The 112649-nt window shown below is 65.9% G+C and carries 110 protein-coding genes and 1 tRNA gene (1 of these 111 running past the window's edge); 59 read left to right on the top strand and 52 right to left on the bottom strand.

The genetic code is table 11. The annotated features are described in order from the left end of the window. Positions 1 to 385, top strand: partial view of a carboxypeptidase regulatory-like domain-containing protein gene (locus tag ACZY1F_RS00555; RefSeq protein WP_463939720.1) — the 3' portion only. It extends 6098 nt beyond the left edge of the window; 385 of the gene's 6483 nt are visible here — the last part of the coding sequence; its start codon lies off the left edge, out of view; the stop codon is at positions 383 to 385. A 256-nt stretch (positions 386 to 641) separates the two neighbouring features. Here ACZY1F_RS00555 and ACZY1F_RS00550 read toward each other — a convergent pair whose 3' ends face one another. Together ACZY1F_RS00550 and ACZY1F_RS00545 are read right to left on the bottom strand one after the other, a co-directional pair. Further along, on the bottom strand, positions 642 to 2513 hold the full coding sequence (locus ACZY1F_RS00550; protein WP_463939719.1) for an O-antigen ligase family protein: 1872 nt from the start codon (positions 2511 to 2513) through the stop codon (positions 642 to 644). A gap of 440 nt (positions 2514 to 2953) precedes the next feature. Next, complete coding sequence (locus ACZY1F_RS00545) at positions 2954 to 3307, bottom strand: hypothetical protein (RefSeq protein ID WP_463939718.1); 354 nt, start codon at positions 3305 to 3307, stop codon at positions 2954 to 2956. A gap of 121 nt (positions 3308 to 3428) precedes the next feature. On the opposite strand from ACZY1F_RS00545, the gene ACZY1F_RS00540 reads away from it, so the two are divergent. Further along, a complete protein-coding gene (locus tag ACZY1F_RS00540; RefSeq protein WP_463939717.1) occupies positions 3429 to 3725 on the top strand; it encodes an antibiotic biosynthesis monooxygenase family protein in 297 nt (98 codons plus the stop codon). A gap of 42 nt (positions 3726 to 3767) precedes the next feature. Here ACZY1F_RS00540 and ACZY1F_RS00535 read toward each other — a convergent pair whose 3' ends face one another. Continuing rightward, the gene (locus tag ACZY1F_RS00535; protein ID WP_463939716.1) at positions 3768 to 4031 is read right to left on the bottom strand and encodes a GlsB/YeaQ/YmgE family stress response membrane protein; all 264 of its coding nucleotides are present in this window, start codon (positions 4029 to 4031) and stop codon (positions 3768 to 3770) included. Positions 4032 to 4599: 568 nt separating this feature from the next. Here ACZY1F_RS00535 and ACZY1F_RS00530 point away from each other — a divergent pair. Both ACZY1F_RS00530 and ACZY1F_RS00525 read left to right on the top strand, forming a co-directional pair. After that, positions 4600 to 4737, top strand: coding sequence for a hypothetical protein (locus tag ACZY1F_RS00530; RefSeq protein WP_463939715.1), 138 nt, complete (start codon positions 4600 to 4602; stop codon positions 4735 to 4737). Between the two features lie 341 nt (positions 4738 to 5078). After that, positions 5079 to 6353, top strand: a complete 1275-nt coding sequence (locus ACZY1F_RS00525) for a MinD/ParA family ATP-binding protein (protein ID WP_463939714.1) — start codon at positions 5079 to 5081, stop codon at positions 6351 to 6353. Between the two features lie 95 nt (positions 6354 to 6448). Here ACZY1F_RS00525 and ACZY1F_RS00520 read toward each other — a convergent pair whose 3' ends face one another. The 3 genes from ACZY1F_RS00520 to ACZY1F_RS00510 all read right to left on the bottom strand — a co-directional run bounded on the left by ACZY1F_RS00520 (position 6449) and on the right by ACZY1F_RS00510 (position 8183). Then, positions 6449 to 6766: a DUF202 domain-containing protein gene (locus ACZY1F_RS00520; protein WP_463939713.1), complete on the bottom strand. Its 318-nt coding sequence runs from the start codon at positions 6764 to 6766 to the stop codon at positions 6449 to 6451. Positions 6767 to 6769: 3 nt separating this feature from the next. Then, positions 6770 to 7174 (bottom strand): YidH family protein, encoded by a 405-nt coding sequence (locus tag ACZY1F_RS00515; RefSeq protein WP_463939712.1) that lies wholly within the window; start codon positions 7172 to 7174, stop codon positions 6770 to 6772. A gap of 256 nt (positions 7175 to 7430) precedes the next feature. After that, positions 7431 to 8183: an SDR family oxidoreductase gene (locus ACZY1F_RS00510; RefSeq protein WP_463939710.1), complete on the bottom strand. Its 753-nt coding sequence runs from the start codon at positions 8181 to 8183 to the stop codon at positions 7431 to 7433. A gap of 99 nt (positions 8184 to 8282) precedes the next feature. Here ACZY1F_RS00510 and ACZY1F_RS00505 point away from each other — a divergent pair, with 99 nt between their 5' ends. From ACZY1F_RS00505 to ACZY1F_RS00495, 3 genes are all read left to right on the top strand, one after another. Next, on the top strand, positions 8283 to 8489 hold the full coding sequence (locus tag ACZY1F_RS00505; protein ID WP_463939709.1) for a hypothetical protein: 207 nt from the start codon (positions 8283 to 8285) through the stop codon (positions 8487 to 8489). A gap of 104 nt (positions 8490 to 8593) precedes the next feature. Continuing rightward, entirely contained in the window at positions 8594 to 8851 is a 258-nt protein-coding gene (locus ACZY1F_RS00500) for a helix-turn-helix transcriptional regulator (protein ID WP_463939708.1), read from the top strand. Further along, positions 8848 to 10095 carry a type II toxin-antitoxin system HipA family toxin gene (locus ACZY1F_RS00495; protein ID WP_463939707.1) on the top strand — a complete coding sequence of 416 codons (1248 nt, stop codon included), beginning with the start codon at positions 8848 to 8850 and terminating at the stop codon, positions 10093 to 10095. The genes ACZY1F_RS00500 and ACZY1F_RS00495 overlap by 4 nt, the downstream gene beginning before the upstream one ends. 68 nt (positions 10096 to 10163) lie before the next feature. Here ACZY1F_RS00495 and ACZY1F_RS00490 read toward each other — a convergent pair whose 3' ends face one another. Together ACZY1F_RS00490 and ACZY1F_RS00485 are read right to left on the bottom strand one after the other, a co-directional pair. Continuing rightward, positions 10164 to 12614 (bottom strand): S26 family signal peptidase, encoded by a 2451-nt coding sequence (locus ACZY1F_RS00490; protein ID WP_463939706.1) that lies wholly within the window; start codon positions 12612 to 12614, stop codon positions 10164 to 10166. A 28-nt stretch (positions 12615 to 12642) separates the two neighbouring features. Next, positions 12643 to 13269 (bottom strand): hypothetical protein, encoded by a 627-nt coding sequence (locus ACZY1F_RS00485; RefSeq protein ID WP_463939705.1) that lies wholly within the window; start codon positions 13267 to 13269, stop codon positions 12643 to 12645. 342 nt (positions 13270 to 13611) lie between these two features. On the opposite strand from ACZY1F_RS00485, the gene ACZY1F_RS00480 reads away from it, so the two are divergent. After that, positions 13612 to 13947 (top strand): hypothetical protein, encoded by a 336-nt coding sequence (locus ACZY1F_RS00480; RefSeq protein WP_463915696.1) that lies wholly within the window; start codon positions 13612 to 13614, stop codon positions 13945 to 13947. 107 nt (positions 13948 to 14054) lie between these two features. Here ACZY1F_RS00480 and ACZY1F_RS00475 read toward each other — a convergent pair whose 3' ends face one another. After that, positions 14055 to 14396 (bottom strand): hypothetical protein, encoded by a 342-nt coding sequence (locus tag ACZY1F_RS00475; RefSeq protein WP_463939704.1) that lies wholly within the window; start codon positions 14394 to 14396, stop codon positions 14055 to 14057. 121 nt (positions 14397 to 14517) lie between these two features. Here ACZY1F_RS00475 and ACZY1F_RS00470 point away from each other — a divergent pair, with 121 nt between their 5' ends. The 6 genes from ACZY1F_RS00470 to ACZY1F_RS00445 all read left to right on the top strand — a co-directional run bounded on the left by ACZY1F_RS00470 (position 14518) and on the right by ACZY1F_RS00445 (position 19861). Beyond that, positions 14518 to 15735: an MFS transporter gene (locus ACZY1F_RS00470; protein WP_463939703.1), complete on the top strand. Its 1218-nt coding sequence runs from the start codon at positions 14518 to 14520 to the stop codon at positions 15733 to 15735. 211 nt (positions 15736 to 15946) lie between these two features. After that, positions 15947 to 16486: an alternate-type signal peptide domain-containing protein gene (locus ACZY1F_RS00465; protein ID WP_463939702.1), complete on the top strand. Its 540-nt coding sequence runs from the start codon at positions 15947 to 15949 to the stop codon at positions 16484 to 16486. Positions 16487 to 16553: 67 nt separating this feature from the next. Then, positions 16554 to 17162 carry a SipW-dependent-type signal peptide-containing protein gene (locus tag ACZY1F_RS00460; protein ID WP_463939701.1) on the top strand — a complete coding sequence of 203 codons (609 nt, stop codon included), beginning with the start codon at positions 16554 to 16556 and terminating at the stop codon, positions 17160 to 17162. Then, complete coding sequence (locus ACZY1F_RS00455; protein WP_463939700.1) at positions 17149 to 17805, top strand: signal peptidase I; 657 nt, start codon at positions 17149 to 17151, stop codon at positions 17803 to 17805. Before ACZY1F_RS00460 ends, ACZY1F_RS00455 begins: the two co-directional genes overlap by 14 nt. Beyond that, positions 17802 to 18266 (top strand): hypothetical protein, encoded by a 465-nt coding sequence (locus ACZY1F_RS00450; RefSeq protein ID WP_463939699.1) that lies wholly within the window; start codon positions 17802 to 17804, stop codon positions 18264 to 18266. The genes ACZY1F_RS00455 and ACZY1F_RS00450 overlap by 4 nt, the downstream gene beginning before the upstream one ends. Positions 18267 to 18388: 122 nt before the next feature. Continuing rightward, a complete protein-coding gene (locus ACZY1F_RS00445) occupies positions 18389 to 19861 on the top strand; it encodes an APC family permease (protein WP_463939698.1) in 1473 nt (490 codons plus the stop codon). Between the two features lie 47 nt (positions 19862 to 19908). Here the strand turns inward: ACZY1F_RS00445 and ACZY1F_RS00440 are convergent, their stop codons facing one another. The 13 genes from ACZY1F_RS00440 to ACZY1F_RS00380 all read right to left on the bottom strand — a co-directional run bounded on the left by ACZY1F_RS00440 (position 19909) and on the right by ACZY1F_RS00380 (position 35666). After that, a complete protein-coding gene (locus ACZY1F_RS00440) occupies positions 19909 to 21330 on the bottom strand; it encodes a TrkH family potassium uptake protein (protein ID WP_463939697.1) in 1422 nt (473 codons plus the stop codon). 3 nt (positions 21331 to 21333) lie between these two features. After that, complete coding sequence (locus ACZY1F_RS00435; RefSeq protein WP_463939696.1) at positions 21334 to 23316, bottom strand: APC family permease; 1983 nt, start codon at positions 23314 to 23316, stop codon at positions 21334 to 21336. A 146-nt stretch (positions 23317 to 23462) separates the two neighbouring features. Next, positions 23463 to 24140, bottom strand: a complete 678-nt coding sequence (locus ACZY1F_RS00430; RefSeq protein ID WP_463939694.1) for a response regulator — start codon at positions 24138 to 24140, stop codon at positions 23463 to 23465. Beyond that, entirely contained in the window at positions 24137 to 26806 is a 2670-nt protein-coding gene (locus tag ACZY1F_RS00425) for a DUF4118 domain-containing protein (protein WP_463939692.1), read from the bottom strand. The genes ACZY1F_RS00430 and ACZY1F_RS00425 overlap by 4 nt, the downstream gene beginning before the upstream one ends. Positions 26807 to 26836: 30 nt before the next feature. Then, on the bottom strand, positions 26837 to 27460 hold the full coding sequence (gene kdpC / locus ACZY1F_RS00420; protein WP_463939691.1) for a K(+)-transporting ATPase subunit C: 624 nt from the start codon (positions 27458 to 27460) through the stop codon (positions 26837 to 26839). A gap of 9 nt (positions 27461 to 27469) precedes the next feature. Further along, positions 27470 to 29599, bottom strand: a complete 2130-nt coding sequence (kdpB, locus tag ACZY1F_RS00415) for a potassium-transporting ATPase subunit KdpB (RefSeq protein ID WP_463939690.1) — start codon at positions 29597 to 29599, stop codon at positions 27470 to 27472. Then, positions 29596 to 31263 carry a potassium-transporting ATPase subunit KdpA gene (kdpA, locus tag ACZY1F_RS00410; RefSeq protein ID WP_463939689.1) on the bottom strand — a complete coding sequence of 556 codons (1668 nt, stop codon included), beginning with the start codon at positions 31261 to 31263 and terminating at the stop codon, positions 29596 to 29598. The genes kdpB and kdpA overlap by 4 nt, the downstream gene beginning before the upstream one ends. A gap of 7 nt (positions 31264 to 31270) precedes the next feature. Next, positions 31271 to 31369 (bottom strand): potassium-transporting ATPase subunit F, encoded by a 99-nt coding sequence (locus tag ACZY1F_RS00405; protein WP_131135243.1) that lies wholly within the window; start codon positions 31367 to 31369, stop codon positions 31271 to 31273. 323 nt (positions 31370 to 31692) lie between these two features. Next, positions 31693 to 32376 (bottom strand): cation efflux transmembrane domain-containing protein, encoded by a 684-nt coding sequence (locus tag ACZY1F_RS00400; RefSeq protein ID WP_463939688.1) that lies wholly within the window; start codon positions 32374 to 32376, stop codon positions 31693 to 31695. Continuing rightward, positions 32373 to 32699: an ArsR/SmtB family transcription factor gene (locus ACZY1F_RS00395; RefSeq protein WP_463939687.1), complete on the bottom strand. Its 327-nt coding sequence runs from the start codon at positions 32697 to 32699 to the stop codon at positions 32373 to 32375. The genes ACZY1F_RS00400 and ACZY1F_RS00395 overlap by 4 nt, the downstream gene beginning before the upstream one ends. A gap of 130 nt (positions 32700 to 32829) precedes the next feature. After that, positions 32830 to 33573 (bottom strand): TIGR03943 family putative permease subunit, encoded by a 744-nt coding sequence (locus ACZY1F_RS00390; RefSeq protein ID WP_463939686.1) that lies wholly within the window; start codon positions 33571 to 33573, stop codon positions 32830 to 32832. Beyond that, positions 33563 to 34645 (bottom strand): permease, encoded by a 1083-nt coding sequence (locus tag ACZY1F_RS00385; protein ID WP_463939685.1) that lies wholly within the window; start codon positions 34643 to 34645, stop codon positions 33563 to 33565. The genes ACZY1F_RS00390 and ACZY1F_RS00385 overlap by 11 nt, the downstream gene beginning before the upstream one ends. 112 nt (positions 34646 to 34757) lie before the next feature. After that, positions 34758 to 35666 carry a phosphatase PAP2 family protein gene (locus tag ACZY1F_RS00380; RefSeq protein WP_463939684.1) on the bottom strand — a complete coding sequence of 303 codons (909 nt, stop codon included), beginning with the start codon at positions 35664 to 35666 and terminating at the stop codon, positions 34758 to 34760. Between the two features lie 124 nt (positions 35667 to 35790). Here ACZY1F_RS00380 and ACZY1F_RS00375 point away from each other — a divergent pair, with 124 nt between their 5' ends. The 5 genes from ACZY1F_RS00375 (at position 35791) to ACZY1F_RS00355 (ending at position 40616) form a co-directional block, all read left to right on the top strand. Further along, positions 35791 to 37212: an extracellular solute-binding protein gene (locus tag ACZY1F_RS00375; protein ID WP_463939683.1), complete on the top strand. Its 1422-nt coding sequence runs from the start codon at positions 35791 to 35793 to the stop codon at positions 37210 to 37212. Positions 37213 to 37289: 77 nt separating this feature from the next. Further along, positions 37290 to 38192 carry a carbohydrate ABC transporter permease gene (locus tag ACZY1F_RS00370; protein ID WP_463940375.1) on the top strand — a complete coding sequence of 301 codons (903 nt, stop codon included), beginning with the start codon at positions 37290 to 37292 and terminating at the stop codon, positions 38190 to 38192. An 8-nt stretch (positions 38193 to 38200) separates the two neighbouring features. After that, on the top strand, positions 38201 to 39082 hold the full coding sequence (locus ACZY1F_RS00365; protein WP_463939682.1) for a carbohydrate ABC transporter permease: 882 nt from the start codon (positions 38201 to 38203) through the stop codon (positions 39080 to 39082). A gap of 26 nt (positions 39083 to 39108) precedes the next feature. Continuing rightward, entirely contained in the window at positions 39109 to 40299 is a 1191-nt protein-coding gene (locus ACZY1F_RS00360) for a glycoside hydrolase family 32 protein (RefSeq protein WP_463939681.1), read from the top strand. After that, positions 40293 to 40616, top strand: coding sequence for a GH32 C-terminal domain-containing protein (locus tag ACZY1F_RS00355; RefSeq protein ID WP_463939679.1), 324 nt, complete (start codon positions 40293 to 40295; stop codon positions 40614 to 40616). The genes ACZY1F_RS00360 and ACZY1F_RS00355 overlap by 7 nt, the downstream gene beginning before the upstream one ends. Before the next feature lie 92 nt (positions 40617 to 40708). Here ACZY1F_RS00355 and ACZY1F_RS00350 read toward each other — a convergent pair whose 3' ends face one another. The 4 genes from ACZY1F_RS00350 to ACZY1F_RS00335 form a co-directional block, all read right to left on the bottom strand. Continuing rightward, entirely contained in the window at positions 40709 to 41794 is a 1086-nt protein-coding gene (locus ACZY1F_RS00350) for a LacI family DNA-binding transcriptional regulator (protein WP_463939678.1), read from the bottom strand. A 40-nt stretch (positions 41795 to 41834) separates the two neighbouring features. Further along, positions 41835 to 43037, bottom strand: coding sequence for an MFS transporter (locus ACZY1F_RS00345; RefSeq protein ID WP_463939677.1), 1203 nt, complete (start codon positions 43035 to 43037; stop codon positions 41835 to 41837). 62 nt (positions 43038 to 43099) lie between these two features. Then, positions 43100 to 43606 (bottom strand): SRPBCC family protein, encoded by a 507-nt coding sequence (locus ACZY1F_RS00340; RefSeq protein ID WP_463939676.1) that lies wholly within the window; start codon positions 43604 to 43606, stop codon positions 43100 to 43102. A 14-nt stretch (positions 43607 to 43620) separates the two neighbouring features. After that, positions 43621 to 43953, bottom strand: a complete 333-nt coding sequence (locus ACZY1F_RS00335; protein ID WP_463939675.1) for an ArsR/SmtB family transcription factor — start codon at positions 43951 to 43953, stop codon at positions 43621 to 43623. A 164-nt stretch (positions 43954 to 44117) separates the two neighbouring features. Here ACZY1F_RS00335 and ACZY1F_RS00330 point away from each other — a divergent pair, with 164 nt between their 5' ends. Together ACZY1F_RS00330 and ACZY1F_RS00325 are read left to right on the top strand one after the other, a co-directional pair. Next, positions 44118 to 44954, top strand: a complete 837-nt coding sequence (locus tag ACZY1F_RS00330) for a GAF and ANTAR domain-containing protein (protein WP_463939674.1) — start codon at positions 44118 to 44120, stop codon at positions 44952 to 44954. 13 nt (positions 44955 to 44967) lie between these two features. After that, the gene (locus ACZY1F_RS00325) at positions 44968 to 45369 is read left to right on the top strand and encodes an Hpt domain-containing protein (protein ID WP_463939672.1); all 402 of its coding nucleotides are present in this window, start codon (positions 44968 to 44970) and stop codon (positions 45367 to 45369) included. A 68-nt stretch (positions 45370 to 45437) separates the two neighbouring features. Here ACZY1F_RS00325 and ACZY1F_RS00320 read toward each other — a convergent pair whose 3' ends face one another. Beyond that, positions 45438 to 46736, bottom strand: coding sequence for a glycoside hydrolase family 26 protein (locus ACZY1F_RS00320; protein ID WP_463939671.1), 1299 nt, complete (start codon positions 46734 to 46736; stop codon positions 45438 to 45440). Positions 46737 to 46796: 60 nt separating this feature from the next. Then, complete coding sequence (locus tag ACZY1F_RS00315; protein ID WP_463939670.1) at positions 46797 to 47207, bottom strand: DUF6855 family protein; 411 nt, start codon at positions 47205 to 47207, stop codon at positions 46797 to 46799. 198 nt (positions 47208 to 47405) lie between these two features. On the opposite strand from ACZY1F_RS00315, the gene ACZY1F_RS00310 reads away from it, so the two are divergent. The 6 genes from ACZY1F_RS00310 (at position 47406) to menD (ending at position 54551) form a co-directional block, all read left to right on the top strand. After that, on the top strand, positions 47406 to 48422 hold the full coding sequence (locus tag ACZY1F_RS00310) for a magnesium and cobalt transport protein CorA (RefSeq protein ID WP_463939669.1): 1017 nt from the start codon (positions 47406 to 47408) through the stop codon (positions 48420 to 48422). Positions 48423 to 48507: 85 nt separating this feature from the next. Further along, entirely contained in the window at positions 48508 to 49146 is a 639-nt protein-coding gene (locus ACZY1F_RS00305; protein ID WP_463939668.1) for a hypothetical protein, read from the top strand. Then, positions 49146 to 49376 carry a helix-turn-helix domain-containing protein gene (locus ACZY1F_RS00300; protein ID WP_463939666.1) on the top strand — a complete coding sequence of 77 codons (231 nt, stop codon included), beginning with the start codon at positions 49146 to 49148 and terminating at the stop codon, positions 49374 to 49376. The genes ACZY1F_RS00305 and ACZY1F_RS00300 overlap by 1 nt, the downstream gene beginning before the upstream one ends. Positions 49377 to 49411: 35 nt before the next feature. After that, positions 49412 to 50425, top strand: a complete 1014-nt coding sequence (locus ACZY1F_RS00295) for an o-succinylbenzoate synthase (RefSeq protein WP_463939665.1) — start codon at positions 49412 to 49414, stop codon at positions 50423 to 50425. A 189-nt stretch (positions 50426 to 50614) separates the two neighbouring features. Then, entirely contained in the window at positions 50615 to 52690 is a 2076-nt protein-coding gene (locus ACZY1F_RS00290; protein ID WP_463939664.1) for a PhoX family protein, read from the top strand. A 154-nt stretch (positions 52691 to 52844) separates the two neighbouring features. After that, the gene (menD, locus tag ACZY1F_RS00285; RefSeq protein ID WP_463939663.1) at positions 52845 to 54551 is read left to right on the top strand and encodes a 2-succinyl-5-enolpyruvyl-6-hydroxy-3-cyclohexene-1-carboxylic-acid synthase; all 1707 of its coding nucleotides are present in this window, start codon (positions 52845 to 52847) and stop codon (positions 54549 to 54551) included. 122 nt (positions 54552 to 54673) lie between these two features. Here menD and ACZY1F_RS00280 read toward each other — a convergent pair whose 3' ends face one another. The 4 genes from ACZY1F_RS00280 to ACZY1F_RS00265 form a co-directional block, all read right to left on the bottom strand. Then, positions 54674 to 55495, bottom strand: coding sequence for an amino acid ABC transporter ATP-binding protein (locus ACZY1F_RS00280; RefSeq protein ID WP_463939662.1), 822 nt, complete (start codon positions 55493 to 55495; stop codon positions 54674 to 54676). 11 nt (positions 55496 to 55506) lie between these two features. Next, complete coding sequence (locus ACZY1F_RS00275) at positions 55507 to 56298, bottom strand: amino acid ABC transporter permease (RefSeq protein WP_463939661.1); 792 nt, start codon at positions 56296 to 56298, stop codon at positions 55507 to 55509. A 113-nt stretch (positions 56299 to 56411) separates the two neighbouring features. Continuing rightward, complete coding sequence (locus ACZY1F_RS00270; RefSeq protein WP_463939660.1) at positions 56412 to 57212, bottom strand: ABC transporter substrate-binding protein; 801 nt, start codon at positions 57210 to 57212, stop codon at positions 56412 to 56414. Positions 57213 to 57436: 224 nt separating this feature from the next. Next, entirely contained in the window at positions 57437 to 58813 is a 1377-nt protein-coding gene (locus ACZY1F_RS00265; protein WP_463939659.1) for an isochorismate synthase, read from the bottom strand. 156 nt (positions 58814 to 58969) lie between these two features. Here ACZY1F_RS00265 and ACZY1F_RS00260 point away from each other — a divergent pair, with 156 nt between their 5' ends. The 3 genes from ACZY1F_RS00260 to ACZY1F_RS00250 are packed head-to-tail and all read left to right on the top strand — an operon-like array spanning position 58970 to position 62192. After that, positions 58970 to 59746, top strand: coding sequence for a demethylmenaquinone methyltransferase (locus ACZY1F_RS00260; protein ID WP_463940374.1), 777 nt, complete (start codon positions 58970 to 58972; stop codon positions 59744 to 59746). Positions 59747 to 59751: 5 nt separating this feature from the next. After that, positions 59752 to 61095 (top strand): geranylgeranyl reductase family protein, encoded by a 1344-nt coding sequence (locus ACZY1F_RS00255; RefSeq protein WP_463939658.1) that lies wholly within the window; start codon positions 59752 to 59754, stop codon positions 61093 to 61095. Then, the gene (locus ACZY1F_RS00250; protein ID WP_463939657.1) at positions 61092 to 62192 is read left to right on the top strand and encodes a polyprenyl synthetase family protein; all 1101 of its coding nucleotides are present in this window, start codon (positions 61092 to 61094) and stop codon (positions 62190 to 62192) included. Before ACZY1F_RS00255 ends, ACZY1F_RS00250 begins: the two co-directional genes overlap by 4 nt. Before the next feature lie 643 nt (positions 62193 to 62835). Here ACZY1F_RS00250 and ACZY1F_RS00245 read toward each other — a convergent pair. Both ACZY1F_RS00245 and ACZY1F_RS00240 read right to left on the bottom strand, forming a co-directional pair. Next, the gene (locus ACZY1F_RS00245; RefSeq protein ID WP_463939656.1) at positions 62836 to 63264 is read right to left on the bottom strand and encodes a hypothetical protein; all 429 of its coding nucleotides are present in this window, start codon (positions 63262 to 63264) and stop codon (positions 62836 to 62838) included. Between the two features lie 43 nt (positions 63265 to 63307). Next, a complete protein-coding gene (locus ACZY1F_RS00240; RefSeq protein ID WP_463939655.1) occupies positions 63308 to 63985 on the bottom strand; it encodes a trimeric intracellular cation channel family protein in 678 nt (225 codons plus the stop codon). Positions 63986 to 64046: 61 nt separating this feature from the next. Between ACZY1F_RS00240 and ACZY1F_RS00235 the strand changes: the two genes are divergently transcribed. From ACZY1F_RS00235 to ACZY1F_RS00215, 5 genes are all read left to right on the top strand, one after another. Then, entirely contained in the window at positions 64047 to 64781 is a 735-nt protein-coding gene (locus ACZY1F_RS00235) for a sirohydrochlorin chelatase (RefSeq protein WP_463939654.1), read from the top strand. A gap of 142 nt (positions 64782 to 64923) precedes the next feature. After that, positions 64924 to 66669, top strand: a complete 1746-nt coding sequence (locus ACZY1F_RS00230) for a nitrite/sulfite reductase (protein ID WP_058931585.1) — start codon at positions 64924 to 64926, stop codon at positions 66667 to 66669. Beyond that, the gene (locus ACZY1F_RS00225) at positions 66666 to 67421 is read left to right on the top strand and encodes a phosphoadenylyl-sulfate reductase (protein ID WP_463939653.1); all 756 of its coding nucleotides are present in this window, start codon (positions 66666 to 66668) and stop codon (positions 67419 to 67421) included. The genes ACZY1F_RS00230 and ACZY1F_RS00225 overlap by 4 nt, the downstream gene beginning before the upstream one ends. Continuing rightward, positions 67418 to 68365, top strand: a complete 948-nt coding sequence (gene cysD / locus ACZY1F_RS00220; protein ID WP_463939652.1) for a sulfate adenylyltransferase subunit CysD — start codon at positions 67418 to 67420, stop codon at positions 68363 to 68365. Before ACZY1F_RS00225 ends, cysD begins: the two co-directional genes overlap by 4 nt. Beyond that, positions 68366 to 69793, top strand: a complete 1428-nt coding sequence (locus ACZY1F_RS00215; RefSeq protein ID WP_463939651.1) for a sulfate adenylyltransferase subunit 1 — start codon at positions 68366 to 68368, stop codon at positions 69791 to 69793. It abuts the gene before it with no gap. Positions 69794 to 69951: 158 nt separating this feature from the next. Here ACZY1F_RS00215 and ACZY1F_RS00210 read toward each other — a convergent pair whose 3' ends face one another. Together ACZY1F_RS00210 and ACZY1F_RS00205 are read right to left on the bottom strand one after the other, a co-directional pair. Next, on the bottom strand, positions 69952 to 70197 hold the full coding sequence (locus ACZY1F_RS00210; protein WP_463940373.1) for a DUF6454 family protein: 246 nt from the start codon (positions 70195 to 70197) through the stop codon (positions 69952 to 69954). Continuing rightward, entirely contained in the window at positions 70140 to 70898 is a 759-nt protein-coding gene (locus ACZY1F_RS00205) for a DUF6454 family protein (protein WP_463939650.1), read from the bottom strand. The genes ACZY1F_RS00210 and ACZY1F_RS00205 overlap by 58 nt, the downstream gene beginning before the upstream one ends. Positions 70899 to 71203: 305 nt before the next feature. Between ACZY1F_RS00205 and ACZY1F_RS00200 the strand changes: the two genes are divergently transcribed. The 5 genes from ACZY1F_RS00200 (at position 71204) to ACZY1F_RS00180 (ending at position 75749) form a co-directional block, all read left to right on the top strand. Further along, complete coding sequence (locus ACZY1F_RS00200; protein WP_463940372.1) at positions 71204 to 72340, top strand: ABC transporter substrate-binding protein; 1137 nt, start codon at positions 71204 to 71206, stop codon at positions 72338 to 72340. 38 nt (positions 72341 to 72378) lie between these two features. Continuing rightward, on the top strand, positions 72379 to 73104 hold the full coding sequence (locus ACZY1F_RS00195; protein ID WP_463939649.1) for an ABC transporter ATP-binding protein: 726 nt from the start codon (positions 72379 to 72381) through the stop codon (positions 73102 to 73104). After that, a complete protein-coding gene (locus ACZY1F_RS00190) occupies positions 73094 to 74086 on the top strand; it encodes an ABC transporter permease (protein ID WP_463939648.1) in 993 nt (330 codons plus the stop codon). The genes ACZY1F_RS00195 and ACZY1F_RS00190 overlap by 11 nt, the downstream gene beginning before the upstream one ends. A 231-nt stretch (positions 74087 to 74317) precedes the next feature. Continuing rightward, positions 74318 to 75247 carry a PLP-dependent cysteine synthase family protein gene (locus ACZY1F_RS00185; protein WP_463939647.1) on the top strand — a complete coding sequence of 310 codons (930 nt, stop codon included), beginning with the start codon at positions 74318 to 74320 and terminating at the stop codon, positions 75245 to 75247. A gap of 52 nt (positions 75248 to 75299) precedes the next feature. Then, entirely contained in the window at positions 75300 to 75749 is a 450-nt protein-coding gene (locus ACZY1F_RS00180; protein WP_463939646.1) for an SRPBCC family protein, read from the top strand. Between the two features lie 7 nt (positions 75750 to 75756). Here the strand turns inward: ACZY1F_RS00180 and ACZY1F_RS00175 are convergent, their stop codons facing one another. Next, on the bottom strand, positions 75757 to 76251 hold the full coding sequence (locus tag ACZY1F_RS00175) for a cupin domain-containing protein (protein WP_463939645.1): 495 nt from the start codon (positions 76249 to 76251) through the stop codon (positions 75757 to 75759). Between the two features lie 75 nt (positions 76252 to 76326). Between ACZY1F_RS00175 and ACZY1F_RS00170 the strand changes: the two genes are divergently transcribed. The 3 genes from ACZY1F_RS00170 to ACZY1F_RS00160 all read left to right on the top strand — a co-directional run bounded on the left by ACZY1F_RS00170 (position 76327) and on the right by ACZY1F_RS00160 (position 79864). Next, the gene (locus ACZY1F_RS00170; protein WP_463939644.1) at positions 76327 to 76941 is read left to right on the top strand and encodes a TetR/AcrR family transcriptional regulator; all 615 of its coding nucleotides are present in this window, start codon (positions 76327 to 76329) and stop codon (positions 76939 to 76941) included. 88 nt (positions 76942 to 77029) lie between these two features. Further along, positions 77030 to 78298 (top strand): uroporphyrinogen-III C-methyltransferase, encoded by a 1269-nt coding sequence (cobA, locus tag ACZY1F_RS00165; RefSeq protein WP_463939643.1) that lies wholly within the window; start codon positions 77030 to 77032, stop codon positions 78296 to 78298. 99 nt (positions 78299 to 78397) lie between these two features. Further along, entirely contained in the window at positions 78398 to 79864 is a 1467-nt protein-coding gene (locus tag ACZY1F_RS00160) for an FAD-dependent oxidoreductase (RefSeq protein WP_463939642.1), read from the top strand. A 137-nt stretch (positions 79865 to 80001) separates the two neighbouring features. Here ACZY1F_RS00160 and ACZY1F_RS00155 read toward each other — a convergent pair whose 3' ends face one another. Genes ACZY1F_RS00155 through ACZY1F_RS00145 form a run of 3 tightly spaced genes read right to left on the bottom strand, consistent with a single transcriptional unit; the run spans position 80002 to position 81582 of the window. Further along, complete coding sequence (locus ACZY1F_RS00155; protein ID WP_463939641.1) at positions 80002 to 80442, bottom strand: SRPBCC family protein; 441 nt, start codon at positions 80440 to 80442, stop codon at positions 80002 to 80004. A gap of 18 nt (positions 80443 to 80460) precedes the next feature. Then, a complete protein-coding gene (locus tag ACZY1F_RS00150; protein WP_463939640.1) occupies positions 80461 to 81291 on the bottom strand; it encodes a DUF1206 domain-containing protein in 831 nt (276 codons plus the stop codon). 3 nt (positions 81292 to 81294) lie between these two features. Then, positions 81295 to 81582, bottom strand: a complete 288-nt coding sequence (locus tag ACZY1F_RS00145) for a hypothetical protein (RefSeq protein ID WP_463939639.1) — start codon at positions 81580 to 81582, stop codon at positions 81295 to 81297. 154 nt (positions 81583 to 81736) lie between these two features. On the opposite strand from ACZY1F_RS00145, the gene ACZY1F_RS00140 reads away from it, so the two are divergent. Then, positions 81737 to 82273 carry a hypothetical protein gene (locus tag ACZY1F_RS00140; RefSeq protein ID WP_463939638.1) on the top strand — a complete coding sequence of 179 codons (537 nt, stop codon included), beginning with the start codon at positions 81737 to 81739 and terminating at the stop codon, positions 82271 to 82273. A gap of 231 nt (positions 82274 to 82504) precedes the next feature. Here the strand turns inward: ACZY1F_RS00140 and ACZY1F_RS00135 are convergent, their stop codons facing one another. Both ACZY1F_RS00135 and ACZY1F_RS00130 read right to left on the bottom strand, forming a co-directional pair. Further along, positions 82505 to 83185, bottom strand: coding sequence for a FadR/GntR family transcriptional regulator (locus ACZY1F_RS00135; RefSeq protein WP_463939637.1), 681 nt, complete (start codon positions 83183 to 83185; stop codon positions 82505 to 82507). A 6-nt stretch (positions 83186 to 83191) separates the two neighbouring features. After that, positions 83192 to 84415 (bottom strand): MFS transporter, encoded by a 1224-nt coding sequence (locus ACZY1F_RS00130; RefSeq protein WP_463939636.1) that lies wholly within the window; start codon positions 84413 to 84415, stop codon positions 83192 to 83194. Between the two features lie 167 nt (positions 84416 to 84582). Here ACZY1F_RS00130 and ACZY1F_RS00125 point away from each other — a divergent pair, with 167 nt between their 5' ends. Further along, a complete protein-coding gene (locus ACZY1F_RS00125; protein WP_463939635.1) occupies positions 84583 to 86178 on the top strand; it encodes a CYTH and CHAD domain-containing protein in 1596 nt (531 codons plus the stop codon). A gap of 57 nt (positions 86179 to 86235) precedes the next feature. Here ACZY1F_RS00125 and ACZY1F_RS00120 read toward each other — a convergent pair whose 3' ends face one another. Then, entirely contained in the window at positions 86236 to 87672 is a 1437-nt protein-coding gene (locus tag ACZY1F_RS00120) for a PucR family transcriptional regulator (protein WP_463939634.1), read from the bottom strand. 158 nt (positions 87673 to 87830) lie between these two features. Between ACZY1F_RS00120 and ACZY1F_RS00115 the strand changes: the two genes are divergently transcribed. Together ACZY1F_RS00115 and gabT are read left to right on the top strand one after the other, a co-directional pair. Continuing rightward, positions 87831 to 89261 carry a gamma-aminobutyraldehyde dehydrogenase gene (locus ACZY1F_RS00115; protein ID WP_463939633.1) on the top strand — a complete coding sequence of 477 codons (1431 nt, stop codon included), beginning with the start codon at positions 87831 to 87833 and terminating at the stop codon, positions 89259 to 89261. Positions 89262 to 89346: 85 nt separating this feature from the next. Further along, entirely contained in the window at positions 89347 to 90717 is a 1371-nt protein-coding gene (gene gabT / locus ACZY1F_RS00110; protein WP_463939632.1) for a 4-aminobutyrate--2-oxoglutarate transaminase, read from the top strand. A gap of 106 nt (positions 90718 to 90823) precedes the next feature. Here gabT and rarD read toward each other — a convergent pair whose 3' ends face one another. Next, complete coding sequence (gene rarD, locus ACZY1F_RS00105; protein WP_463939631.1) at positions 90824 to 91810, bottom strand: EamA family transporter RarD; 987 nt, start codon at positions 91808 to 91810, stop codon at positions 90824 to 90826. Positions 91811 to 91903: 93 nt separating this feature from the next. On the opposite strand from rarD, the gene ACZY1F_RS00100 reads away from it, so the two are divergent. The 7 genes from ACZY1F_RS00100 (at position 91904) to ACZY1F_RS00070 (ending at position 100888) form a co-directional block, all read left to right on the top strand. Next, a complete protein-coding gene (locus ACZY1F_RS00100; protein ID WP_463939630.1) occupies positions 91904 to 92899 on the top strand; it encodes a DNA topoisomerase IB in 996 nt (331 codons plus the stop codon). 69 nt (positions 92900 to 92968) lie between these two features. Continuing rightward, positions 92969 to 94423: an FAD-dependent oxidoreductase gene (locus tag ACZY1F_RS00095; protein WP_463939629.1), complete on the top strand. Its 1455-nt coding sequence runs from the start codon at positions 92969 to 92971 to the stop codon at positions 94421 to 94423. A 68-nt stretch (positions 94424 to 94491) separates the two neighbouring features. Continuing rightward, positions 94492 to 95880: a GAF domain-containing protein gene (locus ACZY1F_RS00090; RefSeq protein ID WP_463939628.1), complete on the top strand. Its 1389-nt coding sequence runs from the start codon at positions 94492 to 94494 to the stop codon at positions 95878 to 95880. Between the two features lie 140 nt (positions 95881 to 96020). After that, positions 96021 to 97544 (top strand): acetaldehyde dehydrogenase ExaC, encoded by a 1524-nt coding sequence (gene exaC, locus ACZY1F_RS00085; RefSeq protein ID WP_463939627.1) that lies wholly within the window; start codon positions 96021 to 96023, stop codon positions 97542 to 97544. Positions 97545 to 97732: 188 nt separating this feature from the next. Further along, complete coding sequence (gene adhP, locus ACZY1F_RS00080) at positions 97733 to 98755, top strand: alcohol dehydrogenase AdhP (RefSeq protein ID WP_463939626.1); 1023 nt, start codon at positions 97733 to 97735, stop codon at positions 98753 to 98755. Then, positions 98755 to 99162 (top strand): DUF779 domain-containing protein, encoded by a 408-nt coding sequence (locus ACZY1F_RS00075; RefSeq protein ID WP_463939625.1) that lies wholly within the window; start codon positions 98755 to 98757, stop codon positions 99160 to 99162. Before adhP ends, ACZY1F_RS00075 begins: the two co-directional genes overlap by 1 nt. A 175-nt stretch (positions 99163 to 99337) precedes the next feature. Then, entirely contained in the window at positions 99338 to 100888 is a 1551-nt protein-coding gene (locus ACZY1F_RS00070; RefSeq protein WP_463939624.1) for an APC family permease, read from the top strand. A gap of 100 nt (positions 100889 to 100988) precedes the next feature. Here ACZY1F_RS00070 and ACZY1F_RS00065 read toward each other — a convergent pair whose 3' ends face one another. The 4 genes from ACZY1F_RS00065 to ACZY1F_RS00050 all read right to left on the bottom strand — a co-directional run bounded on the left by ACZY1F_RS00065 (position 100989) and on the right by ACZY1F_RS00050 (position 104555). Next, on the bottom strand, positions 100989 to 101624 hold the full coding sequence (locus ACZY1F_RS00065; RefSeq protein ID WP_463939623.1) for a DUF2461 domain-containing protein: 636 nt from the start codon (positions 101622 to 101624) through the stop codon (positions 100989 to 100991). A gap of 155 nt (positions 101625 to 101779) precedes the next feature. Beyond that, the gene (locus tag ACZY1F_RS00060; protein ID WP_463939622.1) at positions 101780 to 103267 is read right to left on the bottom strand and encodes a catalase; all 1488 of its coding nucleotides are present in this window, start codon (positions 103265 to 103267) and stop codon (positions 101780 to 101782) included. A 7-nt stretch (positions 103268 to 103274) separates the two neighbouring features. After that, complete coding sequence (locus tag ACZY1F_RS00055) at positions 103275 to 103760, bottom strand: Fur family transcriptional regulator (protein WP_463939621.1); 486 nt, start codon at positions 103758 to 103760, stop codon at positions 103275 to 103277. Between the two features lie 30 nt (positions 103761 to 103790). Then, positions 103791 to 104555, bottom strand: coding sequence for a hypothetical protein (locus ACZY1F_RS00050; RefSeq protein ID WP_463939620.1), 765 nt, complete (start codon positions 104553 to 104555; stop codon positions 103791 to 103793). A gap of 78 nt (positions 104556 to 104633) precedes the next feature. Between ACZY1F_RS00050 and ACZY1F_RS00045 the strand changes: the two genes are divergently transcribed. Then, positions 104634 to 105905, top strand: a complete 1272-nt coding sequence (locus ACZY1F_RS00045) for an MFS transporter (RefSeq protein ID WP_463939619.1) — start codon at positions 104634 to 104636, stop codon at positions 105903 to 105905. Between the two features lie 65 nt (positions 105906 to 105970). Beyond that, positions 105971 to 106837: a zinc metalloprotease HtpX gene (gene htpX / locus ACZY1F_RS00040; protein ID WP_463939618.1), complete on the top strand. Its 867-nt coding sequence runs from the start codon at positions 105971 to 105973 to the stop codon at positions 106835 to 106837. A gap of 6 nt (positions 106838 to 106843) precedes the next feature. Here htpX and efeB read toward each other — a convergent pair whose 3' ends face one another. The 3 genes from efeB to efeU are packed head-to-tail and all read right to left on the bottom strand — an operon-like array spanning position 106844 to position 110231. Next, positions 106844 to 108121 (bottom strand): iron uptake transporter deferrochelatase/peroxidase subunit, encoded by a 1278-nt coding sequence (gene efeB, locus ACZY1F_RS00035; RefSeq protein ID WP_463939617.1) that lies wholly within the window; start codon positions 108119 to 108121, stop codon positions 106844 to 106846. 13 nt (positions 108122 to 108134) lie between these two features. Next, on the bottom strand, positions 108135 to 109337 hold the full coding sequence (gene efeO, locus ACZY1F_RS00030; RefSeq protein ID WP_463939616.1) for an iron uptake system protein EfeO: 1203 nt from the start codon (positions 109335 to 109337) through the stop codon (positions 108135 to 108137). Between the two features lie 39 nt (positions 109338 to 109376). After that, complete coding sequence (efeU, locus tag ACZY1F_RS00025) at positions 109377 to 110231, bottom strand: iron uptake transporter permease EfeU (RefSeq protein WP_463939615.1); 855 nt, start codon at positions 110229 to 110231, stop codon at positions 109377 to 109379. Positions 110232 to 110496: 265 nt separating this feature from the next. Between efeU and ACZY1F_RS00020 the strand changes: the two genes are divergently transcribed. Then, on the top strand, positions 110497 to 111171 hold the full coding sequence (locus ACZY1F_RS00020) for an LGFP repeat-containing protein (protein WP_463939614.1): 675 nt from the start codon (positions 110497 to 110499) through the stop codon (positions 111169 to 111171). 144 nt (positions 111172 to 111315) lie between these two features. Here ACZY1F_RS00020 and ACZY1F_RS00015 read toward each other — a convergent pair whose 3' ends face one another. Further along, a complete protein-coding gene (locus tag ACZY1F_RS00015; RefSeq protein ID WP_463939613.1) occupies positions 111316 to 111807 on the bottom strand; it encodes a YajQ family cyclic di-GMP-binding protein in 492 nt (163 codons plus the stop codon). 226 nt (positions 111808 to 112033) lie between these two features. On the opposite strand from ACZY1F_RS00015, the gene ACZY1F_RS00010 reads away from it, so the two are divergent. Further along, positions 112034 to 112288 (top strand): hypothetical protein, encoded by a 255-nt coding sequence (locus ACZY1F_RS00010; RefSeq protein ID WP_463939612.1) that lies wholly within the window; start codon positions 112034 to 112036, stop codon positions 112286 to 112288. 179 nt (positions 112289 to 112467) lie between these two features. Beyond that, positions 112468 to 112549, top strand: a tRNA-Tyr gene (locus tag ACZY1F_RS00005). The last annotated feature ends 100 nt before the right edge of the window (positions 112550 to 112649 follow it).

Here is a 112649-nt window from a genome sequence, read left to right as displayed (position 1 = left end):
ACCCGTCGCTGGGGATGTTGGCAAAACGATCACGGTCTCGGTGACCGGCGCCAAGGCCGGGTACACGACGGCGGTGAAGACTTCGGTGCCGACTGCTGCGGTTGCTGCTCTGCCGGCGTTGTCGCCGGCGCCCTTGCCGACCATTTCCGGTACCGCGAAGGTGGGGTCCGTGCTGACCGCGGTCCCTGGCGTGTGGGGGGCGGCGCCGGTGACACTGGCGTACACGTGGAAGGCCAACGGTGTGGCGATTGTCGGTGCGACGGCGGTGACCTACACGCCGGTTGCCGGGGATGTTGGCAAGACGATCACGGTCTCGGTGACAGGCACCAAGGCCGGGTACACGACGGCGGTCAAGACTTCGGTGCCGACTGCTGCGGTTGTTTGAGCTGCACCCGCGGAGCTGTTGGGTTTCAGGGCCCTTTTACGGGCCCTGTTGAGCCAGACGCCCGCCAGTGTGTCAGCGCTGGTCGAAAAGTGAGCCATTTCGTGGGCGGCGGAATTCAGTGGTCGTCACAATGGCTCAGTTTTCGACCGTCACCCACACAGTGCTGCCGTCGTCGACCGGTGTCCATCAGCCGAATACCGGCCGCACGCGCAGGTCCTGGAGCGAAAGCACGCCGTCAAATCCCGCACATGAGTGGTTACTTGGCGGCCAGCTGGCCCGCCCGGAAGCTGGCGTCCCCGGCCTTCTGTTCGTCGCCTAGCCGCTCATAGATTCCCGCCAGGATAAGCCAAGGCGTGTCCGAATCGGGGTCCACGGACGCTGCCCTCTCCAGGTCTGCGATGCTCTCAGCGACATGTCCCAGACCGAAATTTGCCACTCCGCGTTGAACGAACACACCGGCCGAGTACGGAGCCCGAACAGCCAATTCATCCAGCCGGGCCTTGGCTGCTAACACATCCCCGCTATACAAAGAACCAATAGCCGACGCGATACCCGCTTCCAATGAGTGCGGCGTACGTTCCAAGGCCCGGGCGCCCCATTTCACAGCTCCCATTGCCGCCGACGAGTCCCCGCTGGTTGCCGGCCCGGCGAACGCCTGCGCTGCAAGAAGGCTGGTGTCGCTATCCCAGGGACGGAGGCTGAGCGCTGCTTGGAACGACGCATCGGCGCCCGCCATGTCGCCGGCGCGGGCCGCACGCACTCCATTGGCCATCGGCCACTCGGCTGCAGCGGCGGGAACGGTTATCGCCAGTGCGGCGACAACGAAAGCCACGCCTGCGGACTTGGATACCGTTTGCGGCACCCGGAACGCCAGAGCAGGTTTCGCGTTTCTGTTGAGATCCACGCTGACTAGGCCTCCACAGATGAAAGCGACCAGCCCCGTGGTCCCCGGTGAGGTGAAATGCGTCAGCAACGCGAGGGCATACGCAACGACGGCCACCAGCGCAACTGTCAACTGCTGGCGCTGCGCAGGCTCCGGTGTGTTCCGAATTCGGAGCACGGCAATCCGAATGAGAAGAATGGCGAACCCGATTGAAATTAATAGAAGTGGAATGCCGCCGGCCACGAGAAGTTGCAGTAGCCAGTTATGCGGCGAGTCGGTAGGAAAGCTGTCACCCACGTTTTCAGCCCACACTCTGTCCAGGTAGGCCGGCAGCGCATCGACGAAGCCGCTGGGACCCACGCCCGCCCAAAGATGATCCCTCACCAGATCCGCGGTCCGCTCCCAGAGCAGCCAACGGCCATCAACGGTTGCCAAAGAGAACAGCCGCGCACGTGTCGGCGGGATCAGCAGTGCTGCCCCGGCTGTCGCAAGGAGTATCAGGAACAGGATTGGCAAGCCCTTGGCCCTTGTGGGGTCGCGTTTCTTCAGCCATGTTAGGGACGCCACGATAACAACAACCACTAGGCCTGCAATGGCAGCCCGGGAAGCTGAAAGAAATACCACCAGCACCGCCGAGACAAGTCCCGCCCGGCGAAGCCACGTCATGAATGCTGTGTCTTCTCTGGATGGCGCGGCCAGAACGCCGGCGATCACAACGCCGATGAGCCCCTGGTCCGTCGCGTTCCCGAGCGTTGCCCCGGTTCGAATATCCAGTCCGCCGCCCAAGGGCCGCAGTCCCGCAGCTTCGAGTCCGCTCAGAAAGACCAGAACCACAGCCACGATCGAGAGCGACAGACGAAGACTGCGCCACGGTCTGCCCGACGCATTTTCGCCCAACAGCTTGGCGCCCATTACGTAAACTGCAAGATATAGGCCCAGCGCCAGGATTCCTTCATATCTGGGCCATCGCCCGGCCAAGCTTGCCAGCGGAGTGTCCGACAGCAGCATCGCGGCGGCAATCCAAACGGCGCCCGCTGTGAGCACCAGCCTGATCGCGCCAGGGACGCGTCCGCCGGTAGGTGCAAGGAGTCCAAACAAAACCGCCAGGCCAAGAACGAGTAGTTTGGCCCAGACAAACCGAAAGTGCCCTCCCGGTTGAAAGGCAAGGACAGATGCAGAAATCATGAAAATACACAGAATCGCAAATGGGATGCGGTTCCACGCCCTACGGAAATACTGCGTCATCAGACTCAATCCTGCTGCCACAACCCACTCATCCTGAAGCCGGCACAAACGTAACTACTAACTCTTGGAAGCTTGGCAAATCGCGTTTGATGCGCAAGTAATTTTGAAGAACCTTGGTTTACAAAAGCTACCTGACGGTTACACTCTGACGTTACTTGACAACTGAATGCTGAAACGGCGTCGTCGCTGGTGAGAGCACTTTTTTGTGGGGAGAAAATGCTCGGACGGGGCATGCGTTTCCGGGCGCGTTTCGGCCGGTCGGGCGAGTGCATTGGCAAGGACCCATTAGTCGCTGATGCCAAAATCGCAGATTGGTATCGGCCGCCCATACTGCTTCTATTGCTCTCCGTCCGCTCGTGCGCGGGCGCTCCATGGAGGTCGCCTCGCGGGCCTGGGTCACTTCGCCGCGACGGCGGCACCGACTCTCCCGCCGTCGTCGTTCACTCTTGGTCAAGCACGTCCATCTGGAAGCCGCAGGAACAGCGCAGGACCCTTGCCGTCACGTGCCCGCCGAAAGCCTCCTCCGGTGGGCCGGCCGAAAATCCTGGGGCGCTGAGCTGCCGCACCTCCGAGCCGAGCCGTTGCATCGGCTGCCCACAGTGGACGTAGTGGCCGCCGAACCAGGACGCCTGGTGGGCTGTGGAGTCGGCTAAGGACTGCGGCAACAGCAGCAGCATCTGCCCGCAGGAATATCCCACCTCCACGAGGACGTACGAGGGCGGGCTGGCGGCCGTGATGGAGTGCAGCGTCAGCCTGCCGTCATTGCCGCAATGGGCGGGCGAAAGGGGATTCATCTACCGTGGTGATGTATGCCACTTTGAACTTAGCATTGCCTCCGGCGAAGTCCAACGGGTCCTCCCACGGACCCGCTCTCATCTGGGCAGTTTCGGGTGAGACCTCAGGCATGATTATTGGGTGATTACCGAACATGCACTGCTGTCCGTCCGTCCCGGCATGGAGGAGGAATTCGAGACCGCTTTTGGCAAAGCGAAATCGATCATTGGCTCCATGCCGGGATTCCAGGGCCTCACGCTGTCTCGCTGCATCGAGAACCCATCCACGTACCTGCTGCTGGTGGAATGGGCTCGGCTGGAGGACCATACCAAGGGTTTCCGGGGATCGGCCGAGTACCAGGAATGGCGCGCTCTGCTCCATCATTTCTATTCGCCGTTTCCCACCGTGGAGCACTACGAGCGCGTTGTTGTTCTGTAGCGCCTGAGTTCCGCGGTCTACCGGCAGCCCCTGGCCGTCTGGTCAGACGTGGCTCTTGCGGGTCACGGCCCCGTAGATTCCCAGGACAATGAGAGCGCCAAGAATGGCCAGCAGCCAGGTCCTGAGGTCGAAGAATTCCGCGAGGCCTCCGCCGAAGATCAGTGAGCCAATCCATCCGCCGAGGATCGCTCCGACGACGCCCAGAACCAGGGTGATCAGCCAGCCCCCGCCTTGCCGGCCGGGGAGTATGGCTTTAGCGATGGCTCCCGCAATCAGGCCGAGCAGAAGAAATCCGAGAATTCCCATGACGCACATCCTTCCAAAGGACCATCAGCGCCGTGATGACGCTATGAGCACGATTCAATCAGCATGCTTAGCATCTGGCAAGGATCCGAGTTCCATCACCTTGCAAAAATCTTGGCCAAGCCCAATGACTCGCCTCGTTAACACAGGCCAAGGCCTCACGCTGGCCCGCTGCATCGAGAACCCGTCCGCCTACCTGCTGTTGGTGGCATGGGCGCGACCGGCTACGGCTTGGACGGCTCGGACATATGAATGGCAGACGAACTGTCATATCCGGCGTGACTTGGTCAAGCCTCGAGGGTGTGTATATAGCCTCGGGGATGGGTGAGTATGGGGCACACAATCCGCGCGCGACTCCCGGAGCGAGCTCCGCCGTCGCAGGTTTCAGGCGATGTCCTACACTTCGCTGGCCGGGCTGGCAGTGGCCGCGGCAGCAGTGGTGATGCTGGCGCTCAACCGGTGACTGATGGCTGCGGGCGGGCGCCCCGGGATGTGACTTGTAAGTAGACTGACCAACCGATAGCGTGACCTCTGATCGCATGGGAATCACTGCTAACGCTCGGAGACCGTTGTGGCTCTCGTTGACTATGTCCTGGCGCTGTGCGCCCTGTTGGGCACACTGCTGGTTCCCTTCTATGCGATGTACCACGTGCTGCGCCGAAAGCGACGCGCAGTGCGCGTGACCGCCACGAGGAGTAACCGCAGCTAGCCATGCCCTATAACGACATCAACCCGCACAAGGGCCGCCCCAAATGGCAGGCCTACACCATTCTGGCCGTGCTTCTGGTCCTCACCGCCGGCGTTGTTATGGCCGCGCTCACCCGCGGCTGACCTCGCAATTCCACCCCAGCGCTTAGACTTACAGATTGAATCAGTCCGCAAAGTGCCGCAGAACCTTGTGCCGAAAGTCCTGGGGGGACAGACATGCCCGATCCGGCGGATCAGACCGCACGCCCCATCGCAGAAGATGCAGGCCTACCGCAACCGCCCCGGCGACGCCGTGACCTCCGTCGCGCCGACGGTGCCCTTTCGGATGCCCAGACAGGAACCATGCCAGCCGTAACGCCAGATCTCTCCAACACCCCCAACGCCAGCACTCCCGTTCCGCGCCGCAGTTCCTGGGCGGAAGCGGCGGCCGCCGCCGACCAAGCCACGCCCGCACCTTCGGCCCCCATCACCTCTGTCCCGGCGCCCACGCGCCGGCCCGCGAGGCCGCCGGTCACCGCCCAGCCGCAGGTGGCACCGCAGCCGGCCGCGACGGACTCAGGCACCCCCGCAGTGGGGTACGACGGCGACGAAGCCGCGCCGCCGTCGTCGTACGTTCCTGAGGAAGCACCGACGCCGGCGTTCCGGCGCGTCCGCCCCACTGCGGCGGACGTCATCGCCGACAGCCCCATGCCGGACTTCATCAGCTCCCCGGGCCTGTTCGTGCGCGAACAGAAACCGCGGCCGGTGGGCGGCGTCCGCGGCGCCCTCTACTCGCTCACGGGCGGCGCCTGGAACCTGGGTCCCGGCGCCAAGCAGCGCGAGGAAGACGAACTGGGCCGCCGCATCTCCCGCCAGCTGCAGGGCAGTTTCAACACCGCCGTGCTCAGCCTCAAGGGCGGCATCGGCAAAACCTCCACCACGGTGGGCGTGGGCCTGACGCTGGCCGAATTCCGCGGCGACCCGCCCTGCGCCATCGACGCCAACCCGGACTCCGGCGACCTCGTGGAGCGCGCGCTCGGTGAAGGGATCTACCAGCAGGCCAGCCCGCGCACCATCACCGACCTGCTGGCGAACATCGAGGGTGTTGACTCGCTCACCGCGCTGGCCCGGTACATGCACCATGCCGGCCGGCTGCACCTGATCGCGGGGGAGCAGGACCCGGAGGTCTCGGACTCGCTCACGGCCGCCGAGTACCTGCGGATCCGCAAGCTCATCTCCAACTACTACTCCGTGGCCCTGACCGACTGCGGCACCGGCGTGACGCACAATGCGATGAGCGGGATCCTGCAGTCGGCGGACAACATCATCATCGCCGCGGGGTACGCGGTGAGCGGGGCCAAGCGTGCCCGCAGCACCCTGCACTGGCTGGCGAGCCACGGCTACGAGGACCTGGCCCGGAACGCCATTGTGGTCATCACGGACAAGGACGAAGTCTCCTCCCGCGTGGACAAGGACGCCATCGAGGAACACCTCGCCGGGATCTGCCGCCAGCTGATCGCCGTCCCTCATGACAGGGGAGTGGCCGATGGCGACCTGGTCACCCTGGACGTGCTGAAGCCGGAGACCCGGCGGGCGTACAAGGAAATCGCGGCGTCGATTGTGGACGGGTACCGGTAGCGCTCCCGCTGCCGCCTTCCCCCAACTAGGTAGCAGCACATGTCGTTTTGAGCCCTCAAAACGACATGTGCTGCTACCTACTTTTGTGTGGGCGTTTAGAACGTCAGCGTAGCGGCGAGGCTGGCGGCACCGAGCAGGACCACTCCTGCGGACAAGGCGAGGACACCGCCGGCATCGGCGTGGAGATTTTCGGCGTTAATGCCCCGGGAGCTACGCCGGTACCGGATCCGTTGGGTGGCGAAGATGCCACCGGCCGTGACCACTGCCGCGGCCATGAGGGCTAGAACCAGCGGCCCGTGAGTGGGCAGCCAGCGCAGGAAAATGGCGCTGACGGTGAGCAGGGCCAGCAATGTGCGGCCCCAGGCCATGACGGTTCGTTCGGGCTGGAGCCCCGGGTCCGAATGCACGGACACGGGTCAGCCCGCCAGGATCAGAAAAATGACGAGGGCGGCGGCGATGGCGCCGCCGAGGGCCAGCAGCGGAACCAGCAGGGGCAGCGGGAGAGGTGTTCCGGCCCGCATGCTTCGCTCCACCCTGAGCCATCTGACGGACGCGCCCGCGCTGATCAGCATGCCCAGGACAAGGAGAAGGACGGACAGCCCCTCCCGGATGGGTCCGCTGAACAGCCCGCCGGCAAACGCCTCGATGGCTATACCACCGGCCAGGAACGCCAGTGACGTCCTGATCCAGGCCAGGAACGTGCGCTCGTTGGCCAGGGTGAACCGGGGGTCCGGTTCGGTACCTCCCGGCAAGAGCTTGCGGGCCAGCCAGCCGCGCGGCGTCGGCGCGGCACCGGATGAGGGCTCGGGGAGTGTAGGCACAGGTCTCAGTCTAGGGATGGTGCCGGGCGGTTGCGATCAGTACGGGTCCGTGACGCAGCGCGGAATCTTTCGTGAATTCACCCGGCCATCTTTGGCTGATCCTGAGCATCAATAACTAGCGTCAACGCATCAGCCATATGAAAGGTGCGTCAACGATGACCATTCTTGAATACCTCACAGGCCTGGCAATCATCCTCGGATCCCTGATGGGCACCATGGGGCTCGCGGCGGCGGTTATGCGCCACAGGCAACGCCACTAGTTAGCAGGACCACCGGTCTCCAGCCACTCGTGGAACGTCTGGCGTCCGACGGCGGCGCCAACCGACGGGACCAGGTCACCACGACGCATGGCCAGACCCATCGCGCCCGGAGCCGGGACCTTCACCACCAGCTTGCGCTGCCCGGATTTGCGCAGGTAGTCGCGGACCAGATCCGCGAGCTGCTCCCGACGGGGACCGCCAAGATCGGCAACCCGCCCGCGGGGACCCTGTTCTGCCGCGTCCACCAACGCCTCAGCAACTTCCCGCGCCGCGACCGGCTGGGTGGTCATCTGTGGAACCAGGACCACCGGGCCAATCGAGGCGGCGTTGATGGCCATTGGCACAAACTCGTGGAACTGCGTGGACCGCAGGATGGTCCACGGCACCTCGCCGTGCCGGACGGCATCCTCCTGCGCGAGTTTCCCGGCATACAGGCCCGAAGCAGCCCTGTCGATGCCCACGATCGAGAGCGCAACATGGTGCCTGCACTGAACCGCCACCTCAGCTGCGAGCAGGTTCCGGGTGGCGGCGGTGAAAAAGTCCACGGCCTTCCTGGTGGAAAGCGTCTGGATCCCGGAGACATCAACAACGGTGTCCACACCGTGCAGGGCTTCCTGCAGCCCCCGGCCCGTGGACAGATCCACGCCTTCTGACCGGGTCAGGCTGGTCACCCGGTGTCCGCGCTCCCTGGCAATGGCGACGACATGGTGGCCAACGGCCCCGGTACCTCCTGGAACGGCAATATGCATGCTCAGATCCTATTGCGCTTCCCGCAAGTGGCCGGTGGCACTGAAGTCAGGTAGTGCGTACTCGTGTGCGGGCCTGCTGTCCGTCCCTAGTCTCGGACCATGGAGCGAGGCAATTACCGAAGAGTGCGGCGGCGCCGGCGGGCCCGGCCTAGCGAGCAGGAAATCCACGACCTGATTGCCTTGATTGGGGACCTGGACCAGGAGGGTGTCAGCCGGAAGGTCGCCGTTATTGCGCCTGGCTCCGGTTTTGGCCTCCTGCGTGAGTCGCTGCGGAAGGTCCTGGGGAGGATGTCCGGCACTCGCTGAAGTGGTGCCGGGGTCTGACATGTTCGTTATATCGAACAATTGATGCAAGACCGCGAATGTTCAAGTTATTGAACATTCACGTTGTGAAGCCATATGATCGTTATATGGAACATTCTGAGGCGACCAGTTTCTACAGGGCAGTCGATGCGGCATCCCTTGGCCGGTCGATCGCGGACGCCCGCAAGGAAGCAGGACTGACCCAGCAGGCCGTCGCCGAGAAACTGGGCGTCACCCGGGGAACCATCGTCAGGCTCGAACACGGCGAGCCCGTGTCCAGCGTCATCGCCATGAACGCCATCCGTGCGGTGGGCCGTGACGTTGCACTGGTTCCCCGTTTCGCCAGGCTGCAGGTTAAACAGTGAAGCGCCAAAGCCTTGACGTGTATCTGCACGGACGCCATATCGGTGTTCTCTCCGGGTCATCCTTGCGACTGGCGTTCCAGTACGACCCCGAGATCATCGCCGAATACGGCGCTTCGTCGATCCTCCTCTCCCTGTCTTTGCCGGTCACCCGCAAGAAGATCACCGGCACCTCTGTGTTCAACTACTTTGATGGGCTGTTGCCGGAAGGGCAGGTCCGTTCGCATCTGGCATCGGAGAACGGGCTCTCCACTCCGGACGCCCTGGGTCTGCTGACGATTCTCGGGGCTGACTGTGCCGGAGCCGTCCAAGCGGTGCCCGAAGGTACGTCACCTGACGGGCAAGCCGACGCCATCCCGATGACCGATGTGGAGGTCACCAACGTGGTCGAAGCGTTGCCCACCTGGGACCTGCCGGAGGACTTTGCGATCACGGCTTCGCTGGGCGGCATCCAGTCCAAGGTCTTGCTGAGCCGCCACGGCGAGGGCTGGGCATGGCCGGGCCGGGGAGCCGTATCCACCCATATCATCAAGCCCGAGCCGCTGGACTCGCCTATTCCGCATCTGCTCGAGGCGGAGGACTGGGCGCTGAAAGTGGCGGCAGCGGCAAGCCTGCCGGCCGCCGAGTCCCGGCTGGAAACCTTCGGCACCCGCCAGGCGATCGTCGTCACCCGTTACGACCGGACCCAAGGCGGTGGCCGACTCCACCAGGAAGACTTCACCCAGGCACTAGCACTGGCCAGCAGCGCCAAGTACGAGGGGACCACGGCGCCGCCGTCCCGGCTCACCACGCTCGTAGCGGCGGTGGCGCCGCATACCCGCGACGACGACGCATTCCGGCGCGATCTGCTTCGGGCCGTGACCTTCAACCTCGTCATCGGCAATGGCGACGCGCACTCCAAGAACTATTCGCTGCTCATCCGCGACGGCGGCGAGGTGCTGCTCGCCCCCCTGTACGACGTGGCACCCACACAGCTGCTCTACGCGCCCAGCGTCAACGCAGGCCACACGCTGGGCGGGCAGGCAAGGCTGAATCATCTGACCCTGGACCATATCGTCCGTGAAGGCGCCGTCTGGGGCCTGGACGCAGATGACGCCAGGACTACCGCTGCTGCTGCCCTGGAAGCCGTGGCCGGAGCAGCCGCCAGCATAGGCCTGGGGGGCAGTATTGGATTCCTGGGTGAGTTGGTCTCTGCCCGGGCTGCCGACCTGCTGAACGGTGGAACAGCCCGCCGGACCCTGAGCTGAGCTCCGGTGGTTGAGCTTGGGTTTCGACAGGCTCAACCACCGGGAACGGGCTCAAGCATCCGGATCCGTCAGAAGTCCCGGTCCAGTGTCCCCGTCTCGGTGGCCGGGGCCGTGGAGGAGGCGACGCCCGCGCTGCTGGTGACGGACGACGTCGGGCTCCACACCATGGCCACCGCCGTGGACGAGGTGCGCAGGCTGCCGCTGCCGCTGGCCACAGTGCCCAGAGTAACCGTCACCACCGTGCGCGGCACCCCGGCAACTGTCACGGTGGCCGCGGTCATGGTGGCGTTCAGCGTGGCCGTCTTGCGGTTCTTGGCGAAGTTGCCCTTGGTGTTCACGGACCCCAGGTTGACGGTGCTGCCGGTCCGCTGGACGTCCAGGGTGTCGCCGTTGTTGCCCGTGCCTACGCCGGACACGTTGCCGTCGCGCAGCCGCACCGTCACCGGCAACGCTGCGCCTGCCCAGCCCGGCGTGACCGTGGCGAGGTTGACCTGCTGGCTGTAGGTGAAACTGAGCGTGTCCCCGGCACTCAGCTTCCCGACCGCGCCCGAACCGTTGGCCGCCTGGATATCCGTTGCGCGCAGCGGGCTGTTGTCCACGCGCCGGCTGCTCACGACGGCGGAGACGGTGTCCTTGCCGGCGCCGTCGGTGAGGATTGCGCGGAAATCGTAAAGACCGTCCGGCACTGTTGAGGTGTTCCACGCGCAGTTCAGCGGGGACGAGGCGAGCGTGCAGCGGGTGGTCCACGTGTTGGTGCCGGCCGGCGACGTCTGGATCCGGACGCTCCCGATGCCCGCCGTGGAGTTGGCCGCTGCGTTCAGGGTGACCGTGCCGGTCAGGTAGGCGCCCGGGTCCTCGACCGAAACCGAGGACACCGTGTTGTCCACCACGCGGTTGGCGACGGCTGCCGAGACGGTGCTGTTGCCCGCGGCATCGGTGGCCACCGCACGGAAGCTGTAGCTGGCACTGGTGGTGGTCAGTGAGGTGGTATCGAAGCGGCAGGAGTACGGTTCCACGTCTGCGGTGCAGAGCGGCAGCCAGGTGCTGGTGCCGGTCCGGGCGTACTGGAGCTGCACTTGGGCGATGCCAGAGTGGGCGTCCGTCGCGGTGGCCGTGAAGGTCCGGGTACCGCTGAGCGGTGTCCCTGGGTCCACCATGCTGTCCGCAGGCGCCGCGTTATCCACCATGACGTCCGTCAGCGTTTCGGAGTACGTGCTGCTCAGGCCGGAGACTGCCACGGCGCGGAGGTCATACTCGCCATTGGCGAAGGCGCCTGTGGCCCAGGTGCAGTTGTACGGAGCTGTCAGCGCCATGCAGAGGGTGTTCCACTTGTTGGCCCCGGCCGCGGAGTATTCCACGCGGACGGCGCTGATGATGCCGGGCGGGCTGAACAGCGTGGTGGACAAAGTGACCGAGCCCCGCTGGATCTCACCTGGATCGGTGAGTACGACGGCGAAGGTGTTGGCGACCCGTGTTTCGACAACGGCCGAAGTGGTGGTGAAGCCTGCGTTGTCGGTTGCGGTGGCGCGGAGGCTGTAGCTGCCGTCGGTTACGGTGGCGGTGTTCCAGCTGCAGGTGTAGGCCTGGCTGACGGGTGTGCAGAGTGTGGTCCACGTGCTGGCCCCGGCAGGCTGGTATTGGATGGTGACGTTGCGAATGCCCGATTCGGCGTCTGTAGCTGCTGCCGTGAGGGCGACGGTGCCCTTGACGGTGGCTCCGGGGTTGGCCAGGCTCACGGTGGGTGGATTCCAGTCGGCGGCTGTGCCGAAGGTGTTGGCGGCGTTGGCCGTGGTGGCGGTGAAGGCCGCCGAGGAGAAGGCTGCCGCGCCGGCGATGACCAGGACAGCTAACGCCGCGACGATGCCCAGGGCGCTGCCGGTGCGGATGCGCTGCAGGCGGGAGACGGATGACGCCGGGGGAGTGCCGCCGTCGTCCGTCTGTTCTTCTGTCTCTGCGGGACGCCCGCCGAAAAGGGCGGCGGCGACGGCGAGCAGCGTCAGCAGTGACCACAGGGCCAAGGCCGGAAGGTTGCCCAGGCCCAGCCACAAACCGGGCAGCCCGATTGATGGAATGAGGAGCCGGGCCTGGCCCGTGATTTGCCCGCGGTCCAGCGGAGTGCTGTCCAACTCGGCGTTGGCGTCGCCTGCCGTGACGAAGGTGCCGTCCGGGTTCTCGGCCACGATCCGGTGCAGGCGGGTCTTTTCCACGCCGCTCGGCTCGGCCTCCGCCGGGCTGGTGAACTCGACCACGCCGCCAACCGGAACCTTCTGGTCGGTTCCGAACGAGGCCGCGAGGACAACGTCGCCCGCACTGATGTGCGGCTCCATCGAACCGCTCTGGACCACCGTGCCGTGCCAGCCCAGCAGTGCAGGAAGCACCGCAATCAGGGCCAGGCTGAGCACCACACCCAGATACAGCCGCGACAGGCTGGACGCCACAAAAAGGGCCCAGCCGTCAGCGGAAAACAGCGGGCCCCACCAGGAGGAATCCCGGGCGGACCCGGGTTCCTCCCGGTTCACAGGTTTACTTTATGTCCCAGCTTCCCGGCTACGGCGCGACCGGGGACGCGTCCGACTGGAGCTCCCAGACGAGGTCGATGCCCACGCGGGCACCCTGCAGGGCGTTGATGTCTTCCTGGCTCAGGCCCGTGGTGTCGAACCGCCAGGTGCCGCGGTAGCTGACCTTTTCCCCCGGGGTTCCCGCGGTCTCCCACGAGGCGCCTCCGGTGGCGAAGTCACGGTTGACCGCGGCCAGCGTGGAGAGGGGGAGTTCGGGGACGGTGTTGGAGACGGGGGTGAAACCGGTGCAGTCATTGAACGAACCACCGGTGCCCCGCTCCAGGTCGAAGAATATCTTGTTCTCCAAGCTCTTCGAGGTGATGAGGTTCTGCGTGTAGGCCCTGACCTCGCCCGGGACGTTGGACTGGGACGTGACCACGATGCATTTCTGGCCCGTCTGGCCGGGGACGATGTTCTCCACGGTGAACGCGGCTGCGCCCAGGTCATCGTCGGTGAGGGTCACGTTGCCGGTGGCCCACGAGCTGCCGGAGTTGCGGGTGGAGGCCGTGAACGCGGCCTGCGAGCCCTGCCACACCATGCCGCCGGCAACCAGGATGGCCAGCGGACCGGCGGCAAACAGGGCGATTTTACGCGTACGTGAGGAGGGGGTTTTCATGGCTGAGACCTTTGCTTTAGGACCAATCGTGTTTTGCTGCCCGGTCTGTCCAGCGAATCCATTTTCGAGCGTCCCGCTGGTCCCCAAAGCAATGACACCTCGCAGACTACAGCAGTCTGAAAAGCCATTAAGCCAAATTGTCATTAACTTCACTGTTTTCGCAAAACAAATTTACAAAATTTGTCTAGTTAATGACTCTCGCGGCCTGCTCCGACACAGTGAAACCCTGGTGTTGCGCAGATCACATTCGCCGCCTAACCTGAATGAGGCTGCAGAGGCGCGGCCATTGGCCGCAGCGTCGCGGCCTCCCCGGCTGCAGCGTCGCAGCCACGCAAGGAAGGCATGATCATCTTGTCCGAAAAGCTCAGCATTCTTGTTCGTGTAGATCTCGACCACGCTAAGGCCCAGGTTCTCGCCAAGGGCCACGTCACTATTCACAGCATCCAGGCCCTCTACGTTGTGGTGAAACGCGCCAACGCTTTGAAGCACAACCTGGACCTGGAATTGGACATGCGGAACGCCCGCGTTGATCCCGAAGCGCTCCGGCAGCTTCAGGCCTGTTCCGAGACGCATCACCTGCCCACCAGGATTGACCCGCAGCAGACCCACTGCACGCTGAGCATCCTGGCGCCCCGCCGCGCCACCGCCAAGGCCACCGAGTTCAGCCACGCCGCGTGACCCGCGCACCCAGTTAGCGCGAACGTACACTTGGGGCCCTGTTTCGAGGGGCCTTAACTGTACGTTCGCGCTTTGGTGGAGGGCCGCCGTCGGGAGTTAGCCGCGGCTTAACCGACGGCGGGAAGCCCGCCGGCGAGTTCCGCCGCAGCGGCGAGGGCCCAGCGGTCGCTCTCCGGAGCGAAGAAGACCACCGTGGATGCCTCGGCTTCGCGGGCCTCGTCGAGGGCGAACAGCAGCGCATCCTCCAGGTGCTGCGCGTGCTCCAGCCGTTCGGGAAGCGTGCCCGGAAGATCGCCGTCGTCAATGACCACGTGGGCCTTGCCGTCCACAATGACCTTCAGCGCAAAACCATGGTCCTCATGCAGAGACCCCCGGGTGGACGCGATTTCCGTGACTTTGTCGGCCCGGACCAATCCGTTGTTGATGGTGCGGATCCACACTTCACCCATGAGACCTCCTTGGCTGTGAGGGGCAGGCGGAAGTGCCCCACAAGGCAAACGTTAGTCCTCAGGCGGCCGCTTGTGACCCCCTGAATGCTGGGCAATTTTTGGCGGGCATAAGATAAATCTGATGACTTCGCCAGGAACCCCACCGCCGTTCAGTTTCCGAAGCATCGCCATACCCGCGTTCGGGCCGGCGCTGCTGTTCTGCATCGGCGAAGGCGCGGTCCTTCCTGTGGTGGTCCTCTCCGCCCGCGACCTCGGCGCGTCAGTAGCTGTCTCCGCGCTGATCGTCACGCTGATCGGGCTCGGCTCGTGGTTCTTCAACCTTCCCGCTTCCCTCATCACGCTCAAGTTCGGCGAACGCTGGTCCATCGTCGGAGCCGCCGCAGTGGGTGCCTTGGCACTCGCGGCCGCCGCGATGTCATCCCTGATCCCCAACGGACTGTGGCTGTTGGCGGTGGCGATGATCGTCGTCGGAATGGCCGCAAGCGTCTTCAGCCTGGCCCGGCAGAAGTACCTCACCGAGGCCGTGCCCGTCCAGTTCCGGGCGCGGGCGCTGTCAACGCTGGGCGGGGTCAGCAGGATCGGCATCTTCATCGGGCCGTTCCTTGGTGCCGGCGTGATGCAGTTCGCCGGGATCGCCGGAGCGTACTGGGTGGGGGTAGTGGGCATGGCTGCGGCCGCCGTTTTGGCGGTCACCATCCCGGATCTGGTGGTCCCGCCAGCGCCCGACGGCGGCCACAAGGGTCCGGAGCCGACGCTGCGGAACGTGGCGGTTTCGCATGCCCGCGTCTTCCTGACGCTGGGAGTTGGGGTCCTGCTGCTCAGCGCACTGCGCGCGTCCCGCCAGGTGGTCATCCCGTTGTGGGCGGAGCACTTGGGCATGGATCCGGCCCAGGCGTCCGTGATCTACGGGCTGTCCGGAGCGATCGACATGCTGGTGTTCTACCCGGCCGGCAAGGCAATGGACCGGCGCGGCAGGCTCTTCGTGGCCATCCCGTCCACCATCATCATGGGCATCGCGATGCTGCTGATTCCTCTCTCTGCGTCCTTCGGAGGGCTGCTGTTGGCGTCACTGCTGATCGGCTTCGGCAACGGCATCAGCTCCGGGCTGATCATGACCCTCGGCGCCGACTTCTCACCCGACCGCGGCCGCGGCCAGTTCCTGGGACTGTGGCGGTTCATCGCCGATGCAGGGTCCACCGGCGGGCCCGTGCTGCTCTCCGGCGTGACGGCGCTCTTTACCCTGGGTGCGGGGGTCTCGGCCACTGGTCTCCTGGGATTCGCAGCGGCCGGTGTGTTCGCGGTTGTGCTGCCGCGGCTGAAGCACCGGCGGAATTACTAACTTGATTGACTGGAGTTACTAACTTCGATTGCCTATATTCCGTCGGTCGAAAAGCGGGCATGTACGAAGAAACTGCAGGTCAGACGCTTGTAACCAGCATGGAATATCTTGAGGAAACCTTGACGAATTTCCCCCTTAAGTCCTGATTTAGGACGTGCATTGTTGTTTTCAGCAAGACAGCCAAGCACGCAAAAGTCTGAGGGGACACACCATGAAGAACAGCACACTGATCAAGGGATCTGCCGCCATCGCCCTGGGCGCAGCACTGTTGCTGGGCGGCGGCGGAACGCTGGCCAACTGGAACGCGGCAGCTACGGCGACGCCGGGCACCATCGTTGCCGGCGACCTCAACGTAGTGAACACCACCGCGGGCGTCTGGAAGGACCGGAACGGCGCCACGATCGACATCGCCACCTACAAGGTAGTTCCGGGCGACAAGCTCACTTTCACCCAGGACCTGGCGGTCACGCTCCGCGGCAACAAGATGGCCGCGAATGTTGCCACCACCGGCGTCACGGAAACCAGCGGATTCACTGCCGCGAATGTCACGGTTTCCCCGGTGGCACTGTCCGTCGGAGTAACTCCGGTCACGAACCCGCTCGTAGCCTCCGCCGGGACCCAGACGGTCACCGCAACCATCAGCTTTGAATTCAAGTCCTCCACTACTGCCAGGGCGGACGTGAACGCAACCTACAACTTCAACACCGTTGCGTTCCAGCTGACCCAGGTCACCCAGTCCGGCCTGCTCTAGTCTGAAGATGGCGGCTGGCTGAGCGGCCAGCCGCCAGGACAGCATTGGATACGGAGCAGGAGGAACAATGCGGATCCCGCGGACGCTGCGAGCCGGTGTACTGATCGCAGCAGCGGTGGTCCTTGGACTCCTGACAGTGCAGGGCACCTACGCTTTGTGGAACGCCAGCACTTCCACAGCTCCGGGATCCGTTTCCTCGGCTTCCTTCGATGTCAGCCTCAGCGCTACTCCCTCCGGGCAGGTGACCAACATGACCCTGCCCGGAGGCCCCGCCACCATCAACCTCGGCCAGGCCACATCGCTCGCACCGGGAACACCCGTGTACGCCAGCCTTGTGGTTGGCAACAACTCCAACGCCGGCGGAACGTTCAGCACAAGCATCACCGCGGAACCGGCTACGGTAACGAACGTCGGACTCGGGGTCCTGGCGCAGTTCGTCACGGTGGGCGCAAAGTTCGCCTCCGCCGTCGCAGAATGCAGCACTCCGACCGGATACGCGCCGCTAACGGCGCCGGGAATCACCTCCGGCGCCGTACCCAAGGCGGCAAACATCGTATTGTGCTTCCAGGTCAGCCTCAGCTCCTCCACTTCCATCCTATTGAAAGGCCAAGCCGTGAACATCAGCCTTCCGCTCACAGCCCGCCAGCTTTGCGGGGTGCCAAGTGGCTGCGCTTGAGATGATGCCGGTTGACCAGGCGGTTGATACGACCTCCGACGACCAACCGGCCGAAGCGGCCCGCACCCGCAAGGGCCGCGATGCCGCACCGAAGCGCCGCAGCACACTCGCTGCTGGTGGCAAGGTCCTGAACCTCGTGGTCCTGATGATCGCCGTTTTCGCAGCGCTGGTGCTCATTGTGGTTCCCAGGGCCACGGGCTCCACAACCTACACGGTGCTGACGAATTCCATGGCGCCGAATTTCCCGCCAGGGACCTTCCTCGTAGTGAAGCCCGTTGATTTCGATGACCTGAAGTACGGCGACGTTGTCACCTTCCAGATGTACTCGGGCCGTCCCGAAGTTGAAACGCACCGGATCGTCGGCTTCGGCGCGACACAGGAGGGTGAGAAGACCCTCGTCACCAAGGGCGACAACAACGGATTCAACGATCCTGAGCCCGTCCGCGAGTTGCAGGTCAAAGGCAAGCTGTTCTATGCCGTTCCGCATGTTGGCTACGCGGCCAACGCCCTGGGCAACGCCGACCGCAGCACCTGGGTGACGCTCGGCGCCGCCGGCCTGATTGGCTACGGCGCGTTATTGGTGGTCAAGGGAATCCGGGGCCGCGGCCGCTCGCAGAATGCTGACGGCGAGGCCTCCGCGTGAAACGGTTCGCCCGGGTGCCGGGTGCCACGCTGGCAATCGGAGCTTTCGTACTGACTGTCCTCTTGGGCGTGGGTGGGACTGCTGCCTCAGCCCTCTGGCAGCAGTCGGCCACGGCCACGATGACGGTGACTGCCAACGGGACCTGGTCCACGATCGCGGTCACTTGTGGTTCCACGGATAAGAAGAAGCCGAAAATGAATGTGACGGTTTCGAACGCACCCACCCAACTGACCTACTTCGCGGTGGCGACTGACGGCACGCCACTTCTGCCGACGCAAGTCGGTCCGACTCTGGCGACTCCCGGAACTGTGCTCATTGATCTTGACAACAGTCCCATTTTCACCAGCAGGCCATCAGGCTTGATCAACGTACGTGTGGTCGCCAGCTACGTCGGCAGTCCATCAATTTCGGCTGAGCTGAGGTTCGACATCGGTCCCGGTAACAGCGGAATCACCTGCTAGACGGGGTCATCGTCGAAATTTCGACACCCCCGCCCGCCCAACCCGACCTGTTGCCAAAGCGATCCGAAAGGATCACCCTGAAGTAGGCCACGTTTGACGTATTGAGTGTGGAGGTCAGGGCGATGAGCACCACTTCAGATGACCTGTTTCCGGCGAATCCGGAGGCAGAGACACATGAGCTGAAGCGGGTCCTTGGCCCCAAGCTCCTCCTCCTGTTCATAGTTGGCGACATCCTCGGCGCCGGCGTGTACGCGGTCACCGGAACCATGGCCGGGACGGTGGGTGGCATCGTCTGGTTGCCGTTCCTGCTCGCGTTCGTCGTCGCGACTTTGACCGCGTTCTCCTACCTCGAGCTGGTCACGCAGTACCCGCAGGCGGCAGGGGCGGCGCTCTACACGCACAAGGCGTTTGGCATCCACTTCGTCACGTTCCTGGTGGCATTCGCCGTGGTCTGCTCCGGGATCACCAGTGCGTCCACGTCCGCGAACGTCCTCGCCCAGAACTTCTTCGGCGGACTGGAGCTCAACGGCTGGATGGAAGTGCCCGGACAAGGCGTGATCACCGCCGTCGCCATGGCATTTATGCTCCTGCTGGCCGCGATCAATCTGCGCGGCGTGGGGGAGAGCGTGAAGTTCAACGTGGTGCTCACGCTGGTGGAGATGATCGCGTTGTGCATCGTGATCGGCGTGGGCTTTTATGTCATGGCCCAGGGCACCGGGAACGCGGGCGAGATTTTCGTCTTCAACGACTACCAGGACAAGGGCCTTTTCCTGGCCGTCACCGCCGCAACGTCCATCGCCTTCTTTGCCATGGTGGGCTTCGAGGACTCGGTGAACATGGTGGAGGAGACCCAGCACCCGGAGAAGATTTTCCCGCGGACCATGCTGACCGGCCTGGGCATCGCCGTCCTCCTGTACATGCTGGTGGCCGTCTCCGTGGTCAGCGTGCTCTCGCCCACCGAGCTGGAAAACATCCGGGAGGCTGAAGGCGCTGCGCTCCTCGAGGTGGTGCACAAGGGCTCGCCGGACTTCCCCATCGACAAGATCTTCCCGTTCCTCGCGGTGTTCGCCGTTGCAAACACCGCGCTTATCAACATGCTGATGGCCAGCCGGCTGATCTACGGCATGGCACGCCAGAACGTCCTGCCGCCCGCGTTGGGGAAGGTCCTGCCGGGACGCCGCACCCCGTGGGCCGGCATCCTGTTCTCCACCGTCCTCGCCCTGGGCCTGATCTGGTACGTCACCAGCGACCCCAAGAGCAACATCGTGGCCAACCTGTCCGGGACGACGGCGTTCCTGCTGCTGTGCGTCTTCACGGTAGTCAACGTGGCCTGCCTGGTCCTCCGCCGCAAGCGGGATCCGCACCGCAAAGTGTTCTTCACCTCGCCGGGGCAGCTGCCGCTGCTCGCCGCGCTGCTGTGTGCCTTCCTCGCCGGGCCGTGGGTGGGCCGCAACGTCATCCAGTACCAGATCGCCGGGGGACTGATGGCGATCGGCGTGGTGCTCTGGTTTATCACCTGGCTCATCAACAGGCGGACGAACAGGGCGGAAGGCGAGCCCGTGGGGACCCAGAACATCGGCAAGGATGACGCTTAGGCGTCCGTACCGCCGTCGTACTTTCAGAACGTCCGACGACGGCGGCGCTAGCCGATGATGGGGCGTTCCTCCGGCAGGCTGTAGAGGCGGGGCCGGGAGGACAGGGCCAGCGCGGACGCGACCGTTACGGTGCCGATTCTGCCGAGGAACATCAGGGCCATGAGCACCCATTCGGCCGACGGCGGGAGGTGGTAGGTGATGCCGGTGCTCATCCCCACGGTGGCGAACGCGGAGATGCATTCGAACAGCACTTTTTCCAGGCTGTAGTCGGTCAGCATCAGCAATGCCAGGGTGCCACCCACCACGGCGGCAACACCCAGTAGCGCCACGGACAGGGCCTGGCGCTGGGAGGAGGCGCTGATGGAGCGGTGGGCGATGGTCACCTCGTCGCGGCCGCGGATCTCGTTCCAGATGGAGAAACCCAGCACCAGGAACGTGGTGATCTTGATGCCGCCGGCAGTGCCGGCGCTGCCGCCGCCGATGAACATCAGGATGTTGGTGACCATGAGGGTCTCCGGTGCGGCCGCGCCGTAGTCGATGCTGTTGAAGCCGGCAGTACGGGGGAAGACACTTCCGGCCAGGGAACCCAGCAGCTTCCCGGTCAGGGACAGGCCACCGAGCGTTTCGTCCCTGTTCCATTCGAAGGCGGCGAACAGCGTGATGCCAAGGACGAGCAACAGCACGGTGCCGTAGATGGTCAGGCGCAGGTGGACGCTCCAGTTGCTGGCTTTGACGTTCCCCCGGAGCAGCTGGATGATCACCGGGAACCCGAGGCCGCCGGCGATGATCGCCAGGCAGATGGGGACGATGATCCAGGGGTCCTCCGCGAAGCCGATGAGGTTGTCGCTGTACAGCGCGAAGCCGGCGTTGTTGAACGCCGAGACGGCGTGAAACACGCCGTGCCACAGCGCCGTGGCCGGGTTCTGATCGTAGGCCAGCCAGAAGCGTCCGGTCAGCACCGCGGCGGTGGCGGCCTCAATGCCGAGCATGAGTCTCGCCACGCGGAGCAGCACGGCGCTGACGTCGCCCAGATTGAGTGTGTGCGTTTCAGACTGCGCCACCAGCTGCCCGCGCAGGCCGATGCTTTTCCGGACCAAGAGAGCCAGCAGCGTGGCCAGCGTCATGATGCCGAACCCGCCCACCTGGATCAGTCCCAGGATCACGGTCTGCCCGAACGGCGTCCAGTACGTGGCCGTGTCCACGGTGATCAGCCCCGTCACGCAGACGGCCGAGACGGAGGTGAACAGCGCGGCCATCAGGGGGTCGGCTCCGGGGTCGCTGCCGGTCCGGGCGGCGGGCAGCATCAGCAGGGATGCTCCCAGGATGATGACCGCCAGGAACGCCAGAGGTACCGAACGGACCGGGTGCAGGAGGGCCCGCCGTACAGGGTTGTCGTGCCCCTTATCGGGGAGCCGCTTGTTCCGCAGTTGGGGCACCGGCCCGCCATTGCGGAACCTGCTCAGGGACATGCCCTAGCCCACGTGGATGCCGGGGCGGCGGCTGGGATCGGGTTCGTTTTCCCGGATGATTTCGCGGACCACGGGGGCCGTGTCTCCGCGTCCCAGCAACAGGTAGCGCATGAGGTGCGCCAGGGGATTGCCTTCTGCCCATTCAAAGTAGGCGTGAGGCCGGACGCCGGTGGCGTCGCGGAGGGCCAGCAGGATGGCGGCGATGGCGTTGGGAGCGGCCGGGCTGTCGGCGCGGAGCACACGGTGTCCGTCCACTTCGATGCCGCGCACTTCGAGGACGTCGCTGAACCCCGAGGGATCGGTGACTTCGATCTCCAGGAAGATCACGTCTGCGGTTCCGGGCACGGGATTGTTCTGGCGCTGCTCGGCTTCCTTCTCACGGTATTCGGCGGCATCGCGGGCCTGCGGACGGTTGGCGATCAGGTTGATCCGTCCGTCAAAGTCGAGGGTGTCGGTGATGAAGCGGCGGGCTTCGTCGTCGAACTCGATCTTGTGGACCCGGAGTTCGGTGGTGCGGCTGACCCTGGAGACCAGCGAAACAACGATGATGCCCAGGATGAAGAAGCCGGAGATTGCGATGCCGTCCGGCTTGGCGATGACGTTGGCCCCCAGCGCGTACAGCAGGATCAGGGTCAGGATGGTGAAGCCGACGGCGGCGCCCCGCCGCTTGCTGCGGGCGGCGGAGATGCTGACTGCGACGGCGCCGGAAACCATCATGGCCAGGATGCCCGTGGCGTACGCGCCGGCCTGGGCGTTGACGTCGGCGTTGAAACCGATGGTGATCAGGATGCTGATGGCGGTGTACACCAGAACCACCGGGCGGACGGCCCGGGACCAGTCCGGGGCCATGCCGTAGGACGGAAGGTAGCGGGGAACGATGTTGATCAGGCCGGCCATGGCGGACGCTCCGGCGAACCACAGGATTAGGATGCTGCTGACATCGTAGACAGAGCCGAAGCCGTTACCCAGAAGTTCGTGGGCCAGGTAGGCCAGGGCGCGCCCGTTGGCCTCGCCACCTGCCTGGAAGGCTTCGGCGGGGATCAGCACTGTGGTGACGAAACTGCTGCCCAGGAGGTACACGCTCATGATCAGGGCAGCTGTGGTGAGGAGCTTGCGGGTGTTCCGGACGCGGGCGGCCAGGCGTTCCTCGGCGGTGGCGCCGTTGGCTGCGACCAGCGGCATCATGCTGACGCCGGTCTCGAAGCCGGACAAACCCAGGACCAGCAGCGGGAAGGCGAGCAGGGCCGGTCCTGCGATATCCCCGAAACCCGTTCCGGCGGAGGTGAGCGCCGCGGTCCAGTCAGCCATGGCACCCGGCTGCGTGACGGCGTCGTACAGTCCCACTCCGATGATCACGGTGTTGAGCACGAGGAAGATGCCCACCAGGGGGATGGCAACCGCCACCGCTTCGGAGAAGCCGAGGAGGAACACCCCGCCCAGAATGAGCAGGAGCACCACGGTGATCGCGACTGCCTGGCCGTCCAGGAAGGGCGGCAGGTAGGGGTTCTCAAGCATGTGGACGGTGGCGTCGGCCGCGGAAAGGGTGATGGTGATGATCCAGGAGGTGGCGACGAAGCCGAGAAGGACGAGCACAAAGATTTTCCCGCGCCAGAACGGCAGGAGCTTTTCCAGCATCGCCACCGATCCCTGTCCGTGGGGGCTTTCGTGGGCCACCCTCCGGTACATCGGGAGCATGCCCAGCAGCGTCAGGCCAACGATCAGCAGGGTGGCCAGCGGGGAGAGAGCCCCGGCAGCGAGGGCGGCGATGCCGGGCAAGTAGGAGAGCGTGGAAAAGTAGTCCACCCCGGTCAGGCACATGACCTTCCACCAGCTCTGGGTGGGGGCGTGGTCCTCGGCAGTCTCCGGGCCCACCGGCTGGTGGACGGTGTGTTCCAGCAGCCACCGGGTGAGCCCGTTTCCGGGTCCCGCGCCGCGTTCCGGGTTGGGGACGCTGGCGGGAATGGAGAAGCGGGTGGATGCAGTCAACGGGTTACTTTCTGTACCCCGCGCAGGCGGGATTGGGGTGAATAACCAACGGAGCGTAGCACCGGGCCAAGGGCCCTCAGCGGGCAAACCCGGGATCTTAACGCATCCTTAACGCCGCCGGCGCTGGTGTTACCCGGCGGACCTCATCATGGCTGGAATCTGTAACCGATGCCTGCTTCGGTGAGGAGATGCCGGGGGTTTCCGGTGTCGGGTTCGAGCTTGCGGCGCAGCTGGGCCATGTAGACGCGGAGGTAGTTTGCGTCTTTGGCGTACGCGGGTCCCCAGACCTCGGTGAGGAGTTGGCGCTGGGTGATGAGTTTTTCGGGGTTTCTGACCAGGATTTCCAGGATGTTCCACTCGATGGGAGTCAGCCGGACATCGGCGCCGTCGCGGATGACGCGGTGTTTGGCCAGGTCCACTGAGAAGTTGTCGGTGGTGATCACGGGGTTGGGTGTTTTGTGGTCGGGGGTCCGGCGGAGCAGGGCGCGGAGACGGGCGAGGAGTTCCTCGGGGCCGAAGGGTTTGGTGAGGTAGTCGTCGGCACCTGCGTCCAGGGCCTCGACCTTGTCATCGGAGGTATGGCGGGCTGAGAGGACCAGGATGGGGACCTCGTTCCAGGTCCGTAGTTGCTTGATGACGGCTATGCCGTCGATATCGGGCAGGCCGAGATCCAGCACAATGAGGGCCAGGGCATGTTGTGTAGCGGAGAGCAGGGCCGAGTGGCCGTCTGTAGCGGTAACGACGGCGTATCCGTTGGCCTGGAGGGCGATGTTGAGGACTTTGAGGAGGTGCGGGTCATCGTCGACTACGAGGATGGAAGTCATGGTTTTTCCTGGGTGGAGGGCTGATGGCGCGCTGTCCATCCGGAGAGCAGGGACTGGGGCTTCACTGGCGCTTGGGCTGTTGTGTACTGGGCGCGGGCGCCCGTGGACAGGGGCAGCCGGATGACCATGGTGAGTCCTCCTCCGGGGGTTTCTTCTGCTGTCAGTGTGCCACCCATTGCCTCGGTGAACCCTTTCGCGACGGCCAGGCCCAAACCAACACCCGTGCTTTGCGGCACATCGGTGAGCCGTTGGAAGGGCCGGAACATTTCAATGACATTTTCCGCCGGTACGCCCCGGCCGTGATCGATGATGCGGAGCTCACCTGCGGGCTGGCCTGCCAGCGTTTCGGTGCTCAGCCCGCCGGCTGTTCCCACCAGGACAAGATCGGATTCGGGCGCATACTTGACGGCGTTTTCGACGATGTTGGCGATGACGCGCTCGAGCATGCCCGGGTCCGCCTCGATTTCGGGCATGTTCGGTGGCAGATCCAGACGCGCGCTCCCGGCGGGGATGCCGTGGAGGGCGGCGGGGATGACGTCGTTCCAGCGCACCGGTTGCAACAGTGGCTTGGCGGCGTCGGTGGTGATCCGGGACATGTCGAGCAGGTTCCCCACGAGCAGGTCCAGCCGGTCCGAGGATTCGTCGATGGCCAGGAGCAGTTCGTGGGCGAGTTCGGGGCCGTACTGCACGTCTTTTTGGAGGAGGCTCCCGACGGCGAGTTTGATGCTGGCCAGTGGTGTGCGGAGGTCATGGGAGACGGCTCGCAGGATTGACGTGCGCATCGTGTTGCCTTCAGCGAGGCGGAGCACCTCGCGGCGGCTGGCGGCCAGTTGCTGCCTCTCAAGCTGGGCGGCGAGGTGCACCCCGAACGCACCGAGCAGCCGCCGGTCGCTGGCCGGAAGCGCCCGCCCGAAAAGTACCATCCGGGTAGCCGCGTCGATCTGTTCGGTATTTTCCGTGGGGAAGTCCGGCTGGTCCGGGGCCGGCTGGTTGGCTGTGCCGGCGTCGGGGAGTTCGCCGGCACTGGCGGTAGGTGTCCAGATTGCCCGGTGGCCGCCGTCGCCGGTTTCGGACAGGCCGTAGAGTGCCGCGCCACGGACGTTGAAGACGGCAAGTGCCTGCTGCAGCAGGTCCTGAACGGTGTCCTCGGAGCTGGCCGCGCCGCGGGTGAGGTCTGAAAGGGTGGTCGCTTCCGCGCGGGCCCGGGCGGCCTCTTTGGAGCGGCGGGCAGAGAGGTCCACCACCACGGCGACGGCGGCAGAAACGCCGACAAACACCAGGAGGGCGAGCACATTCTGGGGGTCGTTGATGGTCAGGGTGCCCACCGGCGGGGTGGAGAAGTAGTTGACCAGGAGGCTGCTCCAGAGCGCAGCGAGGATGGCAGGCCAGAATCCGCCCACCAGCGCCACGGTGACTGATCCGGCGAGCTGGACCAGCACCGCTGTGGCGACGCTCTGGTCCGGATTCAGGGCGAGCAGAAACTGGAGAAGAACGGGCAGCAGGATGGCGAGGACGAAGCCGGCTCCAACCCGGATCCGGCCGAGATCCCGTTGCCGGCGGGTTCCGGCCCCGCCACCCCCGAGGGGGTGCGAGACCATGTGGACGTCGATATCGCCCGAGTCCCGGACCACCCTGGTGCCGATGCCGCCGCCCAGGAGCGCACCGAGGAGTCCAGAAACCTTTCCGCGGCGCGAGATGCCGACGACGATCTGGGTGGCGTTGACGCTCCGGGCAAAGTCCAGCAGGGCGGTGGCCGGGTTTTCGCCTGCAACGAGCTGGTAGCTGCCACCCAGGTCCTGGATCAGGCGGCGCTGGGCTTCCAGCGCCTGTGGTGATTCGCCGGCAACACCATCGGCGGCGCGGACATGGACCGCGAGCAGGTCGCCGCCGCTGACGCGGTTGAGGATCCTGGCGCCGCGGCGGATCAGGATTTCGCCTTCAGGGCCGCCGGTCAGTCCGATGACGATGCGCTCGCGGGCCGGCCAGGTGGCCTGGATGTCGTTCTCGGCCCGGTACCTGGCTAGGCCTTCATCCACCCGGTCCGCGAGCCAGAGGAGCGCCAGTTCGCGCAGCGCCGTCAGGTTGCCGAGACGGAAGTAGTTCGAGAGGGCGGCGTCGATCTTGTCCTGGGCGTAGATTTTTCCATCGCTCAGGCGCTGGCGCAGGAGTTCCGGGGAAATGTCCACCAGGTGGATCTGATCGGCCCGGCGTACGACGTCGTCGGGCACCGTTTCGGCCTGCCGCACCTCGGTGACGGCGCTGACGACGTCCCCCAGGGATGCCAGGTGCTGGATATTGACAGTGGAGAGGACATTGATACCGGCGGCGAGCAGTTCGTCGATGTCCTCCCAGCGTTTGGCGTGCCGGCTGCCGGGGATGTTTGAGTGTGCGTACTCGTCCACGATGGCGGTCGCCGGTGCACGGTGGAGCACGGCGTCGAGGTCCAGCTCATCGAACTCGGTGCCCCGGTACGCGAGGCGCCGCGGCGGGATGATCTCGAGCCCGTCCAGGAGGGCCCGCGTCTCGGCACGGCCGTGGTCCAGGGCGAACGCGACGACGACGTCCTCGCCGCGGACGCCGAGTCGGTGGGCTTCTTCGAGCATTTCGTACGTTTTGCCGACTCCGGGTGCGGCCCCGAGGAAGATACGCAGCGATCCACGTGCCATGCCGTCATTCTTTCACTGCGAGAGGGCCGGTCATTGCCGTGGCGCCTGTCCGGGCGCGGCGGCAGCGAGAGCCAGGTTCAGGGCGGTGACATTGACGGCCGGCTGGCCCAGGAACGCTTCGATGCCGCCGGTGGTGTTCCGGTCCACGAGGTCCTGGACGGCGTCGACACTAAGCCCGTGCGCTGCCGCCACCCTCGCGACCTGGAGCCCGGCGTAGGCCGGGGAGATGCCCGGGTCCAGCCCGGACCCGGAGGCAGTCACGGCGTCGGCGGGAACGTCGGCTTCGCTGACCCCTTCGGCCGCTGCCACGGCACTCCGGGCGGCCGTAACAGCGTCAAGGAGTTTGGGGTCGTTGGGGCCGAGGTTGCTGGCCGACGACGACGCCGGGTCCCAGCTGACCGTCGATGGCCGTGCGTGGAACCACGCCGGGTCCTGGACCCCTTCCTCGTTGGCTGCTGCCTGGACGATCAGCGCCGACGCCGCGGCAGCACCGCCGTCGTCCTTCATGATGGAGCCGTTGGCCTGGTACGGGGCCACCAGTTGTCCGATGCCGAAGACGGCAAGCGGGTAGGCCAGCCCGAGGATGACGGTGGCAAGGAGCAGGAACCTGGCGGCGGTTCCGGCCTGGCGGAGGTAGCCGGTGAGCGTGTTCATGGGATGTTCCTAGCCGATGCCGGGGATGAGGGAGATGATCAGGTCAATGATTTTGATGCCGATGAAGGGTGCGATGAGCCCGCCGAGACCGTAGACGAGCAGGTTCCGGCCGAGCGCCTGGTTGGCAGACACCGCCCGGTATTTCACGCCGCGGAGCGCCAGGGGAATCAGGGCGATGATGATCAGGGCGTTGAAGATGACGGCGGACAGGATGGCGGAGGCGGGGCTGGTGAGCCCCATGATGTTCAGCAGCCCCAGGCCTGGATAGGTCGCGGTGAACAGGGCAGGGACGATGGCGAAGTACTTCGCGACGTCGTTGGCGATGGAGAACGTGGTGAGGGCGCCCCGGGTGATCAGCAGCTGCTTGCCGATGCCCACGATGTTGATGAGCTTCGTCGGGTCCGAGTCCAGGTCCACCATGTTGGCGGCCTCTTTGGCGGCCGGGGTGCCGGAGTTCATCGCGACGCCGACGTCCGCGGCGGCCAGCGCGGGGGCGTCATTGGTGCCGTCCCCGGTCATGGCCACGAGGCGTCCGGCGGCCTGCTCCTTTTTGATGACGGCGAGCTTGTCCTCGGGGGTGGCTTCGGCAAGGAAGTCATCAACGCCGGCCTCGGCAGCGATGGCCTTCGCGGTCACGGGGTTATCGCCGGTGACCATCACCGTGCGGATGCCCATTTTCCGCAGCTCGGCGAAGCGGGCCTGCATGCCGGGTTTGACGACGTCGGCGAGGTGGATGGTGCCCAGGACCCGGGCGCCGTCCGTGGTTGCGGTGGCAACCAGCAGCGGGGTGCCGCCCTGGGCGGAGATCTCCAGCACCCGGTGGTTCACCTCAGCCGGGGTGTGGCCGCCCAGGTCGGTAACAAAAGCAGCCACCGCGGCTGCCGCGCCCTTGCGGACCTGGCGGCCGTCCAGGTCCAGGCCGCTCATGCGGGTGCTGGCGCTGAATTCGACCACGGCGAGCTGTTCCGGGCCGCGGCCGAGCTCCGCCAGTTCGGGCCCGCTCACGCCCTTCTCGGCCGCGAGGTCCACCACTGACCGCCCTTCGGGGGTTTCGTCGGCGAGGCTGGAGAGCCGGGCAGCTTCGATGAGTTCGGTCATGCCGACGGTGTTGGCGGGGAAGAAGTTGACGGCGCGGCGGTTGCCGTAGGTGATGGTTCCGGTCTTGTCCAGCAGCAGTGTGGTGATGTCACCTGCTGTTTCGACGGCCCGGCCGGAGGTGGCCAGGACGTTGTGCTGGACCAGGCGGTCCATTCCGGCGATGCCGATGGCCGGGACGAGGGCGCCGATGGTGGTGGGGATCAGGCATACGAGCAGCGCCACGAGCACGATGGGTGACGGTGTTGCTCCCGCGAGGGACGCGAAGGGTGCCAGGGACATTGTGACCACCAGGAACACGATGGTCAGGGAGACGAGCAGGACGTGCAGGGCAATCTCGTTGGGGGTCTTCTGCCGCACGGCGCCTTCGACGAGTTTGATCATCCGGTCGATGAAGGTCTGTCCGGGTTCGGCGGTGATTCTGACGACGATGCGGTCTGAGAGGACCTTGGTGCCGCCGGTGACCGAGGAGCGGTCTCCGCCGGATTCGCGGATGACCGGTGCGGATTCGCCGGTGATGGTTGATTCGTCAACGCTGGCCAGGCCCTCGATGATCTCGCCGTCGGACGGGATCACGTCCCCGGCCTCACAGATGACGACGTCGTTGAGGCGCAGTTCCGTGCCGGGGACCTGTTTGGTGCCGCCGTCGGGCAGCCGCAGCTTCGCCAGCACGCCCTGCCGGCTGGCCCGGAGGCTGTCGGCCTGGGCCTTGCCCCGGCCCTCGGCGATGGCTTCGGAAAGTGTGCCGAACAGGACGGTCAGCCACAGCCAGGCCGTCACCGCGATGCTGAAGACCGACGGACGGACCACGCAGATGGCCGTGCACAGGCCTGCGCCCACCAGCACGGTGAACATGACCGGTGAATGAATCATCTGGCGCGGTGCGAGTTTGCGGATGGCCACCGGAAGGGCTGCCGCCACGCTGGCGGCGGTCAGCTTCGCCGGGGCCTTGGTGTGGTGTTTGTGGTCGCCGGGGGTGCCGAGCGGGTTGCCGTCGGCCAGGGTTTCGGGGACGGTGGCGAGGCCCGTCTGGGTGCGGGTCATTGGAGGAGTCCTTCTGCGAGGGGGCCCAGGGCAAGGGCAGGGAAATAGCTGAGGGCCGTCAGGATGACGGTCACGCCCAGCAACAGGGCGCCGAACAGGGGACCGTGGGTAGGCACCGTCCCGGCGGAGGCGGGGATTCTGCCTTGCCGGGCGAGCGATCCGGCCAAAGCCAGAACCAGGACGATCGGCAGGAACCGGCCCAGCAGCATGGCGATGCCGAGCATGGCGGAGAGGTAGGGTCCCGAGCTGGTGATCCCGCCGAACGCGGAGCCGTTGTTGTTCGCCCCGGAGGTGAAGGCGTAGAGCAGCTCGCTGAACTGGTGCGGCCCGGACGCCGGCACGTTGGTCATAACGTCTGGCAGCAGCACGGTGATGCCGGCCAGGGTCAACACCAGGATGGGGGTGATCAGGATGTACATGGCGGAGAGCTTCATCTGGCGTGGGCCGATTTTCTTGCCCAGGTACTCGGGTGTCCGGCCCACCATGAGCCCGGCGATGAAGACGGAGATGATGGACAGGATCAGCATCCCGTACAGCCCGGAACCGGTTCCGCCGGGGGCCACTTCCCCGAGCATCATGTTCACCATGGTGACCCCGCCCGCCAGCGGCGGCAGCGAATCGTGGGCAACATTGACGGCGCCCGTGGAGGTCAGCGTTGTGGAGGCGGCGAAGATGGCGCTCGGAGCCGCGCCGAAGCGCTGCTCGAACCCTTCCCCCAAACCGCCGGCAGCCGCCGTCGCGGTTCCCTGTCCGGCTGCGACGGCCCACCCTGTCAGGGAAACGGAGGTCAGCCAGAGTGTTCCCATCACGGCGGCCACGGTGTAGCCCTGCTTCTGGTCGCCCACCATCCGGCCGAACGCGTAGGGGAGGGCAGAGGGAATCAGCAGCAATAGGAACACCTGGAACAGGCTGATGAAGACATTGGGATTCTCAAACGGGTGGGCGGAGTTGGCGTTGAAATAGCCGCCTCCATTGGTGCCCAGGATTTTGATCGCTTCCTGGGAGGCCACCGGACCGCCCGGAATGCTCTGAGAGGTGCCGGTTGCCTGGTTGATGACATCGGTGGGCGAGAAGTTCTGCACTACGCCACCAATGACCATTACAACTGCCGCGACCACGGCCATCGGCAACAGGACTCGGAACGTTGTCCGGGCCAGGTCCACCCAGAAGTTCCCCAGCCTGTCAGTTTTCGTCCGGGCGATGCCACGGATCAGCGCGACAGCGACGACGATGCCGACTGCCGCGGACAGAAAATTCTGGACCGCGAGCAGGGCCATCTGGACAAAGATGCCAACGGTGGTCTCGGGCACGTAGGTCTGCCAGTTGGTGTTGGTGACAAAGGAGATGGCCGTATTCATGGCAACCCAGGGATCCACCCCCGTGAGTGCTCCGCTGCCGGGCAGCACGCCTTGGAGCCGCTGGAGCAGGAACACCACCAGGATGGACACCGCGGAAAAGGCCAGGACGCTGCGCAGGTAGACGGCCCAGGTCTGTTCCGTGCCGGCGTCGACGCCGGCGAACCGGTAGAACAGCCGCTCCGGCCTGGTGAAGGTGGTGCCGTCGAACACGCGGGCAAGGTAGACGCCGAGCGGCTTATGCAAAGCGGCCAGGGCCAGCAGCAGCGCCGAGACCTGGATCAGGAATGATGCAGTGTTGAATGTCATGTCCTGGTCACCACTTTTCGGGGTGGATCAGGGCCGCCAACAGGTAGCCGGACAGGCACACGCCAGCAACGGCCAGCGCCAGCCAAATGATCGCGTCCAGACTCATAGTCCGTCTTCACCGCCATCACTTGCACCGCTGACCACTCCGGCCAGAAGGTGGCCGATCCACATCACGAATCCCATGGACACCATGAGAATTCCAAGTACAGCCGCGTCGGCCATTGCAGGTTCCTTTCGAACGCACCCCGTGCGGGGCTGATCTCAGTCAACCCCCGGCAAACTGGCGGCAACGCGTTCCTGACGAATCCTTAATACGCCCGTACGGAATCTTGACGCGGTCTTAACGGCAACGTGGACCGGGCGGCTCGTGTCTGCCCTCCATTGCGGCGATCCTGTCCGCCCCGGACCCCTCTCATGGGGGCCTCAGGGTCAGCAGTCAGTGCAGCAGCCGCCCGTTTCCACTTCGTCGGGCTCAGCGGCGTTGGGGACCGTGCAGCAGGCCTCGCCGCGCCAGGCGTTGATGCCCTCGCGCACTGCGATTGCTGCAATCACGAGGGCAGCGCCGGCGTCGGCCCACCACCAACCCAGGGTGCTGTTCAGCAGCAGGCCGGCCAGCAGGACCGCTGAGAGGTACGTGCAAAGCAGGGTCTGTTTCGAATCGGCCACCGCGGTTCGCGAACCCAGTTCCCGTCCGGCCCTGCGCTGCAGCCAGGACAGTACCGGCATGATCGCCAGGCTCAGGGCCGCGATGACAATCCCGATGAGGGAATGCCGCGGTTCGCCGGCGCCGGCCAGCGAGCGGACCACATCCACGGCGACAAAAGCGGCCAGGGCAAAGAAGGATATGGCAATGATCCGCAGGGTCAGCTGCTCACGCTGTTCGGGGTCCTTGGCGGAGAATTGCCAGGACAGGGCAAGAGCGGATGCTACTTCGATCACCGAATCCAGCCCGAAGCCGATCAGCGCGGATGAATCGGCCTCGCCCCCGGCCCAAAGTGCCGCGGCGGCCTCGATCACGTTGTAGGTGATGGTGGCCGCGGCGAACAGGCGGATGCGCCGGGACAGAACGGCCCGGCGGGAAACGGACGGCGCAGTCTGGATGCTTGCTGTCATGTCAGGCAGGTCCCGTCGGGCGCGCAGCATTCCGGATCCACGTCCAGGACCACGGCCAGCAGATCCCCGATCGCATGGCCCAGCCGGGCATCGGCGAGCTCATACCGGCTGCGGCGGCCGTCCGGTACGGCAACCACAAGGCCGCAGCCGCGCAGGCAGGTCAGATGGTTGGACATGCTCTGCCGGGACACGCCCAGCGACTCCGCCAGGTCTGACGGATACGAGGGGGCATCGGCGAGGGCCAGCAGGATCCGGGCACGCGTCGGATCTGAGACCGCGTACCCGAAGCGCGCTAGCACTGGCGCGTGGGTGAGGGTTTCCATTCACCTAAAGTACATCGAAGCCTGTATTCAGGCAATCGTGTATAGCGGAGATCGATTGGCGGGCGGAGGCGCGCTCAACGCGTTGGTGAGTCCCGCCGTCGTCCGCGGGTTCCTTCAATGGAGTGACGCCCTAATGAAGGTAAGGGCGTTCCGGTTCGGTGGCGGGAGTGACCTGCGCGTCCGTCATGAGGATGGGATTGGCGAGGTCCTGGTCCGGATTCCGGCCGAATCCGCCGGTCGCAGTGACCCAGACCCCGGGTTTGTATTCCTTCTGCCAGCCGGGTTTGTGGACGGGGACGCCAACTGGTTGTGCATCAACGGTGCAGCAGCTGACCACAAAGCGGGTCACATAGAAAACGTCAGCCGGGTTCTGCCGGTCGGCGGTGATGAAGCCGGTGACCGAGGGCACCTTCCCCGCGAAGTATTCCTCACCGGGACTGTATCGGAGCAGTGAAGCCCAGTCCCGGACACTGAAGCCGCCGGGCGCTTTGTCGAGAAGTTCGTTGGTTTGGTGCCGGCCCAGCGTGCCGGAGACGTTGAGGTCCCGCTGGTTGGCGGCATCGGCCGAGAGCGCTGCCGGGGGAAGGAACAACAGGCCGACGACGGCGGCGGTCACCGTGAGGAGGCTGCCGGCGGCCCGCAGCCGGCCGGGCTTCGGCGCCTCCTCCGGATGCCCGTTGTGCTCGGGAGTGGTCAGGACAAAGCCGGCAACCGACACCGTGGCCGCGATCAGGGCCATGACCACGGTGAACGGAACATAGCGCGGGTGAATGTAGAGCTCCAGCTTGCCGGTGACGGCCAGCCACAGCGTGGCCGTGATTCCGATCAGGCTCAGCATCACACCGTGCCGCCCCGCGAACCCGTTAGAAAGCAAGGTTGACCCCCCAGCCGAGTACCGCAGCGCAGAGCGCGATGAGAACGGTCAGTTGCAGAAGGGTGCGGGCCGTGAATGTGGTCCGCAGCAGCGCGAGCATCTTCACATCGATCATCGGGCCGAAGACCAGGAACGCCACGATCGATCCGGGCAGGAACGTAGCGCCGAACGAGAGGATGAAGAAGGCGTCAACGGTGGAGCAGATCGAGACCACGAAGGCCAGCAGCATCAGGGCGAGCACCGACCACAACGGATCGCTGCCGAGGGCCAGGAGAATGTTCCGCGGGATGCCCACCTGGATGAGCCCGGCCAGGCCGGCGCCGATGAACAGCGCCGGCATCATGGCGTTCGCTTCGCGCTGGAAGAGGTCAACGCTTTGCCGCAGCTTCCCCTGGGGTGCATGGTGATGATCGTCCGACCTGCAGGCCGCCTCGAACCTGGCCGTGAGCAGGCGGTGGGGTTCCCTGTGGCGGCTGTAGATCCAGCCGATGAGGTTCGCGATCAGGAATCCGCCCGCGATCCGCCAGGCGAGAATGCCGCTGTCCCAGCCGAACGCCTGCTGGGTGGTGATGATGGTGACGGGGTTCAGGATGGGCGCCGCGAAGAGGAACGTCATGGCCTCTCCGACGCTGAGCCCCTTCAGCATCAGCCCCCGCGCCATGGGCACGTTCCCGCACTCACACACCGGCATGAGCATCCCCAACAGCGAGAGAACCACCCGCCTGAGGACGGGGCGGGCAGGGAGCCGGCGGAACAGGAAATCCGGCGGCAACCAGACCTGCACGAGAATCGAGACGAGGATCCCCAGAAACACAAAAGGAAGCGACTCGATAATCACGCTGATCGAGAGGGTGAAGAAGTCCCGGGCGGCGCCCTCGATGCCCGCAGTAGAAGACGGGGCCAGTGTCCGGAAGACATAGGCGACGGCGGCAACCAGGCCAAGTGCCAGGAAAAGATTGAGCCGGCGATACGCAACATCAGAACCGCGCTTGCCGCCCGCCTGCGGTGCTTGCTCGGGCGCGGACACAGAGGCTAACGGTGCGCTCTCAGACCCGGGATCCGGTTGCCTCATGCAGTGAGGCTAGTGGCAGGATGGGAACGCGGCAACAGGGGGAGGCATCTTCTGGTCATCCACGGCAGCCCCAAGGGAGACGGGCGCTTCCTGCCCGACGACGGCGGCGCGCTCAGCGCGTTGGTGAGTCCCGCCGTCGTGCGGCATATGCGAACAGTGACGTGGTGGCCACAGTGGCCAGGTACCCGGCGATTACGATGAGCGAGATGCCGGCCCAGAAGTAGTTGGTGGTGCTGTCCTCCTGAAGTGGCCCCGGGGCGATCTTGGCCAACGAATAAACGGCAACCCCGGCCGACGCGAGCCCGATCACCACCGGCAGCGTGAGCCAGATCTTGGCCGAGCCCGGATGCGAGCCAAAGCCGTCCCATACGTTCCATGCGGAGCCATTGCGGATGATCAGCCAGCCGGCGGGGATCATAAACGCGCCCACCAGGAGGAAGGCCGCCACGACGTCGGCCGGGCGATGCCACTGGTTGATCAAGGTGGATACGCCGGAGGCGATTGCGAAGGTGCCGCCCACAAATCCAGCCAGCGGACGCCACCGCGGCGAAGCCATCAGGAACACGGCCGCCGCCGCCGACGCCGCCAGCGTGGTGTGACCGGACGGCAGCGAGTTCAGCTCCAGCGTCACCACGCCCTTGTCCGGACGCACGGGCAGCACATCCTTCAGGACCTGCGTGGCGACATTCGCGCCGATGCACGCTGCGACGGCAATCCCCGCAGCCGTCCACCGCCGCCGGATCACCGTGACAAACAGGAGCACGACGGCGGCCACCACCAGGGAGATGGTGGGCAGCCAGTCCAGGAACTCGGTGGCCGCCTTGCCAGCAGGTCCGTGGATGTCCACGGCCTCAACCAGCGCGGATTCATCGATGAACTGGCCCGTAGTGGTCTGGACGAAGTAGTAGTACGTGGCGATCAGGCCCACAACGCAGGCGAGCCAGGCGAACGCGAACATAAAGCCGGAGCCCGGGGTGGGGCGGGCAGGGGTCCGCTGTTGTGCCTGGCGTGGAATGGTCATTGTTTAAGGGTGTCACAGAAATCTGGGAGGTTGTTTCGGGGCCCGCGCCAGGATGAACGTGACACTTGACACGTGTTAGGCCCGCGATCTAAGCTGCCTCGCACGTGTTAGGAAGGAAATTGACATGACCGGTGCCACAACTGGCCGCCTGCGTGAAATCACACGCCGGACCGCCCTGGGTGCCTTGGGAGCAGGAATTGTGGGAGCGACGGCGGCATCGTGGCCCCGACTCACCGGAACCGACATTCCCGGGCGGGGCGACAACAGCCTCAGCATTGCCATCATGGGTACAGCCGCCGATGCCGCTGCGCGCCAGCGTGCCATTGACGCGTTCACCCGCCTCCACCCGGACATCCGGGTCAAGGTCCAGGCCATCCAGGCCGTGGACTGGAAAGACTTCTTCACCAAGATCCTCACCATGGTGGCCGCGGGCACACCGCCGGACGTGGTCTACGTCGCCACCGAGGGCGCACAACTCTTCGCGGACAAGCTGGCCCACCCGCTGGATGAATACCTGCGCCGCGACGCCGCGGACATGGCCGAGTTCTTCGACGACGTCCACCCCAGCCTGGTGGAAGCCTTTATGTACAAGGGCAGCCTCTTCCAGCTCCCCATGGACTGGAACGCCGCCAACATGTACTACAACACCACCGCCTTCGCGCAAGCAGGGCTGGAGCGCCCCGCGGACGACTGGACCAACGTGGACTTCCGCAACAGCCTCGCCGCGATGCGCAAGGCACGGCCGTCCGACTTCACCCCGTACTACTGGACCAACCGGCTCTTCGGCGGCGTGGTGCCCTGGCTCTACGCCAACGACACCAGCTTCCTGAAGGAAACCCGCTCCACCGGCGGGGACTGGCTCTGGGACTCCTTCTACGCCAACGATCCCTCCCGCAACCTGCGCTCCGGCGGCTACCAGTGGCTGGAACCCAACGCGGACGACCCCCGCGTGTTCGAGACCTTCGACTACCTCCGCGGCCTGGTCAAGGACGGCCTCGGCGTCCGGCCTGAAGAAGGCGGCGGCAGCTCGCTGGTGGGGCTCTTCGCCTCCAACCGGATCGGCACCACGCCGGCCGGCGGCTACTGGGTCCAGGGCCTCCACGAGGCCGGCATGAAGGAGAACGATTACGACGTGGCGTTCTTCCCCAAGTGGCGGAGCCAGCGGCACCAGTTCGGCACGGCCGGCTACGCCATCATGAAAACCGCCAAGGACAAGGACGCCGCCTGGGAATGGATCAAGTTCAGTGCCAGCCGTGAAGCCATGGAACTGATCTTCCCCAACCCAGTCACCACCCCGGCCCGCCGCTCCATGGTCAACGAGGCCCTGTACGCGGGCAAAGGCCCGGCGCACTGGAAGGTCTTCTACGACACCCTGGACAAGTACCCCACCACCGGCCCCATCCCGGCGCCGCCCCAGCAGGCCGCCGTCGAAACGGCCCTGATGAAAAACGTCTCGCTGGCCGTCAGCGGCGATGAGCGCCAGCTCAAGCAGGCCCTCGAGTCCATGCAGCGCGATCTTGAACTGGCCCTGAGGAGGCAGTCGTGAGCACCACCATCCCTCGCCGGGACCGGCCGAAGCGGGCCGCTGACGCCGTCAAGCCCGTCAAGCCCGCCAAACCCGGCATGCCCGCGACGTCGCAGACCGCGTCCGGCCGGCACAGCCAGCGCTGGCTCGCCTGGATCTTCCTGGCCCCCACCATCCTGGGCATGGGCCTGTTCACCCTGGTGCCCATCGCGGCGTCGGTGGTCCTGGCGTTCTTCCGCTGGGACATCATCTCCGCCCCGACGTTCGTGGGCTTCGACAACTTCGCCGAAGTGGTCCAGGACCCCACGGTCCGGGTGTCCTTCCTGAACACCATCGTGTTTGTGATTGTGGCCGTTGCCCTCCAGCTGGGCCTGGCCCTGGCGCTCGCCGTCATGGTGCAGGAGAAGATGCCGGCCTGGCTGCGGACCTTCTTCCGCTCGGCCTTCTTCTTCCCGCTGATCCTCTCCGCCGCCTCGGTGTCCATCTTTATGCGCTACCTCTTCAACGAGCAGTTCGGCGTGGTCAACTGGTTCCTGTCCCTCGCCGGCATCCCCGCGGTGCCGTGGCTGACCACCCCTGGCGGGTCCGCCGCCGTCGTGATCCTTGTCTACGTGTGGCAGAACTTCGGGTTCTCGTTCCTGCTGTTCCTCGGCGGGCTGGCGTCGATCCCCGTGGAAACCTATGAAGCTGCCGCGCTGGACGGCGCCACCGGCTGGCGCAAGCACGTTTACGTCACGCTGCCGCTGCTCAGCCCCACCACCCTGCTGGCGTCCGTGATGGCCATCATCAGCGCGCTCCAGGTATTCGACCAGCCCTACGTCCTGACCCGCGGCGGGCCCGGGGACTCCACCCGCACCGCCGTGATGGTGATCTTCGAATCCGCGTTCCAGCGCCTGGAATTCGGCGAGGCCTCAGCCATCGGCGTGATCCTGACCCTGATCATCATGGCCATCACCGCCGCACAGTTCCGGCTCAGCAAACGATTCGTCTTCTACCAGTAAGGCCAGCCATGACTACCACTACAGAGCGTGTCTCCACCCGCACCCCTGCGGTGCCTGCCCGGTCCCGGCGGAAGCCGAACTGGAACCTGGTCCTCCGAATCGTCCTGCTGATGGTCGCGGCCGTCCTCACCCTTGGCCCGGTGATGTGGACCCTGTCCACGTCACTGCGGTCGCCGTCGGAATCGTTCAAGCTGCCGCCGTCGTTCTTCCCCTGGAATCCGGACTTCTCCTCCTACGGGCAGGTCTTCCGGCAGCTGGACATTGTCCTGCTGGTGCTGAACAGCGCCCTGGTCACCGGGGTCATCGCCGTGGGGCAGATGGTCACCGCCGCGATGGCCGGCTACGCCTTCGCCAACCTGAAGTTCCGCGGCCGCGGGGCCCTGTTTTCCATCGTGCTGGCCACCATGATGGTGCCGGTGCAGGTGACAATCGTGCCCGTGTTTATGCTGATCCGCGGCATGGGACTTTCGGACACCCTCCTGGCGCTGATCCTGCCAGCCATCCCGACGGCGTTCGGCACCTTCCTGATGCGGCAGTACTTCATGGGACTGCCCACCGACCTCGCGGAAGCGGCAGCGATCGACGGCGCCTCACCCTGGCGGACCTTCCGCTCGGTGTACGCCCCGCTGGCCGTCCCGGGGATGGCGATCGTGGGCATCCTCGCCTTCAATTTCCACTGGAACGAGTTCTTCCGTCCGCTCATCATGACCATCTCGGAACAGAACTTCACCCTGCCACTGGGCCTCGTCTCCCTCCAGGGCAACCTCGGCACCGGCAGCATCTCCGTGGTCCTGGCCGGCGTGGTCCTGTCCATGATCCCGGCCCTGGTGGTCTTCATCTTCGGCCAGCGCGCGCTGCAGGACGGCCTCACCGCCGGCAGCGGCAAATAACCCCCAACTTCTGAGAGGCTTCCTCCATGTCATCCCCGGATCTCGCCGCCGCCGGCTTCGCCCATGTGGCCGCCGCCCACCCCGACGCCGCGTTCCCGCACTTCCACCCCCGCCCCGCGAAGGGCTGGATCAATGATCCCAACGGCATCAGCCACCTCAACGGCCGCTATCACGTCTTCTTCCAGTACAACTCCGAGTCCGCGCGCCACCACAGGATCGCGTGGGGCCACATCAGCTCCGCGGACCTGGTCCGCTGGGAAGAGCACCCCGTGGCTTTGCGGCCGCAGGGCGGCGGGCCGGACGAGTACGGCTGCTGGACCGGTGTGGTGACGGACGACGGCGGCGTCCCCACCGCCGCCTACTCGGGCGTCCGCGGCGACGGCGGCCACTCCCAGGTGGTCATCACGCGCGGCTCCGCGGACCTCGTTTCGTGGACGCAGGACGGTCATGTCGCGGCTTCCACGCCGACGGATCCGCAGGTGACTGCCGTTCGGGACCCGTTTATCTTCCGCTTCAACGGCAAGCGCTACGCCATGCAGGGCGCCGGCCTGGCTTCCGGCCACGCGGCGCTCCTGCTGTACACGGTGGAGGACCTGTCCGACTGGAAGTACCAGGGCATCTGGCTCACGTCCGAGAACCCGATCGCCGCTGCCCGGACGCCGGCCGAGATCTGGGAATGCCCGCAGCTGGTGCGGGTGCCGGCCGGGGACGACGGCGACGCGTGGGTCATGATGTTCTCCCTGTGGCTCTCCGGCGACGACCACGAGCACGCCAACGGCGTAGGACACCTCATCGGCTCCCTGACTGAGGATCCCGCCACCGGGCTGCCGGTGTTCTCCCCGGAGACCGGTGGAAAGTCTGACCTGGGCCGCGACTTCTACGCGCCCCAGATCATGCAGCTGCAGGACGGTGCCGGTGCCGGGGCTCTCGGTGTTCCTGCTTCTTCTTCCGCTCTTGCTGCCCTCGCGCAGCCCAAAGCACTCCTGTGGGGCTGGGCCAATGAAGGGCCAGGGCGGGACGGCCGCCGGGCCGCAGCCAGGAACAGATCGACGCCGCGGGCTGGGCCGGTGTGCTCACCCATCCGCGTCTGTTGTCCGTGGTGGACGGTTCCCTGGCCGTGGCACCCGCGCGGGAAGTCGATGCCTACCGCGGCACGCAACTGGCGTCGCAGGCTGCCGGGAGCGTTGAGCTGCCGGCGTATGCCGAAGCTGTGGTGACCGCCCGCGCCGGTGGGCCGGCGGCGCTGGCCGCGGACGCCGTCGTCGAACTTTCCCTGGTGGGCGGTGGATCGGCGGATGCTGCACCTTCGGCGGACGCTGCATTTTCGGCGGACGCTGCGCAAGTGGTGTTCAGCGGGCCTCTGGCGGCGGGGGAGGAGCTGCGCGTTTTTGTGGACGCGTCGCTGGTGGAGGTGTACCGGAGCGGTTCTGTGGCCACCACGCTGCGCGCCTATCCGGCGCCCGGTGAGCGGTGGGTGCTGCGGCTACCGGACGGTGCAGCTGCGGACATCTGGCAGCTGGAACAGCCCCAGTAGGGCCGGGTCTGGCGCGAACGTACATTTGAGGCCCTGGTTTCCAAACGAAACAGGGCCTCAAATGTACGTTCGTGCTGTTCGTCAGGCCGGGGTCAGTTCCGGGCGGCGGGGACCGGGCCGGTTGACTGGCGCACCACGAGCCGGCACGGGACCAAAGTCTGGCCGGGGCGGTTGTGTTCGGCGGGTGCGTCGCCGTCGTCGTCGTTGTCCTCCGGCTCCGCCGACAGTTCCCGGAGCAGCCCGGTCATGGCGGCGGCGCCCATTTCCCGCAGCGGGAGGGCCATGGTGGTGAGTGCCGGGACCATGGTGGAGGCGATGCGGAATTCGTCGTCGTATCCCATGACGGAGACATCTTGAGGCACAGCCAGGCCCAGCCGGTTGGCCGCGAGCACCACGCCGATCGCCAGCCGGTCGTTCGCGCAGACGATCGCGGTGGGCCGCTCCGGCGCAGCGACGCCGTCCAGGAGCTTCATGGCACCGTGGAACCCGGCATCGATGTCCCAGCCAGCCTCAAGGATCCGGCCCGGCCGCACCGGCAACCCGGCGGCTTCAAAAGCGTCCCGGTGGCCCTGGATCCGGCGTGGGGCGGCGGGATTGATGCTGTCACCCGCGAGGAAAGCGATGTCCCGGTGGCCAAGCTCCAACAGGTGCGTTGCCGCCTCCCGGCCGCCGCGGACCTCATCCGGAATGACGGCGGGAACACCTGCCTCGGGACGGTCATCGAAGCAGTTGGCCAGTACCGACGGCACCCGCAGCATGTTGAGCGGCACGTGCAGGGGACGCAGGCCCACGGTGACATACATCAGCCCGTCCACCTGGCGGTCCAGCAGCGTGGCCACCGCACTTTCATCACGGGTCTCGTCCAGCTCCGTATCCATCACCACGGTGACAAATCCCTGGGACCTGGCCACGGCATCCGCGCCGGCAATGATGTTGCCGTCGAACGGGCTGGTGACCACCTGGTCCGAGACGATTCCGATGATCCGCGACCGGCGGTTCCGCAGGCTCACGGCGATGGCGTTGGGTGTGTAGTTCAGGGTGGCGGCCGCTTCACGGATCCGGACCTGGCTCTCCTTGGCCACATTCCCGTCGCCGCGGCCGTTCAAGACCAGCGACACCGCGCTGCGGGAGACCCCGGCGAGCTTGGAGACGTCGAGAGCTGTGGCTTTGCGGTTCATACTGGGTTTCCTCCCGCGTGCGGTATTTCCAGCAGTCTACCTAACGCGTGTGAGGTGTGCCCGGACCTGGCGAGGCGGCGATCGGAAGGCGTGGCAAGCTGGCCGCCGCGACCAGCAGCGCCAGGGCCCCGAGGCCGAACGGCAGGGCCGTGAGAGTGGCGATGCCGCCCACCAGCAGGGGCCCGCCGGCGTCGCCGAGTTCACGCCCGAGCTCCGCCGAACCCATGGTCCGGCCCATGCGCTCCGGCGGTGTGGTGTCGGCCAGATGCGCGAAGCCGAGCGGCGTGGCCAGGCCCACTCCCGCGCCAATGGCTGCCGCGGCAATAAACAGCGTGACGGGACCCGGGGTGAGGGCGAGGAGGGCGACGCCGGCGGCAGTAAGGAGGAGTCCCGCCGTCGTCCCGCGGTTATCGCTGATGCGGTGCGCGTCTCGCAGCCTGCCGATCCAGGGCTGGGTGAGCACCGACGTTATGGCCAGGACGCTGACTGCGGCCGTGCCGGCAATCGGGCCCAGGCCGTGCCGGGTGGCGAGAGCAGGAATGAATCCGATCGCCGCACCCAGTGCTCCCGTCGAGGCCGCCAGCACGAGCGTCGGCACCAGGAAGCGCCGCTCCGTGACCTGACGGGCAAGGTCCAAAACGGTATACCGCTGCCGGGGGAGCGGCGCCAGAGGGGGAACGGACACCAGCACCCACACGGCCGTGGCCGCCGCCAGCACCGAGAGGGCACCGAACAGGAGCGCAAACCCGCCCGCGAGGATCAGGCCCGCCCCCAGCAGCGGGCCGATGACGTAGCCCAGGCTCTTCCACGAACCGTACCGGCCGAAGTAGGTCCCTGCCTTCTTGCCCGCCGCCAGCCGCGCAACCATCGCGGACGACGCCGGCGAGAAGGCCGAAGCCGCAGCACCCTGCCCCAGCCGTGCCAGTCCCAACATCAGCGGATCCGCCGCCCAGAGGCCGATCAGCGACAGCACCGCAAAGGCCAGGAGGCCGCCGACGATCACGGGTTTGGTTCCGATCCGGTCGCTCAGGGCGCCGAAGACCGGTTTGAGGAAGACCTCGGAAACGTCGTAGAGGGCCAGCAGGATGCCCAGGTTGAGCAGCGTCAGGCCGATATTCTCGCTCTGCGCTCCCATGCCGGCTGCAATGCTGTGGGCGCCGAACGCGGTGACGAAACCGGCCGCATACAGGGGAACGTTGGCGGATCGGGTGGAGCGGTCTTGGCTGGTGCCGGGAAGAGTCACATCGTGGAGTTTATGTCACAGCGGCGGGCGTGCGACCCCCCGCGTTGCTTAAGGCGGAGCGCTCAGGTTAGTGACGCCGCCAGTTCCTCGATGATCTCGAACTGCTCGCGCACGCCGTCTTCCATGCCGGACTGCGCAATCATGTCCCGGACTTCCTTGCTCCCCGCATCGGTGCGGATCCGCACGGTGGTGGCGCCGCCGTCGGCCTCGTCAAAGGTGACCGTATTGAGCACAGCACCCTCCACGCTGTCCGGCGCGGTGCCCGGCATCTCCATGACCTCCGTGTGCACGATCCGCTCGTTTGGCACAATCTCGCGGTACGTGCCGTGGAAGGCTACCTCGAATTCGCCGTGCGCCACCATGACGTACCGCCACGCGCCGCCGACCCGGAAGTCCATGTCCGCCACCGTCATCTCGCCCCGCCGTCCGGGCCACCATTTCTTGACGAGTTCCGGAGTGGTCCATGCCCGGTAGACGAGGTGCCGGGGTGCGTTGAGGGTCCGCGTGATCAGGATTTCCGTGTCGCTGGGGAACGTCACGTCCATGGTGCTGCTGCTTGCCTGTGCCATTGTCCTGCTCCTTTTCAGTGCTCTTCTTTGAGGTCCCCCAGCACGTCCTCCAGGAGATCGAAACGCTCCTCCCAGAGGTGCTGGTAGCTGGCCACCCAGTCGTGGATGGGCTTGAGTGCCTGCGGATTGAGCCGGTAGAGCCGCTGCCGGCCTTCGTCACGCACGACGACGGCGCCCACCTCGCGCAGCACCCGCAAGTGACGTGACACGTGCGGCTGCGCCAGGCCCAGGAGGCCCACCAGTTCGTTGACCGGGCGCTCGCCTTGTGTGAGGGCGTCCAGGATTTCCCGACGGCGGGGCTCAGCCACCGCGTTGAACGCATCTGTTGTGGTTGCTGCTCGTGCCATACCGCGATTGTATACCCATATGGATATGCATTGGAAGGTCGCTGGCCCCAGTGTCGTTGGGTCGAAAAACGAGTACACACTACGCATGCTTTCTATCTCCCCTTCCAAGTAGCGTCGAGTGAGGGTCCAGCTGGACGTCGGGCACGTCGACTTTGGGGGTGGTTATGGGGTTACCCGCGCATCACGGTGTCCGCTCCGGAGCGGGCCAGCCCGACGACGCCGACCCACTGTGCGGTAAATGCGGTGATACCGCTGAGGGCAAAGCCGTCGAGGCAGGATCTGCCGGGTATTTGTTCGATTTACGCGCAGCCAGCGAGGAGGAATCCCTCCGGCTACTTGCCCTGACTGCAGTTTCAACTGTTGCCGGGGGCGCCGGCTACGCCGTGGACGGCGCCGTGTCCCTGGCACGTCGCGGCCGGACGCCGGTCACATCAGGAAACAGTGAGCGTGCCATCGGCCAGGCCAGGTGGGATCAGGGGAGTGGCGGCGGACCGGTGTCGCAGGCATTGGCCGGGAAATTGGCCATTATCGCCAACGACTATTCCAGGGATACCCGGTGGCCCGGGTACTGGCGCCCGCTCCGGGATGCCAGCTACCGGTCGGTGGTGTCTGTGCCGCTTCCGCTGGAACCGGGAGGCTCCGCAGCACTGACTCTGCTGGCGGAGAAGACGAATGCCTTCACTCCTGCCGTCTTGGCCGACGTTATGTCCTTCAGCAGGGTTGCAGCCAGTAGCTACCTCATGGCAACCGAGGTCAGGGAAGCCCTGGCAGCGGCCGGTCATCTGCGCACGGCAATGCAGGGCCGGACCGCGATCGATGTGGCCTGCGGGGTAATCATGGGGCAGAACCGGTGCTCCTACGAGGATGCCTTCAAGATTCTCGCAACGGCCTCCAGCCACCGAAACATCAAGGTTCGGGTGCTTGCGGAATCCCTCCTGGAGGATCTGCCAGGGGGAATCCCGTCAACGCATTTTCAAGGGATAAGCCACAGCCCCGTCTAGCGGAAGGACAGTCATGGCGCAGGACGAGCACAACGATGTGCCCCTTCTGGATCAGGCAGTGCTGGAAAGGCTGCGGACAGAGCTCGACGACGATGACGGCGTGTGGAAGGTGTTCGTGCAGAACTTCATCGAGCACCTGCCCAACAGGACTGAAAAGCTGCGGCTGACCCTGACCACCGGAGACCTGGCCGGTGCGATGGATGCGGTCCTGAGCCTGAAGACTTCCAGCCAGATGGTGGGCGCGGAGCGACTGGCGCGGCTAGCCATGGATCTGGAACGGTCCCTGCGCGACGAGAGCATCGACGTTGAGCCGGCCCGGGTCCTTCCCCGGCTGGCGGCGGACCGCCTGCGTCCGATCATTCGCTGCGCCCGGCAGACCACATATCTCCTGCAGAAGTACCTGCACTCCGGCTGAGGCCTTTCTGCGGCCATTGTTCGGCGGCCACTGTTCTGCGGCCACTGAGTGGTCGTTGGGGACTGCGGTCAGGGCGTGGGGTCGCAGGATGTGTCCGGTCCAAACCGCAGCCAGTCCGGCATCGCCGCGGTGAAGGCGTCCCGGATTTCCGGGGTGTTGGTGACCGTCCAGTCCACCCTGCCCTTGACCTCGGCTTCGTTCTTGTCCCATTCGAACCAGTTGATCATTTTAAGGTGCGGGAAGTCCGTTGCGGTTGCAGGGCTGAACAGTTGGCCCCACCATGCCTGCTTGATCGCCGCTTCCCCTGCACCGCCGGCAGCGGCGGCGCCCCCGGTGGCGGCGGGCGCGAACAGTGCAGCGGTTTCCGGGATCGCCACGGGCTTGCCGTGCTGCTCGGCGTAGACCCGGTAGAAGTCAGGCAGCAGGGTATCGTCTCCGTTCGCGCCCATGTAGGTCCCGGTGAGTTGGGCGGCGAACTTGCCCGGTTCCGGAAGCTCGTTTTCGCCCCACGGGTACGCCCCGCCCCAGTGATAGAGCGACATTCCCACCCAGTCCACGGCGTCATCGCCGGGGTAGTAGGGCGCGTACGCGTCATCGGCCATGCCCAGGACACCGTCGCCGGTGGTGTCCAGGGCCGCGAACGCAGCCGTGCCGGGCTTGGCTTCGTGCTGTCCGCCGGCGAACGGATAGCCGCCGCCATAGTTCGGAGCCCACATCATGGCCGATCCCGGCGCGTGCGTATGGACCGCGGTCGCCATGGTCTGAAACGCCGAAATGTAGGCTGCCGGCTGCTGGGACCACGGATACCACGATCCGTTCATCTCATGGGCGAACCGCACTATGACCGGCACACCGTCAGCATTGAACCCTGCCAGGTCCGTAGCCAGGGCTGCTGCCGTATCGGGCGTGACGGCGGCCAGCCCGTTCGTGGGCTCCAAGGTCAGCAGCAGCATCTTTCCGTCGGCACGGATCTGTTCCACCGCGCGGTCCAGATCAGCCTTCTCCAGGTCTGTGTAGGGAAAGCCCGTGAAGGAGACACTGACTGCGGGCTTGTGACCCAGGTCCTGGGCGTAGCGGGACAGCGGCTTCGCGTGCAAGTCCAGGTTCACCCCGAAGAGTGCGCCGCTTGCCGGGACCAGTTCCGCCCGCGCCAGAACTTCGCAGGTCTGCGGCGGCGTGGCCTGTTCGGTAGCCCCGGCTTGGCTCTGTTGTGCCCGTTCCCTGTCCTCGATGCCGCCCCGGATGTTGGCGAAACCGAGCCCGGCAGCGGCCAATCCAATCAGCGTGGGCAGCGCGAAGACCTTGAGTTTTGCGAACGAATTCCGGCGCGGGACAGGGCGTTTCTCGCCGGGGACTTCCTCGGACATGTGTGGTGAGACCTTCCTGACCTGCGGCTTTTCTCCATCCTAGGGTTCAGGACCGAAAAATCAGGGTTTCGGCAGGGCCCGAACAGCGTTGTTCCGTTTCTCGTGCGTGAGTTCGGCCAGGCCCAGGGCTTCCAGGAGCGGCGGGAGATACATCCCAAACCGGCCGCGATAGCCCTTCCGCAGCCCGTACCAGCCGCCCACAGGGTTGTCAGGGTCCCTGCCCCAGGCCTCGACACTGTCCTCCGGCGCCGGCTTGCTTTCATCGGCAGCCCCCAGCGGGACCCAGTCACCTTGCTCCAGCAGCCACGAGTGAAGGTCCTCTATGGCCTGAAGGTGGTACTTCAACGTGGTCGAACCGACCTGGCAGACCAGTGCCGGTGGGTCCGTGTCAGGATCCCGGTACATGGTGTACCCGGACGATCCCGGAGCAGTCACCAGCTCCCACGGATCAGCCTTTGTTCCTTCAGCCACGGGCCATACCCACTTTCCTGGATTCTGCGTTGAGCCTCAGCCTAAGGGCAGTCACACCACGCGTAAACAGCGGGCCAACGCTGCCGCCTGCGTGGAGGGCAACCGCATCCTGGACGCCCGACTGCCCGCACTGCTGGACGGTTGGGAGCGGGAAAGGAACACTGGGGTCAAGCGACGTTCTGACAAGAAGGGCTGGCCATGACCATCATCGATAACGCGGTGTACGTGGACGGGGTCAGGACGGCGGACCCCGAGGGCCTGGACGAGACGTACTTCGTGCTGAGGCAGCGCGAAGGAATGGCGTGGATCGGACTGTACCGCCCGGACCCCCAGGAAATCAGGTCGGTGGCCGAGGAATTCGACCTGAGCCCCCTGGCGGTGGAGGACGCCTTGGCCGGACACCAGCGGGCCAAGCTGGAGCACTACGGCGAATGCCTCTTCCTGGTACTCCGCCCCGCCCGCTACCTCGACGACGTGGAGAAGGTGGACTTCGGCGAGATCCACGTTTTTGTCGGCGCCGATTATGTGATCACCGTCCGCCACGCCGAATCACCGGACCTGGCAAGGGTGCGCCACCGGATGGAATCCACGCCGGAGTTCCTCGCCTTGGGCCCGGACGCCGTGCTGTACGGGATCCTGGACCAGGTGGTGGACGAGTATGAACCCGTGGCCGCAGGGCTGGAGAACGATGTGGACGAGATCGAGGACGACCTCTTCGGCGCCGATCCGGACGTGTCGCGCCGGATCTATGAGCTGTCCCGCCAGGTCATCACCTTCCAGCGCGCCACCAGCCCGTTGGTTGGCATCCTCCAGGCCCTCACCGCCGGAACGCCGGAGCGCGAACCCGGTCCCGAGCTGCAGGACCACTTCCGCGACGTGCTGGACCACGTGATCCGGCTGAACGAACGGGTGGCGTCCTTCCGCGCACTGCTGCAGAACGCCCTGGCCGTAAATGCGGCGTTGGTGGCGCAGCGGCAGAACGACGAAATGCGCAGGCTCACCGAATCCAGCTTCGCCCAGAGCGAGCAGGTGAAACGCATTTCTTCCTGGGCGGCCATCCTGTTTGCACCCACGCTGGTGGGCACCATTTACGGCATGAACTTCACTGACATGCCCGAGCTGAACTGGGTCTTCGGTTACCCCTTTGCCCTGGCCCTGATGGTTGCCATGGGGCTGGGGCTCTACTGGACCTTCAAGCGCAACAAGTGGATCTAGGTGGGCATTGACGGGCAGTGTTGAGTCGGGGTAGCTTATCGATTGTCGTTATTAACGAATATCGATAATGCTTTTTGGGGGAGCCATGAAACTGACCAAGGACACTGCAGGGCCGCAGACTAGCGGGAAGAAATTCGTCTCTAGGGCGGACGCGATTCTCCTCATGGTTGCCGCGTCCGCCGCGGCGGTACTGACCACCGTCCTGACAGTGGCAGGAATTGTCGGCTATTTCACTGGGCCGGTAACGCTCGTGCTTCCCATTGCCTCAACGCAGCGGGCTGTCAGCGGATTGGAATTGGAATCCAGCGGGCACTTCACTGCTCTGGAAGCCACAGTTCCTGTTCTACCCGCCGGCCCAGGCGAACTTCTGGCTTGGGGTGCGGGCCTGAACCAGGTGGGAATCCTGGCCGTCCTGGCGCTGGTGTTCGTGCTGGCCTACCGGCTCCGCAGTGCAATCCTGTTCACGCCCGGATCGGTGTGGATTGTGGGTGCCTGCGGCGCGGTGCTGGCGCTGGCCGGGACGGTGGGCCAGATCGTCGACGGGTGGGGCCGCACCAGAGTGGCGGAAATGATCGCGGCAAACGGGCGCACACCGGGTGAATCCATCGCTTTCTCCGCCGAATTTAACCTCGCACCCCTGATCACCGGCCTGGTTCTGGTGCTGGTGGCAGGCGTCTTCCAGTACGGCCGCCGGCTCCAGGCAGACACCGAGGGGCTGGTCTGATGCCCGCCGAAGACTCGGACATCCACTGCCGGCTCGACGAACTCCTCGAAGCACGGGGGATGACGTTGACCGAACTCAGCAAGATCGTCGGAGTCAGCCTGGTGAATTTGTCCGTGCTCAAGAACGACCGAGCGAGGGCCATCAGGTTCTCCACACTGACAGCGATCTGCCACGCCCTCGGCTGCCAGGTGGGGGACCTGCTGGTGACCGTCTCCGCGCCGATGCCCTGACCTGCCAGGGCCTGACCGCTTGTACAGTGAAGGGCATGCCCGCCGACGCCGCCCTGCCGCCCGCCACCTTCCCCTCCCTGGACGAACTGCTCGCCACCGTGCATGTGGTCAGCCTGCCCATGAGGGTGAGGTTCCGCGGCATCATGGAACGCGAAACGCTGCTGCTGCGCGGTCCGCTCGGCTGGGGCGAGTTCTGCCCCTTTCCCGAATACGCCGATGCCGAGACCTCCCGCTGGCTCGCCGCCACCATTGAGGCCGGCTGGCACGGGTTCCCTGCACCCCTCCGCTCGGTGATCCCTGTCAACGCCACCGTGCCCGCCGTTTCCGCGGACCGGGTGCCCGACGTCCTGGCCCGGTTCGGCCGCGTGGACGCCGTCAAGATCAAGGTGGCCGAGCATGGGCAAACGCTCGACGACGACGCCGCCCGGGTCGCCGCCGTCCGCGCCGCCCTGCCGGACGCCGCCCTCCGCGTCGACGCCAACGGCGGTTGGGACGTGCCCGCCGCGGTATCGGCACTGACCCGGCTCGCCGCCGTCGGGCTTGAATACGCAGAGCAGCCGGTGCCCACCATCGAGGGGCTCGCCGAGGTCCGCCGGCAGCTGCGCGCCGCCGGAACGCCGGTCCTGATCGCGGCCGACGAAAGCGTACGCAAGGAATCCGATCCGCTTCGTGTGGCGCGGGCCGGCGCGGCCGATCTGCTGGTTATTAAGGTCGCGCCGCTCGGGGGAGTAAGGCGCGCGCTGGACATCGTTGCGCAAGCCGGGCTCCCCGCCGTCGTCAGTTCGGCGCTGGACACCTCCGTGGGCATCCGCGCCGGGCTGGCGTTGGCGGCTGCGTTGCCCGAGTTGCCGTACGCGTGCGGGCTGGGGACGGTGTCGTTGTTCACCTCGGATGTCACTCTGGATCCATTAGTGGCCGACGACGGCGCCATCCGCCTCCGCGAGGTCGCCCCCGACGCCGGGCTGCTGGAGCAGTATGCCGCTTCCCCCGAACGCCGCGACTGGTGGCTGGCCCGCCTGCGCCGCGTCCACGCTCTCTTGGCCCCCTGACGCAACGCTCTCTCACTTAAAGCGGGTTTTCTTCTGACGCTCTCTCACTAAACGCAGGTTTTGGGGGAACCCTCTCGCACATCCCTGCAGGTCACCGCCGGTTAACCCGAACTTCACCCGGCGGACCGCTGCGCGTCGGAACCGTCTGACAAAGTGGCCGGGACCCGATCGTAAATCTGGAGGCTCCCCTTGTCTGAAACGACAGCCCGCAAGTTCACCCTGCTGCCCATGCTTGGCCACACCAAGGGCAAGCGCAGCGCCGTCACCTGCGCCCTGAAATGCGACAACGCCTGCGCCGGCGATGTCTGCAACACCAGCTCCAACAGCTACTTCCGCGACATCGCGTCCGCCACCATGTCCCGCCGCGCCGCCCTGGGCTTCGGCGCCGCCGGTGCGCTCGCCGTCGTACTCGGCAGTGCCATTACCTCCGCCGAACCGGCCGTTGCCGGCGGTCCCGGCCTGGCACCCGCCGCGAAGGAGGGCTTTGCCAAGTCGAAGCTGAAGTTCACGCCGATCGCTCCGGTGGATGCCGCCGTCGACGCTTTCACCGTGCCGGAAGGCTTCACCTGGCAGCCCGTGATCCGCTGGGGCGACCCGATCTTCAACGGCACGCCGGACCTCGATCTGAACAACCTGACGGCCGCCGCGCAGGAGAAGCAGTTCGGTTACAACAACGACTACACGGACATCCTGGAAATTCCCAACACCAAGGGCCGCCGGGCCGTGCTGTTCGCAAACCACGAATACACCAACGAGAGCATTATGTTCCCGGCCACCATGCCGGCAGCCGACGTCCGCGCGGTGGGGGCCGCTGCACACGGGCTGACCGTCGTCGAGCTGGAGCGCAAGAACACCACCAAGCCGTGGACCTACGTCAAGGGCGCGCCGCTGAACCGCCGGTACCTGAACAACACGGTCTACGAACTGACCGGACCCGCCGCGGGTTCCGCGCTGGTCAAGACGGTCGCCGATCCGAGCGGCCGCAAGATCAAGGGCACCCTGGGCAACTGCTCCGGCGGCACCACTCCGTGGGGCACCATCCTCTCCGGCGAGGAGAACTTCAACGGCTACTTCGTGTCCCCGGGCACGTCCGCCAGCGACAAGCGCTACGGCCTGTCGGCGTCGGCCACTGCGCGGAAGTGGGAACTGGACGACCCCCGCTTCGACACCCGCAACGCCGGCTACGAAAACGAAGCCAACCGCTTCGGCTGGATCGTGGAAGTTGACCCGTTCGATCCCACGTCCACGCCGAAGAAGCACTCCTCGCTGGGCCGCTTCAAGCACGAGGGCGCCAACGTGATCATCGCCGAGTCCGGCAAGGTAGTGGCGTATTCCGGGGACGACGAGCGCTTCGACTACCTGTACAAGTTCGTTTCCCGGGACGATTACAAGGAGGGCGACCGGGCACACAACATGACGCTGCTCTCGGCCGGAAACCTCTATGTCGCCAAGTTCACGGGCAACTCACCCGTCGCGGAGATCACCGGGGTTGGCAACGTTCCCGCCGACGGTTCATTCGACGGCACCGGCGAGTGGCTGCCGCTGGTGGTGGACGGCGCCTCCGCCGTTCCGGGCATGACCGTGGAAGAGGTCCTGGTCTACACCCGCCTCGCCGCGGACAAGGTGGGCCCCACCAAGATGGACCGCTGCGAGGACGTTGAGCCCAGCCTGCACACCGGCAAGGTCTACGTGGCCTGTACCAACAACTCGGACCGTGGCAAGGCCGGCAAGGAAGGCGCCACGGAGATCAACCCGCGCAATGCCAACCGCGACGGCCACATCGTGGAGATCACCGAAACCGGCGACCAGACCTCCACCCGCTTCACCTGGAACCTGCTGATGGTCTGCGGCGATCCCTCCACCGGCGACGTCACCTACTTCTCCGGCTTCCCGGTGGACCAGGTCTCGCCCATTTCCTGCCCGGACAACCTCGCCTTCGATTCCGTGGGCAACCTGTGGATCTCCACCGATGGCGCCCCCGCCGGAATTGGCAAGGCCGACGGCCTCTTCAAGGTCACCCTCGAAGGCGCCGAGCGCGGCAAGGTGGAACAGTTCCTGGCCGTTCCGCGTGAGGGCGAGACGTGCGGCCCGATCGTCCACGACGACGAGCGCAACGTCTTCGTCTCCGTGCAGCACCCGGGTGAAGAGGGCTCGTTCGCGGACCAGCACTCCTTCTTCCCGGACTACGTTGCAGAAGGCACGACGCCGGCCCGCGGCCAGGTGCGCGCCCCGCGTCCGGCAGTGGTCCAGGTGTTCCGCGGCTAAGTCCGCTTATCCGACCCCAGGACGCTCTCTCACTTGATGTGGGTTTTTGGCCAGCGCTCTATCACTTCCTGACCTGCTGCGGCAGGGAGTGAGAGAGCGTTTGGCATTTAGGCGCGTTAAGTGAGAGAGCGTCCAGGGGTGGCAGACTGGACCAGTGCCTTCTGAGACTTCCCTGAACTCCCTCGCCGCCGCGCGGATCGCCGTCGACGCCCTGATCGACGGCGGCGTCCAGTACGTGGTGGTCTCTCCCGGCTCACGTTCCGCCCCCATGGCCTACGCCCTCGCCGAGGCCGAAGCGGCCGGCCGCGTGGATCTCCTGGTCCGCATCGACGAACGTTCCGCCGGCTTTACGGCCCTTGGCCTGGCCCTGTCCACCGGCTCCCCGGCGGCCGTCCTCACCACCTCAGGCACCGCCGTCGGGAATCTTATGCCCGCCGTGATGGAGGCCAACCACGCGGCTGTCCCGCTGGTGGTGGTGTCCGCGGACCGGCCGGAGGAACTGCAGGGGACCGGTGCGAACCAGACCACCATCCAGCTGGACCTGTTCGGCGAGCACGTCCGGTTCGCCGCCGATGTCCAGGCGGGCAGCAGCCCGCTGCGCGCCGTGGAAACGGCGCTGGCCGCGGCCACCGGCGCTTTTTCCGACCTCGCGCCCGGGCCTGTCCAGCTGAACCTGGCGTTCCGCGACCCGCTGGTCCCAGCACCGGATGAGAAACTTCCGGCGGCGGCCGCGCATCCCAGGTTCCGGATCGGCACCGACCCGCTCACCATGAACCTGCCGCCCGCCTCTGCTTCGCTCGAGGAACGGCGCACCGTAGTGCTGGCAGGGCACGACGCCGGGCCTGTCGCCGAGGCGTTCGCCCGCGCCCACGGCCTGCCGTTGCTCGCCGAACCGTCCTCAAACGCCCGTTTCGGTCCCAACGCTGTGGGCCCCTACCGGCTGCTGCTGGAACACTTCGGACCGTCCGCGGCCCAGCCCATCGAACGCGTGGTGATGTTCGGCCGGCCCACACTGTCCCGCCCGGTTGCCGCACTGCTGGAGCGGGCCGACGTGCCGTCGGCGCTCTACCAGCCGGTCCCCGTGGCCTGGTACCAGCCGGGCCGGCGCACCGAACTTCCGCTCGAGAACCTGGCCGACCTCGCGGATTTCGCCGGCCGCGGCCCGTCCGACTGGCTCGATACCTGGCTGCTCTCCGGGGCCGCAGCGCAGCACGCGCTGGACGGCGTCCTGGCCACCGAGCCCGCCGCCACCGGACCGTCCGTGGGCGCCCTGGTCTGGCAGCACGCCCGCAGCCAGCTGATGCTGGGCTCCTCCAACGGCATCCGCGACGTTGACCTGGCCGGCCTGCCCGCAGCCGAGCCTGGCGCGACGGTTTACGCCAACCGTGGCCTTGCCGGGATCGACGGCACCATCTCCACGGCCACCGGCGTTGCCCTCGGCGGCCGCCAGGACACCACGCTGCTACTGGGCGACATAACCTTCCTGCACGACGCCGGCGGACTGCTCCTCGGTGCCGGCGAACCCGAACCCGGGCTCCGGATAGTGGTGCTGAACGACGCCGGCGGTGCCATCTTCGACCTGCTGGAGCACGGGGCTGTGCGCTCGGCGGGAGCATACGGCGGCGCCGTCGAGCGACTCTTCGGCACCCCCCACACCGTGGACATCGCGGCACTCGCCGCAGCGTACGGCGTCGGGCATTGCTTGGTAAGTACGACGGCGGGACTCGCCGAGGCACTCGCCGCGCCGCTGAAGGGCCGCAGCATCATCGAGGTGCGCACAGACCGTGTTGGCCTCCGCTCCCTCCACGCCCGCATCAAGGCCGCCGTGTCCGCCGCCGTCGAGGGTGTCCTGGCCGGGTAGTTCCCGACGCGCAAAAGTCCCCGTGACGCGCAGATGCCCTACCGCTGCCCGAATTTGGGTAGCGACTGGGCATCTGCGCGTCGAAAGGGCTGCGCGGAATCTGGCGGCGCGCGGCGCGATGCTTACTCTTCGATCTCGATGTGCGTCGGGTCCAGGACACGGCGCAGGAACTCCTTGGTGCGGGCCTGGGTGGGTGCGGAAATGACCTGCTCGGCCACGCCTTCCTCCACCACCACACCGCCATCCATAAACACCACGCGGTCCGCCACTTCGCGGGCGAAGCCCATCTCGTGGGTCACCACCAGCATGGTCATGCCCTCCTTGGCCAGGTTCCGCATGACCGAGAGGACATCGCCCACGGTCTCGGGGTCCAGCGCGGATGTGGGCTCGTCGAAGAGCATCAGTTCCGGGTCCATGCTCAGTGCGCGGGCAATCGCAACACGCTGCTGCTGGCCGCCGGAAAGCTGGTCCGGGAAGCGGTCCGACAGGTGCCCCAGGCCCACACGCTCCAGGTTGTGCTGGGCCACCTTGTCCGCTTCTTCCTGGGACCGCTTCAGGACCTTCGTCTGAGCGATGGTGCAGTTCCGCTTGGCGTCCAGGTGCGGGAACAGGTTGAACTGCTGGAACACCATGCCCACCTTGCGGCGCATTTTGTCGATGTCCACGTCGGGGTGGGTCGCTTCAAACCCGCCCACGTGGATGGCGCCCTCGTTGGGCTGTTCCAGGAGGTTGACACAGCGCAGGAGGGTGGATTTTCCGGAACCGGAGGGGCCGATCAGGCACACCACTTCACCGGGGGCCACGTCCAGGCTGATGCCCTTAAGGACCTCATTGCTGCCGTAGGACTTGCGCAGGTCCTTGATGGACACGCCGGCCGCGTTGATGGTGCCGGTGTTGCCGGCGTTGCCGGAGTTGCCGGCGGAGGAATTTACGACGTCGTTCATGGCTTCCCTGCCTATCGCTTGGTCCGCGCGGAGCGGCTTTCGAACTTCCGGGCCAGCAGGCTCAGCGGGATGGTGATGACCAGGTAGAAGGCACCGGCAACGAGGAGCGGCGTCAGGCCTGCGCCCAGGCTGGAGATGCCGTCGCGCCCGAACTTGGTGAGCTCGTACTGCGACGCCGTGAGGCCCAGGACGTAGATCAGCGAGGAGTCCTTGGTCAGCAGGATGACCTCGTTGGTCAGCGGCGGGAGGACAATCTTGAACGCTTGCGGAATGACGATGGACACCATGGCCCGCCACTGCGGCATGCCCAACGAACGTGCGGCCTCAAGCTGTCCCTTGGGCACAGCCTGCAAGCCGGCGCGGAGGGTTTCGGCGATATATGCCGAGGCCACCATGCCCAGCGAAATCATGACGATCAGGGTGACGTTCCACTGGACGCCAAACGCAAGCGGGACACCGTAGCCGAACGCGATGAACACGAGCAGCGCCGGAACTCCGCGGAAGAATTCGATGTAGCCCGTGGCGATCCAGCGGTACAGCGGGAAGGTGGAGAGCTTCATCAGGGCCAGCAGGAGGCCGCCGGAAAGGCCCACCACGAAGCCGAGGAACGTGTAGATGAGGGTGTTCTTGAGGCCAACCAGGAAGATGTCCGGGAACATCGGGCCGATCTTGGCGAAGTTGAAGACGCTGTTGCCGACGGTCTTCCAGTCGACGGCCAGGACCAGCGCGGCCACGGCCACTACGAAGATGCCGATCTGGATATACAGGCTTGCTCTGGCCCGTTGACGTGCGGTCATTGCCATGGGGTGCTCACATTCATTTGCGTGGCTGGGGCCCCGGACGGACTGCGGCGCAGTTTGTCAGGGGCCCCAGCGGCGTCATTCTCAGGGCTGTGAAGGTCAGTCCGAATCGCCGGCTACTTGGCGGTCTCGCCGAACCAGGTGGTTTCGAACTTCTTCAGGCTGCCGTCGTCGGTGATGCGCTTCAGGGTTGCGTTGACCTTCTCGGCCATGGCGGTGTTGCCCTTCTTGATGGAAACGCCCAGCTTCTCACCGGACGTGTAGTCCTCCACGCGCTTGAACTTGGGGTCATCCTTGATGGCATAGGCCAGGATGGACTGGTTGCCCAGGGCGGCGTCGATGGTGCCGGCCTGGATGGCCTGGACCAAAAGACCGCTGTCCTCAAACTGCTGCGCGTCGATGCCCTTATCCGCTGCATACTTGGCGCCGGTGGTGGCCTGCTGGACGCCAACCTTCTTGCCCTTGGCGCTGTTGATGTCCGTGATCCCGGATGCCGTGGTGGCTACGAGCGTGAGGTCATCGTCCATGTACGGGTTGGAGAAGTCCATAACGGACTTGCGGACGTCGGTGACCGACACCGAGGAGATGGAGAGGTCGCACCCGGTCAGGGCAGTGCCGGTCTCGATGGCTTCGAACGAGCTGTCCACCACGCTGAGTTCGGCTTTGAGGTCTTTGGCAATCTCGTTGGCGATGTCCATGTCGAAGCCGACGATCTTGCCGTCCTTCTGGAATTCGAAGGGCTCGTAGGGGACGTCGGAGCAAACCGTGAGCTTGCCGGCATTGATGAGCTGGATGCCACCCTCAGACGCGGCCGGGGTGGTGCTGCCGCCGCAGGCAGTGAGGGTGAGCGCGCCGGCGGCCAGGATTGCTGCTGCCTTGGCGGCGAACTTGGCCTGGGCCAGGGACTTGAGCTGCATGTTCTTTACCTTTTGTTGCAGGGGTATGCGGTACTAAATCGGTTCATAGTGTATCGCCGAATGAGAGATGTGCATCACACGAAACTTAGTTTCACTATTGGATAACTAAACCACAGCCTAAATCAAGACTCGGGAGGCCGTAGGTGTCTGGAATTCCGGACTCCCCGCCCAACTGGGTAGCAGCAGATGTCGTTCTGAGCGCTCAAACCGACATGTGCTGCTACCTAGTTGGAAATCCCCAGCGACTCCAGCATCGGCCGGAACTTCGCCCAGGTCTCCGCAAGCTCGGCCTCAGGCTGGGAGCCATCCACGATGCCGCAACCGGCATATAACCGCACGGTATGAGGATCCTCAATCACAGCTCCGCGCAGCGCGATGCCCCATTCGCCATTGCCGGCGGCGTCCAGCCAGCCCACCGGCCCCGCGTATGGGCCGCGGTCAAGGTGTTCGAGCTTGCGGATCAGGGCGCCCGCCACCAACGTGGGCGTGCCGCAGACCGCGGCCGTTGGGTGCAGCGCGTTAATCAGCGCGAGGCATGTGGGCACATGGCCCTCCACCTCTGCGAGCTCGGCCTTGACGTCCGATGCCAGGTGCCATACGTTCGGCAGCTCTAAAATGAAAGGCTCGTCGTGCGCGTTCATGGCCTCGGAAAACGGTGCCAGCTGCGACGTCAGCGACTGGATCGCGATCTCGTGCTCATGCCGCTGCTTTTCGGACCCGGCCAGGACCCGCTCGGCATAATCCATGGGAATCCCGTCTTCGCCGTGCGCGTCGCGGCGGTCCAGCGTACCGGCCAGCACGCGCGCCTGGGCAGTGCGGCCCTCCACCTGGATCAGCATCTCGGGGGTGGCGCCCACCAGCCCGTCCACGCCATACGTCCAGCATTCGCGGTACCGCACGGCCAGCTCGCGCAGCACCTGCGCGGCGTTTACGCCCGACGGCACCGTGGCCACAATGTCCCGGGCCAGCACCAGTTTCTCCAGCGCACCGGTCCGGATCTCCGCCACGCCTGCGGCGACGGCGGCCATCCAGTCTTCCTCGCTGAGCGAGCCGGTGTGCAGTGTGGCCCCGTCAGCCGGAGGCAAGAGACGTACGACGGCGCCGCCTCCTTCGGTGGGGAGGCCGCCGGGCGTGCCGCCCCCGCCGACGCCGGCCTCACCAAAGGCGCTGCCACGGCTTAGCCAGCCGTCCAGCGCGGCGAGGGCGCCCGCTTCGGTGAGTTCGCCGTCGTCGACCGTTAACTGGGTGAGCCAGTACTGGCCGTCCCGGACGCCCACTACGATCTCGGGCACGATCAGCCGCGATACGTGGGTGGACTTCTTGGAGAATGCAAAGGAGCCAAAAGCCACCGGGCCAGTGCCGGGCAGCTCCACGGAGTCTGTAATGTCCGCTTCGAGGACCAGGTGGCGCCACCAGATGTCGGCCTCCAGGAAGCGCTCAGGGCCGGTGGCGGTGAAGCGGGCGATTTCGCCGAACCCCACCAGGCCGGCTTCGCGGCGGGTCCAGCAGAGGACGTCGTCCCGGACCAGGAACTGCGGCAGTCCGCCGGCAGATGCGTTGCCATCCAGTGGGACTGTGAGGGTGCGGAACGTGCTCGTCATGATGAGACAACATTACTCCCGCGTATGCGTGCGTCCGCGTTGGGCTGTGCGGGTCGCATGAGGGGAGCGGCAGGAGCAGCGTCGTTTGCCATTGCTTCGGACCGGCGCACGGGCTCGTCGAAAGTCCTTCCCAAGTTTGTCTGAGACAATTGCATGGTGAACCGAGCATCCTTGGAAAAGCGTCCGGACGAAGTAGCCACGATGTTTGACGACGTCGCACCTAAATACGACGTCGTCAATGATGTCCTCTCCATGGGGCAAACCCGCCGTTGGCGCAGGATCGTGGTGGACGCCATGGACATGAAACGGGGCCAGCGGGTGCTGGACCTGGCCGCGGGAACCGGCACCTCCAGCGAGCCATATGCCGATGCAGGCATAGATGTCATCGCCTGCGATTTCTCCCTTGGCATGCTCAAAGTAGGCAAGCGCCGCCGCCCGGACATCGACTTCGTTGCCGGCGACGCCACCAACCTGCCGTTCGCGGACAACAGCTTCGACGCCAGCACCATTTCGTTCGGCCTCCGCAACGTCAATGAGCCCAAGAAGGCGCTAGCCGAGATGCTCCGCGTCACCAAGCCCGGCGGCAAGCTGGTCATCGCCGAGTTCTCCCAGCCCGTGGTTCCCCTGTGGCGCACCATGTATACGGAATACCTCATGCGTGCCCTGCCGGCCATCGCCGTCAAGGTGGCCTCCAACCCGGACGCCTACGTGTACCTCGCCGAGTCCATCCGCGCCTGGCCGGACCAGGACCACCTGGCCGCCTGGCTGCAGGAATCCGGCTGGGAAAAGGTCACCTACCGCAACCTGACCGGCGGGATCGTGGCCGTACACCGCGCCACCAAACCGCTGGAATCCACGCCGGACGGGGCCGCGGAGGCCATCGCCGCGCACAAGGGCCCCGTGGCCAAGCTTCGCCGCAACATCGTCCGCTGAACGGCGTGAATGTTCTGATTGTCGGCGCTGGGCCAGCTGGTTCCACCGCCGCGTATTACCTTGCCAAGGCCGGCATCAGCGTGACCGTCCTGGAAAAAACCAGCTTCCCGCGAGAGAAGGTCTGCGGCGACGGCCTCACCCCACGGGCGGTCCGCGAAATCCAGAAGCTCGGCCTGCCGCACCCTGAAGCGGACGGCTGGCGCCGGAACAAGGGCCTCCGCCTGATCGCCGGCGGCCGCACCATCGAACTGCCCTGGCCCGAGGTCTCCGACCTCCCGCAGTACGGCCTCATCCGCACCCGCCTGGGCTTCGACGAGGAACTGGCCCGCCATGCCCAGGCTGCGGGAGCCGAAATCCTCGAGCGGCACAGCGTCACCGAAGCCCTGCGCTCGGAGGACGGCCGCGTGACCGGTGTCCGCGCAGCGCTCCTGGACGAGTCCGGACGAAAGACGGGGGAGACGCGCGACTTCAGCGCCGACGTCGTGCTCGCCGCAGACGGCAACTCCACCCGAACCGCCGTGTCGCTGGGCATTCAAAAGCGCGACGACCGCCCCCTCGGCGTCGCCGTCCGCACCTATTTCACGTCGCCGCGGCACGACGACGACTGGATGGAAGGCTGGCTGGAGCTCCCCGGCCGCGACGGAAAACTGCTCCCCGGCTACGGCTGGGTGTTCGGCGTGGGCGACGGCACCTCCAATGTTGGCCTCGGCATCCTGAACTCGTCCAGGGAATTCGGCAAGCTCGACTACAAGCAGGTCCTGCGCGAATGGACCGCCGCCATGCCCGCCGAATGGGGCTTTAGCCCGGACAACCAGGTGGGCGAAATCCGCGGCGCCGCGCTGCCCATGGGCTTCAACCGCACCCCGCACTACTCGCCTGGACTCTTACTCCTGGGCGACGCCGGCGGCATGGTCTCCCCGTTCAACGGCGAGGGCATCTCCTACGCGATGGAATCGGCGCGGTTCGCGGCGGAGTTCATCATCGACGCGTCCGCTCGTTCCTCTGCTGTGGGGGCAACGTACGACGCCGACGCGCACCTCGCGGGGTACGCGGCCTATGTGCGGGGCCAGTGGGGATCGCACTTCACGCTGGGCCGGGCGTTTGCCGCGCTGATCGGAAAACCCGCGGTTATGAAGCTCGCGCTACGGACCGGGATGCCCATTCCCGTGCTGATGCGCTTTGTGGTGCGGCTGCTGGCCAACCTGACCGACCCGGCCGCGAAAGGCTTCGAGGACCGTGCCATCCGCGTCCTGGAATCGCTGGTTCCGGCAACATCCAATACATCCACGCATACCCCAACGGAATCCAACCAGCGGTATCCGCAACAAAAAGTTAGGGTTAACCAGTGACTAACTCCGCAGACCACAGCTGGACGCACGCCGGGCACGGCCTGCCGGACTCCGAACCCAGCCTCAACACCACCGCCATCGCCACGGGGCTGCAGCTGCCCGCGGGCTTTGCGGCCATCGCGGAGGACGCCGAGCTGGGCCCCGCCATTACCAATAACCTGGCCCGGGTGGAGAAGAAACTACGTGAGGCCATTGCCAACTCCGATCCGCTGGCAGACGCAACGTCGCGTCACCTCGTGGAAGCCGGCGGCAAGCGCATCCGGCCGCTGCTGACGCTGCTGTGCGCCCACCTCGGTGACGCGTCCCTGCCTGCCGTGGTGCAGGCGGCCGTGGTGGTGGAGCTGACCCACCTGGCAACTCTGTACCACGACGACGTTATGGACTCTGCCCCGTTCCGCCGCGGCGCCCCCACGGCCCACGAGGTGTGGGGAAACTCCGTGGCTGTCCTCACCGGCGACCTCATCTTTGCCCGTGCCTCCATCCTGGTGTCCGAGCTCGGCTCGCGCGCCCTGGGCATCCAGGCCCGGACGTTCGAGCGCCTCTGCCTGGGCCAGCTGCACGAAACAGTAGGTCCGCGCCCGGATGAGGATCCGGTGGAGCACTACCTGTCCGTCATCGCGGACAAGACCGGTTCCCTGGTGGCTGCGTCCGGCCAGCTCGGGGCCATCTTCGCCGGTGCCGACGAGGCCTACGAGGAGCTCCTGGTGGAGTACGGCGAGAAGGTGGGCGTGGCCTTCCAGCTCGCCGACGACGTCATCGATGTCACCGGCGTTAAGGTGAAGTCCGGCAAGTCACCGGGCACGGACCTCCGCGAAGGGGTCCCCACGCTGCCGGTCCTGTTCCTGCGGCGCGATGCTGCAGCCGGTGACCAGTCCGCCGTCGACCTTTTGAAGCTCATTGATGGTGACCTGACGTCTGATGAAGCGCTGGCTGCCGCTGTTGCCGGGCTGCGCGAGCACCCGGTCACCGCTGAGTCCTGGGTGGTTGCGCGCCGCTGGGCCGACGAAGCCATCGCCGCGCTGGCGCCGCTTCCCGAGGGTGTAGTGAAGTCGTCGCTGGCCAACTTCGCCCTGGCTGTGGTGGACCGCGCCAGCTGATTCACTTGTTGTGCAGTGGGGCCTCGGCGGGTTGAACCTGGCCGGGGCCCTAGCTGTTTGCTTGGGGGAGTCCGTTAAATGCAATAGCCCCGGTTCTCAGCAACGAAACGAATCACACGTTGCGTCGAACCGGGGCTATATCTCCGTTCGCATCAGACCCGCCGGAGGCGTTTAGCGGATCCATGAACAGTCTATGACAGGTTTGTCACAGGATGCAAGCCCCCTGTTACGGCGCGTGTCACAGGCTTTCTGTCTCCCCTGTTCGTCTCCCTCGTGGGGCACATTGAGGCATCCGATGAGTATTCCGGGCTGCAGAGACGGCGTGTTCCCGTCGAAGTGCCCCGCGACGGCTCAGTTGTCCACATGAGGCACCTTGGGTCTGCCCTTTGCTGCAGTCCAAGTGCACCGTGGAGCAATGGATATTGAGACTTTTCTTCGTCAGCGGGCGGGTGTGGCCCGCACTTCAACCCTCCGAGAGGGTTGGCACCAGGTGACTGCCGCCGTCGTACTTTCGATGCAATAGTGGGGCACTTTGCGCAACGCAACCGGCGAAACAGGCTCGGGGGACGGCGTGTTCGTGTCGAAGTGCCCCGCGATGGGCGCCGGGCAGCGCCCAAGAGCACAGGCAGGGTGGGCCGGAAGCCTAGTTTTCTTCCTCGTCGTTGAAGGCCCACTCGAACATGTCGAAGACGAATTCGGAGAAGGTGCCTTCCTCGCTCTTCCACTGCCCGCGGGCGTTGTTGCGGCGGTACACGATGGGGTCCGGGATGCCGAGGTCGCCTACGCGGAAGCCCCAGGTGAACTGTTCTTCCTCGTCCTCGAGGAACATCAGGAAACCTTCATCATCGACTTCCAGCTCTTCGGGATCCCAGAAGTAGTGGTAGGCCTCCATGATGTCCTCACAACCGCCCACCGCCAGGTAAAACTCGCGGAGGACCAGGGGAACCTGGAACTGGTGCTCGGCGAGGGCCGCGTCCAGTTCGTCGGTAGGCAGGCCATCTTCTTCCTGCCATTCGTCCTCGAGATAGGTCGGAACAAGCGCGCGGAACTTCTCGAGGAACATGTCAGTCATGCTCATATCCTAGCTAACTGCGGCCTGCTCCCGAGCCGCCGCCTTAGCTCCCACCAGCCCCGGCACCGGAGTCCCGCCGGTGCAAGCCATGCACGGCCAGCGGAACATACCAGGACCGGCGCCAGGCAACTACGCGGAAGGCGAACACCACGGCAGCCACCGCGCACGCCGTCAGCACGTTGAAGGCCCCTGTTACCCAGAGCAACGCGGTCAAGGCCGCCCCGCTGAAGGCCGGCAGCGCGTAGAGGTCGCGGGGGTTGAAAAGCTGGGGCACCTCGTTGGCGGTAACGTCCCGCAGCAGGCCGCCGCCCACGGCTGTGGTCACGCCGAGCAGCACGGCGGCCACCGGATTCATTCCCAGCGCCAGGGCCTTCAGAGTTCCGGTGATGCAGAAGAGGGCCAGCCCGCCGGCGTCGAACAGCACCAGCAGTGAGGTGTACCGCTGCACGCTGGAGTACAGAAAATACACCAGGACGGTGGCCAGGACCGGGGGAACCAGGTACGCGGGGTTGGAGAAGGCTGCCGGCGTGGTGTTGAGGATGATGTCGCGGATGACGCCGCCGCCGAGGGAGACCAGGGACGCCAACAGCAGCGAACCCACCAGGTCGAACTGTTTCCGTGCCGCCAACAACGATCCGGAGACGGCGAAAAAGAAGACGCCGGCCAGGTCAAGCCATACCAGGTCGATGTCGAACGGCAATGAGTCGAACGGCGTTGTCATGTGGCGTCCCGGCAGTTTTATGGTGGGCGGACAGGGCGGCTCCAACGTTACGCTAGCCCCTATGAACAACCCGATCTTGATCGCCTGCGCCCATGGGACGTCCAGCACGCAGGGCGCCGCGGAGGTCAACACGCTGCGCGCAAACATCGCCGCCCTGCGCCCGGGCCTGGACGTGCGCGAAGCCTACGTGGACGTCCAGCAGCCGGACCTCGTGGACGTGGTGGCGGGCCTCCCCGAAGAACAACAGGCAGTCGTTGTGCCGCTGCTCCTCAGCGTCGGATATCACGTCAAGGTGGACATCGCCCGTGCCGTGAAAAGCCGGCCGGGCAGCCTGGCCGCAGCGCCGCTCGGCCCTGACCCGCGGCTCGCGGCCCTGCTGGACCAGCGCCTCCGCGAGGCCGGCGTCACGGACCGCGACGCGATCGTCCTCGCCGCTGCCGGGTCCTCCAATCCCAACGCCGCCGTCAGTGTGGAAGAGCTCGCCGCCCAGCTCAGGGCGCTGCGCCGCAACCGGATCCTGCCCGCCTACGGTGCCTCTGCCCAGCCGTCGGTGCCCGACGCCGTCGCCATCCTCCGCCAGGAACTGGAAGGCGGCGCCGGGGCGGGGGAGTCCGCAGGCGCCGTGGACGACGGCGGCCGCGTGGTGATTGCCTCCTACCTCCTCGCGCCGGGGTTCTTCCACGACCAGCTGGCCAAAGCCGGTGCCGATCTCGTGACGGAACCACTGCTGCCGTCGCCGGTGCTCGCCGAGATCGCGCTGGAACGGTTCGACGCCGCCGTCGCACGCGGTCAATAGCCGCCCGCCCGGGAACCGCAACCAAGCACAGCGGGCGGGCATCTTCAAGGCTCTCCGGCGGTTCGTGACGAATTGTTTCCCTAGGTGACCTCCCGTTTCCAGACCTTTGTGACGCACTTCGGCAGGCACCTACAGTCGATGCATGACTGATACAGCTCTAGCCGGAGCGTCCGTGGACCCCGCCGCCGCCAAGCGCCCCGCGCGCGCCTCCCGTCCGGCCGCAAAGCCGCACGGGCAGTGGAAAGTGGACGGCAAAACCCCGCTGAACGCCAACGAAACCTGGAAACAGGAAGACGACGGCCTCAACGTGCGCGAGCGTATCGAGACCATCTACTCCAAGGACGGCTTCGACGCCATCCCCAGCCAGGACCTCCACGGCCGCTTCCGCTGGTGGGGCCTGTACACCCAGCGCAAGCCCGGGATCGACGGCGGCAAGACCGCCACGCTCGAGCCGCACGAGCTGGAAGACAAGTACTTCATGCTCCGGGTCAGGATCGACGGCGGTGCGCTCACCACCGAGCAGTTGCGCGTCATCGGCCAGATTTCCGTTGATTTCGGCCGGGATTCCGCCGACCTCACGGACCGCCAGAACATCCAGCTGCACTGGATCCGGGTGGAGGACATCCCCGAGATCTGGAACCGGCTTGAGGGTGTTGGCCTGTCCACCACCGAGGCCTGCGGCGACGTGCCCCGCGTCATCCTGGGCTCACCCGTGGCCGGCATCGCCAAGGACGAGATCATCGACCCCACGCCGCTGATCGCGGAACTGGGCGAGCGTTTCATCGGCAACCCGCTGCTGTCCAACCTGCCGCGCAAGTACAAAACTGCCATCACCGGCCACCCCAGCCAGGACGTGGTCCACGAGATCAACGACTTCGCCCTGGTGGGCGTCCGCCACCCCGAACTCGGCGTCGGCTACGACCTCTGGGCCGGCGGCGCACTGTCCACCAACCCGATGCTCGGCAAGCGGCTCGGTGCCTTCGTGAAGCCTGAAGAGGCTGCCGAAGTCTGGCTCGGCGTCACCAGCATCTTCCGCGACTACGGCTACCGCCGCATGCGCACCAAGGCCCGCCTGAAGTTCCTGATGGCCGACTGGGGACCGGCGAAGTTCCGCCAGATCCTCGAGGACGAATACCTTGGCTACAAGCTGGCCGACGGTCCCGCCGCGCCCAAGCCCACCACTCCGGGCGACCACATCGGCGTGCACGAGCAGAAGGACGGCAAGTTCTTCATCGGCGCCACCCCGCTGGCCGGCCGCCTGTCCGGCGCGCAGCTGATCAAGCTCGCGGACACCCTCGAGGCCCGCGGCTCCTACCGCCTGCGCACCACCCCGCACCAGAAGCTTGTGGTCCTGGACGTTGCCAAGGACCATGTGGAACCGCTGGTTGCCGAGCTGGACGCGCTGGGCCTCTCCGCCCGCCCGTCCGTGTTCCGCCGCGGCACCATCGCCTGCACCGGCATCGAATACTGCAAGCTGGCCATCGTCGAAACCAAGGTCACGGCGGCCACCGCCGTCGCTGACCTGGAACGCCGCCTGGCGGACCTCGCGGAGTCCGGCGAACTGCCGCACGCACTGTCCCTGCACATCAACGGCTGCCCCAACTCCTGCGCCCGCATCCAGACAGCGGACATCGGCCTGAAGGGCATGATGCTTCCCACGCCCGACGGCGACCCCTCCCCGGGTTTCCAGGTCCACCTGGGCGGCGGGCTGGCTTCCAACAGCCGCGAAGAGGCAGGTTTGGGACGCACCGTCCGCGGCCTGAAGGTATACGTCGAGGACCTGCCGGACTACGTGGAACGCGTTGTACGCACCTTCGTGGCCCAGCGCGCCGAAGGCCAGACGTTCGCGGAATGGGCCCACGCAGCAGACGAGGAGGCACTCCAGTGAGCAAGCACGCATTGGGCGTTGACCCGGTGGTTGAGCCTGTAGAGACCCCAAAGCTCCGCACCCACGACGAGCTCAAGGTCATCGCCGAGTCCGGTGCTGCCGAGCTCGGCTGGGACGCCCCCGCCCGCGACGTGATCGCCTGGGTGGAACGCAACTTCGACCTGTCGGCGGTGGCCGTCGCGTGCTCCATGGCCGACGCCGTCCTGCCGGCCCTGGTCGCGGACCAGCTGCCCGGCGTCGACGTCCTGTTCCTGGAGACCGGTTACCACTTCCCGGAAACCTACGCCACACGTGACGAAGTGGCCGCGAACCTCCGGGTTAACGTGGTGGACGTTGTTCCCGAGAACACCGTGGAACAGCAGGACCGGCTCCTGGGCAAGGACCTCTTTGCCCGCGACGCCGCCCAGTGCTGCGCCCTCCGCAAGGTGGCCCCGCTGCGCCGCACCCTGGCCGGCTACGAACTCTGGTTCACCGGCGTCCGCCGCGACGAAGCCCCCACCCGGACCAACACCCCACTGGTGACCTGGGACGACGTCAACGGCTTGGTCAAGGTCAACCCTGTGGCCGCGTGGACATTCGACCAGCTGGTCCAGTACTCCGACGACAACCTCCTACCCGTCAACCCGCTGCTTTCCCAGGGTTACCCCTCCATTGGTTGCCAGCCCTGCACCCGCAAGGTGGCGCCCGGAGACGACCCCCGCGCCGGCCGCTGGGCAGGCACCGACAAGACAGAATGCGGACTACACGTATGAGCACTTACCTAACTGAGGAGACCACCCAGGTGACTGACGCCGCCGTATCGACGCGCCTCTCCAGCCTGGACACCCTCGAGTCCGAAGCGATCCACATCATCCGCGAAGTCGTGGCCGAGTTTGAGAAGCCTGCGCTGCTGTTCTCCGGCGGCAAGGACTCCGTGGTGATGCTGCACCTGGCCACGAAGGCGTTCTGGCCGGGCAAGGTCCCGTTCCCCGTCCTGCACGTGGACACCGGCCACAACTTCCCCGAGGTCATCGACTTCCGCGACCGGACGGTGGAGCGGCTGGGACTCAAGCTCGTGGTCGGCTCCGTCCAGGAGTTCATTGACCGCGGCGAGCTGGCCGAGCGTGCCGACGGCACCCGCAACCCGCTGCAGACCGTCCCGCTGCTGGACGCCATCTCGCAGAACAAGTTCGACGCCGTCTTCGGCGGCGGCCGCCGCGACGAGGACAAGGCCCGCGCCAAGGAGCGCATCCTGAGCCTCCGCGACGAATTCGGCCAGTGGGACCCGCGCAACCAGCGCCCCGAACTGTGGAACCTCTACAACGGCCGCCACACCGTGGGCCAGCACGTCCGCGCGTTCCCCATCAGTAACTGGACCGAGCTGGACATCTGGCGCTACATCGAACGAGAAAACATCGAGCTGCCGGGCCTGTACTACGCCCATGACCGCGAAGTGTTTGCCCGCGACGGCATGTGGCGTGCGGTGGGCGAGGTTTCCCAGCCCCTGCCGCACGAGGAAGTCATCACCAAGACGGTCCGCTACCGCACCGTGGGCGACATGTCCTGCACCGGTGCCGTTGAATCGGCCGCAGCCACCGTGAGCGACGTTGTGATCGAAGTTGCAGCCTCCACCATCACCGAACGTGGCGCCACCCGTGCAGATGACCGCATCTCCGAGGCCGCCATGGAAGACCGCAAGAAGGATGGTTACTTCTAAATGAGCACCGAAACTTCACTCCTGGCCGCCGAGCTGGAGACAGCCCTGCCCACCACGCTTTTCCGCTTCGCCACCGCCGGATCGGTCGACGACGGGAAGTCCACTTTGGTGGGCCGCCTCCTGCACGACTCCAAGGCGATTCTTGCCGACACGCTCGACGCCGTTGCCCGCACCTCCTCCGACCGCGGCTTTGGCGGCGAGAAGGGCGGGATCGACCTGGCCCTCCTGACCGACGGCCTGCGCGCCGAGCGGGAGCAGGGCATCACCATCGACGTGGCCTACCGCTACTTCGCCACGGACCAGCGCAGCTTCATCCTGGCCGACTGCCCCGGGCACGTCCAGTACACCAAAAACACGGTGACCGGCGCATCCACGGCGGATGCCGTCGTCGTACTCATTGATGCCCGCAAGGGTGTCCTGGAGCAGACCCGCCGGCACCTGTCGGTGCTGCAGCTGCTGCGGGTGGCGCACGTCATTGTGGCCGTGAACAAGATCGACCTGGTGGACTTCAGCGAGTCCGTGTTCCGTGAGATCCAGGCGGACGTGCAGCAGGTGGCCCGCGAACTGGGCATCGGCTCCGCCGAGCTGGGCAGCGCGGACCACATCGATGACCTGCTGGTCATTCCGGTGTCCGCCCTCGACGGCGACAACGTGGTGGACCGTTCCGAGCGCACCCCCTGGTACGACGGTCCGGCCCTGCTGGAGGTCCTCGAGACGCTTCCGGCCGCGGACGAGATCGACACGCAGCTGGAGAGCTTCCGCTTCCCCGTGCAGCTGGTTATCCGGCCGCAGGGTGCGCTGGCTCCCGACGCCGTGGCCGGTGGCCTGGACGTTGAAGCGTTCCGCGACTACCGCGCATACGCCGGCCAGATCACCGAGGGTTCCGTGAAGGTGGGGGATTCGGTGTCAGTGCTGACCCCCGGCCAGGCTGCCCGCACCACGACGGTGACCGGCATCGATTTCGCCGGCGAATCACTGCAGGAAGCGTTCGCCCCGCAGTCCGTGGCGATCCGCCTGGCCGAGGAATTCGACGTCGCCCGCGGTGACACTATTGCCGCCGCCGGGACCTTCCCGGAGTCCACCGCAGACCTGTACGCCGCGCTGTGCTGGCTGTCGCCTAAACCGCTGCGTGAGGGTGCCAAGGTGTTGGTCAAGCACGGCACCCGCACCGTCCAGGCGCTGGTCCGCAGCGTCAGTGGCAAGCTGGACCTGGCTACGTTCAAGCTCGAAGGCGCGTCCAGCCTGGAGCTTAACGACATCGGCCACGCCCAGCTGAGGCTTTCCGCGCCGCTGCCGCTGGAAAACTACCTGCACCACCGCCGCACCGGCGCGTTCCTGGTCATCGACCCGCTGGACGGCAACACGCTGGCCGCGGGCCTGGTCAAGGACCACCCGGGAGACCACGAGGACGAGCGCTACTCGATCTGAGCCTCACTCGCTTGAGCTGCCCTGCCCCGCATAACCGTTGGTCCCCCCACAACGGTTATGCGGGGCAGAGCCGTCCTAGGGACGCCAAGCCCGCGCTGCCGTTCATCGATCTGCACCTGGAGCTCGGTCCCGGCACGCGGCCACGGATTCTTAGCGGCTCAGGGGCGGGCTTCGAATACGAAGAGTTCGGTACCCGCGACTTCCTCGCCGTCGTCAGGTGCGGCGAACAGGCGCAGCACACCGCCGTCCGACTCCAGGGCAACCGGATTGCGGGTCATGGAGTGCCCGGCGGTGGAGAACTTCTGGAAGGGAACCTCGTGGACGATCGTTCCGTCTGTGAGGTCCGTCAGGGCGAGGCCGCCGAGCTCGAACGGCTTCCCGTCAGCAGTCTTGAGGCCGGTAATACCCGAGCATAGTTGGTGCCCGCGCCGGCATACTCGCAGTCCTGGTAGTCGATGAAGTGGCTGGAGTTGGCCTGCGTCGCCAGGAGCCTGCCTTGGCTGTTCCAGGTCAACAGCTTGCGGGAACCCCAGCTGACGCCGCTGATTCGGTTGGTCTTGCGGTCGGCGACGACACCGCCAACATGGTCCGCCTCACGGAACTGCTCTGTGACCTCATATGTGTCTGGGTCGATCGTATATACGATGGAGCGGCTGTTGGGCCGGTACTCGGCTACGGGGACCCAGACCTTCCCGCCGTCGAAGTCCGTGCCTCCCGGGTGGTAGACACTATCCTCGCCCAGGACGATGTCTCTCAGCAGCTTCCCCTGCCGGTCGATGACGAAGACGTGGCCTCGACCCTTGCCTGTACTGCGGTCGTAACCGTCGACGGGCGAGGGGTAGCGCACTGTCGGTTCGAGGATCTCGACGCTGCTAAGGAAGATTTTGTCGCCGACCAGCGACATGCCCTGCGGGTGGAAGGTCGGAAAGTCCAGCTTGAGCTTCTGGACCTGGTCCCACTGGGTGTTGCGGTCCACCTTGGTGAAGGCCTCTGCTTCTGCTGTGTGGCCATTCGGGGTTTTCGAGCTGGTGGCCACGGCGGAGGTTCCGGCTGTCAGGGTGGCCGCAGCGACTGCTGCGATGGCCAGGACGCGCTTCATCTTCATGTCTACTCCAAGTACGTGGTTAGGTGCCCGTTGTCCAGGCGCGATTTGTCCAGGCGCGATCAAACGTAGGGGTCCGTGATGGCAAGACTAATAACGGCAGGTGTCGAGAGGGTGACGCAAGCGGCTTGGACCGGGGCCACCCCAAGAAATCAGTCCTCCTGCCTGGCAGCTGATCAACGTCAAGGGTGACGGAATCGGGCCCGGAATGTGACGCTGCATGAACCCGCGTGACCCCCCGTTTCTGCTTCATTGAATGGGTTTATGTCACTCCCTATGGTGAAACAATGACTAGTTCCAAGCCCGGGATGACCCGCATCGTGGCAGGCGAGAGCGCAGTACCCAAGCGCAAGCGTGCCATCGAGGCAGCCCTGGCGATCGGGCTCGTCTTTCTGATCGCCGCCGGCGCCCTGGTGGCGTCGTCCATTTCCCGTAATACGGCGGCCGAGGCAGCCATCCCGGCGCCCACGCCGGCCGGAGAACTGAAGCTGGGCTATTTCGGAAACCTGACCCATGCCCCCGCCCTGGTAGGCGTGAAACAGGGGATCCTGGCCCGTAGCCTGGGCGGCACCAAGCTCAGCACCGAAACTTTCAACGCGGGACCTGCCGCGATCGAAGCATTGAACGCCGGCGCCATTGACGCCACCTACATCGGCCCGAATCCAGCGATCAACTCGTTTGTCAAGAGCGAGGGGGAGTCCGTGAGCGTCATCGCGGGCGCCGCTGCGGGTGGGGCGCAACTGGTTGTGCGTCCCGAGATCACTTCCGCGGCCGACCTGAAGGGCAAGACGCTCGCATCGCCGCAGCTTGGCGGCACGCAGGATGTTGCGCTCCGCGCGTGGCTCGGCTCGCAGGGCTACAAGACCAATGTGGACGGCAGCGGCGACGTCGCCATCAACCCCACGGAAAACGCCCAGACGCTGAAACTGTTCCAGGATGGAAAGCTCGACGGCGCGTGGCTGCCTGAGCCCTGGGCCTCCCGCCTGGTGCTCCAGGCCGGAGCCAAAGTCCTGGTGGACGAAAAGGACCTCTGGGACGGATCCCTTACCGGTAAGGCCGGCGAGTTCCCCACCACCATCCTTATTGTCAACAAGAAATTTGCCGCCGCGCATCCGGACACGGTCAAGGCGCTGCTGAAGGGCCATGCCGAGTCGGTGGCGTGGCTGAATGACGCGCCCGCCGCGGAGAAGACGAGCGTCATCAACGGCGCCCTGCAGGAATCGGCGGGCGCGGCACTTCCCGCCGATGTCCTGGATCGAGCCCTGCAGAAGGTGGTGTTCACGGTGGATCCGCTCGCGGGAACCTACCCCAAACTCCTCGAAGACGGGGTGAAAGCCGGCACCACCAAGCAGGCCGACATCACCGGACTGTTCGACCTCCGTGCTCTGAACGAAGTCATGGGGACCGCCGAACGTGTCTCCGCGGCAGGCCTCGGCCAGGACTGACCTCACAACCTCGCCACCAACTACCTAAGGACGGGACCATGCCAGTCGTACTGGAAAACCTGGGCAAGCGCTTCGGCGACGGCGCCCCGGTGCTGGACGACGTCAACGCCAATATCGGCGCGGGCGAATTCGTAGCCCTCCTCGGTGCATCCGGCTGCGGCAAATCCACCCTGCTGAACATCATGGCGGGACTGGAGGTCCCGACGTCGGGCGCCCTTGAAGTACCCAGCGACGGAGCAGCCTTTATGTTCCAGGACGCCGCGCTCTTCCCCTGGCTGACGGCCCGGGAAAACATCGAGCTGGCCCTGAAGCTGCGCGGTGTGGGGAAAGCTCAACGCCGGATCAAAGCCAACGAGTTGCTGGACCTTGTGCACCTGGGCGAGGCGGGGGACAAGCGTCCGCATGAGCTGTCTGGCGGCATGCGCCAGCGCGTGGCACTGGCCCGGGCGCTGTCACAGGACCGGCAATTGCTGCTCATGGATGAGCCGTTCGCTGCCCTGGACGCCATCACCCGCGACCTCCTGCACGATGAACTGGAACGCATCTGGAAGGAAACCGGGCGCACCATCGTTTTTGTCACCCACAACGTCCGCGAGGCCGTGCGGCTGGGCCAACGGGTACTGCTGCTGTCGTCCCGTCCCGGCCGCGTGGTCCAGGAGTGGGCTGTTTCCGAGGAACACCGAACCGACGCCGGCTTGGCCGGACAGCTGACCGGGGTCATCACCGCCCGGCTGCGGGAGGAGATTCGCCGTCATGCCAAATAACCCCACCCCGCTCGCCGAGAGCGACCCGCTGGTCGAGGCTGACGAGACCGGGATTTCGACACGCTCAAACACTGGACAGCCGGAAACCCGCAAGGTCCATGCTGCCCTGACCCGCTCGTCTACTGGGAATGAGGACCTGCGCGAGCTTGAGGCCGGGCTGGATTCGCTACAGTCGGACGCCGCGCGCAAGCACCGGATCGACTGGAGCCGTGTGCTCCTGCCCGTCGCCGCCCTGGTGGTCCTGATCCTGGTCTGGCAGTTCTACGTCTCTCTAGGCCTCAAACGGCGCGACCTGGTTCCCGGTCCGCTGGACGTCCTGGGCCAGATCGGCGTCCTCTGGGGCGAGGCCAAACTGCAGGAAGCGGTATGGACTTCGCTGCAGCGCGGGCTGGTCGGGTTCCTGATCAGCGTTGCCATCGCCACGCCGGTGGGGCTGCTGCTGGCCCAGGTTGCGCCGCTGCGCCGTGCCTTCGGGCCGCTGATTTCCGGCCTTCAGGTGCTGCCATCCGTGGCATGGGTTCCCGCCGCCATCATCTGGTTCGGCCTCACGGACGCCACCGTCTACTTCGTGGTGTTTATGGGAGCGATCCCGTCCATCATCAACGGGCTGATCTCCGGCGTGGACCAGATCCCGCCGCAGTACCGCCGCGTCGGCACGGTACTGGGCGCCAACCGTTTCCAGATGGCCGTGCAGATCATCCTGCCTGCCGCACTGCCGGGATACCTCAGCGGGCTCAAGCAGGGCTGGGCGTTCTCGTGGCGGTCGCTCATGGCCGCGGAAATCATCGCCGTTGGCGGCACTATCGGCTTCGGCCTCGGCTCCATGCTGAACCAGGGCCGGGACCTGGCCGACATGACCATCGTGATGTCCGCGATCCTGATGATTCTGGCCGTCGGCATCCTGATCGAGCTGCTGGTGTTCGCCCCGATCGAGAAGCGCCTCCTCCGCAGCCGCGGCCTCCTCGCCGGCAGCACCCGCTAACGCTCCCTCCAACGCGGGGTCAGATCCGGCCCAATAACCCTCGGGGATTGGGCCGGATCTGACCCCGCGTTGGTTTCTTTGTGCCCAGCAGAGCCCGCAGCGAGTCCCGCCGTCGGGCTCTCTGGTGTGCGGAAACTTTTGATGGCGCCCTGTTTCTGCCGGGTATACCTTGATTACCTCAAGCCTTGCGGGCCTGTATTGCTCTGTGTGAGGGAAACTATGGAATATGCATTGGAACCAGGCAGTGGGGTACTGGCAGGCATCGGATCAACACCGCTTATCGAACTCACCAAAGTCGTGCCGGCGGGGTCAGCCAGAATTCTAGCCAAGCTTGAGTTCGCGAACCCCACGGGAAGCATGAAGGACCGCATGGCGCTGGCAGCGATAGCGGGAGCCGAAGCGCGGGGCGAGATCACCCCCGGCGACACTGTGGTTGAGTACACGGCGGGGACAACAGGCATCTCCCTCGCCTTGGTTTGTGCCGCCAAAGGCTACGGGCTCCACGTCGTATTTTCCGATGCGTTCAGCGATGAGAAACGGCGGACCATGGAGGCTCTGGGCGGAGTTGTGGAAGACGTCCCCAGCGACCATGGACGGATCACGGAGCAACTGATCAAAGCGATGATGGCCCGGGCCGGAGAGCTCAGTACGCAACCAAACTACTGGGCGTGTGACCAGCTCAACAACAGGGACGCGGTCACAGGCTACCTCGCGCTCGGGGAAGAAGTCTGGCAGCAATCCCACGGCCGGGTGGACGCCTTCGTGCAGTCCGTCGGTACAGCCCACTCCATTCACGGAGTGGCCCGTGCTCTGCGCCTGCACCTGCCTGGGCTGAAAGTCGTAGCAGTCGAGCCGGCTGAGTCTTCCGTACTTTCCGGCGGCCCTACTGGCTCCCACAGGATTGAAGGAATCGGGATCGGGTTTGTGCCGCCCCTTTGGGAACCCGAGGAAGTGGAGGCCATAGAACAGGTCTCGTCCGAGGAAGCGATGGAGATGGGCCGTCGCCTTGCCCGCGAGGAAGGCATCTTCGCCGGCACCTCCTCAGGAGGAAATGTTGTTGCGGCCTTGCGCGTAGCTGAACAGCTTGGTCCGGACGCGACCGTTGTCACCATCATGGTTGATTCCGGGTTCAGGTACCTGAGCACTGGGCTGTACGGATAGGTCAGCGGTTCCGTGGGTCAGTCAGCTGGCCTGGGTCTGGCAGACTGGCGCCATGACTGTCAGCTTCGTGTGCCGCACCGCGTCCGCACTCCCGCGGGAGCGCCTGTTCGATCTCGCCCGCAGCATTGAAGCGCACCTGGATTCCCAGAAAGTCGCCGGTGAACGGGCCGTAGCCGGGGTCACCTCAGGCCTGATCGGCGAGGGCCAGGAGGTGACCTGGCAGGCCCAACATTTCGGCGTCCCACTGAGGATGACCAGCCGCATCACCGCACTGGAGTTCCCCGAGAGCTTCACGGACGAGCAGATCAGGGGCCCGTTCAAAACGTTCCGGCACGTCCACGAGTTCGAGGCCACGGCCACCGGCAGCATCATGACTGACCGGGTGGAGTTCACGGCGCCGTTTGGGATCCTGGGCCGGCTGGCGGAGGACCTGATCCTGCGCCGCTACCTGCAGCGGCTCATCACCAACCGCGGCCGGTTTGTGGCCGGCCTTGAAGAATAGACCGCGGCTAAGCCTGAGGGAACGGCGGCGGCCCCAGGATCTCAATACCGCCGTTCTGCTGACCCGATTCTCGGATGCGGCCGAAATCCACAACACCTGAAACTTCGCCGTCGTTGAGCGGTTCGCTTGCGCCGAAGTAGAACGCCTGCGCGCCGCCGGGGGTATGCAGGCACAGCACCCGGGTCCCCTCCTGGAGGACCTTGAACGCGTGCGGGACACCCCTCGGCGCAATGGTCACGCCACCCGCTGCGACGTGATGCTCCGTGCCGTCCATGTTCATCAGGATCTCGCCGGCCAGCACATACATCGTTTCGTCGGAGTCCGGATGGGTATGCATCGGCGTCACCTTGTTCAAGCCCATCTCATCTTCGAAGAGCAGGAAGGCCCCCGCGGTGTCTTCCTCCGTGGCCTTCCAGGTCTGCACTCCGCCGCCGAAGAACCAGCGCCTGGCCCCTTCGCCCGGCTGCAGGACAACTGCGGATGCTGAGTTCTTCGTCTTCATGGTGATCGCCTCGATATTGGTCGGAAGACTTATGGGACTAACGTCCCATAACAAGACTGGAGTACCATGAAGGGCATGTCAAGACCCTACATAGACGTCGGCCGGACCGGCCAAAAACGCCGCACCCTTGATGCACTGGTTGCTGCGGCGCGGCAGCTCGTGGCAGATGGCGCCGCGCCTACAGTGGACGATGCCGCGTTGTTGGCCGGGGTGGCCCGCAGCACGGCCTACCGGTATTTCCCGGGGCAGCGGGAGCTGCTGGCTGCCGCCCATCCGGAAACCGCAGCTGCGTCGTTGCTGCCTGAAAATCCGCCGGCCGACGTCGCGGAGCGGCTGGACGCCGTCGTTGTCGAGTTCACCCGGATGATCCTCGAAACCGAAGCGCAGCAACGGACCATGTTGCGGCTCTCGCTGGAGCAGACCGCCGACGAGCGCCGAAGCCTGCCGCTGCGGCAGGGCCGGGCGATCGCCTGGATCGCCGAGGCGCTGTCGCCGCTCCAGGGGCAGATGACGGAGCAGGACATCCACCGGCTGGTCCTGGCCATCCGCAGCGCCACCGGCATTGAATCGTTGGTCTGGCTGACGGACATCGCCGGCCTGAGCCGCAACGAGGCTGTTGCATCCCAGCGATGGACCGCACGCGCTTTGCTCCAACAGGCTCTGGTGGAGGGGCCTCCGCCTGCCGTTTGACTGACCATATGTGACGCAGGGTTACCTTACGTGAACTGGTGTTTCCGCTGCCGTTGTTGGTGCAACGGCGCGGCCCTACCGTTGATTCATGGCAATTCAGGATATTTACCCCACAGCACTGCGGCTGCTCGGCCGCCCCGTGCTGGTGGTGGGCGGCGGCACCGTGGCCTCCCGCCGCGCCAAAGGGCTGCTCGACGCCGGTGCACAGGTCACCGTCGTGGCTCCCGTTGTCTCCGCCGCGCTCCGCGAACTGTCCGACGCCGGCCTCCTCACCTGGGAGCCGCGCACTTACCTTCCGTCCGACGTCGACGGCGTCTGGTTCGTCCAGACCGCCACCGGCGATCCCGCCGTGGACACCCAGGTCTCAAAGGATGCCGAGTCGCAGCGCATCTGGTGCGTCAATGCCTCCGACCACGAAGCCTCAGCCGCGTGGACACCCGCCGTTGCCGTGGTTGACGACGTGCAGATCGCCGTGAACGCCGGGGGAGACCCACGCCGCGCCATGGCCCTGCGTGACGCCGTCGCCACCGCCCTGGAAACCGGCGACCTCCCGCTGCGCCGCCGTCGTGCGTCTGCGGGCTCCGTAGCCCTGGTTGGCGGCGGGCCCGGCGATACCGGCCTCATTACCGTCCGCGGCCGCCGGCTCCTGGGCCAGGCCGACGTCGTGGTGGCCGACCGCCTCGGCCCGCGCGAACTGCTCAACGAACTGGCCCCCGACGTCCGCGTCATCGAAGTGGGCAAGACCCCCGGCCACCATCCCGTGCCGCAGTCCGAGATCAACCGCATCCTCGTGGACGAAGCCCTGAAGGGGCACCGCGTGGTCCGGCTCAAGGGCGGCGATCCCTACGTCCTGGGTCGCGGCGGTGAGGAAGCCGAATACTGCCGGCAGAACGGCGTCGAGGTCGAAGTGGTCTCCGGGGTCACGTCCGCGATCTCTGTACCGGCCGCCGCCGGCATCCCCGTCACACACCGAGGACTGGCCAAGGGCTTCAGTGTTGTCACCGGCCATGAAGAGCTGTCCGAGGTCCCTGCCCGGGCGGACCACACCATCGTCCTGCTGATGGGTGTGGCCGCACTTCGGGATTCGGCCGCTGCCCTGGCCGGCGCCGGTTTGCCTCTGGACACTCCAGTTGGCATCGTTGAGAACGGCTATCTGCCGAATCAGCGCGTGACGATCGGCACCCTCGGTTCCATCGCCGACCAGGCGGAAGCCACCGGCGTCGCAAATCCTGCCGTGATTGTGATCGGCGACGTTGTCCGCGTCAGCCCGTTCGCGCCGTCGCACTTCAGGACAGCGGATTACAGCACCACCACCCCGAACCGCCCCCGAACCACCGCAAGAGCCCTCACCACCTAGCCACCCACCCAACTAGGTAGCAGCAAATGTTGTTTTGAGCCCTCATAACGACATCTATTGCTACCTAGTTGGGCCGGAACGAACAAAAGGAACACAGCCGTGTCATCAAGCACCTCCGTAGGATCTGCCGAGCGTCCGCTGCGCGTTGCCGTGGTGGGCTCCGGCCCGGCCGGCGTCTACGCCGCGGACATCCTCACCAAGAGCGAAGCCGTCAAGAGCGGCGAGCTGACCGTGAGCATCGACCTCTTTGACCGCTACCCGGCACCCTACGGCCTGATCCGCTACGGCGTGGCCCCGGACCACCCGCGCATCAAGGGCATTGTCAACGCCCTGCACAAGGTTTTGGACCGCGGCGACATCCGCTTCTTCGGCAACGTGGACTATGGCACGGACATCTCCATCGAGGACCTCCGCACGCACTACGACGCCGTCATCTTCGCCACCGGCGCCATCAAGGACGCGGACCTGAACATCCCGGGCATCGAGCTGGACGGCTCCTACGGCGGAGCAGACTTCGTCTCCTGGTACGACGGCCACCCCGACGTTTCCCGCGAATGGCCGCTGGACGCCACGGAAATCGCCGTGATCGGCAACGGCAACGTGGCCCTGGACGTGGCCCGGGTCCTGTCCAAGCACGCCGATGACCTGCTGGTCTCCGAAATCCCGGACAACGTCTACGCCGGCCTGAAGAACTCTCCCGTCACGGACGTGCACGTCTTCGGCCGCCGCGGCCCCGCCCAGGTCAAGTTCACCCCGCTGGAACTCCGCGAGCTGAGCCACTCCAAGGACGTGGACATCATCCTCTACGCTGAGGACTTCGAGTTCGACGAGGAATCGGACCGCCAGATCCAGAGCAACAACCAGACCAAGACCATGGTGGGCACGCTCACCAACTGGATCGCCGAGCAGCCCGAGGACCTCTCCGAGCTGACCGCTTCGCGCCGCCTGCACCTGCACTTCCTGCACAGCCCCGTTGAAATTTACGACGACGCCGCGACGCCGGGCAAGGTTGCCGGCATGAAGTTCGAGCGCACCGAGCTGGACGGCACGGGCAACGCCCGCGGCACCGGCGAGTTCGTGGACTACCCGGTCCAGGCCGTCTACCGCTCTATCGGATACTTCGGTTCGGCGCTGCCGGAGATCGAGTTCGACCACAAGAAGGGCGTGGTACCGAACGACGGCGGCCGCGTCCTGGATGCCGCCGGCACCCACGTGCCGGGCATCTACGCCACCGGCTGGATCAAGCGCGGACCGGTAGGCCTCATCGGACACACCAAGGGCGACGCCCTTGAGACCGTGACGTACCTGCTGGAAGACCGCGAAGACCTTCCGGTCGCCGCTGTTCCCGAGGCGGACGCCGTGGTCGACCTCCTCGACGCCCGCGGCGTGAAGTTCACCAGCTGGGAAGGCTGGCTGGCCCTGGATGCGCACGAACTCGCGCTCGGTGCCGCGGCCACGGAGGCCGGCGGATCGCATGGTGTTGAGGTCAAGCGTGAGCGCATCAAGGTGGTGCCGCGCGAGGACATGGTTGCCATCTCCCGCGACGGCGTAGCCGCGAACGTCTAGCAACCACAAAGGCAACCAACGCGGGGTCACTTCGCGCCCATAAATCCCACTGGGATGGGCGCGAAGTGACCCTCCCCACCCGCGCCCTAGCCTCGCAAGCTCGGCCAGGGAACCCTGCGGGCGTGGGCCCCGTTGCTTTAACGTCCCGCCCCACCCGCGGCCATGAGTTCCAGCCGGTGCAGGGTTTCGCGGTTCCGGGCGCCGATCAGTGCGTCGCGCAGCACCTTGGGGACCAGCTTGCCCGGGCCCCGGATGGCGTCCTCGGCGATGGACACGCGGCATTGTGTGCCTACATCCTCCAGCGTGATCACCACTTTGGCCTCGCCCAGCGGCCAGCCGCGCGCCACGAGTTCCAGGGAGCGGCCGGGTTCGACGGCGGCCACACTGGTGCTGTCGTTGATCACCAGTGGCCAGGCGCCCACGGAGTGGTGCAGCCTGGAGCCGGTTTCGGGCCAGTGCGCGTCGACGGCCCGGATGCGGGAGGCGCCTACCACCCAGCCGGAGTAGAGCCAGCCGTCGGCGACGACGTTCCAGACGTCGACGGCTGGGGAATTGAATAGTTGGCTCACGGTTGACATGGCTTCCTTCCCTTGGGGTTACATCCTGCCAAAGCGGGCACGGACCAGCGCGAACAGGCCGTAGCAGATGAAGCCCGACCCGATCGCGACGAGCAGGTGCGGGCCGAACGGCTGGTCACGGAGCGCTTTCAGGCTGCCGTCCAGCCCGGTTGATTCCTCGGGACTCTGCTTCCCGGCGGCGATCACAAACAGGAGCCCGGCCAGGTTCAGCGCAATGCCTTTAGCCACGTGCCCGGTGACGCCCAATGCATCAACCAGTTTGCCGCGCCGGGTGCCGTCAAAGTGGAACAGCTCATTTTTCTTGAACCCGCGCCGCTGGCCCTTGACCACAAAGTAGACGCCAATGCCCATTGTGGTCAGGCCCACGGCCACGAGTGCCGGCTGGCCAAACGGTGTGTTGAGGAGTGCTGTGCTGAAATCCCGGGTGGTGTCGCCGGAGTCGCCGCGCATTCCGACCGCAAAACCGGCAAAGCTGAGCCCGACGCTTCCGTACGCCACGGCCAGGAAGCCGGACGAGATCAGCTTCCCCAGCCGCTTCCCGCGGGCAAGATGCCGCGCGCGGAGGGTGGCTTCACTGAGCTGCCACAGCGCCAGGCCGGTGCACGCCACCACGCAGGACCACAACACGGCCGGTCCCCACGGGTTGGCGCCCAGCTGCTCGATGGCGCCGGTGGCTTCGGCCTGCCCCGGCTGACCGAAGGCCAGGGCGATGGCAATCCCGCCAACGATGATGTGGAGCAGGGCCATCACGGCGAATCCGGAGCGCGCCACAACGTCCAGCGCCTTGGTGTCGGACGCCTCCTCGACGGCGTCTGCCGCCTCACTGATGCTGGATTCCCCGTCTGCCATGTTTTAGCCGTTCATGGGTCCTTCTGCGTGCAGCTTTCCCGCGCCAGGGCCTTCAACGTGGACCGTGCAGCGGACCACCAGCTTGCCCGGAGCGTCATCCAACTCCACCAGGCTGTCCTTTGCGCTCAAAGCCGTGAAAACCTCGGAACCGGCAACCACTGTGACGCCCTTGGCTTCAGCCGTTTCCCTGGCGTTCTCCAGGGCAGCCTTCTCGAGGCCCGCCAGGTATGCGCCGTCATCTTCCCGGGCCGGGTCTCCGAATGCCCAGCCAAACAAAGTCCCTGTTTCCATGGCGACGATATTACGCGCAACCGCGGTGCAAGTCGGGGTTTCGTAACATTGGTAAGTGTGCTTACCATGGCATGTCCATGACCCTTATGGGCCAGGCCAGTACAGGCCGCACCGGCGGCATTTCGGAACCAGTTCGACGTTAGGAATCCATATCATGGCAGGAAATCTTGTTGCCCGGTCCGTTCACGATCTGAGCGCTGCGGCATGGTTCGGCGGCGCATTGATGGGCGCCATCGGGTTGAACGGGGCCACAGCGGAGGCCAAGGATCCGGCCGAACGCACCCGTCTTTCGAGCGCAGGCTGGATGAAGTGGGCTCCGATCCAGACGGCGGCGTTCGCTTCGCACCTGGTGGCTGATCTCGCCATCGCGTGGGAGAACAAGGGACGCATTGCAAAGCAGGACGGCGTAGCCCGCGATACCGCGATCAAGACGGCGGTCACGGTTGCCGGTGCCGCCGTGACGCTCTACGCCGGGATCCTTGGCAAAAAGGTGGAGAAGCTCGCGGACGAGGGAGCGCGGGGCGCCACTGAGCCGAATCCCGGTGCGTCCGAGGAATTGCAGTCGGCCCAGCAGCAGCTCAAGATCCTGCAGTGGGCCATCCCCGCGTTCGCCGCCGCCGTGATTATCCTCGGCGCCAAGCACGGTGAAATGCAGCGGCCCAAGAACGTCTTCCAGGGCCTCCGCTCCTAACCCCGGAAACCCCGGCAGCAGCTAACAGCATTAACGCCCGACGGCGGTTCGCCACCCAGGTGCCGGACCGCCGTCGGGCGCTGTGCTTGCAGCTTGCGACGCGCAAAGCAGCATGCGACGCGCAAAGGAGCTTGCGACGCGCAGAAAAGGTTGCGCACCCGCTATTCCACGTGCGCCAGCCACTTTGCGCCTCGAAAATGATTCTGCGAGTCGACCTCAAACGGGCGGGACCTACGCCCGCAGCCACTCCGCGCAGGAGTTCAGGTTCTGGTTGACGCTTGCCACGGCGGCGTCGGCGTCGTGGGCCTCGATGGCGTCCACCACGGCACCATGGCCTTCATTCGTGAGACCGTCCAACCGGCCCTTGCGCTGCTGCTTGAGCAGGTCCTGGTGGAACACGTCACCGAAACTGACGTAGAGCTCGTGCAGCAGCGGGTTCCCGGACGCCTGGGCAACGCGCGCGTGGAAGTCCCAGTCCGCGCGGGCCCAACCCTCGAAGTCCGCGTTGTGCCAGGCGACCTCCCGGGTGGCGAGTACGGCACGCAGGGCGGCGACGTCGTCGGGCGTTGCATTCCGGGCAGCCAGGCGCGCCGCCTGCGTGTCCAGGCCGAGCCTGACCTCGAGGATGTGTTCGTCCGTGTGGTCCTGGTACATCCGCCGGGCGGCGCCGGACATCTCGCTGGTGGCGCGGACGTAGGTGCCGTCGCCGCGGCGGACCTCCAGCATCCCGCTGTGGGCAAGGGCCTTGACGGCTTCGCGCAAGGTGCCGCGCGAGACGCCCAGGCCCTGCATCAGTTCCGGCTCGGAGGGGATGCGCTGGTCCAGGGGCCATTCGCCGGAGTGGATCATCTGCCGGAGTTTGGCGGTGACTTCGTCGGCGAGGGGCTGGCGGTGTGAGGTGCTCAGGGTCATGGCGTCCTACTTCTTCAGGCCGGACAAGGGGGCGCGTGAGATGAAGTGGGCCACCCCAACCTGGACCACGGCGAGGCCCAGCAGCAGTGCGAGGGGAAGCGTCCAGCCGCCAGTACCGCTGAACAGTAACCCGGCACCGAAAGGGCCGGCCGTGGCCAGCAGGTAGCCGGTGGACTGCGCCAGGGTGGACAGGGCGGTGGTCTCGGCGGTGCTCGTTCCGCTCCGGCTGATCATCACCATCACCAGCGGGAATATGCCCAGGCCGAAGCCGAGCAGGACGGTGGGGATGACGGCCAGGCCCACCGGCAGGAACATCAGCGCTGCCAGGCCGGCCACCATGGTGGTGCTGACCAGATACAGCGCCGGCCGGAGCATCCGGGGCCGCGAGCCGATGGCGAGCAGCACCATGCCGGCCGGTACCGAGACCAGCTGCATCAGCCCGTACATCAGGCCGCTGTCAGCTGGGCTGATGCCCATATTGATCAACATCGACGGGAACCAGCTGATGAGCGAGTACGCGAGCAGCGCCTGGAGAGCGAAGAGGGCGGTGAGCAGCTGGCCCTTCCGGGTGCGGAGCAGGGGCCACGGCGAGATGCGGGCAGCAGTGTTACGGACGCTGTTGCGGTGCGCATGCAGGACAACGGGCAGGAAGCCCAGGAACGCTGCCACGGCCAGGAATCCGATCGTGCCGACTGCGGCGGACGGTGAGCCGAGCGCCAACGCCAGCGGGACGACGGCGACCGCGGTGACGGTGGCCCCTGTGGTCATGGTGACGGTGTAGAGCGCGGTCATCGACGAGGTGCGGTTGGCAAAGTGCTCGCGGATGAACGACGGCATGGCCACATTGCAGACCGCCAGGCCGGACATCCCCACCACGGTGCCCGCCACCAGCATGCCGGTTGCCGGGATCCCCCGGAGCAGCAGCCCGCCGGCCAGGAATCCGAGCGCCAGCAGGATTGCCTTCTCGACGCCCAGCCGTGAGGTCAGCCATGACGTCGCGGCCCCCGCCACCGCAAAGCAGAGGGTGGGGATGGAAGGGATGATCGCTGCCACCAGCGGCCCGTAGCCAAGGACCTGCTGAAAATCGTGGAGGAGGGCCGACGCCGCAGCAATTCCCGCGCGCAGGTTCAGCCCTATGAGCACCAGCGCAATGACGCCGAATACGACGGCGGTCCGCGGCTTGGGCGGCGCGTCGGACAGCGTCGGGGAATCGGAAGGAGGAGCAGTCATGTCCTTAACGTTAGACGTTAGACGTTTGATGTCTAGGGTTCTGTGGCGAACCTCTCCCGGCTATTAATGTTGCAGGCATAGACTCGGGCCACAAGAGTTCAATCCCGGGCTCGTAAGAACTTGCCCAGCTGGATCTGGCGCCCATCAATGCGGAAGGACGGCCGGTCATGGCTTCACAGGCAATTGAGGTCGAAAAGAAGTACGACGTCGGTCCGGACGCCGAGGTGCCGGCCCTTACGGACATCCCCGGGGTAGCCCACGTGGGGGAGCCACACGTGGACACCCTGGAAGCGGTGTACTTCGACACGGCAGGGCATACGCTCGCCGCCCGCGACATTACTCTTCGCCGACGCACCGGCGGAGTGGACGCCGGCTGGCACCTGAAATTGACCGCGGAGGGCTCCCGGTCCGGTGACGGGGCCGCTGGCGCGTCCGGCGTCTCGGAACCCCAGCGGCGCCGCGAGCTGCACGCCCCGCTGGGCCAGCCCGGCGTCGTTCCCGACAGCCTGTTGGCGCACGTGCTCGCGTACCTCCGCGGCGAGGATGCCGCCCCGGTGGTCCGGCTGGAAACCCGGCGCACCACCTATCCGTTATACGGCGCGGACGGAGTCCACCTGGCGGACCTGGCCGATGACCGCGTGAGCGCGGAGCTGCTCGGCACTGCAGACGGCGCGGCCACGCCTGGCGGGGAAGCCCGGACGCGGCAGTGGCGCGAATGGGAACTCGAGCTGGTGCACGGTAGCGCTGACCTGTTCCCGGCCGCGGCGGAAATCCTGGCCGCCGCCGGGGCGCTCCCGGCGAAGCACGGCTCCAAGCTGGCTAAAGTCCTGGCGCTGCCTGCCGAGGAGTCCGGCGCAGCTGACGGGCCAGTAAGTCCTGGCAGGAAGGGACCGGTGTCGGACCTCCTGACCGCCTACCTGGGCGCGCAGATCCGCGAAATCCTGGCGCATGATCCCGGCGTCCGCCTGGAGGAACCGGAGGCTGTGCACGATCTGCGGTCGGCCACCCGCCGTTCCCGTTCGGCGCTCGCAGCCTACCGCCGGCTCTACAGCGCCGTGGCTGTGCGCCGCCTTAGGGACGAACTGAAGTGGCTCGGCAGCGTGCTGGGATCGCCGCGCGACGCCGAAGTGATGCTGGCTCGCCTGCTTGGGCACACGGCTGAACTGCCGCCCGGACTGGGCTCGGCAGTGAAGGGCCGGCTGAACGATGAACTCGGCGACAGATTGAATACGGCCTACCGGAAACTCCAGAAGGCACTGCTTTCCGAACGGTACTTCCGGCTCCTGGATGACCTTGAAGCCTTCCGTGACCACCCGCCGGTCCGGCCCGAAGGTGCAGCCCCTGCCCGTAAGACGGCCGGCAAACTGGTGGCCAAGTCCGCCAAACGGCTGCAGCGCGCAGCCAAGGCGGCCAAACGTTCACGGCGGGGAGCGGAGCATGAGACAGCCCTCCACGAGGTGCGCAAGGACGCCAAACGGCTGCGGCACGTGGCGGAGTCTGCGGGGCCGGTGCGTGGTAAGCGCGCCGCGAAGATCGCCAAGGCCGCGCACCGCCAGCAGCAGGTCCTTGGAGATTTCCAAGACAGCGTGGTGGCCCGGGACCTGCTGGCCAAGCTGGAGTCGGCGACGGACCTGCCCGAGGACGTCGCGTCGGCCTACGTGTCGCTTCATACCCGGCAGGTACAGCTCGCGGCGGAAGCCGAAGCCAGCTACCGGAAGGAACGCAAGAAGTCCCGCAAGCTCCTGCAACGCGGGGTCATTTAGCGCCCATCCGGGGCCGCGACATGGGCCAGAAGTGACCCCGCGTTGCAGTTGTGGGGCCTACCTGGCCTGCCGCGCCCCGAGCCGCGACACGGCGAGCGAGAGCCACAGCTGCACGCGGTCCGCCGTGACCGAAGGATCGTAGCCGGTGAGTTCGGTGATCTGCGCCAGCCGGTACCGCACTGTGTTCCGGTGCAGGGTCAGGGCTTCGGCGACGGCGGCCACGGAACCGTTGTTGTTCAGGTAGCTTTCCAGGGTGGTCACCAGTTCCGCGCCGTGGGCGGCGTCGAACGCGCGCAGCGGGTTCAGCGACTCGTGGGCCATGTCGGCCAGCGGAACGTCTTCGCTGGCCAGCAACAGGGAGGTCAGGCTCAGGCGTTCCGGCTCGTTCACCGGCAGGCCGTGGCTGGCCGCATCGCGCGCCTCGAAGTAGCTCCAGCGCAGGCCGTTCGGCTTGGTGTACGCGCCGCCGATCCCGATCGTCGCGTGGATCCCGGCCTCAGCCAGGTGGTCGCTGAGGCGCCTGGCCAGCGCAGGTGCCGCGCCGCCGTCGTCGTTTATCACCACCACCAGGTCCTTCCCGACGACGGCGGCCACCGCGTTCTCCAGTGGCTGTGGCACCGACGTGCTCACCAGGGCCTTGTGATGGGCGGCGGACACTGCCAGCAGCACCACGTTTTTCCGGGTGCTGTTCAGGCCCACGCCGGCGAGGCGCCGCTGGGCCTCGCTGGTCTCCAGGGAACCATGGATGACGTCCTCGAGCACCTGGCCGCACAGGGCGCGCTGGGCCTGGCGCTGCTTGACCATGTTGTTGAGCTCCACGCTGATCAGGTTCTGGGCATAGCCAATGATGCCTGAATCCTCGAAGGGCTGTCGGACCCACAACGTGCAGGCATCGCGGCGGCCGGTGGGGATGGGGTAAGAGGACCACGTGTCAGCGGAGGGGAGCTCGGTGCTGCTGTTGTACAGGTGGGCGGTGAACTGGGTGAGGGCGATGTCTGTCCGCAGCATCCCGCCCAGGTGCTTCAGGAGCTGGGTCAGGCCGCCGCCGGTGAGGAGGGCCCGTGCCAGGATCTGGTGGCCCGCGATCAGGCGCTCCAGCTTGGCGACATGATCGGCGGCCTGCGCTTCCGCCACCAGTTTGCCGATGGCGATGAACGGCGTTTCGTACGGCACCTGGACAATCGGCAGCCCCCAGCGGTTGGCCTCGGCAATCAGGGCCGGCGGGACGGCGTCGTGCGTCAGGCCGGTCCCGAAGCCGATACCCACGGCTCCGGCGCGCTGGACCTGACGGACGAAGCGCCGCTGCTCGGGCGCGGACCGCAGGCGCATGCCAGTGGTGAGCACCAGTTCGCCGCCGCTGAGGAAGCGCTGCGGGTCTTCCAGTTCCGTGACGGCAACCCAGTTGATGTCCTCGTGCCAGGTGGTTTCGGCAAGGCCCGCATTGGACAGGTGGAGGGAGTGCACGCCGAGCAGGGTGGCAAGAGAAATGGCCATGGTCCAAGGATAGACGGACACTGGTCAACCGCACTAAACATTGCGGCCAGGGGTGTGCAGGTGGCTATTCCCCGGGGTGGAGGTGCTGGCATAGGCTCAAGGCAGTCGCAACCATCCGCTTCGCAGCTGATGTTCCCTTATGAAAGAGGTTGTACACCGTGGTTCAAACCTTGCAGAACTTCATCAACGGTGAGTTCGTCACGCCTGCGGGCACCGACCTGCTGGACATCGTCAACCCCACCAACGGCGAGGTGGTGGCGCAGTCGCCTGTGTCCATCCAGGCCGACGTCGACGCTGCCATGACCGCGGCCAAGGATGCTTTCAAGACCTGGAAGCACGTCACCCCGGGGCAGCGCCAGCTAATGCTCCTCAAACTCGCCGACGCCGTTGAGGCCAACAGCGACGAACTTGTGGAGGCCCAGCACCGCAACACCGGGCAGGTGCGCTCGCTGATCGCGTCCGAGGAAGTTGCCGCCGGCGCCGACCAGCTCCGCTTCTTCGCCGGTGCCGCACGCATCCTCGAAGGCAAGTCCGCCGGCGAGTACTTCGAAGGCCACACCTCCTACGTACGCCGCGAACCCATCGGCGTTGTGGCCCAGGTTGCCCCCTGGAACTACCCTTTCCTGATGGCCATCTGGAAGATCGGCCCGGCACTCGCCGCCGGCAACACCGTGGTCCTCAAACCGTCCGACACCACCCCCGAATCCACTCTCGTTCTGGCCCGTCTCGCCGGGGAGATCTTCCCGGCCGGCGTCCTGAACGTCGTTCTGGGAACCGGCGCAACCGGCGCCATGATGGTGGAGCACCGGGTCCCCGGCCTGGTCTCCATCACGGGTTCCGTCCGGGCCGGCATCGCCGTGGCCTCCGGGGCCGCGAAGGGCCTCAAGCGCGCCCACCTGGAGCTCGGCGGCAAGGCCCCGGCCATCGTGTTCAAGGACGCGGACATCAAAAAGAGCGCCGCGGCCATCGCCGAGTTCGCGTTCTTCAACGCCGGCCAGGACTGCACCGCCATCACCCGCGTACTGGTTGAAGATTCAGTCCACGACGACGTCGTAGCAGCCATGGTGGAGCACACCAAGACGCTGCACACCGGCTCGCAGAACGACGAAGACAACTACTTCGGCCCGCTGAACAACGTGAACCACTTCAACGCCGTTACCTCCGTGGTGGAGCACCTCCCGGAGAACTGCCAGATTGTCACAGGCGGGCACCGCGCCGGGGACAAGGGCTTCTTCTTCGAACCCACCATCGTCACCGGCGCCAAGCAGACTGATGACATCGTCCAGCAGGAAACCTTCGGCCCGGTCATCACCGTGCAGAAGTTCTCCTCCGAGGCGGAGGCCCTCGAGCTGGCCAACGACGTCGAATACGCCCTCGCATCCAGCGTTTGGACGTCCGACCACGGCACGGCCATGCGGATGAGCCGCGACCTGGACTTCGGCGCGGTCTGGATCAACACCCACATCCTCCTCACCGCCGAAATGCCCCATGGCGGCTTCAAGCAGTCCGGCTACGGCAAGGACCTCTCCATGTACGGCGTCGAGGACTACACGCGCATCAAGCACGTCATGAGCGCACTCGACGCCTAATCCCCACCGGCGCCCTAACCTCGCTCCGCTTCGGCCAGGGAACCCTGCCGGCGTGGCCCCCCATTCAGTCAAGAAAGGCCCTCCCATGAGCACCACAGCAAGTGAAATCACCTTCCGCCTGGAACAGAAGCGCCGTGTCCAGGCCGACTTCCCGGGCCCCAAGTCCATTGCCCTGACCGAGCGCCGGAAAGCGGTTGTCGCCGCTGGTGTCGCGTCCACCGTTCCGGTCTACGTTGCGGACGCCGACGGCGGCATCATCCACGACGTCGACGGCAACTCCTTCATTGACCTCGGCTCTGGCATCGCGGTGACGAGCGTCGGCGCGTCCGATCCCGCCGTCGTCGGGGCTGTGAAGGAAGCCGTGGAGCACTTCACCCACACCTGCTTTATGGTCACTCCGTACGAAAGCTACGTGGCCCTCGCCGAGCATCTCAACCGCCTGACCCCGGGTAGCCACGAGAAGCGGACCGTGCTGTTCAACTCCGGCGCCGAGGCTGTGGAGAACGCCGTCAAGGTGGCCCGCCTCGCTACCGGACGTGACGCCGTCGTCGCCTTTGACCACGCCTACCACGGCCGCACCAACCTGACCATGGCGCTGACCGCGAAGGCCATGCCGTACAAAACCAACTTCGGCCCGTTCGCGCCCGAGGTCTACCGCATGCCCATGAGCTACCCGTACCGCGAGGAGAACCCCGCGATCACCGGTGCCGAGGCCGCCAAGCGCGCCATCACCATGATCGAGAAGCAGATCGGCGGCGACCAGGTGGCCGCGATCATCATCGAGCCCATCCAGGGTGAGGGCGGCTTCATTGTCCCCGCCGAGGGCTTCCTCCCCGCACTGGCCGCCTGGGCCAAGGCCAACGGCGTGGTGTTCATCGCCGACGAGGTCCAGTCCGGCTTCTGCCGTACCGGTGAATGGTTCGCGGTGGATCACGAGGGCATTGTCCCGGACATCATCACCATGGCCAAGGGCATCGCGGGCGGCATGCCGCTGTCCGCGATCACCGGCCGCGCGGACCTGCTCGACGCCGTCCACCCGGGCGGCCTGGGCGGCACCTACGGCGGCAACCCGGTTGCGTGCGCCGCCGCGCTGGCCGCGATCGGGTCCATGGAGGAGTACAACCTCGCCGGACGCGCCCGCCACATTGAGCAGCTCGCCACGGGACGGCTGCAGGAACTGCAGGCTGAACTGGCCGCTTCGGGGACCGCCGTGATCGGCGACATCCGCGGCCGCGGCGCCATGCTGGCCGTCGAACTGGTCCAGGCCGGCTCCAAGGAACCCAACCCGGAGCTGACCAAGGCCGTGGCCGCTGCCTGCCTCAAGGAGGGTGTCATCATCCTCACCTGCGGCACCTACGGCAACGTCATCCGCCTGCTGCCCCCGCTGGTCATCACCGACGACCTGCTGAACGACGGCCTTGACGTCCTGGCCGCCGCCATCAAGGCCAACGCCTAAGACCCACCCCCACAGAGTTAGCGTCCCCTCGCAACGGCGCGAACGAACACTTGAGGCCCTGGAATCGATGATTCCGGGGCCTCAAGTGTTCGTTCGCGCGCTCGTTTTATGAGGTGCGGGCCCGCTTCCTTGCCAACGAGTTCTTCCGGGTGGCGCGCAGCATATCGACGGTCAGCAGCAGCAGGGCCAGCCATACCACGCCGAAGCCGATCCAGCGGCTGGCGGTCATGGCTTCCTGGAACACCACCAACGCCACAATGAACTGCAGGAGCGGGGCAACGTACTGCAGCAGCCCGATGGTGGTCATGGGCAGCCGGCGGGCCGACGCGCCGAAGAACAGCAGCGGCACCGCGGTGATCACGCCGGAGGCCACCAGAAGCCAGAAATGCCCCGGGCCCTGGCTGGCCAGCGTGGCCGAGCCGTTGACGCCCATGAACACCATAGTGGCCGCCGCGAACGGTGCCAGCACTATGGTCTCCACGCTGAGGCTGGTCACCGCGTCCACCTTCGGGCCAACACGCTTCTTCACAAACCCGTACAGGCCGAAGCTGAAGGCCAGCGTCAGGGCGATCCACGGCAGTTTGCCGTAGCTCACCGTGAGCACGCCCACCGCTACAAAACCGATTCCGACGGCGGCCCACTGGAGGGGGCGCAGTTTCTCCTTCAGGACGAACACACCCAGGAGGACCGAGACCAGGGGATTGATGAAGTAGCCTAGCGCGGCTTCGACTGCTTGGCCGGTGGTGACGCCGTACGTGTAGGTCAGCCAGTTCACTGCAATGAGGAATGCGGCGAGGGCCAGGGTGCCGAATACCGAGCGATCGCGGAACGCCGCGGCCAGCGCACGCCAGGACCGGGTGACGGTGATCAGGAGGACGCAGAAGAGCAGCGACCACACCACCCGGTTGGACACGATCTCCACCGCGCTGGCGGGCATCAACGCGAAGAAGTACAGGGGAAGCAGTCCCCACAACCCGTACGCTCCGAAACCGAACAGGACTCCCGCCGTCGTCTCCTTGTCTACAGCCTTGAGGGCTGCCTGCGCGGTGGCAGCGGTCTTGGGTAAGGAGGAGGTTTCAGGGGGAGTAGGCACCTAACCAATAACACCAGTTGATGGACGCGTATTCCAGTCAAAAGTCAGTACGCTTTCTTTTATGGAATCGATGAACCTCCAGGCTGCCGTCCCGTGAGGCTCCGCCGCAGCAACGCGAACGGCCGCGGCTACCGTCGCGTGCCCGCCGGGACAGGCTTCAGCTACCGGGACCTGGACGGCTCCACGCTGCCGCCGGGGCCTGTCCGGGACCGGCTGGAAAGCATCGGCATCCCACCGGCATGGACGGACGTGTGGATTGCGCCCTTCGACAACGGGCACATCCAGGCGACCGGCCTCGACGCGATGGGCCGGCGGCAGTACATCTACCACCCCGCCTGGCGCGAGCGGAAAGACCGCGTGAAGTTTGACCGTGCCCTTCAGTTGGCGGAGTCGCTGCCCACCGCCCGCCGGTTCGTCACCCTGGACCTGCGTAGCGAAGGTCCAAGCCGCGAACGCGTGCTGGCCGCGGCCTTCCGGATGCTGGACAGCGGGTCCCTGCGGGTGGGTTCGGAACGGTACACCAACGAGAACGGCAGCCACGGCCTGGCCACGCTCCTGTGTGCGCACGTCCACGTCCGCAAGGAGTGCCTGGAGCTGAAGTTTCCGGCGAAGAGTGGCAAGGACTGGGAATCGGAAATCCACGACGCCGACCTCGCCGCCCTGGTGCGGACGCTTAAGCGCCGCGGTGGAAACGCCAGGCTGCTGGCGTTCAAGGACGGCCGGACCTGGCGGCCCGTCACCAGCGCGGACATCAATGCGTACGTCAAGGAGCGGACGGGCCAGGACTTCACCGCCAAGGACTTCCGCACGCTGCGCGGGACAGTTTCAGCCGCCGTCAGCCTGGCACGCAGCGGCCCGCAGAAGACTGTCTCGGCGCGGAAAGGCGCCATCAGTGTGGCCATGCTGGAGGCCGCCGCGGCGCTGGGAAACACGCCGTCGATCGCCCGCAAGAGCTATGTTGATCCCCGGCTGCTGGACCATTTTGCCGCCGGGGAGACCATCGACCCCAAACGCCTGGACTCCGCCGAAGCCGAGCTCCGGGCGCTGCTGTACAGGGAAGGCGACGTGGTGCCGCTGCAACACATTTAGAATGGGACATTGTGCGCAAGCTGCACTCAGCGCCTCCGGCGCGAAATCCTCCTTCCAGAAGGGCTCCCGGTGTCCAATCCAGGCGAAACCACCTCCAAGCGTCCACTCCGCGTTGCCATTGTGGGCGCGGGACCGGCAGGTGTTTATGCGGCGGACATCCTGACCAAGTCCAACGGTGTGAAGGACGGCGATTTTGAAGTCAGCATCGACCTTTTCGAGGCCTACCCAGCCCCGTACGGCCTGATCCGCTACGGCGTAGCGCCTGACCACCCGCGCATCAAGGGGATCGTGAATGCGCTTCACAAGGTCCTGGACCGGGGTGACATCCGCTTCCTGGGCAACGTCACCTACGGCCGCGACCTCACCCTCCATGATTTCCGGGCCTTCTACGACGCCGTGATCTTCTCCACCGGCGCCATCAAGGACGCCGATCTGCCTATCCCGGGCATCGAACTGGCCGGATCATTCGGCGGCGCCGACTTTGTGTCCTGGTACGACGGCCACCCCGATGTGCCCCGCGACTGGCCGCTGGAAGCCAAGGAAATCGCCGTGATCGGCAACGGGAACGTGGCGCTGGATGTGGCCCGTATGCTCGTGAAGCACGCCGACGAACTCCTCACCACCGAGATCCCGGACAACGTCTACCAGGGCCTGAAGAACTCGCCCGTCACGGACGTGCACGTGTTCGGCCGCCGTGGCCCGGCGCAGGTCAAGTTCACGCCGCTGGAGCTGCGCGAGCTGAGCCACATGAAGGACGTGGACATTGTCCTGTACCCGGAGGACTTCGAGTTCGACGAGGCCTCCGACGACGCCATCCGCAGCAACAACCAGATCAAAACCATGGTGAACACACTGACCAACTGGCTCGTGGAAGAGCATGCCGAGGCGGAAGAACCATCCTCCCGCCGCCTGCACCTGCACTTCCTGCACAGCCCGGTGGAGGTCTACGGAAACCCCGACGACGGCGGGTCCGGCCAGGTGGCCGGCATCAAGTTTGAGCGCATGGAACTTGACGGCACCGGCAACGTCAAGGGCACGGGCGAGTTCGTGGACTATCCCGTCCAGGCCGTGTACCGCGCCATCGGCTACCACGGCTCGCCACTGGACGAGCTGGAATACAACGCCAAACGCGGAGTGATCCCCAACGAGGGCGGCCGCGTACTGGACGCCGACGGCAACCCCGTCCCCGGCATCTACGCCACCGGCTGGATCAAGCGCGGGCCGGTCGGCCTGATCGGGCACACCAAGGGTGACGCCCTGGAAACCATCGGCTTCCTGCTGGAGGACCGGCTCACGCTTCCCCCGGCCGAGAACCCGGATCCGCAGGCCATCATCGATCTCCTGGAAGAGCGCGGCATCGAGTTCACCACGTGGGAGGGCTGGATCAAGCTGGACGCGCACGAAGCAGCCCTCGGCGCCGCGTGGACCGAAGGCGGGCCTGGCACCGACGGGACCGCCGCCGTCGTGCGTGAACGCATCAAAGTAGTCCCGCGCGAGGAAATGATCAGCATCTCCCGCGCCTGACGCAAGAGGGCTGCCGCTGGAGGGTTGTTGCCGGCGGCCCGTAGACTGGCAGGACCGAGGGGAGTTCGATGAGGAACCTGATCCTGCCGCCGGCGTCCGGCGGCGAAGCGACTGCGCTGGCCCAGCGTCATGCCCTGGCAGCCCACGAGCAGCTCGATGCCCAAGCGTTTCCGGGCGCACCGGAGATCCCCGGCCTGCGCAGGCTGATCCGGGAATCCTGGCAGCGGTCCGTCAAATTGCAGGCCAACCCGGACAACCCCGAAGCGCCCCTTGCCCTGGACACTGACGAGCTTGAGGAATACCGCCGGCAGCACCCCCTTGCGAGCATCATGCCCGTGATCCACAAACTCCTGGTCCAGCCCAGCCACGACAGTGGCCTGCTCGTCGCCGTCGGTGATGAGGTTGGCCGGCTGCTGTGGGTGGAAGGCGATCCCGCCCTGCAGCGCCGTGCCGAAGGCATGATGTTCGTGCCTGGCGCCGACTGGTCGGAGGCCACGGTGGGGACCAGCGCGCCGGGCACTGCCTTGGCCCTGGGCCGCGGCATCCAGATTTCCGGGGCGGAGCATTACCAGCGGTCCGTGCACGAGTGGAGCTGCACTGCCGTCCCGTTCCATGATCCGGATTCCGGCGCGCTGCTGGGCGTTGTGGACATCACGGGCAAGGCCAGTGCGGTGGCGGCCCACACCCTGTCGCTCGTCGAAGCGACCGTCGCTGCCGCGCAGGCGCAGCTCCGTGTTGAACGGCTGCAGCTGGCGGCGACCCTTGCCAGCCGGCCGGCCCGACGCCGGAACGCCAGTTCTGCGGCCAGGCCGGATTCGGCGCGGGCCGGGGGAGCGGGCGTCGCGAAGGAAGGGAGCTTGTACCGCAACAGCCTGCAGCTTCTGGGCCGCGACCAGGCGCTGCTCAGCATCGAAGGTAAAACGGTGGCGCTGTCCGCCCGGCACAGTGAAATCCTCGCCCTGCTCAGCACCCACCCCGCCGGGCTGAGCGCCGAAGAGCTCAGCTTCCTGCTCTACCCGGGCGACGGCCCCACCATGACGCTCCGCGCGGAGATGGTCCGGCTGCGCAAGATCCTCCAGCAGCTCAACCCGGCCGCCGTCCCGGAGTCCCGGCCGTACAAACTCACCATGGACCTGCTCCCGGACAGCGGTCAGGTGCTGAACTGCCTGCAGCGCGGCGCCCACCGGATTGCGTTGGAAATCTACCGCGGCGCGGTGCTGCCGCGCTCCGACGCGCCGGGCATCATCGACCTCCGCGACAGGGTCTCCTCGCTGATGCGCGAGGCGGTGCTGACGGACGGCAGTGCCGAGACGCTGCTTAAGTACGCGGCCCTGCCGGAGGCCAGGGACGACGTCGACGTCCGGACTGCCGCCCTGAAGCTGTTGCCGCCGCGCTCGCCCAAGCGGGCCGCCGTCGTCGCGGACCTTGAGCGGCTGGAAGCCGAACTCAGCGCCTGACCGCGGCCCCCTGGTGGGGAAGGGCCGTGAGCTGGCTCACACTGGTGCAACCTGACTGCAACCTTCACACTTCTACGCTGAAACCAACGGCGGACGCCATCATCAGGCGCCACCTTTCATGCACAGCAAAGGAGCTAGCAATGACTGTTTACGCACAGCCCGGTACCGAGGGTTCGAAGGTCACGTTCAAGGACCGCTACGAGAACTGGATCGGCGGCGAGTGGGTTGCCCCCGTCAAGGGCCAGTACTTCGAGAACATCACACCCGTCACCGGCAAGGTCTTCTGCGAAGTGGCCCGCGGCACCGCTGAAGACATTGAACTGGCACTGGACGCCGCCCACAAGATCGCACCGTCCTGGGGCAAGACCTCGGTCGCCGAGCGCGCCGCGGTCCTGAACAAGATTGCCGACCGGATCGACGAGAACCTCGAGATGCTCGCCGTCGCCGAATCCTGGGACAACGGCAAGCCCATCCGGGAGACCCTGAACGCGGACATCCCGCTCGCGGCGGACCATTTCCGCTACTTCGCCTCGGCTGTCCGCGCCCAGGAAGGCCGGCTTTCCCAGCTCGACGACGACACCACCGCGTACCACTACCACGAGCCGCTCGGCGTCGTGGGCCAGATCATCCCGTGGAACTTCCCCATCCTGATGGCCGTCTGGAAGCTCGCCCCCGCCCTGGCCGCAGGCAACGCCGTGGTCCTGAAGCCCGCCGAGCAGACGCCGTCGTCCATTCTGGTCCTGATGGAACTCATCGGTGACCTGCTGCCCGCCGGTGTCCTCAATGTGGTCAACGGCTTCGGCGTCGAGGCCGGCAAGCCGCTCGCGTCCAGCCCGCGGATCCGCAAGATCGCCTTCACCGGCGAAACCTCCACGGGACGCCTCATCAGCCAGTACGCCAGCCAGAACCTGATCCCCGTCACCCTGGAGCTTGGCGGCAAGAGCCCGAACATCTTCTTCAACGATGTTGCCGAGTCCGACGACGCGTTCTATGACAAGGCGCAGGAGGGCTTCGCGCTCTTCGCCTTCAACCAGGGCGAGGTCTGCACCTGCCCGTCCCGCGCCCTGGTCCAGGAAGACATCTACGATTCCTTCATGGCCGACGCCGTGGCCCGGGTGGAGAAAATCATCCAGGGCAACCCGCTGGACACCGAAACCCAGCTCGGGGCCCAGGCCTCCAACGACCAGCTCGAAAAGATCCTCTCCTACATCGACATCGGCAAGCAGGAAGGCGCCAAGGTGCTTACCGGCGGCGCCCGCGCCCAGCTGGAAGGCGACCTGGCCGGCGGCTACTACGTCCAGCCCACCGTCTTCGAGGGCCACAACAAGATGCGGATCTTCCAGGAGGAGATTTTCGGACCTGTTGTGTCTGTCGCCCGGTTCAGCGACTACAGCGATGCGATGGAAATCGCCAACGACACCCTCTACGGGCTTGGCGCCGGCGTCTGGTCGCGGAACGGCAACGTCGCTTACCGTGCGGGCCGCGAGATCCAGGCCGGCCGCGTCTGGGTCAACAACTACCACGCCTACCCGGCCGGCGCCGCGTTCGGCGGGTACAAGTCCTCCGGCATCGGACGTGAAAACCACTCCATGATGCTGGACCACTACCAGCAAACCAAGAACCTCCTGGTCAGCTACAACGAGAACAAGCTCGGCTTCTTCTAAGGGATTGGGGCGCTCCCGTGGTGTCGACTCCGTCGCCACGACGGGGCCCTCGCGCCCCACTCCGCCTTTAGCCCGGGCGGGGACGGATCAGCACTGGTCCGTCCCCGACTGAACCATCCTGGCCACCCCTCAGGAAGGCAGCACCACCTCCACCGCACCACCGCTTTATCTACGCAAGGATTTCGCCAATGACGACGACAATGCAAGCAGCAGTAGTAACCGAATTCGGCAAGGATCTTCAGATCCAGACCCTCCCCATTCCCACCCCGGGCCGGGGAGAGGCGCTGGTCAAGGTCATCACCACCGGCGTCTGCCACACAGACCTCCACGCGGCGGAGGGGGACTGGCCGGTCAAGCCGTCACCGCCGTTCATCCCCGGCCACGAAGGCGTAGGCGAAGTGGTTGCCTTGGGCGAGGGTGTCACCGACCTGGCCGTCGGAGACCTCGTCGGCAACGCCTGGCTCTGGTCCGCCTGCGGCGACTGCCAGTACTGCCGCACCGGCTGGGAGACACTGTGCGAAGTGCAGAAGAACGCCGGCTACAGCGTGGACGGTTCCTTCGGGGAATACATGCTCGTGGACACGCGGTTTGCCGCCCGCATCCCGGCGGGCTCGGACCCCGTTGAAGTCGCCCCGGTGCTCTGCGCCGGTGTCACGGTCTACAAGGGCCTGAAAATGACCGAAGCCAAGCCCGGACAGTGGGTCACCATTTCCGGCATCGGCGGACTCGGACACATTGCTGTCCAGTACGCCGTGGCTATGGGCCTGCGGGTAGCCGCCGTGGATATCGCGGACGACAAACTCGCCCTGGCCAAAAAGCACGGTGCGGAGCTCACCGTCAACGCGCTGCACGAAGATCCCGCCGAAGTCATCCAACGTGAAACCGGAGGTTGCCATGGAGTCCTGGTCACCGCAGTACACCCGTCTGCTTTTGGCCAGGCGATCGGCATGGCCCGTCGGGGCGGGACGATTGTGTTCAACGGCCTGCCGCCGGGCGACTTTCCGGCACCGATCTTCGAGATTGTGCTCAAGGGCCTGACCGTCCGCGGCTCGATCGTGGGGACCCGGCAGGACCTGGAGGAAGCACTCGAGTTCTACGCCGAGGGCAAGATCCATCCCACGGTGTCCACCCGGGAGCTCTCCGAGGTCAACGCCGTTCTTGACGAGATGAAACACGCCAAGATCGACGGCCGCGTCGTCATCAAGTACTGATGATGGAGGCGAGGCTTGACGCGGCGGTGACGCTGCCCGGGGAGGACATCTCCCGCGTGGCGCTCACGGCCGAGGCCCTGGAACTGCTCAGGAAGCTGTGGGGCCAGCACGGACCCCTCATGTTCCACCAGTCCGGCGGCTGCTGCGACGGGTCCTCGCCCATGTGTTATCCGGCCGGGGAGTTCATCACCGCGGAAGCGGACGTCCTCCTGGGGCTGTTCGACATCGCCGACGGCCCGGAGCCGCAGCCCCTCGAGTTCTGGATGTCCAGGGAGCAGTTCAACTACTGGAGCCACACCCATCTGACCGTGGACGTGGTCCAGGGCCGGGGGAGCGGGTTCTCGGTTGAGGCGCCGGAAGGCAAACGGTTCCTGATCCGGTCAAAGCTGATGGACTGGCCGGTCTAGCCGGTTCGATGCTTGAGCCTTGAGGCCCTCCAACAGGAGGGCCTCAAGGTTTTTTTCGCAATTAACTTCGGCATCATGGGCGTCTCACGATACGGAACGGTTGGAACCGTCCAGTGGATGGACAGTAAAGTTGATAAGTCTGTTTCCATCCCCTATCAGGATTGTGGATCTCCTTATGAACCTTCTCCGGACCAAATCCATCGAGCAGTCCATCGCCGACGCTGATGAACCCGGACGCAAGCTCAAGCGGTCGCTCAGCACCTGGGACCTGATGATCATGGGTGTCGCCGTCGCTGTCGGCGCCGGCATTTTCTCGGTGGGCGCCAAGGCTGCGGCCAACTTCTCCGGCCCCGCGGTGACCTTGTCCTTCGCCATTGCCGCCGTCACCTGTGCCCTGGCCATCATGTGCTACGCCGAGTTTGCCACCGCCATTCCAGTCGCCGGGTCCGCCTACGTCTTCACGTACGCCACCATGGGCGAACTGCTTGCGTGGATCATTGGCTGGAACCTGATCCTGGAACTGTTCACCGCCGCGGCAGTGATCGCCAAGTACTGGGGCATCTACCTCAGCAAGGTGTTTGCGCTGATGGGCGCCGACGTGCCGCCGGCGCTGTCGCTCGGCGGCGTGGACCTCTACTGGGGCGCGTTCCTGATCGTTGCAGTCTTCACCGTGCTCCTAGTGCTGGGCACCAAGCTCTCCGCCCGCGTGGGCAACGTCTTCACCCTGATCAAGATCGCCGTGGTGCTGTTTGTGATCGTGGTGGGCTTCACGTATGTGAAGTTCGAGAACTACACGCCGTTTGTGCCTGCCGCGGAACCCACCGCCGGTGGCGCCGCGGACGTCATGAAGCAGTCTTTCTTCGGCTTCCTGACCGGCGCCGCGCCTGCCCAGTACGGCACGCTGGGCATCTTCGCCGGCGCAGCCCTGGTGTTCTTCGCGTTCATCGGCTTTGACGTTGTGGCCACGTCCGCGGAGGAAGTAAAGAACCCGCAGAAGACGCTGCCGCGCGGCATCTTCGGCGGCCTGGCCGTGGTGACGCTCCTCTATATCCTGGTGTCCCTCGCGCTCACCGGAATGGTGTCCTACACGGACCTCGCGGCAGCAGAAACGCCCACCCTCACCACCGCGTTCGAGGCCGTCGGCAACACCACTGCGGCCAAGGTCATCGCCGTCGGCTCCCTGATCGGCCTCACCACCGTCATCATGGTGCTGCTGATGGGACTGTCCCGCGTGGTGCTGGCTATGAGCCGCGACGGGCTGCTGCCGCGCTCGCTGTCCAAAACCAGTGAAAAACGTTCGACGCCGGTCCGTCTCCAGATCATCTGCGGCGCCGCAGTAGCACTTGTGGCAGGCCTGACCAACGTTGACCTGCTGGAGGAAATGATCAACATCGGCACGCTGTCCGCGTTTGTGGTGGTGAGCCTGGGCATCCTGGTGCTGCGCAAGAAGCGCCCGGACCTGAAGCCGTCCTTCCGCGTCCCGTTCGGCAAGGTCCTCCCGGTGGTTTCCGCCGTGCTGTGCCTGTACCTCATGACGAACCTCGCCGTGCAGACGTGGATCTTCTTCGCCGGCTGGCTGGTCATCGGCGTCCTGATCTACTTCGCCTACGGCCAGCGGCACTCCCGCCTGAACGAAAAGTTCGCTGAGGCACAGGAATCAGTCAACGGCCCCGCCGGGCAGACCACACCGGACGCCGCCGACGAAGACGAGCTCACCCGGGTCTGACTCCCGGACATCCGCTCCCGCGAAGGCAACGCGGGGTCACTCCGCGCCCATTCCATCGCCGGGATTGGGCCGGAAGTGACCCCGCGTTGCCTTTGGGCTCCTACGGCGCCGCGTGCCGGCCCACCCAGTCCACCAGGGGCCGCAGCTGGTCCCACAGTGCCGCGATTTCCTGCACCGCGGCCGGCGAGTCCAGCCACTCCGGCTGGCCCAGCTCGATGCCGGCGGACAGTGACTTGTGCTTCAGCAGCTCCGCCCGGGGATGGTCCTTCTCGAAACCGCGCGGCACTGTCTTGAGCTTTTCTCCCTCCACCGCAAAGCCCGCAGCAGCCACGCCATCCACGATGTGCCGCAGAGATTCGCCGGTCCCGGATGCATCCACGGAGTTCCGGAAGCGGGCCAGCTGGGCCGGCGTACTGGTGTGGCAGCCGCCGCCCACGAGCAGCCCTTCTGCGCTCACCTGGACGTAATATCCCACGCCTTCCTGGGACGACGCGAAGGCTCCCTGGGCAGTCTTGTAGGGCGATTTGTCCAATGAGAACCTGATGTCCCGGTTGGGCCGGAAGATCTTGCCCGGCCCGAACCGCGGCTCCAGCTCGGCCAGCAACGCCGTGACAGGATCGCGCACCAGAGTGTTGTAGCTGTCCTTGTGCTCCAGCCACCAGTCCCGGTTGTTGTTGTGCTCAAGTTCGGCATAGAACGCGAATGCCCCTGCAGGGATGCCCTGGAATGTACTCATGCAGTGATCCTAGGGACCACCGGGCCGCCCCGGCCAGGGCGGCAGGGACCTATGTGGAAACAAAGGCTGTGTGGAACAAGGCCTATGTGGAAACAAGACCGCCCCGCCACGGAAACCGTGACGGGGCGGACGTTGCACCACAAGGGGCAGAAGGACTAGCCGATCTTGTTGGCAGCCTCGGCGTCGGAGTCGGTGGAGCCCGTGCCCAGGTTGGCGCGCAGCTTGGCGCCGAGTTCGGCGTCCACGTTGGTCCAGTACTGGATGGCGCGTTCCTTGATCGCGGCGTGCTTCACGCCGCCCACAGCACCGGTGATGGTGTCCAGCAGGCGGGCCTTGGCGCCGTCGTCGAACACTTCGCGGTACAGCGTGCCGGCCTGGACGAAGTCGCCGTCCTCGGCGTGCAGCGAGTGCGCGGAGAGCGTGAGCTCGCCGTCGTTCTCCCAGCCGCCGGCCGGGGAAGCCGGCTCAACGGCAGCGGGGCCGTTGAACGAGTTCGGGGCGTAAACCGGTACGGACGGGGCGTTGAAATGGTAACGCCCGGCACCGTCCTGGCTGTAGTTGTTGACCTGGTTCTTCGGCTGGTTCACCGGGATCTGCGCGTGGTTGGTGCCCACGCGGTAGCGGTGTGCGTCGGCGTAGGAGAAGATGCGGGCCTGCAGCATCTTGTCCGGAGAAGCGGCGATGCCCGGCACGAAGTTCGACGGCGCGAAGGTGGCCTGCTCGATCTGCGCGAAGTAGTTCTCCGGGTTCTTGTTCAGCTCCATGGTGCCCACGTGGATCAGCGGGTAGTCCGTGTGCGGCCACACCTTGGTGAGGTCGAACGGGTTGAAGCGGTAGCCCTTGGCGTCTTCGTACGGCATGACCTGGACGTGCAGTTCCCAGGACGGGAAGTTGCCCTCTGCGATGTTGTCCTGCAGGTCGCGGATGTAGAAGTCCGCGTCGGAGCCGGCCAGCTCTTCAGCCTGGTCGCCGGACATGGTCTTGACGCCCTGGTTGGACTTGAAGTGGTACTTGACCCAGAAGCGCTCGCCCGCGGCGTTGATCCACTGGTAGGTGTGCGAGCCGTAGCCCTGCATTTCACGCCAGGAGGCCGGCAGGCCGCGGTCGCCCATGAGCCAGGTGACCTGGTGTGCGGACTCGGGGGACAGGGTCCAGAAGTCCCACTGCATGTCGGCATCGCGCAGGTGGGTGCCCGGGAGGCGCTTCTGGGAGTGGATGAAGTCCGGGAACTTGATGCCGTCGCGGATGAAGAAGACGGGGGTGTTGTTGCCCACGAGGTCGTAGTTGCCCTCGGAGGTGTAGAACTTGACGGCGAAACCGCGGGGGTCGCGCCAGGTGTCCGGGGAGCCTGCTTCACCGGCCACGGAGGAGAAGCGGATCAGCATCTCGGTCTCAACGCCCGGCTGCAGGAATGCGGCCTTCGTGTACTTGGAGATGTCAGAGGTGGCCTTGAACGTACCGAACGCACCGCCGCCCTTGGCGTGCACTACGCGCTCCGGCACGCGCTCGCGGTTGAACTGGGCGAGCTTTTCGATCAGGTAGTGGTCCGTGAGGATGATGGCGCCGTCGGCGCCGACGGACTGTGCGTGCGCGTCAGAAGTGACGGGCGCGCCGGACTGTGTGGTTGAGATGTTCGCAGTCATATTTCTCCTATTTCTCGATTACTTGTGAGGGACTATCAGAAGGAAGTTTTTGGGACGCCTGGCAGTCCTGGCAGATGCCCTGGTACATCACATCGGCGATCTGGATGGTCATCGGCTTGGAGCCCTCATCCCAGTGCGGGGTGAGGCAGGGCGCGTGCCCGACGGCGCATTCGACGTCCTCCACCCGGCCGCAGCTGATGCAGATGGCGTGGTGGTGGTTGTCACCGACGCGGGTCTCGTACAGGGCGGGGGAATGCGGCGGCTCGAAGCGGCGCAGCATGTGCAGGTCGGTCAGGTCGCCGAGGACCACGTAAACCGACTGCGCGGTCAGCTCGGGAAGTTCGGCGCGCGCGGCGGCCAGGATGCTCTCCGCGGGGGAGTGCGGGTGATGTTCGACGGCGGTCAGCACGGCGAGCCGCTGCTTGGTCACCCGGCGGCCGTGGGCACGCAGGGCGGCAGCCCATGCATCGTGGCCGCCAGAGTGTTCCGTCATGCCTCTATTGAAACACTTATTATGAGTCGATCACAATAAGGCTTGGCTTACCTTCGGCAGATCCAGGAATTCCTGCATGGGGTTGAGGGATTCTCCTGCCGAGCGGCCCATGGCGTGCACTTCCAGGCCACCAGGTCCGGGCTCCGGCACCACGCAGGTCAGCCCGGTCACGCCGGGGCGGGCCGTCAGGCCCTGGACGGCCGCAGCGAGCGCCAGCAGGTGACCAGGTGTCAGGCCGGTTCCGCCCGGCGCCGGCGCCAACGCCGGGGAGAGGACCGTGTGGTGCGCCCCGGCCTTGACCCGCGGAGCCCTGGCGATGAGTTCCGGGAGGGTGCCGTCCGCCGGCGGGACGGGCTCTGCCGGGCGCTCCAAAGCCAGCCGGCGCAGGGCGGTGCGGAGGCCGCCGTCGTACTCTTTGAGCTCTTCCGCTGCGGCCGGCACCCGGCGCTGAACGGGAAGGCGCAGCTGTTCGCCGGGCGTGACCGGTTCGGCGTCCCAGCGCCCGAACATGTGGAAGGTGGGGGTGGAGGATTCGGCCTCCGGTTCGCCGATGGCCGCTCCGATGGGGTGCCACTGGTGCGCAAACACCACGGTGCAGCGGGTGGCACCCAGAACATCGGCGAGTGCCTGCCGGGCCATATTGTGGCAGTGCTGCCAGTCAGCGGCCGAGCGGAGATCGAACGCCGTAGCCGGGTTCGTGAGCCGGATCAGGAGATGGCCGGCGTTCAGGGCAGTCCGGGGCCGGGCGATCTCCCAGAAAGTCGAGCCAAAAAGCAGCCGCCTGGACACATTCATAAGCCAACTCCTTTCCCCCGCCTGAGGATACCAAGCGTGTGACAGAACAGGACACCGCCGCCCCATTAGGGTTGTAGGGTGGGGAAACTGCTGGCCGATATCACACCGCTCCGGGAGAGCCCGGCGTTCCGCCGGCTCTGGCTGGGTTCCGCCGTTTCGGCCGTGGGGAGCCAGCTCACGCTGGTGGCCGTGAGCCTGGAGGTGTACCGGCTCACGCAGGACAGTTTCTATGTGGGCCTGCTGGGCGTGTTTGCGCTGGTGCCGCTGGTGTTCGGCGGCCTGCTGGGCGGGTCCATCGCCGACTCCCACAACCGCCGCTCGGTGGCGCTCCTGGCAACCTCTGTCCTGTGGCTGACCACCGGCCTGATCGCGCTGCAGTCCTGGCTGCAGCTGGGAAACGTCTGGGTCCTCTACCTCCTGGTGGCGCTGCAAAGCGGCGCCCAGGCCATCAACCAGCCGGCACGCAGTGCCATCATCCCGATGCTTATCCGCAAGGAACTGCTTCCTGCGGCCAACGCGCTCAGCATGATTTCGTTTGGGTTGGCCATGACAGTTGGACCCCTGCTGGCGGGCGTACTGGTGACGTGGGTGGGCTTCGGCTGGACGTACACCATCGACTTCATCAGCTTCGCGTTTGTGCTCTGGGCCGTGTTCAGGCTGCCGTCCATGCCGCCTTCGGGAAGCGCCGGACGGGCCGGGATCCGGTCCGTTATCGAAGGGTTCCGATTCCTGGGCACCCGGCCCAACCTGCGGATGACCTTTATCATCGACCTCGTGGCCATGATCCTCGCCCAGCCCCGCGCGCTGATGCCGGCCATCGCTGCCCTGATGATCGGCGGCGGCGAAGCCACGGTGGGCATCCTGCTCGCATCGAGCGCGGTGGGCGCGTTCCTGGCTGGCCTCTTTTCCGGGCCGCTGGGCCATGTCCGGCGGCAGGGAAGTGCGGTGGTGTGGTCGGTGATGGGCTGGGGCGCCTCGATCGCCGGCTTCGGCGTGGTGGTGCTCCTGGCAGGACGGACGGACGACGGCGGGGCCACAGTTTGGCTGGTCCCGGCAGCTTTGTGCTGCGCCCTGGCTGGAATCGCGGACTCCATCAGTGCCGTCTTCCGCAACACCATCCTGCAGGCCGCTGCGCCGGACCACCTGCGCGGGCGGCTCCAGGGGGTTTTCATTGTGGTGGTGGCCGGCGGCCCGCGCGTGGGTGACCTGCTGGCAGGCGCCGGGACTAAGATTTTGAGTGAGGGCTGGGTCCTGCTTCTGGGCGGGGTTTTGTGCATCGCGGTGGCATGGCTGGCGGCACAGCTGCAGCCGGGCTTCCGGAAGTACGATGCCCGCAGCCCGGTGCCGTAGGGCCCTGCAGGGTGGGGGCAATCCCTTGTTGGCAACTTTGCCGGGGCGATCGTGGAGGAGTGGACGTGCACAAGCATTACAACGGCCTGAAAACTGCGGCGCTCTTTGGCGTCCTGTGGGCGGTGCTCCTGGGTCTGGGCGGCCTGATCGGGCTTAATACCCGCAGTGCAGCGCCCATCTGGATCATGGCCCTGATCGGCGTGGCCACCACGGCATACGGTTACTGGAACAGCGACAAGATCGCCATCCGCTCCATGCAGGCCTACCCCGTCACGGAGGCCCAGGCTCCGCAGCTGTACCAGATTGTCCGCGAACTCTCGGTCCGGGCCAACCAGCCGATGCCGCGCATCTACCTCTCACCCACCATGAACCCGAACGCCTTCGCCACCGGCCGGAACCCCAAAAACGCCGCCGTGTGCTGCACCGAGGGGATCCTGCAGCTGCTCGATGCCCGGGAGCTGCGCGGGGTCCTGGGGCACGAGCTGATGCACGTGTACAACCGGGACATCCTCACCTCATCGGTGGCGGCCGCGGTGGCCGGCGTCATCACGTCCGTGGGCCAGATGCTGCTGTTCTTCGGCGGCGACCGGCGCAACTCCAACCCGCTGGCCATGCTGGCAATGGCGCTTTTGGCGCCGTTTGCGGCGTCCCTGATCCAGCTCGCCATCTCCCGGACCAGGGAGTACGACGCCGACGAGGACGGTTCGGAGCTCACCGGCGATCCGCTGGCACTCGCCTCAGCCCTGCGCAAGATTGAGCAGGGGGTGCGGATCGCGCCGCTGCCGCAGGAGCAGAAGCTGGTCAACACTTCGCACCTGATGATCGCCAACCCGTTCCGCGGCGGGGCGATGTCCAAGCTTTTCGCCACGCATCCGCCGATGAAGGAGCGGATCGCCCGGCTGGAACGGATTGCCGGCCGTCCGCTGACCTGAGGCGAGCTAGGCCTGGAACAGCCCTTCGCCCACAAAACCGCCGGGGCGGATTCCGGGCGGGACGGCGAACAGCCCGGAGCCCGTATGCACCAGGTACTCGACGGACAGCGTGTCCTGCCGGGCCATGGCGGTCTGCATGGGTACGTAGTGGGTGCGCGGGTCCTTCACAAACGCGATGAAGAACAGGCCGGCGTCCAGGTGGCCCAGGCCGTCGGAGCCGTCGGTGAAGTTGTACCCGCGGCGCAGCATCCGCACGCCCTTGTTCTGCTCCGGGTGGGCTATCCGGACGTGCGAGTCGGCGGCGATCAGCGGCTGGCTGGCCCGGCCCATGGCTGCAAAGTCGGGGGTGGTGAATTCCGACCCGCCGGAGAGCGGGGCGCCCTCCGATTTGGTCCTGCCGATCAGGCCCTCCTGTTCGCGCAGCGAGGTCCGGTCCCAGATCTCGATGTGCATCCGGATGCGGCGGGCCACGAGGTAGCTGCCGCCCTCCATCCAGGCCTCCGGGCCCGGAGCGCCGGCGGGCACCCAGACGTGCTCGTCCAGCAGCGCCGCGTCTTCGGACTTGACGTTGTTGGTGCCGTCCTTGAACCCGAAGAGGTTCCGCGGGGTTTGCTGCGCCCGCGAGGTGGAGGACGTGCGGCCGAAGCCCAGCTGCGACCAGCGGACGTGCGCTTTGCCGAACGCGATGCGCGCGAGGTTCCGGATGGCGTGGACTGCCACTTGCGGGTCATCGGAGCAGGCCTGGACCACCAGATCGCCGCCAGTGCGTTGTTCCTGCAGGTCATCGCCCGGGAAGTGCGGCAGGTCGATCAGGGCGGCTGGCCGGCGGCCAGCAAGTCCGAACCGGGCCTTGCCGTCCTTCTCGAACAATGTTGGGCCGAAGCCGAAAGTCAGCGTCAGCCTGCCCGCGCCCAGGCCCAGGGCTTCGCCGGTATCTTCGGGCGGGGCATCATAGGGTCCGTTGACCGCGCCGGTAGCGCCGGCTTCCTTGCCCGCCGTCATCGCGGCAGCAGCGTCGGTCCAGTCCTTGAGCAGGGCGATGAGCTCCTCGCGGTCTTCGGTGATCACATCGAAGGCGGCCATGTGCAACCTGTCCTGCGCCGGCGTCGTGATGCCCGCTTGCCGGTCTCCGTGGAACGGGACCGTTTCGCTGACCGGCTGCGGGGACGCATCGGCGCCCGCCACGGCGTCGTGTCCAAGAAGGCCCGCGGCCAGTCCGGCAGCGGCCCCGGCCCCGCCGGCGCCGGCCAGCGCGAGGAGCCCGCGGCGTGATACTTTCGTCATTTGCCTTTCCTGCCTAGAGGACGACGGCGGACGTCAGGTTGGAGAGCGGCTCGCCGAGGGAGTCCACCAGGCTTGCCAGGGTTTGGATCTGCTCAGGGGTGAGCTCGTTGTAGTACAGGAATCCGTCACCCTTTGCGTACTTGGACAGCTCTGCCTGCAGCGCCGCGAACTTGGTGTCGAGCTCTTTGGCCAGCCCGGGCTGCTTCTGGTCCAGGACCGGGCGCAGGTTTTCGAAGGCGATCCGGGCGCCGTCCACGTTGGCCTGGAAGTCCCACAGGTCCGTATGCGACCAAGCTTCCTCTTCGCCGGTGACCTTGCCGGTGGCCACCTCGTCCAGCAGTTCCTTGGCGCCGTTGCCCAGCTTGTCGGGGGTCAGTTCCACCGTGCGGGTGCGGGTGAACAGGTCTTCGGTGTCCGTCACCAGCTGGGCGGCGATCTCAGCCCGTTCGGTGGCGGTCATGGCGGTGTAGCCGGTCGGCGGGAACAGGTCCTTCTCGGCACGGTGCCAGCCGGTCCAGGTTTCGCCCGGTTCCAGGTCTGCCTCGCGCAGGTCCAGTTTGGGGTCAAGGTCTCCAAAGGACTCCGCCACGGGCTCGATCCGCTCCCAGTGCAGGCGGGTGGAGGCGTACAGGTCCCGGGCCTTGGCGGAGTCGCCAGCGGCGAAAGCCTCGGCGAACGTCTTGGTGCCGGCCAGCAGCTGTTCGGTCTGGTCCTTCACATACGCCGTGTACTGGGCCGTTGCGGTATCGGTGAGCCGCTTCAGGTCGGTGTCCACGGCAACGGCCGTGCCGGAGTCCGTAACTGTGAAGCCGGTCCGAATGCCGTCGCCCGCCATTCCCGGCTTGCAGGCGGTGACATATTTACCGGCGGGCGCGGTGAGCACCAGGTTGCGGCTGATGCCCGGGCCGATGTTCTCGACTTCGCCGATGATCCGCAGCCCGTCCTCGGCCAGCAGGTAAAACTCGGTGACCTGGTCGCCGTCGTTCTTCACCGAGAACGTGAGGTTTCCGCTGGCGGCCTCCGCGGCGGAGACTTTGCAGGCGTCGCCGGTGCTGGAGACCGTGATGGGTCCGTCACCGGCTGCCGGTGACGGCTTGGCGTTGTCCGTGCAGCCGGCCAGTGCGAGCGGGATCAGGGCGACGCCTGCCAGCAGGCTCAGCCGGGACCTGAGGCCGCGCGGGGTCCGCTGGTGGGGAAGGCAGGGTGAAGCAGTCATGAGGGGGTCCTTGGGTGGGGTGGATGGCGGGGGATGCTGCTAAGCGTTCGCTTTGACGGGCTGGCCGGCGGTGCGGGCGTCCGTGCTGCGCGCGTGGCGCCGGTGCGCCGAGAGGTAGAGGTACAGGGTTGGTGCAACGTAGAGGACCCAGGCGGACGCTTCGAACCACGTGGTGGCGGGGGAGAAGTTCAGGGTCCCCTTGAGCAGGGTGCCGTACCAGGACGACGGCGGGACGGCGGCCGAGACGTCGAAGGCCAGCAGGTGCAGCCCCGGCAGGATGCCGGCCTCCTGCAGGTCGTGAATGCCGTAGGCGAGGACACCGCCCGCGATGATGATCAGGGCGGCCCCGGTCCAGGTGAAAAAGCGGGAGAGGTTGACTTTGAGCACGCCGCGGTGGAGGAGGTAGCCCAGCCCGGCGGCGACCAGGAGCCCCAGCAGGGCGCCGAGCAGGGGCACGTTGGACTCGCCGGTGGCCTGGGCCGCGGCCCAGAGGAAGAGGGCCGTTTCCAGGCCCTCCCGGCCCACGGCAAGGGCGGCGACAATGACGAGTCCCCAGGTGCCGCCGTCTGCGGCCTTGTCGATGCTGTGGCGCAGGTCCTGTCCGAGCGTGCGGGCGGTCCGGGCCATCCAGAACACCATCCACGTGACCAACCCGACCGCCACGATGGACAGGCTGCCGCCGATGGCTTCCTGGGCTTCGAACGTCAGCCCGCGCGGGCCGAACGTGAGCAGCGCACCAAACCCGATGGACAGCGCGATGGCGATGCCGACGCCGGCCCAGATGCGCGGGATGAGGTAGCGGCGGCCTGTCTTGACCACGTACGCGAGCAGCAGTACGACGATCAGCGAGGCTTCGAGGCCCTCGCGGAGGCCGATCAGAAAGTTTGCGGTCATGGTCTGGATACTCTCGGGATTACGGAACCAAGCTAAGGCTCACCTAACCCCGAAGATTACCCGCGAGAGGGCATTAAGCAAAATTGTTATGCGCTAATTACAACCTTCGATGGGCGAATAGGGATGTTGACGGCTGCCTGATGCGCCGCAGATGCCGCCGGACGCAAAGGGCACGGGGACCAGCGAATGTCGATCCCGGTCCCCGTGAGTGAGGCTTGGCTGTGTAGTAATGTCATGTCATTCACAAGCTGGGGGAAGGTCTCAATTGAAAAGCACTGCAAGGCTGCGTCAATCAGCTCTACTAGCGACGCTGACCGCAGCAATGCTCTCTGGCTTCGTCGCGCCGGTCCACGCTGCGGAATCCGTCCCGCTCTCAATTGGCCTGGCTGTACAAGCAGAGCCCGTACTGGTCAACGGAATTGATCTCGGACAAATCGCCGTAACGCGAGGTTACTCCCCTTGGCTGGGAAGCAAAGTCGGGGCGGTCAAGTACGGCACGGGCGTACAGGGACGGGCCTACGCCATGCAGGACTACCAATACGGCTCAATCATGGTCTTTTATTCCAACGTGAGCGTCGCGCTGAGGGCTTCCATCCGGAACGCCTATTTCAACGCCGGAGGCCCACAGATACTAGGTTTCCCGGAGGGCCCGGAAATCAAGCGCCCGGATGGCGTGTCCTGGATGCCCTTCCACACCATACGGAACGCGAATAGCGGCTTCACATACATCTACCGCCACCAACTTTATGGCGCACATCTAGTGACAGTTACGTCCTGGGCTAAATATGGTGGCCTAGACGGGCGGCTTGGCTACCCGAGAACGGACCTCGTCAAGGTTGACCCAACCAAAGCCACCAGTACTCTGCGCCAGAAATTCAGGAGCGGTTCCGTCTACAAGAACCCGACCACCGGACACGAATGGGTCGTGTTCAACAAATAGGCATTGCCCGCCGACTTGATGGGGGGACCTTGGCGGCGGGCAATGCCTGCCAGCCTAGCCCAAGTGCCATTGGCTGCGGATTTAGCGCGCCTGCGCCATAACGCAAGAGAGCCCCGCCGGGAATCATCCTGGCGGGGCTCTTGGCTAGCTGCGGAAGTTCACGAACTGCAGGTCCGCCTCGTCGAAGTCCTTCAGCAGCGCCATGACCGACTGCAGGTCATCGCGTGACTTGGACGAGACGCGGAGTTCGTCGCCCTGGATCTGGGATTTGACGCCCTTGGGGCCCTCGTCGCGAATAAGCTTGTTGATCTTCTTGGCCAGGTCCTGCTCGATGCCTTCCTTGATGGAGGCTTCGAGGCGGAATTCCTTGCCGGATGCGAACGGCTCGCCGGTGTCCAGGGACTTCAGAGAGATGCCGCGGCGGATCAGCTTGGACTGGAGGACGTCCAGCACGGCCAGGACGCGTTCCTCCGAGTTCGCCTTCATGAGGATCTTCTCGCCGCTGAATTCGACCTCGGCGCCGACGCCCTTGAAGTCGTAGCGCTGGACCAGCTCCTTCTGTGCCTGGTTCAGCGCGTTGGCCACTTCCTGCTTGTCCACTTTGCTTACGACGTCGAACGTTGACTCGCCTGCCATGATTCTCCTTGTGCCGGTGGGTGCCCTGGAATTGGCTCTGCAGGGCGTGGATCTCTGCATTCCAGCCTAATACGGATCGCCCGGCTGTGGCGCTGTGTCGGTTGCGGCGCCGTTGTGGATTCGGCAAGTTTCCGGATTCACAGTTCCCTCATAGCGGACGCACTGCGGGAACGAAGCCGGGCCATGGAGAGTTGAACGAGTCGGAAGTAGCTCGAAAGGGAACACCATGCCACGCACCGCCGTCCGTTACGTCACCCGAACCACCGCCGCAGCCGCCGGCGCCGTGGCCACCGCCGCAACCTCAGTTGCCGCAGCCGCCATCGCCGCCTCCATCATTTTCAGCCCTGTCCCGGATGCCTCGGCCCGCATGGACGGTGTGAGCGAGGATCTGCTGCGGGCGGTCCAGCTGAACCAGATCACCGAGGAGCAGGCCATCAAGTTCGAGGCAAGGCTGGCCGGACGGATTCTCGGCGACGCCTGACGCCCCGCTTTCCGCGGAATTGCGGGGCTTCCGGCGGCGTTTTGAGGGGCCCGCCGCCTCGATTCGATGTTTCGGCAGAAGTTCTGTAAAGTTGTCTTGCCCGCGGTTACTGGAAGCGGAACGGACCGGAAACGGACGTTCTGAACACTGCAGCCGGGGGTGATCTTCTTTTGAAGTTCGGCAGATTACCCGAGCGGCCAAAGGGGGCTGACTGTAAATCAGCTGGCAACGCCTACGGGGGTTCGAATCCCTCATCTGCCACAATTTGTGGTGAGTCGAGACATCCTTCACGGATGAGTCGAGTCATCGGTTACACCCCGGTCTTCGGACCGGGGTGTTTTTCTTTGTCCGGATTCTCTGG

The sequence above is a fragment of the Pseudarthrobacter xylosi genome, from assembly GCF_055412765.1.
This window is presented reverse-complemented; position numbering and strand designations above follow the sequence as displayed.

Bases quoted from the DNA above. Each gene is read 5' to 3' on its own strand.
- ACZY1F_RS00550 (WP_463939719.1), bottom strand. From the start codon at position 2,513: ATGACGCAGTATTTCCGTAGGGCGTGGAACCGCATCCCATTTGCGATT.
- ACZY1F_RS00545 (WP_463939718.1), bottom strand. From the start codon at position 3,307: ATGAATCCCCTTTCGCCCGCCCATTGCGGCAATGACGGCAGGCTGACG.
- ACZY1F_RS00535 (WP_463939716.1), bottom strand. From the start codon at position 4,031: ATGGGAATTCTCGGATTTCTTCTGCTCGGCCTGATTGCGGGAGCCATC.
- ACZY1F_RS00525 (WP_463939714.1), top strand. From the start codon at position 5,079: ATGCCAGCCGTAACGCCAGATCTCTCCAACACCCCCAACGCCAGCACT.
- ACZY1F_RS00510 (WP_463939710.1), bottom strand. From the start codon at position 8,183: ATGCATATTGCCGTTCCAGGAGGTACCGGGGCCGTTGGCCACCATGTC.
- ACZY1F_RS00505 (WP_463939709.1), top strand. From the start codon at position 8,283: ATGGAGCGAGGCAATTACCGAAGAGTGCGGCGGCGCCGGCGGGCCCGG.
- ACZY1F_RS00500 (WP_463939708.1), top strand. From the start codon at position 8,594: ATGGAACATTCTGAGGCGACCAGTTTCTACAGGGCAGTCGATGCGGCA.
- ACZY1F_RS00485 (WP_463939705.1), bottom strand. From the start codon at position 13,269: ATGAAAACCCCCTCCTCACGTACGCGTAAAATCGCCCTGTTTGCCGCC.
- ACZY1F_RS00480 (WP_463915696.1), top strand. From the start codon at position 13,612: ATGATCATCTTGTCCGAAAAGCTCAGCATTCTTGTTCGTGTAGATCTC.
- ACZY1F_RS00475 (WP_463939704.1), bottom strand. From the start codon at position 14,396: ATGGGTGAAGTGTGGATCCGCACCATCAACAACGGATTGGTCCGGGCC.
- ACZY1F_RS00470 (WP_463939703.1), top strand. From the start codon at position 14,518: ATGACTTCGCCAGGAACCCCACCGCCGTTCAGTTTCCGAAGCATCGCC.
- ACZY1F_RS00465 (WP_463939702.1), top strand. From the start codon at position 15,947: ATGAAGAACAGCACACTGATCAAGGGATCTGCCGCCATCGCCCTGGGC.
- ACZY1F_RS00460 (WP_463939701.1), top strand. From the start codon at position 16,554: ATGCGGATCCCGCGGACGCTGCGAGCCGGTGTACTGATCGCAGCAGCG.
- ACZY1F_RS00445 (WP_463939698.1), top strand. From the start codon at position 18,389: ATGAGCACCACTTCAGATGACCTGTTTCCGGCGAATCCGGAGGCAGAG.
- ACZY1F_RS00440 (WP_463939697.1), bottom strand. From the start codon at position 21,330: ATGTCCCTGAGCAGGTTCCGCAATGGCGGGCCGGTGCCCCAACTGCGG.
- ACZY1F_RS00430 (WP_463939694.1), bottom strand. From the start codon at position 24,140: ATGACTTCCATCCTCGTAGTCGACGATGACCCGCACCTCCTCAAAGTC.
- ACZY1F_RS00425 (WP_463939692.1), bottom strand. From the start codon at position 26,806: ATGGCACGTGGATCGCTGCGTATCTTCCTCGGGGCCGCACCCGGAGTC.
- kdpC (WP_463939691.1), bottom strand. From the start codon at position 27,460: ATGAACACGCTCACCGGCTACCTCCGCCAGGCCGGAACCGCCGCCAGG.
- kdpB (WP_463939690.1), bottom strand. From the start codon at position 29,599: ATGACCCGCACCCAGACGGGCCTCGCCACCGTCCCCGAAACCCTGGCC.
- kdpA (WP_463939689.1), bottom strand. From the start codon at position 31,263: ATGACATTCAACACTGCATCATTCCTGATCCAGGTCTCGGCGCTGCTG.
- ACZY1F_RS00405 (WP_131135243.1), bottom strand. From the start codon at position 31,369: ATGAGTCTGGACGCGATCATTTGGCTGGCGCTGGCCGTTGCTGGCGTG.
- ACZY1F_RS00400 (WP_463939688.1), bottom strand. From the start codon at position 32,376: ATGACAGCAAGCATCCAGACTGCGCCGTCCGTTTCCCGCCGGGCCGTT.
- ACZY1F_RS00395 (WP_463939687.1), bottom strand. From the start codon at position 32,699: ATGGAAACCCTCACCCACGCGCCAGTGCTAGCGCGCTTCGGGTACGCG.
- ACZY1F_RS00385 (WP_463939685.1), bottom strand. From the start codon at position 34,645: ATGAGGCAACCGGATCCCGGGTCTGAGAGCGCACCGTTAGCCTCTGTG.
- ACZY1F_RS00380 (WP_463939684.1), bottom strand. From the start codon at position 35,666: ATGACCATTCCACGCCAGGCACAACAGCGGACCCCTGCCCGCCCCACC.
- ACZY1F_RS00375 (WP_463939683.1), top strand. From the start codon at position 35,791: ATGACCGGTGCCACAACTGGCCGCCTGCGTGAAATCACACGCCGGACC.
- ACZY1F_RS00370 (WP_463940375.1), top strand. From the start codon at position 37,290: ATGCCCGCGACGTCGCAGACCGCGTCCGGCCGGCACAGCCAGCGCTGG.
- ACZY1F_RS00365 (WP_463939682.1), top strand. From the start codon at position 38,201: ATGACTACCACTACAGAGCGTGTCTCCACCCGCACCCCTGCGGTGCCT.
- ACZY1F_RS00360 (WP_463939681.1), top strand. From the start codon at position 39,109: ATGTCATCCCCGGATCTCGCCGCCGCCGGCTTCGCCCATGTGGCCGCC.
- ACZY1F_RS00350 (WP_463939678.1), bottom strand. From the start codon at position 41,794: ATGAACCGCAAAGCCACAGCTCTCGACGTCTCCAAGCTCGCCGGGGTC.
- ACZY1F_RS00340 (WP_463939676.1), bottom strand. From the start codon at position 43,606: ATGGCACAGGCAAGCAGCAGCACCATGGACGTGACGTTCCCCAGCGAC.
- ACZY1F_RS00335 (WP_463939675.1), bottom strand. From the start codon at position 43,953: ATGGCACGAGCAGCAACCACAACAGATGCGTTCAACGCGGTGGCTGAG.
- ACZY1F_RS00330 (WP_463939674.1), top strand. From the start codon at position 44,118: ATGGGGTTACCCGCGCATCACGGTGTCCGCTCCGGAGCGGGCCAGCCC.
- ACZY1F_RS00325 (WP_463939672.1), top strand. From the start codon at position 44,968: ATGGCGCAGGACGAGCACAACGATGTGCCCCTTCTGGATCAGGCAGTG.
- ACZY1F_RS00320 (WP_463939671.1), bottom strand. From the start codon at position 46,736: ATGTCCGAGGAAGTCCCCGGCGAGAAACGCCCTGTCCCGCGCCGGAAT.
- ACZY1F_RS00310 (WP_463939669.1), top strand. From the start codon at position 47,406: ATGACCATCATCGATAACGCGGTGTACGTGGACGGGGTCAGGACGGCG.
- ACZY1F_RS00305 (WP_463939668.1), top strand. From the start codon at position 48,508: ATGAAACTGACCAAGGACACTGCAGGGCCGCAGACTAGCGGGAAGAAA.
- ACZY1F_RS00300 (WP_463939666.1), top strand. From the start codon at position 49,146: ATGCCCGCCGAAGACTCGGACATCCACTGCCGGCTCGACGAACTCCTC.
- ACZY1F_RS00295 (WP_463939665.1), top strand. From the start codon at position 49,412: ATGCCCGCCGACGCCGCCCTGCCGCCCGCCACCTTCCCCTCCCTGGAC.
- ACZY1F_RS00280 (WP_463939662.1), bottom strand. From the start codon at position 55,495: ATGAACGACGTCGTAAATTCCTCCGCCGGCAACTCCGGCAACGCCGGC.
- ACZY1F_RS00275 (WP_463939661.1), bottom strand. From the start codon at position 56,298: ATGGCAATGACCGCACGTCAACGGGCCAGAGCAAGCCTGTATATCCAG.
- ACZY1F_RS00270 (WP_463939660.1), bottom strand. From the start codon at position 57,212: ATGCAGCTCAAGTCCCTGGCCCAGGCCAAGTTCGCCGCCAAGGCAGCA.
- ACZY1F_RS00265 (WP_463939659.1), bottom strand. From the start codon at position 58,813: ATGACGAGCACGTTCCGCACCCTCACAGTCCCACTGGATGGCAACGCA.
- ACZY1F_RS00245 (WP_463939656.1), bottom strand. From the start codon at position 63,264: ATGACTGACATGTTCCTCGAGAAGTTCCGCGCGCTTGTTCCGACCTAT.
- ACZY1F_RS00240 (WP_463939655.1), bottom strand. From the start codon at position 63,985: ATGACAACGCCGTTCGACTCATTGCCGTTCGACATCGACCTGGTATGG.
- ACZY1F_RS00235 (WP_463939654.1), top strand. From the start codon at position 64,047: ATGAACAACCCGATCTTGATCGCCTGCGCCCATGGGACGTCCAGCACG.
- ACZY1F_RS00230 (WP_058931585.1), top strand. From the start codon at position 64,924: ATGACTGATACAGCTCTAGCCGGAGCGTCCGTGGACCCCGCCGCCGCC.
- cysD (WP_463939652.1), top strand. From the start codon at position 67,418: ATGAGCACTTACCTAACTGAGGAGACCACCCAGGTGACTGACGCCGCC.
- ACZY1F_RS00215 (WP_463939651.1), top strand. From the start codon at position 68,366: ATGAGCACCGAAACTTCACTCCTGGCCGCCGAGCTGGAGACAGCCCTG.
- ACZY1F_RS00205 (WP_463939650.1), bottom strand. From the start codon at position 70,898: ATGAAGATGAAGCGCGTCCTGGCCATCGCAGCAGTCGCTGCGGCCACC.
- ACZY1F_RS00200 (WP_463940372.1), top strand. From the start codon at position 71,204: ATGACCCGCATCGTGGCAGGCGAGAGCGCAGTACCCAAGCGCAAGCGT.
- ACZY1F_RS00195 (WP_463939649.1), top strand. From the start codon at position 72,379: ATGCCAGTCGTACTGGAAAACCTGGGCAAGCGCTTCGGCGACGGCGCC.
- ACZY1F_RS00190 (WP_463939648.1), top strand. From the start codon at position 73,094: ATGCCAAATAACCCCACCCCGCTCGCCGAGAGCGACCCGCTGGTCGAG.
- ACZY1F_RS00180 (WP_463939646.1), top strand. From the start codon at position 75,300: ATGACTGTCAGCTTCGTGTGCCGCACCGCGTCCGCACTCCCGCGGGAG.
- ACZY1F_RS00175 (WP_463939645.1), bottom strand. From the start codon at position 76,251: ATGAAGACGAAGAACTCAGCATCCGCAGTTGTCCTGCAGCCGGGCGAA.
- ACZY1F_RS00170 (WP_463939644.1), top strand. From the start codon at position 76,327: ATGTCAAGACCCTACATAGACGTCGGCCGGACCGGCCAAAAACGCCGC.
- cobA (WP_463939643.1), top strand. From the start codon at position 77,030: ATGGCAATTCAGGATATTTACCCCACAGCACTGCGGCTGCTCGGCCGC.
- ACZY1F_RS00155 (WP_463939641.1), bottom strand. From the start codon at position 80,442: ATGTCAACCGTGAGCCAACTATTCAATTCCCCAGCCGTCGACGTCTGG.
- ACZY1F_RS00150 (WP_463939640.1), bottom strand. From the start codon at position 81,291: ATGGCAGACGGGGAATCCAGCATCAGTGAGGCGGCAGACGCCGTCGAG.
- ACZY1F_RS00145 (WP_463939639.1), bottom strand. From the start codon at position 81,582: ATGGAAACAGGGACTTTGTTTGGCTGGGCATTCGGAGACCCGGCCCGG.
- ACZY1F_RS00140 (WP_463939638.1), top strand. From the start codon at position 81,737: ATGGCAGGAAATCTTGTTGCCCGGTCCGTTCACGATCTGAGCGCTGCG.
- ACZY1F_RS00135 (WP_463939637.1), bottom strand. From the start codon at position 83,185: ATGACCCTGAGCACCTCACACCGCCAGCCCCTCGCCGACGAAGTCACC.
- ACZY1F_RS00130 (WP_463939636.1), bottom strand. From the start codon at position 84,415: ATGACTGCTCCTCCTTCCGATTCCCCGACGCTGTCCGACGCGCCGCCC.
- ACZY1F_RS00125 (WP_463939635.1), top strand. From the start codon at position 84,583: ATGGCTTCACAGGCAATTGAGGTCGAAAAGAAGTACGACGTCGGTCCG.
- ACZY1F_RS00120 (WP_463939634.1), bottom strand. From the start codon at position 87,672: ATGGCCATTTCTCTTGCCACCCTGCTCGGCGTGCACTCCCTCCACCTG.
- gabT (WP_463939632.1), top strand. From the start codon at position 89,347: ATGAGCACCACAGCAAGTGAAATCACCTTCCGCCTGGAACAGAAGCGC.
- ACZY1F_RS00090 (WP_463939628.1), top strand. From the start codon at position 94,492: ATGAGGAACCTGATCCTGCCGCCGGCGTCCGGCGGCGAAGCGACTGCG.
- exaC (WP_463939627.1), top strand. From the start codon at position 96,021: ATGACTGTTTACGCACAGCCCGGTACCGAGGGTTCGAAGGTCACGTTC.
- adhP (WP_463939626.1), top strand. From the start codon at position 97,733: ATGACGACGACAATGCAAGCAGCAGTAGTAACCGAATTCGGCAAGGAT.
- ACZY1F_RS00075 (WP_463939625.1), top strand. From the start codon at position 98,755: ATGATGGAGGCGAGGCTTGACGCGGCGGTGACGCTGCCCGGGGAGGAC.
- ACZY1F_RS00070 (WP_463939624.1), top strand. From the start codon at position 99,338: ATGAACCTTCTCCGGACCAAATCCATCGAGCAGTCCATCGCCGACGCT.
- ACZY1F_RS00065 (WP_463939623.1), bottom strand. From the start codon at position 101,624: ATGAGTACATTCCAGGGCATCCCTGCAGGGGCATTCGCGTTCTATGCC.
- ACZY1F_RS00060 (WP_463939622.1), bottom strand. From the start codon at position 103,267: ATGACTGCGAACATCTCAACCACACAGTCCGGCGCGCCCGTCACTTCT.
- ACZY1F_RS00055 (WP_463939621.1), bottom strand. From the start codon at position 103,760: ATGACGGAACACTCTGGCGGCCACGATGCATGGGCTGCCGCCCTGCGT.
- ACZY1F_RS00050 (WP_463939620.1), bottom strand. From the start codon at position 104,555: ATGAATGTGTCCAGGCGGCTGCTTTTTGGCTCGACTTTCTGGGAGATC.
- efeB (WP_463939617.1), bottom strand. From the start codon at position 108,121: ATGACGAAAGTATCACGCCGCGGGCTCCTCGCGCTGGCCGGCGCCGGC.
- efeO (WP_463939616.1), bottom strand. From the start codon at position 109,337: ATGACTGCTTCACCCTGCCTTCCCCACCAGCGGACCCCGCGCGGCCTC.
- efeU (WP_463939615.1), bottom strand. From the start codon at position 110,231: ATGACCGCAAACTTTCTGATCGGCCTCCGCGAGGGCCTCGAAGCCTCG.
- ACZY1F_RS00015 (WP_463939613.1), bottom strand. From the start codon at position 111,807: ATGGCAGGCGAGTCAACGTTCGACGTCGTAAGCAAAGTGGACAAGCAG.
- ACZY1F_RS00010 (WP_463939612.1), top strand. From the start codon at position 112,034: ATGCCACGCACCGCCGTCCGTTACGTCACCCGAACCACCGCCGCAGCC.